Raw genomic sequence first — 115,343 nt, forward strand, 5'->3', positions numbered from 1 at the left:
ATGCACACATGTTAAGCTGTCGTTTGTTCGCCTTGATGCGCTTCGATAACAGCATCAGCGATTTTGGCAGTCAGCAATTTCACTGCGCGAATCGCGTCGTCGTTGCCCGGAATCACATAGTCGATTTCGTCCGGATCGCAGTTCGTATCAACGATACCTACGATTGGGATACCCAGCTTGCGAGCTTCCGCTACAGCGATGCGCTCTTTGCGAGGATCGATCACGAACAGGGCGCTAGGCAGGCCTCTCATGCCCTTGATGCCGCCGAGGAATTTCTCCAGACGGTCTTTTTCTTTGCGGAGAATGATAACTTCTTTTTTAGGTAGCACTTCGAACGTGCCGTCTTCTTCCCATTTCTCCAGCTGTTTCAAACGGTCGATCCGTTTTTGGATCGTTTGAAAGTTGGTCAGCGTGCCGCCGAGCCAACGTTGGTTGATATAGTACATACCGCAACGTTCCGCTTCTTCCGCAACGGAATCCTGCGCTTGTTTTTTCGTACCTACAAAAAGAATCGTGCCATTTTCTTCTGCAACGGATTTAACAAAGTTGTAAGCTTCCTCAACTTTTTTCACCGTTTTTTGCAGGTCGATAATGTAAATGCCGTTTCTTTCTGTGAAGATGTATTTGTCCATTTTCGGGTTCCAACGGCGCGTTTGATGACCGAAGTGTACCCCAGCTTCCAGAAGCTGTTTCATGGAAATGACTGCCATCTCCAATTCCTCCTCTATACGTGGTTTTGTGTTTTCCGCCGCCTGTCGCATCTTTGCACAACACTTGCGCTACGCAAGCACCATTATGCAAATTGACTGGCGTGTGTTTTTAACACCGAGAATAAATATACCATAACTCACATACGTATGCAACACCTTGACGAACATGCTTGCATCGCGGCTTTCGCGCTATTTGCGCAGCCTCGCTGAAATGAAAAACAGGCCATCTTGATCGAAGAGGGCCTGCTCTTATTGCCGCGTAATCAAATTGTCAATGACCGTCTGTACGTCCGGTGCCCCTTCAAAGACGTGATAGCCCACCTGAATTTTGCTGGTCGCTCCCTGCTTGCGCAGCTCATCCTCAAACGCATTGCGATCAACGATAATGCCGGCCCGGTACAGCAACTCGGATACGCTGGTTGCGGTCAAATCCGGCTGCACATAGACGATCGTACGCTTGACCGGCTCTTGAGCGGTCGGCGTCGCTGCGGCTTGCTTGTCCTTCTCTGCCTGCAGCAGCTTATCCAGATCGGCTTGCGTATACACTTTCTCGTCCTTCTCAAATACCTGAAAGTATTTGGCCGCTTGTTCCTTCAGCTTCTGCGGATCCAGTTCGTCGAGCGGCGCGGAGCTGGACGTCGGCTGCTGCGGCGCAGGGCTTTGCGCCACGGTCATGACCTGCAGCAGCAGGGCGCCACTAATAATTCCGGCGCCAAGGCCCATGACGTAAGCTCTGTTCTTAAACACGCGAGCGTTCCTCCTGTCTGGCCAACTGAAGGATCAGATTGACCTCGCCCTTGTTCATCCCCAGCTTTTTGGCGATGATTTCCACGCCTTTGCCTTGTTCATGCAAGCGGAACAGCTCGGCGTACCTCGTCTTCATGCCCGACGCAAATGATTCGGGCTGCGGCTGCACTTCTGCCGCCGACTCGGGGCGAACCTCCTCCGGCTGAACCGCGGGCGACGGCGCGGCAGCTGCAACGGCCTGCAGCTTGACCGGCAAATCCTCTGCCTTGGGCAGTCCCGTCTGTACAGCGGGAGCCTGCAGACTGATCTGCTGGCGGATCTGCATATTCTGCAACTCGTGCGAAAGCTCCGACTTCTGTTTCTCCAGCGATTCCAGTCGGCCGGCCAGCTTGGCCAGCTCTACCTCGTAATCGCTTTTGGTGCGAGAAAACAAATCGAGAATCGCCTGATTTTGCTCGTCCATCTCTGCGGCAAAATGCTCGATCGTCTCTTCGATCTCCTGCACGACATTCGTTTTGGCCACTTCGGCCTGAGCCTTGGGCAAAAACCGTGCATAGACGAGGAACACGAGACCGAGCAGCACCACGTACATCCAGGGATGCATCGTCATACGGCTTCACCTATTTTCATTACAACGACAAGTCGATATGATGCCCCTTGTAAGGGTGGTCGGGGGCCTGCGCCGTTGCTGTCCGCGCGCCTGACTCCTCAGCCCGCCCCTTGCGCGGCTTGCCGTTGTTTCTTTGATCTTGTTTGGGCTTGTCGTCGCTGCGTATGCCGGAAGCGCCGCTTTGCTCAACCTTGGCGCTGCGCCGGCTTTCGCGCTCCGTCTCCTGCACGGCCTGGTTCTCCAGCAACGCTTCATCCTGACGCATTTTTTGCGCCAGCTGATTTTGACGCAAGCCCGCTTCATCGTTTTTGTGCAAAGCGAACTGCAAATCAACCGATTTCATACTCATGGGGAACATCCCCTTCCATCGATTTCGTTTTACACGTATGCAGACATCGCGATATCGCCTTCACTCAAATAAAATGTCATGCGGCTCGTTTGATCCTTGATAAATTTCGTATAGCGGCCGATGACGATTTTGGCTCCTCCATAGATGGCGGAGATCACTTCGACCTTCGCCCGCTCGGTTTCTTCCAGCGATTTCTCAATTTCCAGAATACGGTCCTTGATGGCGCTTTGCTCCTCGAAGGTTTGCTTGCGGGTATGATTTAGCTTGATGCGCATGGCGACCTTGTCGGCCCCGAGCTGTCCGATGGCGGCCAGCTGATCAAGCAGCGCCAGCGCCTTGTCGGTTTTCTCCAGGTTCTCCATATTCAGCTTGAGCTGACCTCTCAGCTGAATCATCTCGTTGCGCAGCTCCGGCGCGACGCCAACTTCAATCGATGTGGTCGTCGCCATTGCGTTGCCGATCGTCCGGGCCGTCACCCGCTCACCTGCCTGCACCGTACCTCCCACAATCAACCCCTTCGTCCCTTTGCAGTTGACGGCGCGGCCTGCGCGAATTGTGGAGTGCATGATGCTTTGCGAAACCGTAATTTCTTCCCCCGCTTCTACCACCGCATCTTGAATAAACGAGCTTTTCACGTTTTTTCCCGCTTTGACATGCGCTTTATTTTGCCCGACAATGCCTGCGCTAATCTCAATCGAGCCTTCAGCTTCCAGTTCCGCCGCTTCGACGCCGCCGGTCACGCGGATATCGCCGGATGCGCGAATCTTAAAGCCGGGCAGCACGTTGCCGCGCACGACGACTGTGCCGATAAAATCGATGTTGCCGATATTGTAATCGACATTGCCGTTAATTTCATAGACCGGAAACACGTTGACCTTGTCGCGGTCCGTTTTGACGACCATTCCGTCCATTGCGGCATACATCGCCATCTGCTCCGGATCGGTAATGACGTTTTTGCCTATTTTAAAGCGGGCTTCCTTACCGGATTTGGCATACAGCACTTCACCGGTAACGGCGCGGCCCGGCGTACCTTCTGTCGCTAGGAATCGCTGACCGATCAGTTGGCCTTTTTTCACATTGTTCAAAGAAATGACTTCTTTATAGTTCACGGTGCCGTCTTCCAGCTCGAGCGGCTTTTTCGTATCATTCTCCAAATCGTAGACATAACGGATATAGCCGTTTTGGCCATCAATGGGCCTCGTGCCTGTGGCTATAACAATCTTTTGGTAAAAATAGGGCTTTGGATCTGCCGCAATCAGCGCCAGCTGCGCCGTATCGACGCCATGCACGATCTGATTGGCTCGCAGCAAGTCTTCCAACTGATCGAAACGCACGGTGAAGGATTCATCGGCATTGCTGATCAGCAAAAACGCCGTCAGCTTGTCGTCAGATAAGGAAATCGTGATGTAATAATCCAAAGGCATGCTCCGTTCATTCATTGGACATACCACCTTTCGCGACCCATAACTTTAAGTATCTTGAAACAACTGCACTTTAAAACGGCCCAGCACGCCCTTTAAGCGGAGAATGGCCTTGGAATGCAATTGGGAAATACGGGAAGGGGATAAATTCATCACTTCCGCAATCTCGCTCAGGGAAAGCTCTTCGTAATAAAACAGGGAAACGACGGTGCGCTCTTTTTCGGTCAGTCGTTCAATCGCTTTGGCCAAGGATTCCTTCAGAAAAAACTCATTGACCTTGTATTCAGGATTTTTCGCTTTTTCGTCGACGAGCAAGGAAAGCCGGGTTTCTGAATCCTCCTCGCGGATCGGGTCGTCAATCGAACAGATGGTCGTAATCGCGATATCCTGGAGCATATGCTGAAAATCCTGCTCGCTGACCTGCAAATATTCGCTGATCTCCGCATCCGTCACCGAACGTAAATAATGCTGCTCGAGCTTCTGGTAAGCGTCCTCAATCTTCTTCGCTTTTTCGCGAACAGAGCGCGGCACCCAATCCCCTTGGCGAAGACCGTCGATAATCGCGCCGCGAATGCGCCATGATGCATACGTTTCGAACTGCAGACCGCGTGCGTAATCGAACTTCTCGACAGCGTCAATCAAACCCATTACGCCGTAGCTGCTCAGATCGTCCCTAGAGACTGTCTTAGGCAGCCCGATAGCCAAACGGCCGGATACATAGTCGACCAGTGGCAAATACGCTTCGATCAAAGCCTGCTTGGCCGGCAACCAAGCCTGCTCCTTCCACTGCTTCCAGAGCTCGAGATGGGCCAATTGAGATTGCTTTTGTTCGATCATGGCTTACGTTTCACCATCCTTAATCTTCTGACAGACGCCTTAATGCACCAGCGAGTTGTTCGGGGTCCAGGTTGTTCTTGGTGACCAATTTGGGCGGATTCAGCGGTGAAAACTGGGTTTCGCCGGTGCCGGCTTGCGGGTCTTCCTGACCCGGCATCTGCTTGAGCATCTGGCGTGTAGCTTCATCATCTTCGGGCGTCGCCAAGTCAAGCTGTCCGCCCACATGCGGTGCCGCTCCGTCGTCGGCTTTATCCGGATTGGCAGCGGCCCGGTCCATACCGGCCACAGCACCCATCACCCATCTAAACCCGAACGTCAGGACGAACACGATGGCAAAGCTGTAAAAGCTTTTCAAGCATGTCGTCAAAAATAAATTGTTTCCTACGGAAAGCGCAAACGTAAACAGTCCGGCCAGGGCGGCAACGATCCCATTTATTCGCAAGGTTCCTATCATGGTTTATAATTCCTTGACTCCTTGTTGTACGCTGCGGATCGACAGCACCCCTGTTTCGCAATCGAATTCGATGGTGCGGCCGAAATTGGCGCCTGTATCCTCAGCTTTAACTGGAATATTGTATTTTTTCAGCATTTCCTTACAGGATTCTACATTTCTAGGTCCTATCCTCATCGTATCATGATTTCCCGCAAATGCAAACATCTGAGCGCCGCCGGCCAGCTTCGCTTCCAAGCGGCTGACGTGTGCGCCAAGCTTCTCCATTCGGCTGATCAGCTCCGGTATGGCCGTGTCTGCATACTTGGCGATATTCAGCGAGCCTTCCCGGGCGATTTCCGAGGAGGGCAGCATGACATGAGCCATCCCGGCGACTTTCACGCGGCTGTCGTACAGGGTGACGCCTACGCAAGAGCCGAGTCCTGTTGTCTTTAGAACGCCGGTCATATGAGCGACATTCAGATCAGCCATCCCGACCTTGATCAGGTTGTCTTGAATCATGGAGCCTCTACTCCCAGGGCTGTGAAAATTTTACCAAACGATTCCGGATCGGGGATAAGGAAAAAATGCCCCTGTACTTCATTTTCCCCTTCCAAAAACTTCGTATCGATCAACAGCGCCTGATCGCCCATTTCTCCGAACTGCAGCAAGCCGAAGCTGAGAATCGCGCCGGCCATGTCAATGGCCAGCGACGGCACGGTCGGCGACATGTTCAGGCGGGTAAAATCGGCCAGCGAAGACAGATAAGAGCCGGCCAAGATGTTGCCGATTTCATTGAGCGCCGAAAGCTCAAGCTCGGAATACGCCTCGTCGTGCGCGATCTCCAGGCCCACCAGATTGTGCAGCATGTTTTTCGCCGACTCCAGATGCAGGATGAAAAACATATTGCCGGGCGCATCGCCCTCCACTCGCAGGAAAATCGCCAATACGACCGTTTCGGCGCCGCCGACGCTTTCGCAAATTTCTTCAAACGGCATCATCCGCACCTTGGGCACGAGCATATCGATCGGCTTATCCAAAAGCGTGGACAGCGCGGTAGCTGCATGCCCCGCGCCGATGTTGCCTACTTCCTTGAGGACGTCCATCTGGAAGTCTTCGAGATTTTTGAACACGTCCACGATTCTAGTCCTCGATTCTTTCCAATTGTTGGATCTCGTGCTTTTCAAGCACCTGCTCCAGATTCAGCAGCACGAGCAGCCGATCGTCGCCGATCCGGGCAATGCCGTCGAGATATTTGGCTTTGATGCCGCCGACGATTTCCGGCGGGTTGTCGATGTTATCGGTATCCAGATCAATAACGTCGTTGGCCGAATCGACGATCAAGCCGACCTCGTATTCGCCTTGCGACACAATGATCATCCGCGTAGCGTCTGTATATTCCGCTTGGCTGAGGCCAAAGCGCGCGCGCAGATCGATGATGGGAATGACCACGCCTCGGAGGTTGATCACGCCTTTAATGAAATCTGCGGCTTTGGGCACGCGGGTCAAAGGTTGCATTCTTTCAATCGTTCTGACTTTCTCCACTTCAACGCCGTACTCTTCCGTTCCCAGCGCGAACACGATTACCTTTTTTTCTTCTCCCATCGTAAATACCTCCTGGTAATGGAATGATTACTTGATCAATGCGTTCGGATCGATAATCAAGGCCACTTGACCGTCCCCGAGAATCGTCGCGCCGGAAATCGCGAACATGCCGGTTAAATATTTGCCCAGCGACTTCAAGACAATCTCCTGCTGACCGATAAACTCGTCGACCATGAGAGCAACTTGCTTGTCGCCTTTGCGTACGACGACAATTTCCGTCTCTTCCTCATTGTCTTCGTTGTAATCGGGAATGTCGAACAAGTGGCTCAACGAGACGAGCGGAATAACCGATTTGCGGTAATCGATCATTTTGTTGCCGTGAATATTGCGGATTTGGCTGCGCTGGATAGCCGCCGTTTCCACAATGGACGAGAGCGGAATCGCATACTTCTCGCTGCCCAGCTTCACCAGCATAGCCGAAATGATCGACAGCGTCAGCGGGAGCTGAACCGAAAATTTACTGCCCTGGCCCAGCTTGGAGTCGACCTGGACGTGTCCGCCGAGCATTTGAATTTTCGTTTTGACGACATCCAGCCCGACGCCGCGGCCCGAGATATCCGAAATTTTATCCGCTGTGCTGAAGCCCGATTCGAACAGCAGCTGGTATACCTCGTTATCGCTCAGCTTGGCTGCTTGCTCCGGTGTAACCAGATTATTCTTGAGCGCTGTCTTGAGCACCTTCTCGCGGTTGATGCCTCGGCCGTCCTCTTCGATTTCGATAAAGACGTGGTTGCCGCTGTGAAAGGCGCGCAGATGAATCGTGCCCGTTTCGCTTTTACCTGCAGCAATCCGGTCGGTAATCGGCTCAATGCCGTGGTCGACCGCATTACGCAGCAGATGGACGAGCGGATCGCCAATTTCGTCGATGACGGTGCGGTCAAGCTCGGTTTCCGCGCCGGTAATGATCAAGTCGACCTTCTTGTCGAGCGACTTCGCCAAATCGCGAATCATCCGCGGGAAGCGGTTGAATACCGAGTCCACCGGCACCATGCGCAGCTTCAAGACGATATTTTGCAAATCGCTGCTGACGCGCGACATATGCTCGACCGTTTCCGTCAGCTCACTGCGTTTGACCTCGCTGGCCAGCTGCTCGAGTCTGACGCGGTCGATCAGCAGCTCGCTGAACAGGTTCATCAACGCATCAAGACGCTCGATGTCGACGCGAATCGTCCGGTTGGCCACCGGAGCTCCACCGCCGGCAGCCGGACGGGCCGGAGCTGCGGCCTCCGCTTTCGGCGCCGCAACCGGAGCCGGAGCTGCAGGAGCCGCCGGGGCAATCTCCTTGGAAGCGGAAGCGGCTTCCGCTTCGGCCTTCGAGCGGGTCATTTCCTCCAGCGAGGCTTTGTCTACAGCCATGATCAGCGGAGGCTGAATCTCGGATACGCTGGCAATTAGCTTATCGAGCGATTCCTGATCGATCCGGGAGATGTAATAGACCGAAAACGAGCGATCGAATTTCTCCTGCTCGATTTCTTGAACCGAAGGCGTCGATTTGACGATTTCTCCGTTCTGGTACAGCTGATCGAAAACCATATAGGCGCGCGCCGCTTTCAGCACGCAATCCTCGCGAACCGTAACCTCAATATAAAAGACGTGAAAACCGGAATCGATCGACTGCTGCAAAATCGAATATTGGAACTCGTCAACCTCAATGCCCTTGACGGATTCTTTTTTCGCCGCTGCCGGAGCAGCGCCTGCACCTGCGGCGGGCTTCTCGTAATCGCCCGTCACAATCGAACGCAGCGCAGCGACAATTTGCGACACATCCGCTTTGCCGGTGCCCCCCTGGATGATGTCTTCGACCATCGATTCGAGCGAATCGAGACTTTTGAACACGCAATCAAAAATAAACGGATTCATCGCCAGCTTGCTGTTGCGCACCAAATCAAGCACGTTTTCCATTTCATGCGTAAGCGCGGCAATATCTTCAAAACCCATCGTGGCGGACATGCCTTTCAAGGTGTGCGCCGAACGAAAAATATTGGCAACGATAGCAATATCCTGCGGATTGCTTTCCAGGCTCAGCAGGTTCTCATTCATCGCCTGCAAATGCTCTTTGGATTCGTCGATAAACATGGATAAATATTGATTCAGTTCCAAATCCATACACCTCCATAGGGGTCGTTATGTAACCTGCTTATCACGGTTGTTCTCAAGGTAATACAGCCTGCACCAGCTTAGGCGTAATGTCCTGCTGCGGAAGAATATGCATCGCGGCTTTCAGCTCGACAGCCGAACGCGGCATTCCGTACACGACGCACGTATCTTCCGATTCCGCAATCGTCGTCACCGCGCCCGCTTCCTTCAGCGCGAGCATCCCTCTGGCTCCATCGCTGCCCATACCGGTCATCAGAACGATATGCCTTTTCAATTCGTTAAAAGCAAGCAGGGATTCAAACATGACATCCACGGAGGGGCGGTGTCCGGAACGGGGATCTTCCTTGTTCAGCCGAATCCGGTACGTTCTCGACGAATCACGGTAAACGGTCATGTGCCAGCCGCCCGGAGCTACATAAGCCTTGGCGGTTTGCAGCACGTCGCCCTCCTGCGCTTCAACCACCTGAATCTGTGAAATATCGTTCAGCCGCTGCGCCAGCGATTTCGTGAAATTCGGCGGCATATGCTGCACGATCAGAATCGGTGCGGGAAAGCCCTGGGGAACCTGCGAGATCACTTGATGCAGCGCCTTGGGCCCCCCCGTAGAGGTGCCGATGGCTACCAGATGCTCGAAATGAGTGGCTCCCTCCGGCCGCGGTCCCGCTTTTGCGTCCGGCGGCTTCATCGCAGCGGCGCCGGGCAACGGCGCTCGCGGCTTTAGGGGAGGTCTCGGCGTCGCTGCCGGTAGTGACGCCCGCAGCTTGGATTTCACGGCAATCCCCAGCTTCTCGTGCAGCAGCAGCTTCACTTTATACAAATCGAGCGAAATCGAACCCGACGGCTTGCGAATAAAATCAATGGCTCCCAGCTCCAGCGCGCGAATCGTCTCCAGCGCCCCTTCTTGCGTCAACGAGCTCAGCATGACGACCGGCGTCGGCTGCTCGGCCATGATGCGCTGGAGCGCGTCCAAGCCGTTCATTTCCGGCATTTCAACGTCCATAGTCACAGCGTCCGGCCGCAGCAGTTTGACTTGTTCGACGGCTTCTCTGCCGTTCTTGGCCGTTCCGACAATGCGAAATTGCGGATCTTCCGAGATCAGATCGCTAATAATTTTGCGCATAAAGACGGAGTCGTCGACTACGAGTATGTTATATGACGCCATGCTGTTTCCCTCCCTTTATGTGCAGAATAGCGGTCGGTGGCGACCGGACGTTGCCAAATTGTTTATTTGAGCAGCTTCATCATCTTGTTTAAAAAGCTCTTGACCCCTGCCGCAGATGCGGCTTCCGTCGGCTCCTGCCCGCTGATGAAGCGGGTCACTAAATCCTGAATACCGCGCGAGGCCGAGGAATTCGGAAAAGCAACCGTAAAGGGAATTTGCTTTTTCACCGCTTTAGAAACGCTGTTATCGTCATCGACGTAGCCAAGCGTCGGAATATCCAACTGCAGGAACTGCTTGGCGACCAAGCTGATTTTGTCGGCGGTTTGCTTGCCTTCCTTCAAATCGGTCACGCGGTTGATCACCAGCCGGAACGGAACCTGATGGCCCATCGAGTTGACCATTTTGATAATCGCGTAGGCGTCCGTTATCGAGGTTGGCTCCGGTGTCGTAACAACAATGGTTTCTTCGGCGGCCAGGATAAACTTCAAGGTCTCTTTAGAGAGACCGGCGCCCGTGTCAAAAATAATAAAATCGACGTAGCCGTTCAGCTGCAACACCTGCTCGGCGAAATAATCGAGCTCCTCTTCGGTCAACCGCAGCAAGTCGTTGAAGCCAGACCCTCCGGCGATAAACTCCAGATCGTTGTAGCCCTTCTGGATAATCTCCCAGATCGTCTTCTGCCGTTTCAGCAGGTGATACAGATTGTATTTGGACGAAATCCCCATCAACACGTCGATGTTGGCCAGACCAATGTCGGCGTCGAATACGAGCACCTTGTAGCCCTGAGCCTGCAGCGTGAGCGCAAAGTTCAGCGTGAAATTGGACTTGCCGACGCCTCCCTTGCCGCTGGTTACGGTGATGACCCTGGTGGCCTTCGTCCCTTTTTCACTCTGGATTTGTACCAGGTTCCGCAACCCCTGTGCTTGATCAGTCATGATCTCGATCCTCCAATAACAGATCAATGATTTGCTTTTCGTCGATCTCGGAAATATCGTCCGGGACGCTTTGACCGTTCGTAACGTAGGAAAGCTGCAACGAGAAGTCATGAATCAAATTCAGGATCGAACCATATGAATCGGTTTCGTCCATCTTGGTGAACAATACCTTATCCAGCTTGAATTTATTAAAATTGTTCGTGATCGCCCGCATATCCTTGTATTTGGTCGTCAGGCTGAGCACGAGAATCGTTTCGCTTTGTCCTTGCGTTTTGAGCAGTGCATTCAGCTCGGACACGTACATTTCATTGCGGAAATTGCGACCGGCCGTATCCATAAAAATCACGTCGCAGCCTTCCAGCTGATGAAATGCCTTCGCCAGATCCTGCGGTGAAAAAACGACCTCTATCGGTACATTCAAAATCGTGGCGTACGTTTTCAACTGCTCGATTGCGGCAATCCGGTACGTATCGGAAGTAATAAAGCCTACTTTACGCTGAAACTTGAGCACCTGCTCCGCGGCCAGCTTGGCAATCGTCGTTGTTTTGCCGACGCCAGTCGGGCCGACGAAATGAACGACGCGCGTCTCGGTAGATATGCGCTTGTTCGCTCCGGTGACCAGCAGCTCGCGCAGTTGGCGACGAATCGAGCTTTGCACCGCCTCATCGGTAATCGGCTCCTCCAGCTCGGCAGCCTCCTGCTGCACCTGCGCGATCAGCGACTCGACAAGCGCAACGTCCACCTCTTGATCGAGCAGCCGGCGCTCCAGCCGTTGCAAGGGCTCCGGGAGCTCCGGAATCGCATTCGCTGACAACGTCAGCTTGCGCATCATTTCCTTCATCTGCTTGATTTCTTCAAGCAGCAGCTCCTCTTTCGGCTTGGCTGCCACGGCAGCGGTCGCGACCGCGGTCTGCGCCGTGGTGCCGGACGACTGCGTAGGGGTCGAAGCCTGTTGGGCTGCAGCGTATACCGCGGCGAAAGCCGACGGCGCCGGAACCGGCTCCTTGGCCAGTACCGGGGGGGCGGCCGGCTCCTTTTTCACCGGAATCAGCACATCTGGCACGTCGGGAAAATCCGAACGCCGCTCTTGATCCAAGGTCGCCACAGCCGCGGGACGCTGCTGCGGGACGATCGGCTTGAGCGGCGATGGTTTGGCTTGTGAAGCGGCTGCACCGGAGCTCGAATCAGTCGCTGCAATGACTTCGATCCGCTTCTTGCCGAACAGCCCGAGAAAACCGCCGGAACGGATTTCCTTCGTATTTAAAATCACCGCGTCTTTTCCCAGATCCGAGCGAATTTTTTGCAGCGCATCAGGCATGGAATCAACCACGTATCGTTTTACTCTCATAAATTGACTACCCCCATGCTTTGAATTTCAACGCTTGGCTCCAATTCGCTGTAAGAAAGCACCGGAACATCCTGCATCGTCCGCTCCAGCAGTTGTCGCAAGTACATGCGGATCGTCGGCGACGTCAGAATGACCGGCTGCTGCCCGGATTGAATCAGCTTCGAAATCTGCTCGCTAACGCGGTGGAAAATAATTTGTGATGAAGACGGATCAAGCGCAAGATAGCTGCCTTGATCAGATTGCTGCACGGACTCGGCAATTTTTTTCTCAACCGAAGGCCCAACCGTAATCACCTTGAGCGAGTCGCCTGTAGCCGTATATTGCTGCGTAATTTGCCGCGACAGCGCCTGACGAACATATTCGGTCAAAATTTCCGGATCCTTCGTATAAGAGCCGTAGTCGGCCAGCGTCTCGAGAATCGTCACGAGATCGCGCACGGAAATTTTCTCCCGCAGCAGCTTCGACAGCACCTTCTGCACATCGCCGATATTCAGCACTGACGGGATCAAATCGTCGACCAGCGCCGGATACGCTTCTTTGACGTTTTCAATAAGCGCTTTCGTCTCTTGACGGCCGAGAAGCTCGTGAGCGTGACGTTTGATAACCTCGGTCAGATGCGTGGCAACTACAGACGGCGGATCAACTACGGTATAGCCGGACAGCTCTGCGCGCTCCTTCGTCGCTTCGTCTACCCAGATCGCCGGAAGACCAAAGGCCGGCTCTGTCGTCTCGATGCCGGAAACGGAATCATCGTCAAAGCCCGGACTCATCGCCAAATAGTGATTAAGTAACAATTCGCCGCGAGCGACCGTATTGCCTTTAATTTTGATGATATATTCATTCGGTCGAAGCTGAATATTATCGCGAATTCGAATCACGGGCACAACCACGCCAAGCTCAAGCGCGCATTGGCGGCGAATCAGAATGATGCGGTCGAGCAGATCGCCGCCTTGCTGGGAATCGGCCAGCGGGATCAGACCATAGCCGAACTCGAATTCAATCGGATCGACCTGCAGCAAGCTGATGACACTTTCGGGGCTGCGTACTTCCTCGATTTGCTGCTCCTCAACCAACTGTTCATCCTGCACGGCCTTGCGCCGCAAATTCATCTGCATCCGGTAGGCCGCAAACGCAAGCAAGGCGCCGATCGGATACGTCGTATACCAATGGATCGGCGTAAAGGTTCCGAGCAGCGCCAGGGTACCTGCTACGATATAAAGCAGCTTGGGCTGCGCCGTAATCTGGGAAGTGATGTCGTGACCGAGGTTGCCTTCTGAGGAAGCCCGGGTCACGATAATGCCCGCCGCGGTTGAAATCAACAGCGCCGGGATTTGGCTGACCAGACCGTCGCCGATCGTCAGTACGGAAAACGTCTGTCCAGCCTCACCAAACGACATGCCCTTCATCGTGACCCCGATAATCAAACCGCCGAGCACGTTAATGATCAGAATAATAATGCCGGCGATGGCATCGCCTTTGACGAATTTACTTGCACCGTCCATCGCGCCGTAAAAATCCGCTTCGCGCTCAATCTTCTGCCGGCGCTCTCTGGCCTGCTGCTCATTGATCAAGCCGGCGTTCAGGTCGGCGTCGATACTCATCTGCTTGCCGGGCATAGCATCCAAGGTAAACCGTGCCGCTACCTCGGCAACACGCTCAGAACCTTTGGTGATAACGATAAACTGCACCAATACGAGAATCAGGAACACGACGAAGCCCACGACGATATTGCCTTGAGCGACGAAGGAACCAAAGGTTCTGACCACGTTGCCGGCTTCGGCATGAGCCAGAATGTTCCGGGTCGTAGAGACGTTTAGCGCCAACCTGAACAAAGTCGTCACGAGCAGCAAGGAGGGGAAAATGGAAAATTGCAGCGCCTCCTGCGTATTCATGCCGACCAGGATAATCATCAGGGCAATGGAAATATTAATGATCAGTAAAAAATCGAGCAGCGGAGTCGGTATCGGTACAACCATCATCAGCACGATCCCGATCACGCCTACGAGAACGATCAAATCTTTCATTTTCATCCGGATGTACCTCCTCTCTCCTGCAATTAACTGGAGCGTCCCTTCACTTTATATACGTAGGCCAGCACTTCGGCAACGGCTTGGAACAGCTCGGCGGGAATCGACTCCCCAATCTCGACCTGTGCGTAGAGCGCCCGCGCTAGCGGCTTGTTTTCCATAATCATAACGCCATGCTGTTTGGCGGTTTCCCTGATTTTCAGGGCGATAAAATCGGTTCCTTTGCCTAACACCGTGGGCGCTTGCATGCGGCCGGCATCGTATTGAATGGCCACTGCGTAGTGCGTCGGGTTCGTAATGACCACGTCCGCCTTGGGAATCTCCTGCATCATCCGCTGCATCGCCATACGGCGTTGCCGTTCGCGAATCTTGCCTTTAATAAGCGGGTCGCCCTCGCTTTTCTTATATTCATCCTTGATATCCTGCTTGGACATCTTGATGCTTTTCTCGAATTCGTACTTCTGGTAAATGTAATCGAAAATCGCAATCACGACGAGAATGAGTCCGATTTTAACGCCTAATGAAAGCGTTATGGAAGCAATGTAGGAAAAGGAGTGCTCCAGGGGCGTATGTCCGAGCACCAGCATCTTCGTTTTGGCGCCCCATAGCGTCGTGTAGACGACGTAACCGATGACAAGCAGCTTGAGCGTCGACTTCAAGAAGTCGATCAGCGTTCGCATCGAAAACATGCGCTTGAAGCCTTCAATCGGATTGATCTTGCTGAATTTCATCATCAGCGGCTCGCCGGTAAACATCAAGCCGATTTGCAAATAGTTGGCCAATACCGCAATAACGACGGTTAAAATAAACATCGGCGCCAGCAGCTGCAGCCCCTGCATTACCAAGTCCGCAAACAGCGTTCGCACGTTGCCGACCGTAACATCCATCGTCAGCTGATTTTGCAGCACGTGCTGAAACAGCTTCACGGTCCTTTCCTTCATATAACCGCCAAACATGAGAAACAGCAAAAATGAAAAAAATAAAATAAATGCAGCAGGCAAATCGGCGCTTTTGGCGACCTGGCCCTTTTTACGGGCCTCCTGCCTTTTCTTTGGCGTGGCCGGTTCGGTTTTTTCGCCGGCGAATAACTGTAAATCAAGCTGCAAGCGATACGGTACCACGGGACTCCTCCTGCCTACGGCGGGGTTTGCTGCGTGCCTGAAATGATTTGCAGCAGCTGCTCCATCGTTTTGAACATCGATTGGAACAAACCGCTAAACAGCGACAGCAGTTCTGGAAACAAGAGCACCAGCATCAAAAAGCCGAGAATCAATTTCAAGGGAACGCCTACAACAAAGATATTGAATTGCGGCGCAACCCGCGTTAACAGGCCCAAGCCGAGGTCGGTCAAAAACATCGCCGCGACGACGGGAGCCGCCAGCTGAAACGCCAGGTAAAACATCGTGGAAAACGATTTGAACAAAAAATCGGAAATTTGTCCGCCATAGATGCGAGCAAACAATTCATTGTTCAGCGGCACCCACTGATAGCTGTCCAATATTGCCCGAATCAGAAAATGATGACCGTCGAATGACAAAAACAGCAGCATGGCGATCATGTATTTCAGATTGCCCATCATCGGAGATGAAACGCCCGTCAGCGGATCGATGACGTTGGCAATGCTGAGCCCCATCTGCAGATCCATGAATGAGCCGGCAATCTGCACAATCGTGAAAAACAGATACGAAATGAATCCCAACAAGACGCCGATCAGAATCTCGCGGATCACCAGCAGCAGATACTGCGTGTCGAACGTAACCGCCTGTTCGGCGCCCATTCCGGTAAAGGCAATCAGCGACAAAAAAACGGATAAGCCAATTTTCATCGTATTCGGCACGTTTTTGGCGGATAGGATGGGCACCACGACAAAGAACGATGTGATTCGACAAAAAACAAGCAGAAGTGTAGGCCAAAATTGAAAAAAGAGTTCCATTTCGCTCACAACCTAACCGACAAATTTGTAAAGGTTGTTCAGCAAATTGTAGGTGAAGTCAACAAGCGTATTCAAAATCCACGGACCAAAAATCAAAATCGACAGCAGTACAGCGACAATTTTCGGAACAAACGCCAGCGTCTGCTCTTGAATTTGCGTCGTTGCCTGAAAAATACTGATGAGCAAACCGACGATCAAACCGATGACCAGCATCGGAGCGCTTGCTTTAAGCACCGTGTATACGGCTTCGCCGGCAATACGTATAACGAATTCCGAACCCATGTTTAGTGACCTCCGCTTTGGGATCATGTACTATAGCTGATCAGCAATGACTTCACAACCAGATACCAGCCGTCCACGAGAATGAACAGCAATATTTTGAAGGGTAACGAAATCATTACCGGCGGTAGCATCATCATGCCCATAGCCATCAGGGTACTGGAGACAACCATATCAATGACGAGAAACGGAATAAAAATCATAAAGCCCATTTGAAACGCCGATTTCAATTCGCTAATCGCATAGGCGGGGACGAGCGTGGTCAAGGAAATATCGTCGACTCCCGATGGCTTCGGCGCTTTCGTATAGTCCAGGAAAAGCTTTAGATCCTTCTCACGCGTATGACTGAACATAAATTTTTTAATCGGCGTTGCCGCTTGCTGCAGCGCAGCCGTTTGTGTAATGGAGCCTTTCAGGTACGGCTGAAGCGCTGCCTGATTGATTTCGCTCAAGGTCGGCGACATGATGAAGAACGTCAGAAAAAGCGCAAGACCAATCAACACTTGATTCGGCGGCATTTGCTGCGTTCCCAGCGATGTTCGGACGAACCCCAGCACGATAACGATCCGCGTAAAGCTGGTCATCAGCACAAGAATCGATGGCGCCAGGCTGAGAATGGTCAGCAGCAGCAGAATGGAAACTGTGCTGGACGCTCCCGCCGTTCCGCCGGAGCCGATGTTGACACTGACGCCCGGGATCGGATCGGTGGTCGGCAATGGATCGGCCGCCCACGCAGTTGCAGACAGCAGGAAAACCGACATCACAAGAAGCAACGGAATCAGTGCCCATTTATAATTCTTCATTCGTCATTCAACCGATCTTTTTGGTTTTGATCTGCCAGCCATTGCTCAACATTTTTGTTGCGGTTCGACACCTTGTTGAGCTTGTCGCGAAATACGTTTTGGAATGAAGAAGTAATTTCGACATCCTCCTCCACGTCTTTTTTGCGCTGAGACAGCTTGCCAAGCCATTTGCCCATCGTTAGCAGCCCGTTTGCTTCTCCGTCATCCACGGTCAGCAGCGCGGTCACATACGCGACCTCTTCGGCGTCATTGATTTTATCCAGCAGCTGAATATTGTCGCCGACGCCAACGATCAGCAGCGAGTGGCCGATTTCCACGACCTGGATCGATTTGTTCTGACCGAGCGGAACCCCTCCCAGTGATCGAATCGGCTTGCCGAAAAAAGAGCTTTGGTTTCTGCGGCCGAGAAAACGGATCAAAACAAAAAACAAGGCAATAATCAAGATGAGAAACAGGATGACCTTGCCGATCATCTGCAAGGAGTCCATCGTGCTCATCGCCGGCAAATCCGGCGTAGCAGTGCCAGATTCGCCCTCGGCGGCCCAACTGACGGCCCCGTGGGCCAGCGATGCTGCAAACAAAAGCGACAATGAAAACGGCCATTTGGCTTTGAGTCTTGTCAAGGTCCACATCCCTTTCGGTTTATGTAAGACTCAGGCCGAAATACGGGCGGTTAACCCAGAGTCTTTTTAATCGCTTCGATAACGCGGTCCGCTTGGAACGGTTTTACGATAAAGTCCTTTGCACCGGCTTGAATCGCGTCGATAACCATTGCTTGCTGGCCCATCGCGGAACACATGATGACTTTGGCGTTGCCGTCCAGCTTCTTAATTTCCTTCAAAGCAGCAATACCGTCCATTTCCGGCATCGTGATATCCATTGTGATCAGATCCGGCTTCAGTTCTTTGTATCTTTCCACAGCTTGATTGCCGTCATTGGCTTCACCGCATACCTCATATCCATTTTTGGTCAAAATATCACGGATCATCATACGCATAAATGCTGCATCATCAACAATAAGAATTCGGTTAGCCATTAGTAAACAGTCCTCCTAGGATAATAAGTTATTGTAACTTCTGAATTCGTTCCCACTGATTCACAATATCAGTGACGCGAACCCCGAAGTTTTCATCGATGACGACGACTTCGCCTTTGGCAATCAGCTTATTGTTCACCAAGATGTCCACCGGCTCGCCGGCCAGCTTATCCAGCTCGATAATGGAACCTTGGGAAAGCTCCAAGATGTCTTTGATGACCTTATGCGTTCTACCTAATTCTACTGTGACCTTTAAAGGGATATCCAGTAGTAAATTAAGGTTCGAGTCGTCCGCATGCGCCATCCCGCCCGATTGCAAATTGCCGAATTGCACCGGCTGTACGTTTACATTGCGGTTAGGCATGCCGTAGTTTGCAGGCGGCTGCTGATACATCGGCTGTTGCGGCGGATACATCGGCGGCGGAGCCATTGGAGGCTGCTGTTGATACATAGGCGGCTGCTGGTACATCGGCTGTTCATACATCGGCTGCTGATAAGCGGCAGGCGGTTGCTGATAAGCCGCTGGCGGCTGCTCGTACGCTGGCGGGGCCATCGGTGCTGCTGCAGGTGGCGCTTGATGCGACTCTTGACGCGGCGGCGCAGATGGTGCAGGAGCGGCTGGCGCCGGTGCGGGAGCGGAATCACCGGCTCCACCAAGCAAAATCGACACCATATCCCTTGCGAAAGTGACGGGAAGCAGCTGCATGATGTTGGAATCAATAAGGTCGCCAATCGTCAGTCGGAACGATATCTTAATAAATACGTCTTCGTTGGGTAATTTTCCTTCTCCTTGCGGTAAATTCAGAATATCGATGCCGGGAGGAGAAATATTGACGAATCGATTAAAGATTGTGGACATGGAAGTAGCCGACGAACCCATCATCTGATTCATCGCTTCCTGAACGGCGCTTATGTGAATCTCCGTCAAATCGGCGAACTCGCCGGTTCCGTCGCCCCCCATCATCAGATCAGCAATCACTTGTGCGTCGCGGACTTTAATGACGAGAAGGTTGATGCCGTCAAAGCCGTCCACATAGTTGACGTGAACCGCGACATGCGGCTTGGGAAACTCCGCTTGCAGCTCCTCTTTGGCAATGACGGAAACCTTGGGTGTCGTAATATCGACCTTTTTGCCCAGAAGCGTAGACAACGCCGTTGCTGCACTGCCGAAGGTGATATTGCCAATTTCGCCAAGGGCGTCCTGCTCCAGAGAAGACAAGTAATCTTCTACGCGGGGCGGCCCTTGAGTCGAAGATGCGGAACTGTCATCCGACGTTTGCCGCAGCAGGGCGTCGATTTCTTCCTGCGACAAATAATCTTTGTTATTCGTCATTCTCTTCTTCTCCTTCGTGTACGATATCGGTAATTTGAACGGCCATTTTCCCTCTCACGGTTCCAGGACTTCCGAGATATTTCAGCTTCTCGCCAACTTTGACTTGAAGCGGGTCTTCAACGGATTTGTGCAGCGGAATAACATCGCCGGCCGCCAGACTTAAAAATTCGCGAACGGAAATTTCGGACTGGCCCAGCTCTGCAATCAGCGGCAGCTTCGCTTTTTCCAATCGCGATTGCAGCGCGTCGACTTCTTCGGGCGCTCTCGTTTTCTTCTGGGAAACAAACCAATGATGCACTGACAGCCGCGGCATAATCGGTTCGATGACGACATGCGGGATACAAAGGTTGATCATCCCGGTCGTATCGCCAATTTTGGTGCTTAGTGAAATCAGCGCAATGGTTTCGTTGGGCGATACGATCTGCATAAACTGCGGATTCGTTTCCAGCGCTTCCAGCCGCGGCGCCAGATCGACGACCGTTTTCCAAGCCTCCTGCAAGCTGTCGAAGGCTCTGCTGAAAATACGCTCCATGACAATCGTTTCAATCTCGGTTAACGCATTGATCTTGGTCGGCGACGTGCCCGACCCTCCCAAAAGCCGGTCCAGCATAGCAAAAGCAACGTTGGGATGAACCTCCAGCACCATTCGACCCTCTAAAGGCTCGGCTTCAAAGATGTTCAAAATGGTCATTTTCGGGATCGACCGAATAAATTCGTCATAGGGCAGCTGCTCAACCTGAACGACGTTGATTTGTACGAAAGTCCGCAGCTGGGCGGAAAAATACGTCGTCAAATAGCGGGCGAAGTTCTCGTGAATACGGGTCAAGCTGCGGATATGATCCTTGGAGAACCGAACCGCTCTCTTGAAATCATAAGCCCTGACCTTCTTCTGCGTCTCTTCCTTTTTGAGCTCCTCGGCATCCATTTCTCCGGAAGACAGCGCAGCAAGCAAGGCGTCGATCTCATTTTGTGATAATACATCAACCATTAGCGTCACCCCCTTAAAGCAACTTCACAAAGCCAGCTAGTTGAACACTTTGTCGGTAATCCAGATTTGCCGGATCTTCCCTTTTTGCAGTAACGGATTGATTTTGTTCATCAGGGTGGACGTCAGCGTATCCGAGCCTTTGCTGCCCTGGATCTGCTCCAGAGTCGTATCGTTCAGCACCTGAACAATTGTGCCCTTTACAGCTGAATCCAGCAGGCTGTCGAACTCTGTTTTGGCATCTGAATCCTCAAGCTCAAAGGCAAAGCTGATTTTAACAACGCTTCCGCTTGTGGCGAGATTCGTCGCAATGTCTTTAATGATCGCGGTATTCGCTTTGACCTCTTCGGCCGTCGGCGGTTTCGTCGGTTTCACGGAAGCTACCGCTTCCTCTGCTTGCTTGGTCGGGTCGCTTGAGGCAGTGCTCTTCTCCATAAAGTTCCACAACACAAAGGCCGCTGTCAGGATCAGTGTAATGGCGATCAGAATGGAAACGACGAGTATAAAAACTTTGTTCTTGAACACTACGAGCCCTCCGTATCCATGGACTTTATTGTTGCCCGAGTCAAACCGATCCCCTGCAAGTAGGTTTGCACTAAGCTTACCACAATTGCTCCCTTTTCGAGAACGGTTATTTTCTTCCCTGTCGTGAGCGTAATCATGGTGTCCGGGGTTTCTTCTAACGATTCAATCAAAAGCGCGTTGACGACAATGGGCTTGCCGTTCAGTCGAGTGAGAGAAATCATCTTTCTCCTCCTGCAAAAAGAGTAGGGGGAGGTTCACTCCCCCTTCTTATCGATCATTAACGCTTCAGGTTGACAACCTCTTGAAGCACCTCGTCGGAAGTCGTGATAATGCGGGAGTTCGCTTGGAAGCCGCGCTGGGCGACGATCATTTCCGTAAACTCTCCCGTCAGGTCTACGTTGGACATTTCCAGCTGACCGGAAATGAGTGCGCCAGTACCCGCTGCAGCGTCTGCCGGGCTAACCAGCTCAATTGCGGAGTCGGCATTGGCGTTTGGCGTCATGCGGTACAGGTTGCCGCCAAGCTTCTCCAAACCAGCCGGATTGGTCACTTTGACCACCGCGATTTTTTGTCCGGTGGGAGCTGATGCGCCTTCGGCGTCAACGCCGATGATATCGCCGTTCTGAGAAATCGAGAAGGCGATGACGTCTTCGCTCAATTGAATCGGAGCGCCATCGACGCCCATTACGTGCAAGCCATCGGCATTGACGAGGTTGCGCGCCGAGTCCAGCGTAAAGTTGCCTGCTCTTGTCAGATAAGGCGTATCGGTTTGATCCGTCGTGCCTACGGCGAAGAAGCCGTCGCCATCGATCCGCAGGTCGGTCGGCACGTTGGTCGTCATCGCGCTGCCCGGTGTAAATACGGTATCAATGGATCCCAAGCTGACGCCGAGGCCAACCTGCTTCGAGTTCACGCCGCCGCGCTGATCGTCAGGTGCGCTGACACCGGCTACCGTTTGGCTCAAAATATCCTTGAACATCACCCGTCCGCCCTTGAAGCCGACAGTGTTGACGTTTGCAATGTTGTTGCCGATTACGTCGAGTTTGGTTTGGAAGCCGCGCATACCGGAAACGCCCGAGTAAAGAGATCTAAGCATTGAGTTTCCTCCGCTTCATTAATTTAGTGTAAGTACATGTGAGCCGCGTCGATCGTTCGGCGACTCTAGGCTTCCTTCACGGGCCAGCCTGTCAAGAAATAATAACTGCACTATCAATTTGCGTAAATACGTGTTCCTTCATGGAATTGCCGTCCAACGCCGTCACGACGGTGCGGTTAGGCACATTCACAATCAGCGCCGTGCCGTTCATCAGCATGAGCGCATCCTTTGCGCCTTTGGCGGAAGCCTTGTCAATAGCCGAGCCCAGCTTGGCAAGCTGCTCAGGTTGAAGCGTAATGCCGCGTTCTTTGAGTCGAACCTCTGCATGATGACTGATTCGAACGATGTGATCCTGAAGCAATTGCTGAAAGGTCGGTTTGCCAGAAGCCGCTGCGGGCTGCTGTATGGATGTTCGTCTCGTCGACGCCGGAGGAACTGCATTAGGATAAAGCTGCCCTATCGATATTCGCTCCGTCATTGGGATTCTCCGGGGTTCTCGATTTTCGAGAGCTGGTCCAGAGAAATTTCCTCTCCTTCCACGTTAGCATACTGATTCCCATCCTTGAAGGTAATGGAATCGACGATTCCCGACTTGGTGCTTCCGTCTGTAGCCAGCCAACTGATCGATTTGCCGATCAGACTGGAAGCCATGCCCAGCGATTGACGCAGCGATTTCATTTCATTCGCCATGTTCGTCAACTGCTCTACCGAAGTAAATTGCGCCATTTGAGCAATAAACTCACGGTCCTGCAACGGTTGCGTCGGATCCTGATTCTTCAGCTGGGTGATCAATATTTTCAAGAAATCGTCTTTGCCCAAGCTATTATTATCCTTCTGCTTGGACTGAGCATTCTTGTTGGTGTTAATGATGTCGGAAACATTGCCGACAACCGGGTTTGTTGCCATAGTTTCACCTCCCGCTGATCTGCTCGTTGGCCGTCTTTAGGCCGTAACGTCAAAGGAGTTGCCATAAACAGTAGTTCTGGCCTCTGCCGCGGCGCTTGCGATTTCCTGAACGAAATCAGCGTCTTGCTCGTAGTTGCCCGAGCGGCTTTTGTTTTGGCGGAATGTCTGTCCGGAGGACTGCTGGTGACGCTGATCCTGGAACATGCCCGATTGCATATTCTGGCTCTGCGTAACCTCCAGCTTTTCAACCTGCAAGCCTTGACTTTGCAGCGCTTGGCGGAGCTGAGGAAGCTGGCTTTCGAGCATTTGCTTGCCGGCAAGCGTGTCGGCTGCAAACTGCGCGATCAGTTGGCCTTCGTGCATCGTAATTTTCACGTCCACATGACCGAGATTTTTCGGAAACAACGAAAGCTTGGCTTCCGAAATACCTTCTGTTAACGTGATCTTCATGCTTTTCAATACATATTGCGTCATATCCTGCGTAAATTGACTTGCTTGAATCGGCTGCGGCGGAGTTTTCATCATTTCATGTACGGAAACGGTTTTCGGAGCTTCGACAACAACGGTCGCGTTAGGTACAGAAACGGAATCCGCAGTAGCAACCTCAGGAGCAGTCGCTTGAGTGGCGTCAGCCTGAGACGGTTTGTCGGATACGGCTGCAGACGAAATGCCATTGCGGGCAGCAAGCGTCTCCAGTTGAGCTTTGGCGCTCGGTGCAGCAGCGTCTTCAACGACAACGGCTTGTTCCTGATTTGCTGCGGCAGCGTGCTTGGCAGCGGCATGTCGGCCAGCGGCGTGAACATTCGTTCCTTTCGCTTGCTCTTCATGCGGCTTGATCTGTGCAACTGCATCAGTATCGACGTCATCTTCGACCACTTGCTGCTGAGCTCCGGCCGCGTTCAACACTTGCGCGAAGCTGTTAGCAAGCTCAGGAGCGAGCGGCTGAACGGCTTGCTGCAATTGTTGCGAGAGATATTGCAGAACCGGATTGTCGGGCTGTTGCTTCAGCAGCGACGTCAAGGTCAGCAGCGTCTGCTGCGCTTGCAGGACAGGCGAAGCATTCGAAGCAGCATTCGGCGTTACAACGTTCGTAGAAGCCGGATTGGAGCTTGCACCCATCATTGCAGCGAGCAGCTCTTGCGCTTGTGCAAACCATTGCTGCATGGCGGGATCCTGGAGCAGCTTGTCAGCCAGCCCCGGCGTGCTGTTCATCGCTTGCAGCAGCAGCTCGGGCAGCGCCTGATCGTCGCCTTGCGAAGCGTCGGAAGCAGTCGCTTGCTGCATCGGCATGGTCAACGCCTGCAGCATTTGCAGAAGACCTGCAAGCGTCAGCGCAGGATCGGATGCGTCTGTCGTGTCGCTATTGCCGGATTGCATTTGACCCTGAAGCACCTTCGTAAACGCGGGAGCAGTCCCTGCGTCTTGAACGGTAGAGGCAGCGTCGGCCGTATTCGTTTTCCCTGCTTGTGCGCCGCCGGAAGCGGAAGCTGCAGGGGGTGTAACCGGCATTTGTACGTCCATCTTGGTTTCACCTCCTTTCGTGGAGTATGAAGCTTTATTGAGCCAGCTTGGCGGCAATCGCTGCTGCTGTCTCTTTGGAAGCGTCCGCCAACGAAGACATTACCTTGGAACGGGACGCATTGTCCATCGAACTCAGAATGGAAATCGCTTTATCCGGCGAAGCCGCATACATTTCCAGCAATACGCTGGCTGCGCTTTTTGGCGTCATATTGGCGAATGTCTGGCCCAAGTCGGTTTTGCTGACGCCTTGCGTTTTCGCGGTTGCCGTCGCGGCGTTGTTCACAGTCAGCCTTTCCTGCAAGGCGGCGATTTCCTGATCGCGAACCGGCACAACATCCTTCATCATGATCGACGCTTCTGCCGCTATCTTGGGGTCCATTTTCTCCAAAATCGCGCTGCGCGCATCCGACTTCATTTTATTGAATACGAGCACCATCTCTTTGGTAGTAAGATTCTGGATGATCGGCGCCGCTTTGCTCGGCGACATATTGGCATAAATACCGGCCAATTGGGCTACCTGATTGTCGTATTCGGCTTGCGTCTGCGTCTTATCCTTGAGCTTTTCCTCCAGATCGGCCTGTTTGGCTTCCGCGTCTTTCAGCGATTGGTCTTTGCTCGCCACCGTCGCATCCGCTTGCTGTAGAGCCGTCTGCAGCTCCGTCACCTTGGCGTTCAGCCGGGCAATTTCGTCGTCCTTCGCCTTCGCGACCTGATCCGATGAAGTTGGCGTTGCTGTACTGCCGTCAACAGCAGCGGGCTTTTCAACTGGAGCAGGGACAATGCTGCCGACAAGCGGAATGTTATGCAGCGCTCGCTGAACGTTGCTTTTGATATCGTAGTCAAAGATCGAGAGCAGCACGCCCAACAGCACGGCGGTAAAAACGAACGGAATCACGAACCAGATCAGAAAACGCTCCAACGCGCTGTAGGAAGAACCTTCCATGCTTGAATCGGCCATTGCTTCTCCCCCCTTTTATTGCGTAATCGATGTGATCAAGACAATCGTCTGAATCGGTTCGTTGCCATTTCGTCGAGCGATTCCTGCTCTTTTTTGGCGACAAAAGCTCGATGCTGATCAAATGCCTTGTCGCGGGCTTTATTCCAGACTTCTTCATCCCTCATCCGCTCGGAGAGCACCACCTGCTTCACTTCGACGACCTGCTGGGCCATTTGGATATCCTCGTGCTTGCGAACGATTTGCTGATCCAGATGATCCATATAATTTTGCAGAAGCAGCATTTGCGAAATAGTGACAGAGGTTGCCGATACCTGATGGATTTGCTCGTGAAGCTCAGCCTTCCGCTCGAAAAGATCCTGCAAATTCGTCTCTTCGCTGCGAAGCTTGCCAAGCGCCTCGGACAGCACCCATTCGGCTTGCGTCCGTTGATTGTTTTTCAAATCCACAATCTGCTGAAAGGAATACTGGAATTTCATTCAGAGTCCCTCATCCCTTGTAAAATTCTTGAATCAGCCGCTGCTGCGCTTCATCAAAAGTCAGCTTCTCGGAGGTTCGCTGCTTCGTGTAATCCCAAACGGCGCCGATATACTGCAAAGCCAAATCGATATCCGGATTGGATCCCCGTTGATACGCCCCGATATTGATCAGGTCTTCCGAACTTTTATATATAGAGAGGAGCCGTTTGAGTTGATCGGCGGCCTCCATATGTTCAAAGGGAACAATTTCTTTCATGACGCGGCTCACGCTGGCCAATACGTCAATAGCCGGATAATGGCCTTTGTTGGCGAGATTCCGGTTCAACACAATGTGTCCGTCCAGAATGCCGCGAACCGCATCCGCAATCGGCTCGTTCATGTCGTCGCCGTCTACGAGCACGGTGTAAAAAGCTGTGATAGAGCCTTTCGGGCCGGTGCCCGACCGCTCCAGAAGCCGTGGAAGCATGGCAAATACCGAAGGTGTGTAGCCGCGCGTAGCCGGGGGCTCGCCAACGGCCAAACCGACTTCTCTTTGCGCCATTGCAAAACGGGTAACCGAATCCATCATCATCATGACATTCAAACCGCGGTCGCGAAAATACTCGGCGATACTGGTAGCAATCATCGCGCCTTTAATCCGGATCAGCGCCGGCTGGTCCGACGTAGCGACAATCACAACCGATCGGGCCAACCCTTCGGGACCCAAATCACGTTCAATAAAATCAAGCACCTCGCGCCCGCGCTCGCCGATCAGAGCTATGACGTTGACGTCAGCCGAAGTGTTGCGGGCAATCATGCCCATCAGCGTACTTTTCCCTACGCCAGAGCCGGCAAAAATACCGACGCGCTGTCCCTTGCCGATCGTAAGCAATCCATCGATGCAGCGTACGCCGACACTAATCGGATTCAGCACCCGCGGCCGGGTAAGCGGATTGCTGGGCGTATTGTTCGTGGAATACTGCGACATCCGCGATGGCAGGAACGATCCGTCGAGCGGCTGTCCAAGCCCGTCCAGCACCTTGCCTAGCAGCTCGTGGCCCACCTGCACCGTAAGCGGTTTCCCTGTGCCGACAACATCGCAGCCAGGTCCAATCGCATCAAGCTCGCCAAGCGGCATCAAAATGACCTTGTTGCTGCGAAAGCCAACTACCTCCGCCTTGAGCGGCTTGCTCGATTTCAGCGGATAAATATAACACAAATCGCCGATGCTGACATCAGGTCCTTCCGATTCGACAGTCAGCCCGATCACTTGGGTTACCTTGCCGTTAACGCGGATTGGATCGATCTGATGAAGGTGCTCTCTATATTTATCGGCTTTCGGAAGCGGAAAGTTCATCCTTTATGCACCTTCGCTTTGCTGGGCCACTTGCTGCAGGGCCGATTTGATTTCCTTGAGCTGCGTATCAATGCGTGCGTCGATGCTGCCGAATGAGGAGCGAATGACACAGCCCTGATCCTGAACGGAAGCGTCCGGGATGATTTCCAATTCGGCTTGCGAGTCAATGGATGTCAACAGCTCTTCGCGGGCATCCTGAATGTAGGAAAACTGCGACGGCGCCACACACAACGTAATAATACCTTTCTCGCGACGACGCGAAAGCACCTTCCGAATTAGTTCCACAATCCATTCCGGCTCCAGCGTCAGTTGGCGTCCAATGATCTTTTCGGCGATGGAAGTGCTCAGCTCGATCAGAAAAGGCTCGGATTCCTGGATGATTTGCTGCTTGAGCGTATAGGCTTGCTCCAGAATCGAACGCGCTTCCAGCAGCATGTCGCTATACTCCATGCGAAGTGATTCCGCAGCTTCCTGCATGCCTTGCGCGTAGCCTTCCTCGTAGCCCAATTGTCGAGCTTCCTGAATATGCGCTTCGTCTTCACTGCGACGTTCCTGCCACCACTGGGCAATATCGTTTTGCGCAGCTTCACGCAGCTCCGTAACCTCGTGCATCGCCTGCTGGATCTGCTCGTCGGCAAAGGTTTCGGCGTCCTTGAGGATTTGATCCTTCAACGAGTTCGCTTCCTGCAGCTCCACTTGCTGCTCGGGAGAAAGCTGATCCAGCGCATCTTCCGGCTGCAACAGACCGGCTTTCATTAATTGCAGGGGCGTCATCGTTTCAAGCAGCTTCAATTCGTTTAATGGTAAATAGGCAAAAGATTTGATGACGTTAGACAATAATATCATCTCCTCCACCGCGGGCAATAATGATCTCACCGGATTCTTCTAAGCGGCGAATCGTTGCCACGATACGGGTTTGCGCTTCTTCAACATCACGCAGCCGCACCGGACCCATAAATTCCATTTCTTCCTTGAAGGTTTCGGCCATCCGTTTGGACATATTTTTGAAAATCGCTTCGCGTACTTCTTCGCTGGCCACCTTGAGCGCAAGCTGCAAATCCGCATTTTCGATATCGCGAATGATCCGCTGGATCGAACGGTTGTCGATGTTGACGATATCTTCGAAGACGAACATCCGCTTTTTGATTTCTTCGGCGAGTTCAGGATCCTGAATCTCCAAAGAATCGAGAATCGTCCGTTCGGTACCGCGGTCGACGCCATTCAGAATCTGTACGATCGCCGAAATACCGCCGGCATTCGTGTAGTCTTGCGTTACCGTTGCGGAAAGCTTCTGCTCGAGCACGCGCTCAACCTGACTGATGACTTCAGGTGACGTGCTATCCATCAACGCGATCCGCTTGGCGACATCGGCCTGCTTCTCTTGCGGCAAAGCCGAGAGGATGATCGAAGCCTGATCAGACTGCAAATACGAAAGCACGAGCGCAATCGTCTGCGAGTTTTCATTTTGAATAAAGTTTAAAATTTGAGCGGGATCGGCTTTTCGGGCAAAATCAAACGGTCGAACCTGCAACGTTGCGGTCAACCGGTTAATAATGTCGAGAGCCTTCTGCGAGCCAAGCGCTTTTTCCAAAATATCTTTGGCATAAGCGATACCGCCTTGCGAGATAAATTCCTGAGCCAGACATATTTGGTGAAACTCCGAGAGGATCGACTCCTTCTCGATGGAATCTACCTTTCTGACATTGGCAATCTCCAAGGTCAACTGCTCGATTTCTTCCTCCCGCAAATGCTTGAATATTTGAGCGGATACTTCAGGACCTAAACTGATCAAAAGAATGGCTGCCTTTTGACGTCCGGTTAACCCTTGTTGAGCAGCTTTAGCCACACAGGTGCACCTCTATTCGTCTACTAACCAAGTGCGCAGCAGGTTGACAAAATCCTCTGGCCGTTTTTTTGCAAGTGTCTCCAACTGTTTGCGCACCTGATTGTCATTAGATACATTCTCGATATCGATGGTAGGCAATTCTACCTTGGCTGGAGCCGCCAGCTCCTCCTCCAGCTCCTGCGCCGCTTTTCTGCGCCGTCTGAGCACGAGACCTCCGATGACGCCTACCGCCAGAGCTGCCAGAGCCAACGCTCCGTATGTCAAATACTTGGATGTATTCGACGAGGCTACATCCGCTGGTCGCACAAATGAATGGGCAATAACGGTAACCTTTTTGGCAATTTCTTCGTCTGTGTAGGTAGTTTGATTATCAGCAAGCGCCGCTCGAACAATGTTGACGAGGGCGTTCTGAATCGCTGCTTTCGTATCGTCGGTCAGCGAGGTTGGATCGTCCTTGACAGGAGGCTCGATGCCGACGTTAATGCTCAAATCCTTGACGACGAACGGCGTGGATACGATATCGTTCGTAATGCGGTTAACTTCGTAATTAACCGTTTTGCTGTTCTCTTCGGAAGTCGATTTACCTGAGCTGCTGGAGCCCGGATAGCCCGGAACATCGGTCGTGCCGGTTCCCGGAACGCCTCCCGCATCGGTAGCTCCATCATTTTGATACGATTTGGAGGCTTCCTGCAAGGAAATCTCCAGACCTTTCTGATCCACCTGATTCGGAGCGGTCACCAATTGCTCTTTCGTTTTCTTTTGATCGAAGTTCATGGTCGAAAAGACGCTGACGATCACCTTGTCACGACCAAGCATCGTGCCGAGCATGTTCGTAATATTTTTCTGCAGATCGTTGCGGAATTCATTGTTAATGTCGAATTGGCTGCTGACGACGTTGGAAGAAGCCGCTCCGCCACCCAATTTCGAAGAAACAAGGCTTTCGCCATATTGATTGGAGATGGTAATGTTCTCCAGCGGCAGGTTCTTCACACTGTGAGAAACGAGATTGTAAATCGTATCGACCTTCGCTTGATCCAGCGCATATCCGGGCTTGATCTGCAAAACGACGGAAGCCGTCGCCTGCTCCTCCTGCTGCTTGAGGAATGGACCGTCCTCCGGCAAGGAAATCAGCACCTTGGAGCTGCTGATCGCTTGATTGGAGTTAATTAATTGCTGGAGCTCGCCTTGCACAGCGTTGACATATTTCACCTTGAATTCATTGTCGGTGATGCCAAACGAACTGCTGTCGCTGAATGCGCCAAATCCGAGGGAACCGTTCTGATTCAAGCCCTGCGATTCAACCTCCAGCTTGACATTGGCGACTTGATTGGTCGGCACCTGGATGCTCTTGCCGTCGGGACTGAGAATATACGGAATCTTGGCCGTATCCAGATACGATTTGATCGATGCCGCATCGCTCGGCTGCAAATCAGTGAATGCCAATGAATATTCCGTTTTGGATAAGTTAAAGCTAATGATAGCAGCTGTAAGAACTAATAAGACAACTGTGGCTATGAAAGTGATCTTCGTAGTTCTACTGTATCGATTCCAATATTGTTTCACATTGTTCCAATATTGGAGCAGGGTCTCGTTCACCTTGTCACCTCATTAAACCAAAGTTACGCAGCAAAGCGATTACAGCTGCATTCGCATAATGTCTTGATACGCTTCAATGACCTTGTTTCTCACTTGAACCGTTAGCTCCAAGCCGATGGAGGCCTTCTCCGAAGCAATCGTCAGCTGGTGTACGTCGGACAATTCGCCCTTCACGAAGCTTTCGTTAAGTTGATCGACCGTTTGCTGCTGCTGATTCAGATTATTAATGGCATCGCTCAGAAATGCTCCGAATTTTTTGCCTACGGTAGCGGCGCCGTCCCCTGCATTGTCCTTGGGTTGAATCGAGCTCATGATGTTCATCGGGCTGTAACTGATTTTGTCGATCACGAAATATCCCTCCACGCATTATTTAAGTTATTTTCCGATTTCCAGCGCTTTTGTAATCATCGCTTTCGATGCGTTCAAGGCAGTGACGTTGGCTTCATAGGAACGGGTTGCGGAGATCATATCCACCATTTCCTTGAGCACGTCGACGTTCGGCATCATGACGAAGCCGTTTTCATCAGCGTCCGGATGCGTGGGATTATAAACCTGCTTCAGCGGAGCGGAATCGTCGAAAATTTTACTCACGCGCACGCCTTCGCCCGTGCCATCCGCCATAGCAGACTGCAGCGTTTGCGCAAACGTCGGCTGTGCTTTCGTTTCAAACGAGACGAGCTTGCGCGTATACGGCACCCATTTGCCGTTGACAAACTTGGCGCGGGTCGTATCCGCATTGGCGATGTTCGAGGAAATGACATCCATGCGCAGCCGCTGCGCGGTCAGAGCCGAGGAACTGATATCAAAGCCGTTGGTAAGCCTCATGATTATCTACCTCCCAGCACTGTGTGCATTTTTTTGAACTCGCTGTTCATTTGCTGAACGAGTACATTATATTTCAGTTGGTTTTTCGCCATGAGCGACATTTCATAATCGATATCCACGTTGTTCATGTTGTTATTGATCGTCGAGTTTTCATCGGTTTTGATTTCCGGCGTCACAGTATTTGTCGAATTTCCTATAAAAAAGTGACGTGGATCTGTCCGATAACCTTCTATAGAAGGAGTGGACGGATTCATCTCGTTTTGGAGCACTTCTTCAAACATGACATCTGAACGTTTGAAGTACGGAGTATCCACGTTCGCTATGTTGTTGGCAACAACTTTTTGTCGAAGCGCAGAGGCATCCAAAGACCGCTCCATGAGATTGAAACCGGGCTTATTCCATAAAAACATACTTTTTACCCACTTTCCACAGATATGGTTGTTTTCTTATTCCACAACTGAAGGCATTTCTCCTTCTGCGTTCGACATTTTTTTTGACTAAAAAATTTGCAAGATCAGCCAGAATGTTGAAATATGTAACGCCGACTCTTGTTAGTTCCTATCATGAAAGATAATACATGAAGTTACAATAAGAAAAAAGCCCTATCTTTTTTCCAGAGCAGGGCTTCTTTCACGTACCATTTTTTCGGCGTAAATGCTATGGTTACAGCTTGGTTTTCAATTGTTCGATACCCACAATCAACTGGTCGTTCAGAATGCGGATATACGTGCCCTTCATGCCCAGCGAACGCGTTTCAATGACTCCGGCGCTTTCCAGCTTGCGCAGCGCATTGACGATCACGGAACGGGTAATGCCGACGCGATCGGCGATTTTGCTGGCGACCAGTAGCCCTTCCTTGCCTTCCAGCTCCTCAAAAATATGCTCAACCGCTTCCATCTCGCTGAATGACAGCGAACCAATCGCCACTTGAACGACTGCTTTGCTGCGGGCTTCCACCTCGATCTCCTCGGCGCGCTCACGCAAGATTTCCATCGCTACCACGGTCGAGCCATATTCGGCCAACACTAGATCGTCGTCCACGAACGGGCTGTTGCTGCGCGTCAGCACAAGCGTACCCAATCGGTCGCCGCCGCCGATAATCGGGACAATGGTCATATACGTATAGTCGAATACTGGCTTCATTTGCTCCATGAAGTAGTAGTAGGGGCTCTCCTGCTCCAGATTGGAGGTCGTTTCCTCGATCTTGAGCAGCACGGCATTCGACTCAGCGGTGAAGCGGCGGTCTTGCAATATCGCCCGATTGAGCTCGGAAGCAATCAACTCATGATTCAGCGCATAGCCCAGAATCTTGCCTTTGCGGCTGACGACGTAAATGTTGGCACTAACGATGTCGCGCAGCACCTCGGCCATATCCATAAAGCTGACGGCGTTACCTGCCTCCTTCTGGAGCAGGCGGTTCAGCCTTCTCGTTTTGTTTAGTAACGTCATGGGAACTTCCTCCTACACGGCACACGACTTGTTATAAAATATACTGGCTCAGATCGCGGTTCTGCACGATGTCGCTGAGCTTCTCCCGCACATACTCGGGATTGATCACAATCCGCTCCAGCGTAATTTCCGGAGCCTCGAACGACAGATCCTCCAGCAGCTTTTCCAAAATGGTATGCAAGCGCCGCGCGCCGATATTTTCGGTATTCTGGTTTACCTCGACTGCAATTCGGGCAATTTCGTGAATGGCTTCGTCAGCGAACTCCACAGTTATGCCTTCGGTTTGCAGCAGCGCGGTGTATTGCTTGGTGAGCGCATTTTTCGGCTCCTTGAGAATAAGCACGAAATCCTCGTGCGTCAGGCTGCTCAGCTCGACCCGGATCGGAAAGCGGCCCTGCAGCTCGGGGATCAGGTCGGACGGCTTGGAAACGTGAAAAGCGCCGGCGGCGACAAAGAGCACATAATCGGTTTTCACCGGACCGTATTTGGTCACGACCGTAGAGCCTTCGACGATCGGCAAAATATCGCGTTGCACGCCTTCGCGGGAAACGTCGGGACCACCGCTTCGACCGGAGCCGCTGGCAATCTTGTCGATCTCGTCGATGAAAATAATCCCATGCTGCTCGGCGCGTCTGACCGATTCCGCAATCACATCGTCCATATCGATCAACCGCTGCGCTTCTTCCTGCGTCAGCACCTTACGGGCTTCCTTGACGGACAGCTTGCGCTTTTTGGTGCGCTTGGGCATCAGATTGCCGAACATTTCCTGCATGTTCATGCCCATTTGCTCGTTGCCGCCCTGGCCGGCCAGCATGTCAAGCATCGATGGCGATGTATCTTCAACCTCGATTTCCACGATTTCCTTTTCCAATTGTCCCGCAGCAAGCTGCTCGGCAACCTGGGTACGGCGCGCAGCGAGCGACGGATCGGCCTGCTGCTCTTCCTGCTCCTGTTGCTGCTGCTGGCCGCCGAACAGCATCTCCAGCGGGTTGCGCTGCGATTTGGCGCGGGCAGGCTGCGGCACCAAAATATGGACAAGCCGCTCGTTCGCCAGCTTCTCGGCGCGATCCTTGACCTTCTCGGTCCGTTCCGCTTTCACCATGCGAATCGAAGTCTCGACCAGATCGCGAACCATCGACTCCACATCGCGGCCCACGTAACCGACCTCGGTAAATTTCGTCGCTTCGACCTTAACGAATGGCGCTTGAACGAGCTTCGCCAGCCGGCGGGCAATTTCCGTCTTGCCCACGCCTGTAGGCCCGATCATCAAAATGTTTTTCGGCACGATCTCATCGCGCAGCGCCTCGTCGAGCAAGCTGCGGCGGTAGCGGTTGCGCAGCGCAATCGCCACCGATTTTTTCGCTTTCTTTTGCCCGACTATATAACGGTCAAGCTCCTGCACAATTTGCTTTGGCGTTAGAGAGCCGTTGTTCATCGCTAACATCCTCCCTCAGATCAGGTTCAAGCCTTCCGCTGTCATGATGCTATTCTATCTCTTCTACTATAATATTATGATTTGTAAACACACAAATTTCGGCTGCCGTCGTCAATGCGGCATGGGCGATTTCCTTTGCGCTCAGATGCGGAGCGTGACGATGCAGCGCACGTCCGGCGGCCAATGCAAAGCTGCCTCCGGAGCCAATCGCCAAGATGCCGTCGTCAGGCTCGATGATTTCGCCATTGCCTGACAAAAGCAAAAGCCCGCTCGCGTCCATCACGATCATCATCGCCTCCAGCCGGCGCAGCACCCGATCCTGACGCCAATCCTTTGTCATTTCCACGGCTGCCCGCTGCAGATTGCCGTGATGCTCCTCCAGCTTGCCCTCAAACTTCTCGAACAGCGTGATCGCGTCGGCCACCGAACCGGCAAACCCCGCAACGACTTTGCCTCTATACAAACGCCGTACCTTCTTGGCGCTGCCCTTCATAATCATGCTGTTGCCGAACGTGACCTGACCGTCTCCGGCAATCGCGCCTTTGCCGCCGGTGCGAATCGCAAAAATCGTCGTGGCGTGAAACGACATATTCATCGGTTCCATCGAGTTCACCTCTTCATTCATATATGGATGCTTGGGATACGGGACGGATAAATGAGAAACAGCACCAAATCCGCGGTTTGGTTGCTGCTTCGAAAGGTCGTATAAAGGTTCGAAAGGAAGAAATCCAATAGGCCGTGCCGCAAAGCATCCTAATCGTAACACAGCCCAATCAGACCTTACAAGTTTAATTGTGTAGGTTTTGTGAAAAATTCTGAATATTCTCAAGCGCCCGATTGGCGAGCAGCTCGTTTTTTTGTTTTTTGCTGCGAACCCGTTCTCCGAGCGGCGGCAGCAGACCGAAATTGGCATTCATCGGCTGAAAATGCTTGAAATCGGCTGTCGTAATGTAATGCGCCATGCTGCCTAGCGTCGTTTCCGGTGGAGCGACGACACACGACAAGCCTTTGGCGTAGCGACCGGCGTTAATGCCGGCGATCAGACCTGACGCCGCCGATTCGACATAGCCTTCAACACCCGTCATTTGTCCGGCAAAAAACAGGTTCTCGCGACGCTTGAACTGATAGGTCGGCTCCAGCAGCTTGGGCGAGTTGATAAAGGTATTGCGATGCATGACGCCGTAGCGGACGAATTCCGCGTTTTCGAGTCCTGGAATGAGCGAAAGCACGCGCTTCTGCTCGCCCCATTTCAAATGCGTCTGAAACCCGACCAGATTATACAGCGTGCCGGCGGCGTTATCCTGCCGCAGCTGGACGACGGCGTGCGGCAGCTCGCCCGTATGCGGGTTCACCAAGCCAACCGGCTTCATCGGCCCGAACAGCACCGTTTGCTTGCCACGTTTGGCCATCACTTCGATCGGCATGCAGCCTTCGAAATAAATTTCCTTTTCGAACTCTTTCAGCTCGGCGACCTCGGCCGTCGTCAGCGCTTCATAAAACGCATCGAACTCGGCTTCGCTCATCGGACAGTTCAAGTAAGCGGCTTCGCCTTTATCATAACGCGACGCCAGGTACACCTTGCTCATATCGATCGAGTCTTTCTCGACGATTGGAGCAGCGGCATCGTAGAAGTACAAATACTCCTCGCCCATCAGCTCCTTGAGCTCCGCCGAAAGCGACGGCGATGTCAGCGGTCCCGAAGCGACTACGGTAATGCCTTCGGGCAAATTCGGCATCTCCGCGTTGACCACTTCAATCAGCGGATGATTCTTCAACGTCTGCGTCACTTCCTGGGAAAAGCCGTCGCGGTCGACGGCAAGCGCCCCTCCCGCCGGAACGGCATGCTTGTCGGCGCAAGCGAGAATAAGCGAATCCAGCCGCCGCATCTCTTCCTTGAGCACGCCTACAGCGTTGCTCAGCCCGTTGGCGCGCAGCGAGTTGCTGCATACCAGCTCGGCAAATTGATCGGTAATATGCGCCGGCGTTTTGCGGACGGGACGCATTTCGTACAAGGTCACCGGCACGCCTTGTCTGGCAATTTGCCAAGCGGCTTCACTGCCGGCCAGACCTGCGCCGATGACGGTTACATTCGGGACTTGCGGCAAAACGGAACACCTCTAATCTTTCGCTTCATCTTGAGCTTCATCCTGGACTTCTTCTTTAAAATCACAAGCGATGCATTGCAGATTCGCTCCATTTTTGGTGCGCTTTTCAATCAGCATCGAATGGCATTTTGGACAAGGCTTCTCAACCGGCTTATCCCAGGATACGAATTCGCATTCCGGGTAGCGGTCGCAGCCATAGAAGACGCGTCCTTTCTTGCTGCGGCGTTCGACGATTTTGCCCGTTTTGCAGGTTGGGCACGTTACGCCGATGTCCTTGACGATGGGCTTGGTATTGCGGCAATCGGGAAATCCGGAGCAAGCCAGAAATTTGCCGAAGCGGCCCATTTTATACACGAGCGGCTTGCCGCATTTCTCACACAGCTCATCGGAAACCTCGTCCTGAATTTCGACTTCCTTCATTTCTTCTTCTGCAAATTCAAGCCGCTTTTCGAAGGACGTGTAGAACGAGTCAAGCACCTTGACCCAATCCTCTTTGCCTTCTTCGACAAAGTCGAGCTCTTCTTCCATATGCGCCGTAAATTCCACGTCGAGGATTTCCGGGAAAAATTCATTCATCAGCTGGATGACCAGCTCGCCAAGCTCCGTCGGAACGAATTTCTTCTCTTCAATCGCCACGTAGCCGCGCTTTTGGATTGTCTCCAGCGTCGGAGCGTACGTGCTCGGACGGCCGATGCCCATTTCCTCCAGCACCCGCACCAGCCGGGCTTCCGTATACCGCGGAGGCGGCTGCGTAAAATGCTGCTTGGGCTCGATGCTCGTCTGGTTGAGACGGTCCCCGTGCGCAAGCGGCGGCAGCAGCTTCTCTTCCTCGGTCGTGCCGTCGTCGTTGCCTTCGACGTAAACCTTCATGAAGCCGGGAAATTTCATCTTCGAGCCAGCTGCGCGGAAGATCGTCTCGCCAGCCGCCATATCGACGGTCATCGTATCCAGCACAGCAGACGACATTTGACTCGACACGAACCGCTCCCAGACCAGCTTATACAGCCGGAATTGATCGCGGCTCAGAAACTCCTTGACCTGATCGGGCTCGCGCAGCACCGAGGTCGGCCGAATGCCCTCATGCGCATCCTGGGCGTTCGCGCCTTTTTTCGTATATTGTCGCGGTGTTTCCGGGTAATAGGCAGTGCCGTATTTACCGATGATAAACTCCTTCGCTTCTTCCTGAGCCACAGGCGAGATACGCGTCGAGTCCGTACGCATGTACGTAATTAAACCAACCGTGCCTTCTTTTCCCAGATCGATACCCTCATAAAGCTGCTGTGCAACCGACATCGTCTTCGAAGCGCGAAAATTCAGTTTTCTTGCGGCTTCCTGCTGCAAGGAACTGGTGATGAACGGCGGCGACGGATTGCGGTGCCGCTCCTTCTCCTTAACCTCCTGTACCACGAACGCGCCGCTGCCCATTGCAGCCAGCACTTCCTGAACGTCCGCTTCGGAGTGAAGCTCCTTCTTCTCGCCGCGAATGCTGTAATATTTCGCTTCGAACACACCTTTGGACGCTTCCAGCAGCACGGTAATCGACCAGTACTCTTCCGGCTCAAACGCCTTGATCTCGTTCTCCCGATCCATGACGAGCTTGACGGCTACGGATTGCACGCGGCCTGCGGACAGTCCCTTCTTGACCTTCTTCCACAGCAGCGGACTGATTTTGTAGCCCACAAGCCGGTCAAGGATGCGGCGCGCCTGCTGGGCGTTAACCAGATCCTGATTGATCCGGCGCGGCGTTTTGAACGCGTCCTTCACGGCATCCTTTGTGATTTCGTTAAACACGACGCGGCAAGCTTCTTCTTCGCCGAGATCCAGATAATGCGCCAAATGCCAAGCAATCGCTTCGCCTTCGCGATCCGGGTCAGCTGCGAGATATATTTTCTTGACTTTTTTGCTCGCATCTTTCAATTCCTTGAGCACGGAGCCTTTGCCGCGAATCGTTATGTATTTGGGCTCAAAGTTACGTTCCACTTCAACGCCGATCTGGCTTTTAGGAAGGTCCCGGATATGGCCCATCGAGGCTTTTACGATATATTTGCTGCCCAAGTATTTACCGATGGTTTTTGCTTTTGCAGGTGACTCGACAATGACCAGAGAATCCGCCATAGCTCGTCCATCCTCCCCTCGTATTCTCCTAACCCTATGCCAATATATAAGATGAACCGGGTAACTGCTTAATTGTTCTTGTCAATAGCAAGGATAGCAGAACTGACTGCAAATGTCCAAACGTAAATTGACTTCGCTCCAGCAGATCGTCGATTGTGACCGGCTCATAGGACAGCAGATCTACAATTTGCCGTTCCTCGGCCGTCAGCTCCGGCTGTGAAGACGGCTCCTGCGACGACGCTGCAGCCGCGTCGGCCAGCCAGCCGCTATACTCCTCAATCAAGTCCCCGCTGCACGTCGCCAGCCGCGCTCCCTCCTTGAGCAGCGCAAGCGCCGCTTCGCTGTTCGGCGAAGTGACCGGCCCCGGCACCGCCCAGACGTCGCGTGATTCGTCAAGAGCAACGCTAGCCGTAATCAGCGAACCGCTGCCCTTGGCCGCTTCCACGACGACAATGCCCAAGGACAAACCGGCAATAATCCGGTTGCGCTGCGGAAACAAGCCGGGATGCATCTTCGTGCCGATGGGATACTCCGACAGGATCAACCCTTTTTGCGCAAGCTCGGCGTACAAGGCCGCATTTTCACGCGGATACACGCTGTCGATGGCGCAGCCAAGCACGCCGATGCTGGAGCCGGGTCCACGCAGTCCGCCGATGTGCGCCTTGCTGTCGATACCGCGCGCCAGACCGCTGACGACGCCAAAGCCGGCCCGCGACAAGCCGCAGGCCAGGTCCTCGGCGACCTTTTTTCCATAAGCTGTCGGTGTTCTTGTTCCTACAATGCCCAGAAGCGGACGATTTATGAGTGCCGGATTTCCTTTATAGTAAAGCACCCAAGGCGGCTGTGCCGTTTCCTTGAGCAGCAGCGGATACTCGTCGTCGACAAAGGTGACGAAACCGATCGAATGCTGGCGGTACAGCTCGCGGCGACGCGCAATAAAGTCGGCATTCAAGCCGCTGGTCACCCGCTCCGCCGCATCGGGGCGCAGCCCCAGCGACAGCAGCTCCGCTGCACCGACGCAGAGCGCATCGGGCCAATGCCTCAGCCGCGTAGATAAGGTATGAATCGTTTTCCAACCTATACCCTCCAATTCGTGCAATCCAAACAAAATATCCCGTTGCTCCATCAGTTCCGCCCCCTTTTTTCATAAAAAAAACCTTCCACCTCTCCCGACAGGAGAAATGAAAGGTTGCTTACCTTCATTATATATAGCTTATTTTTTGGTGATGCATGTGTCGAGCAGCCCTTTTTCTTCGAGCACGCTGACCAGCGTCGAGCCCATTTCCGAAGGCGTAGGCGCGACCTTGATGCCGCAGCGCTCCAGCGTAGCGACTTTCTCCGCCGCTGTGCCTTTGCCGCCGGAGATGATGGCGCCGGCATGTCCCATCCGTTTGCCCGGAGGCGCCGTTTGGCCGCCGATGAAGCCGACTACGGGCTTCGTCATGTTCGCTGCGATCCACTCCGCCGCTTCTTCTTCCGCCGTACCGCCGATTTCACCGATCATGATCACGGCATACGTATCCGGATCTTCATTAAACATACGCAAAATGTCGATAAATTCCGAGCCCTTCACCGGGTCGCCGCCGATGCCGACAGCCGACGATTGGCCGATGCCGCGCGTAGTCAGCTGATGAACCGCTTCATACGTCAGTGTTCCCGAGCGGGAAACGACGCCTACATGGCCCGGCGTGTGGATGTAGCCCGGCATGATGCCGATTTTGCATTCGCCCGGCGTGATAACGCCCGGACAGTTCGGTCCGATCAGGATCGTTCTTTTGCCTTCCATGTAACGCTTTACTTTGACCATGTCGAGCACCGGAATACCTTCGGTGATGCAGATGACCAGATCGAGATCGGCGTCAACGGCTTCCATGATCGCATCGGCTGCGCCAGCCGGCGGTACGTAAATAACAGAGGCGTTCGCGCCTGTAGCCGCTTTCGCTTCGCTTACCGTGTTGTAGACCGGGAGCTGGACGGTCGAACCGTTTTCCAGTTCAAAATCAACCGTTGTGCCGCCTTTGCCGGGAGTTGCGCCCGCTACCATTTGCGTGCCGTAATCGAGGCCGCCCTTGGTATGGAACATCCCCGTTTTACCCGTCATATTTTGAGTAATCACTTTCGTGTTTTTATTGATCAAAATACTCATGATTGATTGTTCACATCCCTTAATTGTTGTTGGAAACCGCGCGAAATGCTACTTCACCAGCGCCACGATTTTTTGCGCGCCGTCGGACATCGAATCTGCCGCCACAATGTTCAGGCCGGATTCGCCGAGAATTTTTTTGCCCAGCTCGACATTGGTGCCTTCAAGACGAACGACGAGCGGACGGGTCAAGCCCAGCTCCTTCGCTGCCGCAACAACGCCTTCCGCGATGACGTCACAACGCATGATGCCGCCGAAAATATTAACGAAAATGCCCTTCACCTGCGCGTCGGACAAGATGATTTTGAACGCTTCCGTCACTTTCTCTTTCGTAGCGCCGCCCCCTACGTCGAGGAAGTTGGCCGGCTCGCCGCCGTAATATTTGATAATGTCCATCGTCGCCATCGCAAGTCCCGCGCCGTTGACCATGCAACCGATGTTGCCGTCAAGCGCAATGTAGCTCAGATCGAATTTGGACGCTTGAATTTCTTTCTCGTCCTCTTCTTCCAGGTCGCGCAGCTCCACGATGTCCTTGTGGCGGTAAAGCGCGTTGGAATCGAAGTTCAGCTTGGCGTCAAGCGCCATGACGTTGCCGTCACCCGTCACGACCAGCGGGTTGATCTCGGCGATCGAGCAGTCTTTTTCCACAAAAGCGCGGTACAGCGCCGTCATGAATTGCACGGCTTTGCCGACCAGCTCATTCGGGATGTTGATCGCATAAGCCAGCTTGCGCGCCTGGAACGGCTGCAGGCCAACGGCCGGGTCGATCACTTCTTTGAAAATTTTCTCCGGGGAATGCGCAGCCACCTCTTCGATTTCCGTGCCGCCTTCTTCCGAAGCCATCATAACTACGCAGCCGGTCGCCCGATCCACGACAACGCCCACGTAATATTCTTTCTTAATATCGCAGCCTTGTTCAATCAACAGGCGTTTGACTTCTTTGCCTTCCGGTCCGGTCTGGTGCGTGACCAGCACTTTGCCGAGAATGTCCGATGCATATGTACGCACTTCATCGAGGCTTTTGGCCACTTTAACGCCGCCCGCTTTACCGCGGCCTCCGGCATGGATTTGCGCCTTGACGACAACGACAGCCGTGCCCAGCTCTTTCGCCGCTTCAACCGCTTCGTCAACGGTAAAAGCCACTTTGCCGTTAGGAACACTGACTCCGTACTGTCTCAGGACTTCTTTGCCTTGGTACTCATGGATATTCATTCCCTAAAATCCTCCTATCAGTATGGACTTTCTGTACGTGCTATTGAGGAAAAAATGCGAATTGGCGGCACCGATCAAGCCGCTTGCCGCGCTTAGTATCACACTTCTTCACAAGCCCTAACCATTGTATCATTTATTGTCGACAGTTTCCTTATTTTTTTCTGAAAAGCAGTAGAAGTTTCCTTTCACCTTGAAAAACTTTCCCTATCAGCACTTCACCACAGGAAAAAGGCCCATTTTCACTCAGGGAAAATGGACCTGACGCCCGCAAAAGCGCATCAGTACACGGACGGGGTCGTCGACGCTCCCGGTCGCGGCTCGCGCTCGGCCTGCTTGATAAAACGCAGCTCGTTGCCCGTAAAATGGCAGACAAGGCACTGGATCGTCGGCTCCTGCTCGGCAATCGGATTCGGCTCTTGAACTTCTTTGACGGTCCCGCTCAGCGCGTCCTTGAGAAACATTTGCGAATAGCTTGTAATGACGCTGAATTTGATGCGGTTGGAACGGCAGTTCGGACAGAAATACGGTTTGTCCTGCATCGATCATCACCTCGTTATCCAGTATGCGCAACATGGATATGTTTCACACCTTTCCAGCGCTTGCAGCAATTTGCAATTGGCTGCGATCCGTTTTAGGATAATAAGGAGAGAAGCGGCATGGACCGCATCTTGCTCGGGATGACAAAGGAAGCACCTTGAATCCGCGCATGGCCTGTCCGGGAAGGACGTTGGCCTGTATACCACGGAGGAGGGTGTTTTTTGTTATGTATGGAAAAGTAAGCGGCGCTTGCCTGCAGGGCATCGAGGGGCGCATCATTGAAGTGGAGGTGGATATCGCCAGCGGCCTCCCCCAGATCAACCTGGTCGGTTTGCCCGACTCGGCGATCCGTGAAGCGGTGGAGCGGGTGCGGGCAGCCATTCGTAATTGCGGCTACAAGTTCCCGATGGACCGCATCACGGTGAATCTCGCGCCGGCCGATTTGCGCAAGGAAGGCACGGCGTTTGATCTGGCGATTGCCGCCGGGGTGTTGCTGGCCAGCGGGCAAATCGACCCGGCGTGGACCGAACGCGGCTTGCTGATCGGCGAGCTGGCGCTAGACGGCGCGCTGCGGCCCGTTCCCGGCGTGCTGCCGATGGCCGATGCCGCTCGACGGGCGGGCCGCAGCCGGATCGTGCTGCCGGCGGCAAGCTGTGCGGAAGCCCGGCTGATCGGCGGCCTGGAGGTGCTGGGCCTCGCCAGTCTGGCCGATTTGCGGCTGCGGCCGGGCGATCGGATCGCCGCGCTGGCGGCTGCGGCAGTGCCATCCGGCGATTCGTCGGCCTGCGACTTTGCGGCCCGTTGCGGAGCGGGCGCAGAGACGGCCGACGACTACGCCGAGGTCAGCGGCCAGTATGCCGTCAAGCGGGCGATGATGCTGGCCGCCGCCGGCAGGCATAACATCGCCTTGATCGGTCCGCCCGGCACAGGCAAAACGATGCTGGCCAAACGGCTGCCAAGCATTCTCCCGGCCATGTCCGATGAGGAGGCGCTGGAGGTAACGAACATATACAGCGCCTCCGGCAAGCTTGGCTCCGGCGCAACGCTTATGCGCAGCCGCCCGTTTCGCGCGCCGCATCATACGATATCGCCGGCAGCACTCGTAGGCGGGGGCAGTTTGCCCAAGCCCGGCGAAGTCAGTTTGGCGCACCGGGGCGTGCTGTTTCTGGACGAGCTGCCCGAGTATTCGCGAGCGGCGCTGGAGGCGCTGCGCCAGCCGCTGGAGGAACGGGCCGTTACGATCGGCCGGGCGCGGGCGGTATGCACGTTCCCAGCCCAGCTCGTGCTGGTTGCCGCTTTTAACCCGTGTCCGTGCGGTTATTATGGAAGCGATACCGACACGCAGCGCTGCACCTGCACGCCGCTGAAAATTGTCCAGTACCGTGCAAAAATATCCGGTCCCTTGCTCGATCGGATTGATCTGCACGTCGAGGTGCCCAAGCCGACCTATGAGCAGCTCAAGCAGCCGGCAGACGCCCTCTCGTCAAGCGCCATGAGGGCTTCGTCATGCAAGCGCACGAGCGCCAGCAGCAGCGTTATGCCGGGCGCGGCTTGTCCTGCAACGCCGAGCTGAGCGGCCAGCTGCTGCATCGCGTTTGCCGCTTGTCAACGGAAAGCGCAGCGCTGCTCGAAGCCGCTTTTGCCGCGCTGGGCCTGAGCGCGCGCGCCTTCGACCGGGTTCTGCGCCTGGCCCGCACCATCGCCGATCTGGAGGACAGCGCCGATATTCAGCCCGCGCATGTCGCGGAAGCGATTCAATACCGCTCGCTCGACAAACGGCTGCTGCCGCACGCCTTGTGAGGAGCGGCTGCCGGAAAGAGATGGGCGCGCCCGGTGGGTGAAGCCGGGCGGGTGTAGACGGGCGGGCGTAGACGGGCGGGTGTAGACGGGCAGGCGTAGACGGGCGGGCGTAGACGGACAGGCGTAGACGGACAGGCGTAGACGGACAGGCGTAGACGGACAGGCGTAGACGGACAGGCGTAGACGGACAGGCGTAGACGGACAGGCGTAGACGGACAGGCGTAGACGGGCGGGCGTAGACGGGCGGGCGTAGACGGGCAGGCGTAGACGGGCAGGCGTAGACGGGCAGGCGTAGACGGGCAGGCGTAGACGGGCTGGTGTAGACGGGCGGGCGTAGACGGGCAGGCGTAGTCGGGCAGGCGTAGTCGGGCAGGCGTAGACGGGCAGGCGTAGTCGGGCAGGCGTAGACGGGCAGGCCAAGCCGTATGAGCTAAGACGGGCGGGACATGCCCACCCTAAGCCAAAAAAAAAGCATCTGTCCGGTGGCGTTTTTACTTAAAACGCTGCGGGCAGATGCTCGATAACCGGCCGATTGTCGGCCCCGTCCATTTCAATGGAAACGACGTCGAAACGCACATGACGTTCGTGTAGCGCCGTCCGGTGCAAATAAACCTGCGCCGTTTGGCGGATTTTCAGCTGCTTGCGGGCATTGACCGATTCCTTGGCCAAGCCGAAGCGCCCGGTGCTGCGGCGCGTGCGAACCTCTACGAAAACGATCAGCTCGCCCAACTCGGCAATCAAATCGATTTCGCCCGAACGGCAGCGCCAATTGCGCTCGACAATCGTGTAGCCGATCTCCTCCAAGTAGGCAGCGGCCCATGATTCGCCCTGCCTGCCCAGCTCCAGATGCAACGTGTTGCGAATGCGCGCTCCCTCCTTTCGGCAGGACCTCCGCTTACGGGCGGCCCCGCATCCGATTATCCGAGCGGTAAATAAAGCTGAGCACCTCGGCGACCAGTTGATACAGCTCGGGCGGAATTTCCTGCTCCAGCTCCAGCTTGGAGAGCACTTCGACCAGCGAAGCGTCCTCTTGTACGGGAATGCCGTGCTCCTTGGCTTTTTGCAAAATCGTATCAGCCATATGCCCCTTGCCCTTGGCGATGACCATCGGGGCTTTTTGCTGCTCCGGCGCATAGCGCAGCGCGACGGCTTTTTTCAGCGGATTGTGCGGCTGCTCACGTTCCTTCATGCGCGATAATCCACCCCCTTGTAGGGCTTGGGCTGATAAAAGGAACGCGGGTCGACTTTGGCTCCGTCAGCCAAGCGTCCCGGCGCCGCATCCGCTTCCTTGGCGGTCCGCAGCTCGGGGAACGGCGAGCATTTCAGCGACAGAAACTGGAAGCCGGCCTTGTTCATGGCCGCCGCCACCTCGTCGCGCGCGCCCTCGATCAGCTCAGCGACGGCCGGATGGTCGTTGTGCACATGCAAGCTGACGATGCGGTTGACAACCTGCACATCTACCAGCGTGCTGCCCATCGCCTTCATCTGCAAGTCAAACAGCAGGCGGCAGTTGTCGGCGTCCATTTCGCCGCGCTTGCCCTTGCGTGACTGGATATGCACGGCGGCCGACTGCTGGCCGCTGCCGTCCATGAACGGAATGAACATGGTGATATGTGAAAACATCGCCGCTTTATCGTTCGTCAGCAGCAGCTGCTGGCCGGTTACCTGCTGCAGCGCTTGCTGCGCCGTGTCTTTGAGCGCAGCCGGCACATCGTCGGCCGACGTCAGCTGAAGCAGCAGGCTTTTGAGCGAATCGGCCGCGGGCCGTGCGGCGTCGTCGGGCGTGTCGCCGGGGCTGAGCTGCACGCTCAGCGGCAGCTCCAGCGCCTCCTTTAGCTGGCGCTCGGGCCCGGCGTCGGGCCGTCCGGCGAACTTCGCGAGCTGGTGCTCGTGTTCGACGCCGACGGCCTTGAGCAGCCGCCCCAGCCAGCTGCCGTCCGGCTCCGGCGGCGCTGCCTTCGCGCCCGCGGCTTCCGCAGCGCCGCGGGCCGGCTCGCGCGAAGCGGCGGCGTGCCGCGCCGCTTCGCGCTCTGCCGCCGATGCCTGCCCGGAATCAGGCATCGGCGGCTCCTCCGGCGAACCCGCCCGTGGCGCTGGTTCGCCGCCGGTTGCCGGCGCGCCGCGGCCCGCGCGCGCCGTGGCTTCGCCCGCCTGCGCGGCTCCTGCCGCGAGCGGGCGGGACGTTGCCGCCCCCGGGTCGGGGGCGGCTTCCGGCTCCGCCGCCGAGGCGCCAGCGCCCGGGGCGCTGGCGGAGCCTGCGGCGGCGGAGCCGCTGGCAGCCGGCGCGGAGCCGGCTGCGGGCTGGGGCGCGGCGGCCTGCGGGGCCGCGCCTGGAGCCGTCGGCCGCTGCTGCGCCGCGGCGGCCGGGGCTGGCGCCTCCTCCGGCGAAGCTGGAGGCGCGGGTTGCGCCGCGCCCTCCGCAGGCTGGGGCGCGCGCGCGGTCCACGCGGCGCCGGCGGCGCTGCGCAGCTCCTTCAGCGCAGCCGCAAGCTGCGTCAGCGTCGGTGCCGCGGCGTGCTCCGGCTGCTCCTTGAGCAGCGCCGCGGCCTGCTGCTCCAGCCGTTCCAGCACGTCGCCCATCGGCGCGCCGCTCGTCGCCTGGCGCAAAGCGCCAACCGTCTCCGGCGTGAGCGGCAGCCCTTTTTTGAAAGCCAACGCCGCGGCCTGCAGCCATTGCTCCTTGCCCGCTCCCTCCGGCGCTTCATGCATCACACCAGCAAACGCTTGCGCCGTCTCCTTGGTCAGCGGCACGCCCTCCTGCTGGAGCTGCTGCACAAGCTGGCGGTTGCCCGGGGTATCCTTGAGCGTAAACGTTTTAAGCAAATCGCCCAAAGACTCGTCGGCAATTTGCACACCGGACGCCTGCAGCGGCTTGAGCACGACCTGCCCGCCGCTTGATTCCGGCTGCACCTGCAGCATCGTCACATCGCCCATCTTCAGCGGCGTTTCCAGCTTGGCCCGCACCTGCGTGCCGTTAATATTGATCAGCGCGTCCTGATCGCTGAGCAGTTGCAGCACAACACCGCGCACCACTTGCCCGACCTTCAATTCCAGCACCTTCGAGTCGGACGCCTGCAAATCGCCGATCAAATTGCGAATAAGTCCGCTGATGTTCATCCCGTTCACCCCATCGCTTCAAATCTGTTATGTATGTTATCGGCACACGCACCCCGTTTTGTTAAACCGTATCGCCCCAATCCAGCTGCAACTGCTGCTCCTGCTGCTCCTGCTGCTCGGCCTCCGCCATGATGTTGCGGATAAACAATTTGCGGTGCAGCGGCGTCGGCCCGTGACGGAGCAGCATTTCGCGATGGCGCTTGGTGCCATAGCCTTTATGGACGGCAAGACCGTAGACGGGGTATTCGCGATCCCACGTCTCGCACATCCGGTCGCGCGTAACCTTCGCGATAATCGACGCAGCGGCAATCGACTGCGAGCGGGCGTCTCCGTGCACAAGCGCCAGCTGCGGCACATTGACATCGACCTTTTCCGCATCCACCAGCAAAAAGTCCGGCGGTACCTCAAGCGCTTCTACAGCCTGCTTCATCGCCAGCCGCGCCGCTTGCTTGATATTAAGACGCTCGATCTCCGCCACGCTGACGATGCCCAGACCCACCGCAACAGCTTCCTCCATAATCTGCTCGTACAGCTGTTCGCGCTTTTTTTCCGACAGCTTTTTCGAATCATTTACGTCTGGGAGCACCAAACCTGCGGGTAAAACGACCGCCGCGGCTACCACATCGCCAAACAAGCAGCCGCGCCCCACCTCGTCGATTCCGGCTATGTGCGTCAGGCCGCGTTCCCATAACTGCTTTTCCTCATCCAGCATTGTGATGTCCCCCTCCTCCTTCCATTATAAAAGAAAGCGGCGTTTTGTTGAATGCATGCAGCCAATTTCCTTACAAGCTTCACACATCGCCGGCATCCGGACACGCCGCTCGGGCAAGCAAAAAGGCTGCCAATGCGGCAGCCTCAGCGCTTTATGAAAAGAAATAGGAAATTTGTTTACTTTAAAAATAGATACCGTCTGGCCGAATCTTCAGCCGGATTGGCCAGCGACTGCACCCCAGACGCTGTTTCTTCGCTGCTGGCCGCTGCTCCCTCGGTCACGGCGGAAATGCTTTCCACCGACATCAGGACTTTCGAGGTCTGTTCTGCAGCCGCTATGCGAGGCTTGCTTCCGCTTCGCGCTCCGGCTGCAACCGTTCCGTCAATTGGTCGGTAAGCCGACATCCAAGCCCGCTGATGGATAGCCCGCTCAGTAAATCGCCCACCATCGGCGCTTGGGTAAATTCGCTCAGCAGTCGGTTGCGCAGCTTGATCGCCATCATCGAATCGAGCCCGATTTCCGGCAGCGATTTGCTTGTATCAAGCGCATTGGCTTCAAAATGCAGCAATTCGGCGACAATTCCGGCGAACCGATCCGCTACCAATCTTTGGCGCTCCGCTTCCTCCAGCGGTTGCAGCAGCTCCAGCCAGTCGATTCCGCCTGAAGTGGAATCCGCAGTTGCGGCTCCCTCCTGTTGATCCAACAGGTTCAACAGCGCAATATCGGGATACAATCTGCGTACAGCCCGCCATTCCGCAGAAAGCACCGCAACCTGAGCGCAATCCTGACCGCTCAAATGCTCCAGCAAATGCCGGCCTTCGCCCGGCCGGATACAGTCGATGCCGTTTTCCTGAAAATGCGCCGTCAAATTGAGCCGGTCCACCATTCCTTCCGACCACGGTCCCCAGTTAATGCTCATGGCTGGCAGACCGAGCGACCGACGATGGAATGCCAGTGCATCCATAAACGCGTTGCCTGCGGCGTAATTGCCTTGACCCGGCGGCGGCAGCAGCGCGGCAAGGGAGGAATACAGGATGAAAAATTCCAGCGGCTGATCAATCAAAGCCCGATGCAGCCCCCATGCCCCCTTGACTTTGGGATCGTAAGCCTCGTCAAAGCCGGCCGCATCCATTTGTGCCAGCAGCGTGTCCTTGAGCGTTCCGGCACTGTGAATGACGCCGCAAATCGGCGGGTTTCCGTTGAGCGTGTAAGCGTCGATATAGGCATGCAACGCTGCTTCGTCAGCCACATCCAGACGAACTACCTGCACATCCACCCCAGCAGCTTCCAGCTCGCGCACGAATGCGACGCGCTCCGCTTCCGCGCAGTCCGTTTGCAGCAGCGTCCAGTCACGACGCTCGGGCAACCCGCTGCGCCCAAGCAGCAGCAAGCGCCGCGCCCCTCGTTCCGCCAGCAAGCGCGCCGCTTCCCGCCCCAGCGCGCCAAAAGCGCCTGTAACGAGATAGGCCCCTTCCGGCCGGCAGCGCATGGGCAGCGCGCCGGCCGTGACCGCAGATGCCATCTGCATACGCAGAACATAACGCTGCCCGTTCCGGTAAGCGATTTGATCCTCTACAGCAGCTTCTCGGCCGCTTACGAGTTCGTCGACAAGCTGGCGAGCAGACGAACCTGCATCTGCTGCCGGATCAAGATCGATATTCGCTCCCCAGTAGCCGCGATACTCCTGCTGCCCGATAGCCCGGCCCAATCCCCAAGCCGCGGCTTGAAAAATGGCTTGCGCTTCGGCAACGCCTTCTCCGCTTGACGGCTTGCTGTCGAAGCCTGCTCCCTGCTGTGCACCGTGCGTTACGCACCAGACTCGCAGCGGAACGTGCCGTCTGGCTACGCTCTGCATCGTATACAGCAGCGAATGGCAACCAAGCGTCCGGATTTTTTCCCAATGCGCGTTCTCCGGCTTATCCATAAGATCGACCGACGGCACGTCCAAATTCCAGACATGCACAATGCCGCGAAGTCTCCCGCCAAAGGCATGCAGCGCATCGTTGATCAGCATATCGTAATGAGCCGGCTTGCGCGGATCAAGCTGCGTTCCGGTCGTCGCAGCTGTAAATTTGTAATTGCCGCCGAATACCGGCTCTGCCAGATAAGCTTCAAAGTCCCGATCGTATAGCTGCGACGCCGCTGCTTTGGCCATGCCCGACGCATCGCCGAGAAACAACCAGACATCGCGTCGGGTTCTCCGCTGCTCTTCTTGCGGCGGAGACGCGGCTTGCCACTGCGGCTCGTAGAACCAGCGCTTCAGCTGGCTTCCGGCGATTTTCCCCGCGCCAGCATCCACTGTTTGTTTCACAAAATCGAGAAACTCGGCTACAATCCGGCCGGAAGCGTCATAAATCCGCAGATCGCCTTGCGTGATTCGCGAATTGCGCTTGCTGACCCGGCTATGTGCCCACAGCGTACCGGAGGGACGTCGGTAATAGCGCACTTGCCCGATCCTCACCGGAATGCGGAACTCCTCTTGCGACTCCACGGGCGTCTCGCCCTCCTTCGGAAATTCCGCTGCCAGCAGCGTCTGGAAGCAAGCGTCCATCCAGCGGGGGTGAAAGTTATAACCTGCTGCTTCCTCTATGGACATTTCCAGACGAATCTCCGCCCATGCCTCGTCTTCGCCCAGATATACCTCCGAGATGCCCTGAAAGCCCGGCCCGTAGTCGAATCCCATATTGCGCAAAATCCGATAGGCTTGATCGCGTTCCATGCGACGCGGCATCTGCTCCCGAGCGGCCGCCAGATCTACGTTGGCATGCTTCAAGCCCGGCTGCAGCTGACGTACCTGTCCAGAGGCGTGGAGCGTATACGGACTTCCCGCCGCGTCCCCTCCGGCAAAAATGTGGAACGTGCCTTTGTTTACATCCAAATAATGCTGCGTCAGCACAACCGAGGTCGACTGAGGCAGCGTCAGGCTGCGATGCAGCTCGATCTGCTCCAGCGCATAGCTGCCCGCTCCCACAGCGGCTTCCAGCGCGCCCATTGTCGCTTCCACATAACCCGCTGCCGGAAAGATCGTCTGTCCGAGCACCCGATGATCGCGCAGATACGGAAATCGAATCAGGCTGACTTCTCCCTCCCAGGCCGGCATCGCTCCGAGCAGCGGGCGGCCCAGCAGCGGATGATCGCGATGACCGAGGCGAATATGGCGAATGAAATCCGGCTCGTGCCAAAAAGTCGTCTGCTGCCACGGATAGGACGGCAGCTTGCGCCAACGGGCATGCGGATACAGCGCCCGCCAGTCCGGCTCAATTCCCCACACATATAGCTCGGCCAACGAACGAAGCATGGCTTCGTGCTCGTCTTCCTTGCGGCGAATCGACGCCACTGCCAGCGCGGTTCGCTCGCCAAAGCATTCCAGCAAAGCTCCCGTCAATACCGGGTGCGCGCCAATTTCCAAGAAAACCTCATAGCCCGAATCTGCCAGGTTTTCTATGACCGGAGCGAAGCGCACGGCCTGCCTGACGTTGCCCCACCAATATGCCGCATCGGTCGAAGCGCCGTCCACCTGTACCCCCGTAACCGTCGAATAGAGCGGCAGCTTTGGCTCGTTTGCCGGAATCCCTTCCAGACTGCCCAGCAGCTCATCCTTGATCGACTCCATGTAATGGCTGTGAAAAGGAGCCTGCACCTTCAGCTTTCTGCAAAAATAAGACAAGCCCGCCGCTTTTTGCAAAACTCGCTCCAGCGCCTCGGCATCGCCGGCCAGCGTTACTGAAGCCGGACTGTTGATGGCGGCAATGCATACACTCTCCTGCTCCCCGTCCAGCAGCGCCGCTGCCGCTGCTTCGCCCGCGCCGACGGCAGCCATGCCGCCCATCCCGCTTAGCCGCTGCAGCAGCCGGCTGCGGTGGTAGACGACGCGCAGCGCGTCGTCCAGCGAATACACGCCCGCTTCATAGAAAGCGGCCACTTCACCGGCGCTGTGACCGACGATGGCTTCGGGGACGATGCCCCACGAACGCCAGAGCGCAGCCAGCGCCACTTGCAAGGCGAAGCTGATCGGCATGGACACGCCTGTTTCGTCCATCAGACTGTCCGCTTCGCTTTTGTGCAGCTCAGCCAGCATGGACCAGCCGGCCAGCTCGGCAAACAAACGGTCGCAGCGCGCCAGCTCCGCAGCAAATACCGGCTCCAGCTGCAGCAGCTGTCGGCCCATGCCGTACCATTGCGGGCCCATGCCCGAGAATACCCATACGAGCTTGGGCCGGACGGCTGCCGCTTTCCCGCTGGCGCTGTTGGTGGAGCCTTGCTCCTGCAGCGATGCCTCCATCACCTGCAGCAGCCCGGCGCTATCGCGGCCGACAAACGCTTGCCGCTGCCTGTGGTGCTCGCGACGGCTGCCGGCGCTCCAGAGCAAATCGGCAAGCACATCGCTGCCGGTCTCCGACTGAACGCCCGCTGCCTGCAGCGCCTGCTTATAGGCTGCTGCAAGCCGCGATAGGCCCTCTGCCCTGCGCGCCGAAATCGGCAGCAAATACGAGCGGGCCGGCGAAGCGATCAAAGCTGCCGCTGCCGCATCTCGGTTTTTGGGCAGCGCTAATTTCGGCTCCATGCCCGCCGCACCGGCTGTTGTCGACGAAGCGAGTCCGCTTGCCGAATGATCCGCCAACGCAGCTTCGATGCGGACAGAGGCAGCTGCAGGTTCAGCGGGCTGCCCGCTTCTCGCCAACCCCTTACCGGAAGCGGCTGACTCTGCGCCAAGCGCTGCATGAACCGCGTCATCAGCGGCGGCATGCGCCATTGCGCTCCCCGATGCTTCCGCCACGGCTGCCGCCGTTAGCTCGGCAGCCGTTATCCCAGCCTTCACATCGCTTGCAGCAGCGCAGCCGGCCGCTTCCTCGCAAGTCGCTTCACGAACGATTACGTGCGCATTCGTACCGCCGTATCCAAACGAGTTGACGGCAGCTGCCGCCACGCCTGAGTCCACAGGCCACGGCTCCAGCGCCGTTGGCACGCGCAGCTTCCATGCCGCAAACGGAATCGCCGGATTCGGATCCTGAAAGTGCAAATTGCCGGGGATTTGCCGATGCCGCAGCGCCAGCACCGTCTTGATCAGTCCAGCGACACCTGCCGCCGACTCGGTATGACCGATATTGGTTTTGCAGGAGCCGACTACGAGATCGGGCGTTGCGTCCGACCGTTCGCTGTATGCCGCCGCAATCGCTCGCGCTTCAATCGGATCGCCAACGGGTGTGCCCGTCCCGTGAGCCTCCACATAATGAACGTCCGACGCAGCCAATCCGCTCCTGGCCAGCGTTTCGCGAATCAGCTTTTCCTGAGCCTCGGAGCTGGGTACTGTAATGCCCACCGTATGTCCGTCCTGATTGACTCCACTGGCCATAATGACCGCTTGAATCGGATCGCCCGCAGCAAGCGCGTCCGACAGCCGCTTCAAGACAACGACGCCAACGCCTTCGCCGCGCACGTAACCGTTCGCTGAAGCGTCGAAGGTCTTGCAGCGCCCGTCCGGCGACAAAAAGCCACCCCGGCTCTCCACCAGTGTATATTGAGGTGTAAAAATCAATACTACCCCGCCAGCCAGAGCTACTTCGCTTTCTCCCTTGCGCAAGCTTTCACAGGCCAAATGCAGCGAAACGAGCGAGGAGGAGCAGGCCGTATCGACAGTCATCGAGGGGCCGCGAAAATCGTAAATGTATGAAATCCGGTTCGAAATCATCGTGGTCATGCTGCTGGCCGCCGTATAAGGACCGGCATCGCGCTGATACGGATCGCCGAACTGCAGGGCATGGTAGTCCAGAGCAAACGCGCCGATAAACACGCCGACATCGCGACCACGAAGCTGCCTGGGCTGCAGGCCGCCGTCCTCCAGCGCCTCCCAGGTCACCTCCAGCAAATGGCGCTGCTGCGGGTCCATATGGTGAGCTTCATGCGGAGAAATACCAAAAAATTCCGGATCAAACTGATCGATACCGTCAATAAAACCGCCGTATCGCGTGACCATTTTGCCCGGCTTTTCACGGTCCGGATGGTAGAAATCCGACATGCGCCAGCGTTCGGCCGGCACCTCCACAATCGCATCGCGACCTTGCTTGAGCAGCTCCCAAAAATCGTCAGGTCCTTTGACGCCTCCCGGAAACCTGCAGCCGATGCCCACAATCGCAATGTCCTCTTCCCTTGCTCGCGCCGAAGCGGTTGCTGGCTTTGGCCAAATTTGCTTTGACATGCGTTCGAACCTTCCTTCCTCTTATGTTGTCGCCGTTGGCGTCCATACGCCAATCACAGGGCTGACGTCGCCGCCGGCTCCCTGCACCAGACTATAACCTGACGCGTAAAGGTTATTCCAAGCATCCACAGCGATTTTGGCTGCATTGACATTGACGGTCGTCGATAACAACGTACCGTCCGCATCGTACACATCCAGACTGTAATCGCTCGTCTGAGCGCCGCTCCCCTTATAGGAAAGCACATACAAGCGACCGCCCCCGTCCACAGCCAGATCCAGGTAATGCACGCTCGCGTCCTGCCGCAACGTCAAACAAGGCGACGAACCGAAATAGTTATAATTATTGCCGTAAATATCGAACGCCTGCAGCCTTCTGTTTCCGGCCTCCAGCACAAGCAGTCCCCCGTCAGGCGCGACCTCGACAGCGACCGGCTGCTGCAGCAAACCCGCTCTCGTGCCCGTTCCTCCAATAGCGTATGGACCTGGCGCAGCTGCATCGGCAACCGGCTGATCGCTAAGTTGGACGATTTGCAGCATATTGGCCGAAGCGCTCACGGCTGCAGCAAAGCCCGCCGGATGTACGGCCAGATCGCTGACTGTGCTCAGTGTCAAATATCCGCGCGAGCGACCTGTCGGAAACTCAAACGCCCCGGCTTCGCCCAGCTTCATGTCGCGCAGCGCAAAGGGCGCCGTTCGCGTATCAAAAAACAAATTATCGCTCGCTTCATCCCCCGCAGCCAAGGTTGTAAACGTATAAAAGCCGCATGACGGCGGATTTAGCGCAATTCCCGGATTGGAAGAAATCGAAATGGCCTCCAGACGATACAGCTGCTGACCGCTGGAGCCCCCTGCTGAGCAAGGCGATGCTTGCGTACCCGAAGCTCTCCAGCCAAACAACAGCGTATTATCCGCGACGTTCAGAGAAAGGCCCGTTAATTGGCATAGATGCGTTCCGACGTTGCTGCAATCCAGATTGGCCAGCGTGGCTGTTCCCATGCTTGCCGCAGGCTGCCAGCTGTACCCGGTTTGCGGATCATACGCAAGCTGCATCGCCGGCCGATAACCGTCTGACGCTGTCGATGCCGCTTCGCTTAATGTTAAGACCAAAGGAACTGCCGCTGTACCTTGAGCTGTCCCCTGTCCAACAACGGCCCCCGCAGAATCATACACCGTAATCGCTGCCGTTACGCAAGCCTCGCGCGGAACATTGGCAAAATCCGCCGCCAGCGGCGATTCAGTCCATAACCCCTGCATCTCATCTGTCGCCGAACGGGATTGTCCGTTACCCTGCCAGTGCAGCTCGTAGCGCACCGCTGTCAGCGGCCAAGCCCCATGTCGCGGGTCCGGAACAACTTGAACCGCCGAAGACACAATCAATTGCATGCTGGTCGTTTGCGAAAAAACAGCCGGTACGGACAGCGTTTCGACGATGCCGCTAACCACACCTGTTTGCAAGGTCGAGGCAAAGCCGGATAGCGGCCAGTTGATCCCCTGCGCCGCTTGAATCAACGCATTGTCGTCATAGGCATTGCGCAGCTTTTTTAGCAAATTCGGTAGAGACCCGCCGAACAGCAGCGTTCCGATACTTGCGCTTAATTGATCAATGGCCTCTTGCGCCGATTGCGCCTGGGTCAAAGCTGCTGCAGCCCCCATCAGTTCGTTTAGAACCTTGACGTCGGTCGTCAGACTGTTGTACCAGTCCGGCGTGGTAAAATTGCCTGCCGACTTCATGATCCACGGCACGGCATACCCCAGCACTGCCGATACCAGCCACGGCAGCGGACTTGCAACGGCATTCCAGCCAAGCGCTCCCAGCGTTCCGAATGTCCAGCGCACAGACGCGGTGCCAGAAGGCGCAGTAAAACCGATCGTGATGGCAGAAGCACCCGCTTGCATCCCCTCGATCATCAAGGTTGGAGCTAACAAACCGGCGAACTTCATCGTTTCCGTCTCCAACGGCGAATTTTGGGGTAAACGTGACGTCCAGTTGTCCGGCCGCAGCATCGCTCCATTCTCATCCAAAAACTCGACATATACACTGTAAAATGCGGGATACACATTTTCTAAAACCGCCTGGACCTCCAGCGTTTGCGTATTCACGCTAAGTGAGACGATCGCCATTCCGTATTGTGCATCAAACTGATTTGCCGTCCAGGTATAGCCGGCAAGCGGCGGCGTCACCGGCTGATAGGAACCGCTGCTGCCTGCCTGCACAGCCCACAGCTTGTTTTCCAAAGCGTTATCCTGCTTGACCAATTGCAGCGTGCCTTGAATCAGCGGCCCGGCAGCGTTCAGCGTCGTCGCCGACAAATTGTATTGGTATACCGGACTTGTCCCCAGCGTACCGGCTTGCACAAGCGTCGCCCACCCTCCGGAAACCGTCGCCGGTCCCTGCTGACTGATCGAAGTACCCAGATTGTAAAGCGGATTGGATTGACTGTTGATATAGCCGACCACGACGGCACTGAGCGCCGGATCGGGAGACGACAGCTCCGGATGCGCCCCTGTCAGCGCGACGGCATAATCCATCGGCGACGGTCCGCTTTGACTTGTCATAAGGTTCCCTCCTGTATACTCGCCTCGAATCGCTTCTTTAGCACCAATGCCAAGGATCAGGCACGCAGGATGGCGGTTTGGGCGGTGTAGCCGCCGTCATCATTTGCTCCCACGTCAAATGCTGCGGTGGAGTTTGGTTCAAATATTGCGACAGCTTTTGCCCATTCGGGCAGGTTGTCGTGCCATCCATCACATCCTGCGTCATTTGCGTCGTTGCCAGCGCGAAGCGCACCTGCTCCAGCGTACCCGTGGAGTCCGGGCGAATCACCATCAATACGGAGCCGTAAACATGTAACATACCGTCGGCATTGCTGATGACATAAAATTCAACATAACCTTTCTGCAGCTGTGTCGTATCCGTACTGATATTCGTCATATGCCATTTGTGGTCGGGAATAATGACCTGATCAATCTTGGCGGAAGATAACAGCGGATACCCGTTATTGCTGAAGGCCGTCTGAATATCCTGTCCCAAAATCTGCTGATTGAACTCGGTAGTCATCGTGCCCGGCAAGTCAAACAAATGGACGCCAATCGGGCCGCCCGATACATACAGCGTCGTACCAATTTTTACAATGGTATAAATCGGATAAATCGTATCTCCCGTATTCGTAATCGTCCAATACGTGCCTAGCGTAACGACTTGAACCGTAGCGTTGGAAGCAAGCGGGTAATTATTGGCGGCAAACTGACTGCGCAAATCCGATGAAATCGTCTGACTGTCCAGACTGGACGCATAAGAGGACGGCAAGGAGAAAAACGGACCTTCATTCAGTGAAACTGCGGCATTGGTCAGAACTGTATCCTGCAACCGCGCCTGCTGGAAGGACGTGCCTTGCATATTGGAAAAAGCGAGCGAAGCCTGCTTCTTATTAAAAGAAGGCGTTAAGCTGGCTCCATTCATGATCGTGCCGATCAGATTGGCCGAGTCGAGATTGCAGCCGAACATACGCGCTTGCGACAAATCCATGCTCGCCAGGTTGGCGTTCGCCAGATCCGCTTCCTCCAGATCCGCATTATCGGCTTTCGCCGCATCGCCGTACCAGTTGACGCCGGACATATTCACCGCATACAAGTTGGCGTCAGTGAAGATGGCATTAGGCATATAAGCACCCGCCAACACGGCTGCATCGTTGCTGGAGTCATACATCCACACGTTTAATTGAGTGCCGTCGTTCGTAATTGTATATACCGTATTGACGTCTGTAATCACCCAGTTTTGTCCGGGAATCCGCACCGTCAGCGTAGCTGCAGGCGACAATGGATGACCGGCCGCTTGAAATGCTTGCTGAATAGCCGGCGTAATCGCCCCGCTATCGAGATCTGTCACCAGCGAGGTGCTCAGTGTAAAAGCCTCCTGTTTGGCGCCAAGCTGCGCGCCGGTCAAATTGGCGCCAGTAAGCGTGGAATTGGATAAACTTGCACTGAACAGCTTGACGCCGTTTTTCAGCGAAGCATTGGTCAAGGTAGCAAAGCTGAGATCAGCCCCAGTCAGATCGCTTCCGTCAAACAACGCTCCGGTTAAGTCCGCGTGCGTGAATGTCACGCCGTTCAAAGCGCAGTTGTTTAATCGCACATTTTGCATGCTTGCACTCGTAAAATTCGTATGCGCGTCGATTTCCGCTCTCGTCAAATCTTGATTATTGAGGTTCGCTCCGCTTAACGTAGCTCCGGGAATATGAAAGCTGTCGATATTAGCCAGCAGCAAATTCGCTCCGCTTAAATCGGCCTGCGTAAAGTTCGTGCCGATGACAATGGCGCCGTACAAATTGACGTTAGCCATCGATGCCCCCGTCAAATTGGCGCTATCGAGCGAAGCGTCGGTCAGGTTAGTGCCAATAAAGGTGCTTGAGGATAAATTCGCGTCCGAAAGCACTACAAATTTCATGACTGCATTGGAAAAATCGGCGCCTGTCGCTGTGCAGTTCGGCATGATGGTATAATTCATCTGCGCGTTTGCAAAAACAGCCTGCGACAAAATCGTATCCGTTCCCTGAAGCGTCGCTTCAAACAAATTGGCATGGCTCAAATCGGCATGCGTCAAATTTGAACCTGAAAAATCCACATAACTCAAATCGGCCGATTCCATATAAACCCAGGTCAAGTCTGCGGAATGCAGCACGGAAGCTTGCTGGATTTGCGCAAGTCCCGGCGTAATACTGACTTGAACCAGCAGCGTGGTCGCGGGCGGATTGCTTGACGACACCCGGTTGACGGCAGTACCGTCCATATTGACATAATACGTCGATCCGGAAGACTGCTCTGCCAAATAAACATTGCTTCCGCTTGTCACAAGCGTAAATGTAGCGGGGTTCCCGCTGCGCTGTTCACTGGACACATAAGCGCTGCCGTTGTATACAATATATTTGCCGTTAGCTGCCTGCAGCCAGAATCCGCTGGTTTTGTCACCGTAAGCATTAAAGCGCTGATCGGAACCGGCGGAGCTCGTGGAAACACCCACGAGCTGACCGCTGGACTCATCCAGGCTTAAAAACGTATTGACCCCTGTATTGCTGAACGTCCATTTTCCGATAAAAACCATAGAATCCGCGGGCATCCAATGACCTCCTGCCGCTAGTTAGATTGAATCAACTGAATGAATGGAAACCGTACCGTTTTTGCCTGTTTGTCCCGAAGTACCCGGGGTTCCTGCCGTACCACTGGCTCCGGGTTCGGCACTGCTTGGGTTTTGCCCGGATACGATGCCATTCGCGCCGCCTTGGCCGCCCACGCCGCCGACTCCCGCCGTACCGCCCATGCCTCCCATTCCACCGATCGACTGCCCCATCGCCGGTATTTGCAGAGTCGAAGTCACATATTGCACGGAAATCACGCCGCCGTCTCCGCCATTGCCGCCGTTGCCGCCATTGCCGCCGTTGCTCCCGTTGCCGCCGTTACCGCCTTGTGCCGGCGGCAGCGAGCTGGAGCACTTTGACGCCTGCTGGCCGGCATTCCCGCCGTTGCTGCCATTGCCGCCGTTGCCGCCATTGCCACCGCTTCCACCGTTGCCTCCGGCGCTGTAAATCGTCAGGATCGATTGCGACTGGATCGATTGGCAGCGCAGCACGAAATCGGAAGCGCTCATGCCCGCTCCACCCTGTGCCCCGGCCGCGCCTGAGGTCGGAGCGTTCGTTCCGGGTTGACCGTTCGTAGCTGGCGTGCAGTTCGGAGTATCCGTCTTGTCGTAGCTGCCATTCTGGCCATTTGCGCCGTTGGCTGCCGCGTTCTCGCCGTTTGCGCCGCTCGAACCGTCTTGACCATTCGCGCCCTGAATGATGATATCGTAATTAACGCTCATTACCGCAAGCCTCCCTTATAAATAATAATTAGCCTTGAGGCACGTTATTGATATAAACGGTACCGTTCGTTCCGTTGTTGCCGTTCACGCCCGGCGTACCTGCCGCGCCGCCTCCCCCGTTCGGATTGCCTTGACCGCCGTTGCCGCCGTTGCCGGCTGCTCCGCCTTGGCCGCCTTGTCCCTTCGTAGGCACGCCCAGCGAAACGGAGCCGTTATCTCCCAATGTCTGGTACGTAAAGTAGATGTTTTGGCCATTACCAGCATCCCCGCCGGTTCCGCCATTGCCTCCGGCACCGCCTTGACCGCCTTTGCCCTGCGAACCTGCGCTGCAATAGGTTGTGGCGCTGCCGCCGTTACCGCCTACGCCACCTGCGCCGCCGTTGCCGCCCGTGCCACCTGTACCGCCGTTACCGCCGCACGACATTAACGTAACAGGTCCTTCCACCACAGTCAGCGTCGCCCGCACGACTTGAGAGTCCGAACCGCGCGAACCGTTGCCGCCGTTGGACCCGCCGTTGCCGGTTCCGCCTGTGTTTCCTTGACCGGCTTGCGTGTCGCACGAGCTTTTGCCGTCGGAGCCGGAGCTGCCTTGGGATCCCGGATTGCCATTACCTCCGTTGCCGCCTGCAGCGCCGTTCTGACCGTCCGCTCCCAAGCTGACAAAATTGTTCATCGGCTGCTCCTGATCCAGCGCTGCGCTTGTTTGCTGAACGAGATTGTCGACCAGCAGAGTCGCGTTCGCTTGGCTGATGATTTGTCCGCCGGGCTGGATCGTAATCGTCCCGAAGCTGAATGTGGTCGGCTGATCTCCATTACCGGCAAGAATCAGCGGATTGCCCGGCGTCACGACAACGTCCTGTGCGGCCATGACAGCCAGCTGTGTCGGGAAATAATGCTTTTGCAGTGCTTCCTTGTACGATTGGACTGTTTGCGAATGGCCATAAATGTAAGTCTGGTAGGCATGGCACAGATCCGCTTTTTCCTGCGTCGTCAGCTCCGAATACGGAACCTCTGTCCGGCTGGCATTCCACTCGGTCAGCGGTGCATGATGAACGGAAAGCTGGTTGGTCGCATACAGCTCATCCGGATTGCCCCCGAACTCTTTAAAATCGTCGATGCTCGGAATGGTCACAAACGTCGGTTTCACGACGGACTGGTCATCCGGATGTGCTGAAATGTAAGTCGCCCCGTTGGCTGTTGTAATCGTCTCTTTGTGAACAATATCGTCGGAAATTTGAAAGCGGCTCATAAATTGCGTGCGAATTTGTTGTGTATTCATCGTAAATCCTCCCTGGGACCATCAGCGGTCCGTTCATATTTTTTTATTAGTTTTTGATAAAGGTATTAACTGTCATGATGACCGGAGCGTTACAAATGATTTGTCCGCCAGGCTCCAAGGTGAGCGTATCGCAAACGACCGGCACCGGGTCATGCCCATCCGGCTCGATAATCAGCGGATTGTCTTTGGTCACGACAATATTTTCAACCGCATACACGTTCGCTCTCATTGGAAAATAACGCTGGTTGACTGCATCGGCGTAGCTCTGCACCTCAGCGGCCCGCCCGCCGAGCATCGCTCGCAAGGCTGCGTAAACGCTCCGGTCGTCGGCTTCGTTAAAATCCTCCGCCGATAATCCGCTCTTCGTCTCTGGCCACGGCTGCGGCACCTCTGTGTTCAAATTGCCGTTGCCGAGCCCGCCGACAATCGCCTGCAAATCAGCGACGCTCTGAATGACGATAGACTTGGCGGCAATAGCCGAAGCATATCGGGAATTACTGGACAAATAACACGGACCGTTCATATCGCCTGTCCGCAGCGTCCCCTTGTGCACCTCGGCTTCGCTCAAGCCAAGCTGCTGCAGCGTTTGATTATACAAATTCCCCATTTTATTGCCTCCCATATAAAGCACAGCGTTCACCCGGCGTTACGCTGCAAACGCGATACGCCGGAGTGACGACTGGCCTGATTGTTCTTATGCAACCGGAATCGAATAGACCTCAAGGTTCGATCCGCTGCGGATGACATCAAAGGTTTGCGTCGGGTCGCTAACCGTCCAATAACCGCTTGCGCTGACCGTGACGATTTGCGTCGGATTGGCTAACGTGATACCGTTGGCGGCGAAATCCGCCTGTACGGCCGCAACGTAGCCGCTGTCGAAATCCGCTTGCTGGCTCAAATCCAGATCAAACAGCGGCGGCGTCGGCACCCAATGGCTGATGGACGGTTCCGTTGTATTGTTCGGTCCGATAATCGGCTCATAGTTCAGCGTGTAGACGTTGCGCCATACATCGACGACCAGACGCGCCGCACTAACGTATTGCGGATTGGTTGGCTGCATCCGCGAATCCGGCGTCCGCACGAGGAACGTGCCGTCCGGCTCGTAAATGTCCAAGGTATAGTCGCTAGGACTGTTCCCGCTGCCGACATAGGCAAGCACATATATATATCCCTTTGCCTCTACCGCCACATCCAGATAGGTGATATCGGTCCGATTGTCCGGATTGTACAATGCCATATAGGATAAATAACGGTTTACGTTCAAAAGCTGGCTGTTGACTTCATCTTGAGCAATGTAATACGATTGCGCGCCGTTCCAGTCCTCAACTACCCAAATGCTGCCTTGCGCGCGAACATCGACCGTTACATTGTTCAGCACATCGTAAACATTCAGCGCATCGTTGTTTTTGCGAATATCGTAGACCGCGTTACGGGTAGGATCAGTAATATTCCATTCCGCCCCCGCAGCGACGACGGTGACATAAGAGCTGATCTGATGGTTGTCCATCTGCGTGCTGTCATAAGACAAGTACACGCCTTCGTTCGCAAACGCATTAATAATCGCGTCGGAAAGAACGCCTTGATCAAGGTCACCGACCAACGAAGTGCTCAGATCAAAAATATGGGTCAAGCCGTGACTTTGGAACTGCAATTGCAGCGCCTCCGAGAAGACGCCGTTATCGAGATCGGGCGCATATTCAGCTGCATCCAGCGAAAACAACCGCTCGCCTAGGAAGCTCGCCACCGGATTGCCCTTGGTATCGAAGGATTGAATTCGTTTATTCAGCGTTTCCAGAATCAGCACGCGGCCGTCCGGTGTCACTGAAATCGCCTTTGGCCCTTGCAGCAGTCCCTGCCGGACGCCGAGGCCCGAAACCATCTGCGCATCGGGAGCATGCGCGTCGTCGGTGCCTTCGTTTGGAATTTGCAAAATCTCCATCTTGCTATCCTTCCAGCTAACCCCGATAACCGCTCCGTTCGGATGTACCACCATAGCGTCCATGTTGCCCAGATTGAACCGGCCCCAGCTCTTCAAATTCGGATCGTTCAAGCCAAAGCCGTTTGAACCGTCCTCCAAATTCACTTGACGCAAGTTCAACTGATTATTGCGCGTATCCAGAATAAAGTTGTTTTTGCTGACCTGCTGCTGCTCGCCTTCCGCCGGCTGCACGCCAAAATCGTCATAGGCAATATAAGGCTGCACCGTAAATTGCACCTCGGACATTTTGTATCTGGATTGCGGATCTGCCAACACCGAGACGTTTTGACAAACATAGTTTTGACCCGATGAGCTCCAGGCGTAACCGATTTGGAAGGCTTGTCCGTTCAACGTGATGTCGACCGGGTTGCAAATAAAATGGCCGCCACTGCTGCAATCGAGATTGCCCCGCGTTGCCGTTGGCAAATCGCCGGCATGCCAGATGTGTTTACCGCTCGTGGCATCATACACGATTTTCTCTTTATAATCGTATTGGGTGTCTTGTGTCAGCGGAACGAGAATTTCCGTAATATTGCCTTCCAGCGAGAGCGACGTCGAGCCCTCATCCGGGAATGCCGGCATCCAGTCGGTTTGATACTTGCCGCAAAGCCAGCCGCTTGTCGAATAGATGCCCGCGATAATCTGAATCGTACCGCCCACCGGCAGGTTGGAGAATGTTAACTGCAGCGGGGTATTCGACGTGACTTCCGGCATTTTGCCTTTGAGCACGAAATTCGTGCCCCCTTGGTATTGCACCGTCACCTGGTAATGGTCGGAAACTGCCGGCCATACCGCTGTTTCCGGATGTCCAGGCTCGCCGTGCGCCGGATCTGGATGAAGGGTGAAATTCAGATCCATCGCCCGCGAAATATCTACCGTCAGCGTAGCCGGCGAAGAGAGCAGTTCTCCGGTCGTTACTGCCATTTCCGCGAAATCAATCGCCATATTGGCTGCGCGCAGCGCCCAGCCCACGAATGGCACGTTATCCTCCAGCTCCGCTACTGTAATTTGCTCGGTCACATACAAAGCAAGCTTCTCCAGCCCCTTGGCTAACAAAATACCGGCCATCGCATCGGCAAACGTAAACAGCACCGATTTCGTGTTGCCTAATGCAGCTGCCGTTGCCACGCCCCCGCCCACAATCGGAAACGCTACGGCCAGCGTTGCGATCACATTCTCGATATCGGCAACAAAATCACTGAACCATTTCGTGCTCGTAATCGCCGCTCCGGCGACAAGGAAAATCGACGGAATGCCATATTGGAACACCCCGGTCAACAGCGCACCCGACGGATCGACCGTGCCGTCCCATTTCGAGGTGCCCAGACAACCGAACATCAGCTTCAGGCTGGCCGCATCGTCAGGAAACACAAAGGAAAGCGTGGTCGGATCGGTTGGCATCGGAATGCCGAGAATTGTGTTGACAGCCGAAACACTGGAAATAAACTTTTTCTGATCGTTTTCAAACCAGCTCGAAATCGAAGACGGCAGTTGTTCTTGCCAGCCCTGCGGATTGCTGATGACATCGCCGTTTTCATTAAAAAACTCCGCGTACGCCGTCAAGGAGCGCAAATACGTATTTTTCACCTGAATGGAAAACGTGTTGTCCGAGTTAAAGCTGATCGTATCGGCGTATACGCTCAGACCGTGGTTCGGCGTTTCTTCCTTAACCGTCCACTTGAATGTAGAGCCTGTTTCGGCAAATACGGCACGCGGCGCTGCGAACGATTTATTGACCGCGCTGCTCTCTGTGCCCCCGCTTTGTTCGTAAGCGCTTTTGCCCTGATTCACGGTCCAGGTCTGATTTTGCAGCGATGTATCGTTGCTCGCGGTCTGCATGGCTCCGGTCATCGGCGACGTAGCGTTTTGCACGGTCATGTCCGACCAGCTGTATACGTAGATCGGATCGCCGGCTTTGCGCGTGCCCAGATCATAGCCATAGGTCAGCGGCTGCCCGTATTGGTCGACCGAACTTGTAATCTTTGCCCAGCCGCCAGAAGACGAAGCAGGGCCCTGTTTGCTGATTTGCGTAGCCAAATTGTAGACCTGATTATATTGAGTGGGATTGATATTCTGCGGTGGCGCAATATGATCGTTCATGACGATATTGGCGGTATAAGGCTTATTGGTGGCGAGCTCGGGATAGTGGAACAGAATGGCGACGGCAATGTCCCAGGGGCTTTGCAGGTTTTCTGCATCGAGGTTAATCTGCAAGGCGTCCTGAGTAGTCAGCGGTTCCGCACCGAGGCTTGTCAGTTTAGGGTGAAGGTGCAGCGGATTGGCCGCCAGCTTTTTCTGAATATGCTTGTGGCGGTGCTGCTTGGGAACATGAAAGGCAAGGTGATGCAGCTTGGGGAGATAAATATCCGGGTTGTCATCGGGAGAAGTAACGCGGATGCGCGTCAAACGATCAGTCGGCAAGTGGTCTTCAGGAATTTCAACGTAGTGAGTGAATCTCGTGCGGTGCTGTTCGGGGATGTGTGCCAAAGCTTTGTTGGCAAGAGCGGCTTCGCGAAGCGACTGTTCCGTATGCGTCTTCAGTTCATGCTTGTGAAGACCTACATGCAGCGTTAGCTGCGACCCGTTTGTTGAACCGGCCACCAGTTCAAAATGCAACGTTCGATTCATTTCTCAATCTCCTTTTTCAACTTGTTTTCCTTCCGCTGTTTCGATAAGTGCCGACCTTGCATGCTTGCAAACATGACAACGGACGATAGATTTCTTTGGAAAAAATGGATTCTTTAGCCATCCGATGCCCTTACCAGTATAGCAATAATTATCATATTTTGGAATAAAAAAATTGTAAAAAAATGCTAGACGACAAATTCACAGTCTTTTCCGCACTATTTGCAAAAAAAATGCCGAACAGGGTCTACGCCCCGTTGACCAGCAAGCCGGCTTCTGCGCAGCAAAAAGGAGAGCGCCTGGACGCTCCCCTTCCCACAACCGACTCCGTTGGCAATGGCTCATTGCTACTACAAATTAGTTGCTCTTCGCCTGCATCGTCTGCGCATGCTGTCTGAATACTTGCAGTTCCGCCGCTCCCGGTAGGACGCCGTACGTGCCGTCGACATTGTGATCCTCGTACCACCAGAACTCGCTGCCGTCCGCTCCCGACTGCTCCAATGCCTGGTAAATCGTACTCCACCACAACGTCCGATCCACATTGGATACGTTGAATTCCGCCATCACGAAAGGCTTGCCGACCAGATTGTGAGAATCGCTTACATATTGATGAATCAGATTGGAAGTTTGCTGCAGGCTCAAATTTGCCCAATATTCCGTCGGATAAGGATGCGCGGTTGTAAAATCAATATATGGCGATTGATGGATGTAAACAAAAGGATTTCCTTCGTCTCCGCCAAAGCCGTAGCTTGTGCCGTGTCCTTCCAAACCAACCGTCAGCAGGTGATGGGCATCCAGCGATTTGACATACGCGCCCATTTCGTCAACCCACTTGCGCAGCGTCACGCCCGTCGTATTTTCCCCGGCATCTTGAAAGCGGGGCTCGTTCATCAGCTCCCAGGCAAAAATCGTCGGATCTTCGCTATATTTTACCCCCGTGTAATGATTAACCCGGTTCACCATATGGGCGACGTAATCTTTGTACTGCTGGAAGCAGCCCGGACATTTGGTTTTATCGAAAAATTGCGCGCGCGCCGCATGACTGCCTCCGCTCAAACCTTCCCACGAAAGACGTTTGTCGATGCCGCCATACGCTTCCCAATAATTCTCAAACACGACCTGCAGCTTGATGTTGTGATTTTTGGCCGACAGCACAATATAGTCGAACAATCGGAATTCCGGTTCATTGTACACGCCTTTGGCCGTTTCAAAGCCGTGCCAGCTTTCGTGACTGAAGCCCCACAGCCTTACGACCTTCACGCCGTCCGCTGCCAGTCTTGCCATATGCGCGTCGATTCTCGCCTTGTCCATGTAGGCGGTTTCAATCGCCTGATCGCTGGAGGTGCTTCCTCCGTCTCCGAAAGTAAAGAAATCATATCCATTTGTACCCGCAAAATAATAAGGCTTGCCGTCGAGCGTAAATTGGGTGCCCGACCGCTGTACGAAACCGCTGCCGGAGCCCGGCGTTGTTGTCGGCGTCGGCGTGGTTGTTGTTGTCGGTGTAGGGGTTGGCGTTGATGTAGGCGTAGGCGTCGGTGTAGAGGCCGGAGCATTCAACGCAAACGAATCCAAATAAATGCTGCTGCTGCCAGCTGAACCTGCGTCCTGATTCACATAAAATGAATAGTTGGCAATGGCTCCGGCATCCACTATGTTATTGCCCCCGCTGTACCAGCCGGGATGATGGAACGATGCGAACGGCAAGCTGATCACGCTTGCGGTCGTGCCGGACAAGGTTAGGGTCGTTTCCCAATATTCTCCGCCGCTTTCCTGGAACTGCACCACCAGCGTCCGGTTCGAGCCGTCCGGCTTCAACCAGAACGAAAGCCCTGTACCCGCGCTCCAATTCGCGCTGCTCAGCGAACGCGTCACGCCCGCATAATTCGGATTGCCCACTGTGTACGCAAGCTTCATCCCGTTTGTTCCACCGTTTTTATTCGTCGTATCCAGCGTCAGCGTCAACGCGTTCCCGTTCGTATTCCGGCTGTAAGCCGATTGCAGAGCGGTATTCGAGCTATAGCTGTCAAAATTGTCGATGGCAACCGTCGGTGTTGCTGTCGGCGTAGCCGTTGGTGTTGCCGTTGGCGTCGCTGTTGGCGTCGCTGTCGGCGTGGCCGTTGGCGTCGCTGTTGGCGTCGCTGTCGGCGTGGCCGTCGGTGTTGCCGTCGGTGTTGCCGTTGGCGTCGAACCGCCAAGCGCCAGCGAGTCGATATAAATGCTGCTGCTGCCGGCCGAACCCGCATCTTGATTCACATAAAACGAATAATTCGCAATTGATCCGGCATCCACAACGTTATTTCCTCCGCTGTACCAGCCGGGATGATGGAACGATGCGAACGGCAAGCTGATCACACTTGCGGTCGTGCCGGACAAGGTTAGGGTCGTTTCCCAATATTCTCCGCTGCTTTCCTGGAACTGCACCACCAGCGTCCGGTTCGAGCCGTCCGGCTTCAGCCAGAACGAAAGCCCTGTACCCGTGCTCCAGTTGGCGCTGCTCAGCGAACGCGTCACGCCCGCATAATTCGGATTGCCCACTGTATACGCAAGCTTCATCCCGCTCGTTCCGCCGTTTTTATTCGTCGTATCCAGCGTCAGCGTCAACGCGTTCCCGTTCGTATTCCGGCTGTAAGCCGATTGCAGAGCGGTATTCGAACTATAGCTGTCAAAATTGTCGATCACCCCGCTCGCTGTCGGCGTGGGCGTTGGTGTCGGCGTAGCCGTCGGTGTCGGTGTTGGCGTGGCTGAAGACGTTGGCGTCGGCGTGCTCGACTGCCCGGATTTGGCGTTCATCACAGCCGCATGATTGGCGATCAGCGTCGCTACATCACCCGGATAATGGAATTGATAGCCGTCGTAGTTCGGATAGTAGCTGCTGCCATCCTCTGTGACGCCAGACAACATCCACACATTGCTGCCGTCTCCGTTTTGCGACACAATCGTATTCAACCAGGACGGATACACGGTCAAGCGCTTCGCAGCGTCCGAAAGACCGAATTCTTCAATCGCCACCGGCTTATTCAGGGCATGCCCGTCGCGAATGTGATCGGAAATCCAGGTATTGCCCCATGTAGCGGCATCTCCACCCGTTCCCCATGAATCGGGATACAAGTGTACGGAACCGTAATCGATGTTAGGCAAAGCCGTTAAGCGCTTCCAATCCACGCCTTCGCTGCCTCTGCGGGTATATTCGGGGGCATTCGGACCGTCATTGTAAAAGCCTTCGTCCCCCACCGACACCAGATGATTGGCGTCATTGGCTTTAATGAATGTGCTCATTTCATTCGCCCACGCTACCAGCGTGTTGCCAGTCGTGTCGTCCGGATTGCGCGGTTCGTTGGCGAGCTGCCAAGCCATTACCGCCGGCTCGTCCTTGTATTTCACACCCGTATACGGATTGACGCGATTCAAGAAATAACTCACATAGTTTTTATACGCCGTCTTGGCTGCCGAGGAGGTATAAAAATCCGTCGGTTTGCTCAAACCGAGCCACTGCGCATACTGGGGCATACCGCCGAAATCCGACCAGTAGTTGACGAAAGGGATCACGAACTTCAGTCCGAGCTGCTTACCTTTATAAATCGTATAATCGATTTGGCTGAATCCACTTTCATTATATTGACCGAGACTTGTTTGGATCGCATACCCGTCATGCGTGGACGATCCGTCCATAAAGCCCCACATCCGAATCACCTTGAGGCCCATGCTGCTGGAGCTTTGCAGCACGCTATCGATCATATTTTGCGGTTTATACATCAAATAATAGTTATTCGTTCCCGCATAATAAAAAGGCTTGCCGTCCAGCATAAATTGCGTTCCGCTTTTCGCCACAAAACCGCCCGAAGCCGCATAAGCACGACCCGTATCCGCACCCGCCCCCCAAATCAACGTGGAGATCAGCAAAAGAAAACTTACCATTGGAACTATCAGCCTATTCAGCTTCACCAATAAACACATCCTTTTTTCGTAATGGAATACATCATCCTCTGCACAATCCAACAAACTTGCTTACATCAACGACAAACCGATCCGAATTCCCTCCTTCCTCTCCATCTGGCATTCGCCCTCCTTCACCCAGATTGTAATCGCTTACAAAAACTGATTATATGGAAAAAAATTCAGATTTACATTGCATTTTTTTATCATTTATTGTACTAATTTATGCTAACAAATTATTATTTTATCCTAAATTTCTTTAAAATCTAGTATTTAGTTTAAAAATAGAAAAGGTACAGGCTTCATCCGTAGATGACACCTGTACCTAAGCAGCAGCAATCGACACATCAAGGTTCAACAATACTCGAGCCCGGCGGGCCGATCTGAAACACCGGCTTCAGCCAAAATCCGCCGGACGCTCCAGACTGATCCGTCCCAGCTTGCCGGCGCGCAATTCGCGCACAATAATCAGCGATGCTTTGTCCAGATCGATCCGCCCGCCGCTCACGACCGCGCCGCGCTTGCGGCCAACCGCCTCCATTACGCCGACAATGCCGTCCGGCTCGTCCAGCTCGCGCGGCAGCTCGGCGATACCGAATCGTTCGCGCAGCGCCTCCGGGTAATGAACGATCAACTCCTTGATTGTAAAGAACGCAACTTCGTCCATATGCAGCAATTCTTCCTTGATCGCGCCGGTAGCAGCCAGCCGCATACCTACCTGCTGATCCTCAAACTTCGGCCACAAAATCCCCGGCGTATCAAGCAAATCCATCTCGGAGCCGACCTTGATCCATTGCTGGCCTTTCGTTACGCCAGGCCTATCGCCCGTAGCGGCGATTTTTTTACCGGCCAGTTGGTTAATCAGCGTCGACTTGCCGACATTCGGAATACCAACGATCAACGCGCGCACCGCACGCGGATTGATGCCCTTGCGCAGCTGACTGGCAATTTTGTCCGCCCACAGCTCTTTGACTCGCGGCAAAATCTCTTTGACGCCAGTGCCGCTGGCGGCATCCACCGGCAGCGCCTTGAGCCCCTGATCGGCGAAATAACGCACCCATTCCGCAGTTGCTGCCGGATCGGCCAGATCGGCCTTGTTCAGCAGCACCATCCGCGGCTTGCCGCGCAAAATCTCGTCGACCATCGGGTTTCGGCTGGATAGCGGAACGCGAGCGTCCAGCAGCTCGATTACGACGTCAATCAGCTTGAGCTTATCTTCGATTTGCCTGCGGGCCTTGGTCATGTGGCCGGGAAACCATTGTATCGTCATGAAATGATGTCACCTCAAAAATGGATAAACCCCAGCTTGTTCAGCGGCCAGAAAATAAACTCCGCGCGTCCGGCTATTTGCTTGTATGTAGCAAACCCGACGCTGGGCTCACGGCTGTCCGAGCTGTGCGAGCGATTGTCGCCCATCACGAACACCGCGCCTTCCGGCACCTTCGTTTCGGGAAAATCCTTGTCGTTGTAATTACGCCCATCCTGATGCGCCTGCTCGATCGCTTCCTTTAAATAAGGCTGATCCAGCTCCGTCCCGTTCACATACACATGGTCGCCTTCGACGCGAACCGTCTCGCCCGGCAGCGCAACCACGCGTTTAATGTAATCCTTGCCCTCCGGCGCGAGGAATACAATAACCTCATCGCGCTTAGGCTTGCGGATGTCATATAAAATTTTGTTCACGATCAGCCGCTCGCCCGTAAAAAAATTGGGCTCCATCGATATACCGTCCACAATGAACGGCGTAAACAGCCACCAGCGGATAATAAGGACGAGCACAGCGGCTATCCCCAGCGCTTTGACCCATTCCCAGCCTTCCTTCTTCAGCACCTCGGAGGGACGCGGCGCGTCAGCCTTCTGTTCGTCCTGATCTTTATGCTCCATGCCCATGCGCCTCGTTTCACAATAAGACTATGTACTTGAAACAAATGAAAAAGGGACTTGTATAAACAAGCCCCCCGGTCTCTTATCGGATTTCTTGAATTCTCGCTGCTTTACCGCGAAGACCACGCAGATAATAAAGTTTCGCACGACGAACTTTACCACGGCGAGCCACTTCAATCTTGTCAATCTTCGGAGAATGAACAGGGAACGTTCTTTCCACGCCAACACCGTAAGAAATTTTACGAACGGTAAACGTTTCGCTGATTCCGCCGCCGCGGCGTTTAATAACAACACCTTCGAACAGCTGAATCCGCTCGCGCGAACCCTCGATAACTTTCACGTGTACTTTCAGCGTATCGCCCGGACGAAAAGTTGGAATATCCGCACGGAGTTGCTCCTTAGTAATCTCTTGGATCAGATTCATAGTTGACTCCCTCCTTCCACACAGGTGTTCATGGCGCATGCATAAGGTGACAAACTCGTTGTTCAGCGCAGAGGACCACCAGATTCACAACAGATAATATAATATCATACAAAGCCGCATATTGGCAAGGATTTTCAAATGTCTTACAAGACTCCGCGCTTTACGATCGGGGGTCAACCGTAAAAAGATGACGGACTGCAAGGAAACCTGAATCTAGGATTCACCTATTTGGTGAATTTTAATCATTGATGTAAAAAAAGCCCGCACATCAAAAAAGCTCCCCGACGTTACCGTCAGAGAGCTTTATTCCAGCCATGCGGCTGAACTTTATGTTTCTTTTTAAAAAGTTTATCGACCAAGGTTTGTTCCTTCTTTTCGTCCAGCATCCGCTTCAGACCGTGCATCAGCACTTTGGAACGCATTTCATCTTCATGACTCATTTTGTGCAGTTCATCGAAAAAGCTCTTCTGCATAACATCATCTCCCTATCGAGATATGCCTGATTGGATAGGACTATTATACTACGAAGACGCGATTATTGTCAAAATATTCCGCAGCGACCGGCTGAAAAGTAGAACAAAAAAAGCAGGTCTTAGGACCCTGCTTCTTTGTGTGTCTCCACCGCGCCGTCTGAAGCGGCACCCTCGCGCGCTTTGCCCTGCGCTTCGCGTTGTGCACGCTCGGCCTGCTCGCGCTGCCACTGCTCCTGCCACAGCCGTTCCTCCTTGGACAGCTCGCGTCCGGACAACAGATCCGGCCGGCGCTCCAGCGTTCGCCGCAGCGCCATTTGACGGCGCCATTTGTCGACGTTCACATGATGCCCGGAGAGCAGCACCTCCGGCACCTCCCAATCGCGGAACTTGACCGGCCGCGTATAATGCGGATATTCCAGCAAGCCGGTGCTGAAGGAATCGGTCACCGCCGAAAGCTCGTTGCCAAGCACGCCGGGAAGCAGCCGCACAACGCTGTCAATGACGACCATAGCCGGCAGCTCGCCGCCAGTCAGCACATAATCGCCAATCGACAGCTCGTCGGTCACAAGATGCTCGCGAATTCGCTCGTCGTACCCCTCGTAATGACCGCAAATAAACACAAGATGCTTCTCGGCAGCCAGCTCCTCGGCTTTCGCTTGCGAGAACGGCTGCCCTTGCGGACACATCAATATAATCCGCGGCTTCACCACAGCTTCGGCAGATGTCAGCGCTTCGACCGCGCCGAAGATCGGCTCCGGTTTGAGCACCATCCCTCCACCTCCGCCATAGGGCGCATCGTCGACCGTATGATGCTTATTCGTCGAATAGTCGCGGAAATTGACCGTATGCAAGCTGACAATGCCCTTTTCACGCGCTTTTCCCAAAATGCTTGATCCAAATACGCCTGCAAACATCTCGGGAAACAACGTCAACACATCAATTCTCATTCGAGCAGCCCTTCCAGCACATGCACGCGAATGAGCTTGCCCGCCACGTTCACATCAAGCACGACATCATCGATCACCGGCAGCAGCAGTTGCTTGCCCTTGGGCAGTCCCACAACCCAGACGTCATTGGCCCCAGGCGTCAAAATTTCTTTGATCAGCCCCAGCTCATGACCGTCCTCATCCACGACCTTGCAGCCGAGAATCTGATGGTGGTAGTATTCGCCTTCCTCCAGCGGACGCTGGAATTTCTCTTCGATTTTCAGCAGCGTGCCCTTATATTTCTCAACGTCGTTAATGTTGTCAAATTGCGTAAACTTGATGATGTACATGTTTTTATGTAAGCGGGCGGCTTGCACCGTCACCGGCGTTTGCTTGTTTTGGGCGTCGACGATCACAAGCGGGCTTCCGGGCTGGAAGCGCTCCTCGGCAAAATCCGTTTCCGGCACGATTTTCAGCTCGCCGCGAATGCCGTGCGTATTGACCACTTTTCCTACGGTAAACAGCTTCTCATTCATCATCCCTGCACTGGCCTCCAACGATCAAAATACAAGAAAAAGGTTAGGATGTGTCTCCTAACCCTTCCCTCTATGACACAATTTCTACAGTAACGCGTTTGCTTTCTTTCACTGCTGCTGACGTGACAACCGTGCGAAGCGACTTGGCGATTTTGCCTTGCTTGCCAATCACCTTACCGACATCGTCGGGGTGAACGGAAAGCCGGTATTCCACCTTGTCCTCCTTCTCCACAACGGCGACACGCACTTCGTCAGGATGATCGACAAGAGCCTTAGCAATAACGGTGATAAGATCTTTCATGAACTCACCCTCCGAAAGAAAACAGATTACTTCTGTTGTCTCAGCTCGTGAAATTTGGTCATCAGACCTTTTTTACTAAACAGACTGCGAACGGTATCGGAAGGCTGTGCTCCGTTTTGGAGCCATTTCAGCGCCTTCTCTTCATCAATATTTACAACCGCCGGTTGAGCGACTGGATTGTAGATACCGATTTCCTCGATAAAGCGGCCGTCACGCGGGGAACGGGAATCCGAAACCACAACGCGGTAAAAAGGAGCCTTGTGAGCACCCATACGCTTCAGACGAATACGTACTGCCATGAAAAATCACCTCCTACATAGAATAAAAACAGTTATTAGTACGGCGCAAGCGCCAAGCACAATTGGACTAGAACGGGAACTTGAAGCCTTTGCCCAGCTTCTTAATCCCTTTGGCGCCCTTGGGCCCCATCATGCCGGAAAATTGCTTCATCATCTTGCGCATATCCTCAAATTGCTTGATAAAGCGGTTCACGTCCTGGATCGAGTTGCCGCTGCCCAGCGCAATCCGCTTGCGGCGGTTGGCGTTCAACAGCTCCGGCTTCTGCTTCTCGGCCTTCGTCATCGATTTGACGATTGCTTCGACCCGCGCCATTTGCTTGTCGTCAACCTTCAAATCCTTCATGCCCTTGAGCTTGCCCGCACCCGGCAGCATGTCCAGAATTTGGTCCAGCGGTCCAAGCTTCTTGACCTGCTCCATCTGCTCCAGGAAATCGTCAAAGGTGAATTCGGCGTTGCGCATTTTGCGCTCCATCTCTTTCGCCTTATCCGCGTCGATGTTCGCTTGCGCCTTTTCAATCAGCGACAGCACGTCGCCCATACCCAGAATCCGCGAAGCCATCCGATCGGGGTAAAAAGGTTCCAGCGCATCGAGCTTCTCGCCCATCGCCGCGAACTTGATCGGGCAGCCGGTTACGGCCTTGACCGACAACGCGGCGCCGCCGCGCGTATCGCCGTCAAGCTTGGTCAGCACAACGCCCGTCAGCTCCAGCTGCTTGTGGAAGCTTTCGGCGACGTTGACGGCGTCCTGGCCGGTCATCGCATCGACAACAAGCAGAATCTCGTCGGGATTGACCGCCGCGCTAACCTGCTTGAGCTCCTCCATCAAGCTTTCGTCGATATGCAGGCGACCTGCGGTATCGATAATCACATAATCGTTGCCGTGCTCCTTGGCGTGCTCCAGACCGGCCTTGGCAATCTCCACCGGACTGACCTTGTCGCCCAGCGAAAATACCGGCACCTTGAGCTGCTCGCCGAGCACCTGCAGCTGCTTGATCGCAGCCGGACGGTAAATATCGCCGGCAACGAGCAGCGGCCGGTGATTGTCCTTTTGCAGCAGCTTCGCCAGCTTGCCGGACGTCGTCGTCTTGCCCGCGCCCTGCAAACCGGCCATCATAATGACCGTCGGCGGCCGATTCGAGCGGGCCAGCTTGCTTTGCGTGCCGCCCATCAAAGCGGTCAGCTCTTTGTTGACGATGTCGACGACGACCATGCCGGGCGTAAACGACTTCATGACCTCCTGACCGATCGCCCGTTCCTTCACCTTGGCGACGAAGTCCTTCACGACCTTGAAGTTGACGTCGGCTTCGAGCATTGCGAGACGAACCTCGCGCAGCGCTTCATTTACATCATCTTCGGACAGCTTGCCCTTGGTGCGCAGCTTGCCGAACACATTCTGCAGCCTGCTGGCCAATCCTTCAAATGCCATGCGTGCCGCCTCCTCGTCCTTTAATCCAAATCGATCAGCTGATCCAATAGCGCTCCTGTTCGCGCCAGCAGCTCCGGCGCGCTACCTGCAAGCGCCAGCGTCAGCTCCTCGCGCAACCTGATGCGCGACTCATGCTTTTGTTGCAGCCCGAGCTTATCTTCGTAATCGTGCAGCACCAGCTCGGCGCGTTTAATATGCTCGTACACAGCCTGACGGCTAATATCGAAATTCTCGGCGATTTCGCCCAGTGAATAATCATCGTGAAAATACAGCCGTAAAAACGTGCGCTGCTTCTCCGTCAACAACGGTTCGTAGAAGTCAAAAAGCGCATTGATTCGATTCGTCTTCTCCAGCACCTGATCTTCCGGCACAAAAGCCACCTCCGTAAAGGTCAAATACTTGACAGCCGTTCAGCCTTGTTTATCATACTGAATTTTCAAAGCGATGTCAAGGCCTTTACCTTGTCAGCAGCTCCAGCCGGAGAAAGCGCGCTCGCAGCGTTCAAGCCCGCAGCGGGCCGGGCTACACGCGGTGCGTATCTGCGCGCCACGCCTTCACGGCCGTCTTGATCGCTTGCGGCGACAGCCCTTCGGCGGCCGCTTTGGCGCACAAAGCCGGGAATTCCGCGTCGGAGGCAAACCGCAGCGCAATCACTTGCGGCAGCGTCAGACGCGGATCAAGCGGCTTTTGCGTCAGCATGTAGTGCCGCAGCTGCTCCTCGGCGCGGATCACGCGGTCCTGCACCTTGATGGGGTAGGTGCGCACCAGCATAAGCAGCACGCTTAGCGTTGCCGCCATCAGCACAAGCAGCGCCGCGGTCAGCTCGCCGGAGCCGGCGTTCCACGCGCGCACGGCATTGACCACAGCGACGACATCGGAGGCCAGCGTCAACAGCAGCAGCGCGCCGTGATATAGAGGATGCAATCTTTTGTGATTGTTGTAGTTCTGCGAAGGCGAATTCATAAATTTCTCCTTCCTATTGCTCAACTTCTTCTTTTTGCTCGCTGACCCATTTCGTGAACAGGGCGTTTACGAACTGATCGGAGTCAAACTGCTGCAGATCGTCCATTTTTTCGCCCAGTCCGACGAATTTCACCGGCAGGTGTAGCTCCTGGCGAATCGCGACCACGATGCCGCCCTTGGCCGTGCCGTCCAGCTTGGTCAGCACCAGGCCCGTCAGTCCGGTTTTGTCGCCGAACAGCTTGGCTTGGCTGAGCGCATTTTGCCCCGTCGTCGCGTCAAGCACCAGCAGCACCTCGTGCGGCGCGTCCGGCACCTCGCGCTGAATGACGCGGTAAATCTTGTTCAGCTCTTCCATCAGATTGACCTTGTTTTGCAGCCGACCGGCCGTGTCGCACAGCAGGATGTCGACGCCGCGCGTTTTGGCAGCCTGCACCGCATCAAACATTACGGCAGCCGGGTCGGAGCCCGACTGCTGCTTGATCACATCAACGCCAACGCGCTCGCCCCACGTCTCCAGCTGCTCGATGGCGCCAGCACGGAATGTGTCTCCGGCCGCCATCAGCACCTTTTTACCCTGCGACTTGTACATATGGGCCATCTTGCCGATCGTCGTCGTTTTGCCAACACCGTTGACGCCAACGAACAGGATGATCGACAAGCCATTCGGATTCAGATTCATACCGCTTTGCTCGTCGCCCTTGAGCAGCTCGATCAGCTTCTCCGAAAGGATCGGCTGAAGCTCGCTCGGATTCTCGATCTTCCGTTTCTTCACCTCGGCGCGCAGCGTGTCGATCAGCTTGAGCATCGTGTTCACGCCCACGTCGGCGCCAATCAGAATTTCCTCCAGCTCCTCATAGAAATCCTCATCGATCTTCTTCCGACGGCTGAACAGATCGTCTACACGCTCGACAAACGCATCGCGCGTCTTGGCCAAGCCTTCCTTGAACTTGCTCGTTACCGCTTCGGCTTTGCTGGAAATGCTCTCTTTTAAACGTTTAAAAAAACTCATGTACGTCCTCCTCTATCCAATCCACCCATTCTCTGTCGGGGTACTGCCAACCTCTATGAGTCAAACAAGCGCAGGCCGCTGCAATCAAGCGGCCATACGAAAAATGAACCGCCAGACCAGAGAACGCGAGACATCGCGCTGTCCGGCCTGCAAGCCCGGCTGAGTCTCAAGCCCCGAACGCCCCGCTCTGGCGAACGCCTGCGAAAGCGCGCCAGCACCTCGCCTACGCCGAGACGACGGCTTCTTCGTCCTCCAGACGAACCGAAACGAGCTTGGACACGCCGCCCTCCTGCATGGTCACGCCATACAGCACATCGGCTTCCTCCATCGTTCCCTTGCGGTGCGTGACCACAATGAACTGCGTCGACTCGGAAAACTCGCGCAAATATTCGGCGAACCGCGAAACGTTCGCTTCATCCAACGCCGCCTCGACCTCATCCAGCACGCAAAACGGCACCGGCTTGACGCGAATGATCGCAAACAGCAGCGCAATCGCCGTCAGCGCGCGTTCGCCGCCAGAGAGCAGCTGCAGGTTTTGCAGCTTTTTGCCCGGCGGCTGGGCGACGATTTCAATGCCGGTGTCGAGCATATTGTCCGGCTCGGACAAGATCAAATCGGCCCGGCCGCCGCCGAACAGCTTGGCGAACACGACGACGAAATGCGAGCGGATCGCGTCGAATGTCGACTTGAAGCGCTTGGACATCTCCTGGTCCATCTCACGGATGACCTGATACAGCGTTGTTTTCGCTTCAATCAAATCGTCCTTCTGCGCGCTCAGAAATTCGTAACGCTCCGACACGCGAGCATATTCCTCAATCGCGCCGAGGTTCACGTCGCCAAGCGAAGCGATTTCCCGCTTTAGCTCGCGCACCTTGTTTTGCGTGCCAAGCACATCCTCCGGCACCGGATAACGCTCCTTGGCCAGCTCGTAGCTCAGTTCATATTCCTCGGCCAGCTTCTTGAGCAGATTCTCCAGCTCCACGTCCAGCCGCGTCACCCGCACCTCGGTCTGGTGCAGCTGCTCTTCGACCTGCTTGAGCTGCATCCGCTGCTCGCGCGTCTGGCTCTCCTCCAGCTCCAGTTGGCGCTGCCATTCGGCCCGCGCCGCCCGCTTGAAGTCGATCTCCTCTGCGCATCGCAACCGCCGCAGCTTCAAATCGTTCAGCTGCTCGATCTGCTGCACGGACTCCTCGGCGAGCGCTGCCATATCCTGCTCCAGCTGCGCGAGCAGCGCACGGCTGGCCGCCGTTTCCTGTCCCGCTTCGGCGAGGTCCTGCTGCTGCCGGCGCTGCTGGTCCTGCAGCGACAGCTTCTCCTGCTGCAGCGAAGCGACCTGTACCTTCAAATCGGTCAACTGCGTCTGCAGCTCCTCCTTGGCCGATTCGCTCGCCTTACGCGACAGCTCCGCCTCGCGGATCGCCTGCTGCAAGGAAGCTTCCTCCTCCTGCAGCCGGGCGAGCGCCGCTTCCGCTTCGAGCTTCTTCGCCGCATAGTCGGCCCGCTCCTGCTCCAGCGCCGCGCGGTCCTGCCCGTCGAGCGACAGCTGCTCCTCGACCGTGCGGCTTTCCGCTTCCAGCGGATTCAGCTCGGCCCGCGCCTGCTGCTCCTCGATGCGCTTCTGCTCGCCCAACTGGCGCAGCTGCTCGACGGCGTGCATGTCGGCGGCGATGTCGCGCTTCAGCCCGCCCGCCTTATCCTTCAAGCCGCCAAGCTGGCTCTCCGACGCGCGGATCTCGCCGTCCAGCTCCTCGATCTGCCGCTGGCGGCCGAGCAGGCTCGTCGTCTTCTTCTGCAAGCTGCCGCCGGTCATCGAGCCGCCCGGATTGACGATATCGCCCTCCAGCGTCACGACGCGATAACGGTATTGCCCCTTGGCGGCAATATGGTTCGCGTCCTCCAGCGTCTCGGCAATGATCACATTGCCGAGCAAGCTGGCAGCGATATTCTTGTACTCCGGCTCGAACGACACCAGCTCGACGGCAATGCCGACGAAGCCGCGCGACGCGCGCAGCGCGCCCTGCTCGTGCTCGGGCACAAAGCGGCCGCGGATCACGTCCAGCGGCAGGAAGGTCGCGCGCCCGAGCTGCCGTTTTTTCAGAAACGCAATCGCTTCGCGGCCATGCGCTTCGGTTTCAACGACGATGTTCTGCAGCGCAGCGCCCAGCGCCGTTTCAATCGCGACCTCGACGTTCGCCGGCACCTTGACCAGCTCCGCCACCGCGCCGCGAATGCCGCGCAAATCCTGACGCTTCTTCGCTTTGAGCACTTCCTTGACGCCGTGCATGAAGCCGTCGTAATCGTCGGCCATCTCCTTCATCGTATCGCGGCGCGAGGTCAGCGCATCGAGCTTCTGCTCCCACTTGCGCACCGTGACCAGCGCCTCGTCGAGCAGGCTTTGCTTATCCTTGAGGCTTTGCGATTTCTCCGCATAGGACGTTCGAATCTCGTCGATCGCCTGCAGCGCCGCTTCCAGCTTCGCAGTCAGCTCCGCCTTGCGCTTGACGATTTTCTCCTGCTGCTCCGACCATTTCAAGCGCTCGTCCGCCAGCCGCTCCAGCCGGCGGGCCAAGCTCTCCGTCTGCTGCTCGGCATAACGAATCTCGTTGCGCGCCTGCGCCATCCTGTTCAGCGTCTCCAGCAGCTCGCCCTTGAGCTGATCCTCGGGAGCCGAGCTGATGCCGCCGTTCACGCCAAGCAGCCGTTCCTCTTCTGCCGCCAGACGGGCCTGATACTCAAACAGCGACGCGCCGATGCGTATGATGCTTTCGCGCAGCTCGCCCAGCTCCGCTTCCTTATCGAGCCTCCGCTGCTCCTGCAGCGCGAGGGTCGTCGCCAATTGCTGGCGGTTGGCCGCGTAGTTTTTGCTCCGCTCCTTGAGCACCTCGCCGTGCCCCTCGCATTTCTCCAGCTCCTCGCTCAGCGTCAGCAGCGTTCCTTGCAGCTGTTCCAGCTCCTCTTCAAGCCTGCGGCTTTCCCAGCGGTGCTTCTCCAGATGCGCGTCATGCTGATTGACGATTGTCGCCAGCTCCGTCTGCTCCTTTTGCAGCAGCTCCAGCTTTTGCGTCGCTTCCGTCCACGACACGTAAATCTGGTCGATTTGATGGACGTACATCGCGATTTCGCTCGTTTTCAACCGCTCGCGCAGCTCTTTGTAGCGCAACGCCTTCTCGGCCTGCTCACGCAAAGGCTCGATCTGATCCTCCAGCTCCGAGACCAGGTCATGAATCCGCAGCAAATTCTGCTCCGTGTCAGCCAGCTTCTTCTCGGCCTCACGCTTGCGCGATTTATATTTGACAATCCCCGAGGCTTCTTCAAAAATTCCCCGGCGATCCTCCGATTTCGTACTCAAAATTTCCTCGATCCGGCCTTGGCCGATAATGGAATAGGCCTCTTTGCCGATGCCCGTATCCATGAACAGCTCCGTGATGTCCTTGAGGCGGCAGGGCTGCTTGTTGATCAAATATTCGCTGTCCCCGCTGCGGTGCACCCTGCGCGTAACCGTGACCTCGTGAAAATCGAGCGGCAGCGCCTGCGAGCTGTTGTCCAGCGTCAGCGACACTTCCCCATAGTTGACCGCCTTGCGCGCATCGCTTCCCGCGAAGATGACGTCTTCCATCTTGCCCCCGCGCAGCGATTTGGCGCTTTGCTCGCCGAGCACCCAGCGGATGCCGTCGGAAATATTGCTTTTGCCGCTCCCGTTTGGTCCTACGACGGCCGTAATGCCGCGCACGAATTCCAGCTCGGTTCGGTCCGCAAACGATTTAAAACCGGATAATTCAATCCGTTTCAAAAACATGCTCTCACCTCAAGCCTTATTGTACCATAACCCCCGGCAAATAGAGAGTCCCTGTCAGGGCTCCCACCTTGAAAAAGCCTGCCCGCACGCGGCCCGTCCGGTCAAGCACGCCACAGCGCCCACGCGTCGTTCCGGCGTTCGTCCGGCAGGCCCGCAGCCTGCCTGAATGCAAGAAAAAGGCAGCCTCAGCCGCCTTTTCCTTCAACTCTATGCCGGACCTCATCGGCCGTCCTCACTTGCGCTCAGCGCTCCACGCGCACGTTCAGCTTGGCCAAGGCGCGGGAAGCCGCCTGCTGCTCCGCTTCCTTCTTGGAGCGACCGGAGCCTGCGCCAAGCAATTCGGCGTCCATATGCACCTCGGCGATAAATTCCCGTTCGTGAGCCGGGCCCCTCTCATCGACAATCCGATACTCCAGCAAGCCCAAGCCATGATGCTGGGTATATTCCTGAAGCTGGGTCTTGTAATCGACGACAAGCTGCTTGCCTTCACCCGACAGCGTAGCAAACATATGCGCTTTCAGGAACGCCTTGACACTGTCAAGGCCCTGATCCAGATACAACGCCCCGACGAACGATTCGAATACATCGGCCAGCAGCGCGGGCCGGGAGCGGCCGCCGGTCATTTCCTCGCCTTTGCCCAGCAGCACAAACGCGCCGAAATCCAATCTCTCCGCAAAGGTGACCAGCGACGGCTCGCAAACAATCGAAGCGCGAAGCTTGGTCAGCTCCCCTTCCGAGCGGCCGGGATACGTTTCATATAAAAACTCGGAAACGGTTAGCTCCAGCACCGCATCGCCCAGAAATTCCAAACGCTCGTTATCCTTATGGCCCGCAATCCGGTGCTCATTGACATATGATGAATGCGTAAAAGCCTGCCGCAGCAGCTCCGTCCGGCGAAAAGCAATGCCGATTCGAGCTTGCAGCTCTTTCAGATCCCGGTTCATAACGGTCCTTCACCACCCCAAGTGCGTGTTATTGCTCGTGTCGGTCGCGGGAGTGCGAATCAAGCCTCGTACTTTTTCAGTACGATGGTCGCGTTATGACCGCCAAAGCCGAAGGAGTTGGACATGGCCACCTTCACGTCGGCTTGACGCGCTGTGTTCGGCACATAGTCAAGATCGCATTCAGGATCGACATTATCCAGATTGATTGTCGGCGGAATGACGCCGTTTTGCAGCGTTAATCCGCAGATGACCGCTTCGACGCCGCCCGCTGCGCCGAGCAGATGGCCGGTCATCGATTTGGTCGAGCTGACGGCAACCTTGTAAGCATGCTCGCCCAGCGCTTTTTTGATTGCGGTCGTTTCCGAACGGTCGCCCACATGCGTGGACGTGCCATGCGCGTTGATGTAGTGAATCTCTTCAGGCGCAACGCCAGAATCCTTGATCGCCCGCGCCATGCAGCGCGCCGCGCCGTCCGGATCGGGATCGGTCATGTGATACGCGTCGCCGCTCATTCCGTAGCCGATAACCTCGGCGTAAATGCGCGCGCCGCGCTTCTGGGCATGCTCCAGCGATTCGAGAATCAGAATGCCTGCACCTTCGCCCATGACGAAGCCGTCGCGGTCCGTATCAAACGGGCGGCTGGCGCGCTCGGGATCGTCATTGCGCGTGGACATCGCGCGCAGCGCGCAAAATCCGGCTACGCCAATCGGCGTAATCGTCGCTTCGGCGCCGCCGCAAATCATCACGTCGGCGTCGCCGCGTTGAATCATTTTGTACGAATCGCCGATGGAATGCGTGCCGGTCGCGCAAGCGGTCACAGCCGTGCTGTTCGGCCCCTTGGCGCCCGTCACCATTGACACCTGGCCCGAAGCCATGTTGGCAATCATCATCGGTATAAAAAACGGGCTGACCCGCTTAGGTCCTTTCTCCAGCAGCGTGCGATGCTGCTCCTCCCACGTCGACAAGCCGCCGATGCCGGAGCCTACGGAGACGCCAACCCGCTCGGGATCAGCATCTTCCTGCACGTTCAGGTTCGCGTTCTCCAGCGCCTTGATCGCCGCCACAACGGCAAACTGTACGAAGCGGTCCATGCGGCGGGCTTCCTTGCGGTCCACATATTGCTCAATGTTGAAATCCTTCACGGATGCTGCGATTTGCGTAGGGTATTCGCTGACGTCAAAGCTCTCGATCAGGCTGACGCCGGATTTGCCCGCCGTCAGGTTGCTCCAGAACGTTTCCAAATCTTGACCAAGCGCAGTCACAACGCCCATTCCGGTAATAACGACTCTGTTCATGTATGTACCCACCTTTATATCTGAAAACGTCATATGTTCGCCAAGGCGAAGATGGAGAGAAGTCCCGTCTTGATTAGAACGGGACCTGCTGGATTGTTACGTATGAGATTGTATGTAATTCACAACTTCTCCCACAGTAGTAATCTTCTCGGCATCATCGTCGGAGATTTCCAAATCGAACTCATCTTCTAATTCCATAACCAATTCTACTACATCGAGAGAATCAGCTCCTAAATCTTCTTTAAAAGAAGCTTCAAGGTTGACTTCAGACTCTTCAACCCCAAGACGGTCGACTACGATTTTCTTAACACGATCCAAAACGTCGGACATCCGGTTCACCTCCTCTTTGGTATTATACGAGAATCTCGGACAGAATGCCAGTAGGCAATTGTCGCGATAATCGGGCGGATTCGGCAGCAGCGCTCCGCTCATGTGCTGAGGAGCAAACCGCGCCTTGCCGGCCGGTTTTACATATACATGCCGCCGTCCACATGAATCGTCTGGCCGGTCATATAAGAAGCATCCTCGGATGCGAGGAAGCGGACAGCCTTGGCAATATCTTCGGGCTTGCCGAAGCGGGCCATCGGAATCTCCTTGAACAGTTGCTCGCGCATAGATTCAGGCAGCTTGTCCGTCATATCGGTTTCGATAAAACCGGGCGCCACGCAGTTGACGGTAATATTGCGGGCCGCCAGCTCCTTCGCCAGCGATTTGGTCAAGCCGAACGTCCCGGCTTTCGCCGACGCGTAGTTGACCTGACCCGCATTGCCCATTGCGCCGGAAATCGACGAAATATTGATGATCCGCCCCGAACGCTGACGCATCATTTCACGGGTAACAGCTTTGCAGCAGTTAAAGACGCCCTTGAGGTTGGTTGCAATAACCTCATCGAACTCCTCTTCCTTCATGCGGATGATTAAATTATCTCTAGTTATCCCCGCATTATTCACGAGAATATCGATTTTGCCGAACGCTTCGATCGTTTGCTTGACCAGACTTTCCGCTTCTGCAAAACGACTGACGTCGGCCTGCAGCTTGATGGCCTTGCGGCCCATCGCTGTAATCTGATCGACCACCTCTTGTGCGGCCGCTTCGCTGCCGGCATAGTTCACGGCGACGTCGGCTCCGCATTCTGCCAGATGCAGGGCGATGGCGCGGCCAATGCCGCGCGAAGCGCCAGTGACCAGCGCCGCTTTTCCTGATAGCGTCATAACCAATCTCCTCTCTGATCCAAGTTAATCTCTCGTATCCCCTTGATGCTGCTTATACGTGCAGCTTGAAGCTGTTCAGCGTCTCCACCGTGCCGACAGACACTACGCGCGCGTTTTTGTCAACCTTCTTGATCAGACCGGCCAGCACGGTGCCCGAGCCAAGCTCGACGAACGTGTCGACGCCTTCGCCGATCAGATAAGCGATCGTGTCTTCCCACAATACCGGAGAATACACCTGCTCGACGAGCAGACGGCTGATTTCGGCGGGCTCTGTGACCGGGCGCGCCGTTACGTTGGCGACAACCGGCACCGCTGCCGGGCTCATCGGCACCGCCGCCAGCGTAGCCGCAAGCCGTTCGGAAGCGGGCTTCATCAGCGAGGAGTGGAACGGTCCGCTGACCTCCAGCGGAATGACCCGTTTGGCTCCCGCTTCCTTGCCGCGCTCGCCGACGGCGGCGACGCCTTCCCTGCTGCCCGAGACGACGATTTGTCCCGGGCAGTTCACGTTGGCGAGCTCGACGACGTGACCCGCTGCGCTGATGTCTGCGCACAGCGCAGCCAGCGCCGCACGTTCAGCGCCGAGCACCGCCGCCATTGCGCCCAGGCCGCCGGGAACGGCCTGTTCCATAAATTCGCCGCGCGCCCGCACCGTGCGGACCGCGTCCTCAAAGCCGAGCACGCCGGCTGCAACAAGCGCGCTGTATTCGCCGAGGCTATGTCCGGCCACGAAATCCGGCTTGACGCCGGCTGCCGCAAACGCCTCAAGGAACGCCACGCTCGTCGTCAGCAGCGCCGGCTGCGTGTTGACCGTCAGCTTGAGCTCCGCTTCCGGACCGCCGAAAATCAGCTCCGATAGCTTGAAGCCCAGCGCTGCGTCGGCGCGGTCGAAATACCCTCTGGCCGCCGCGTCCTGCTCATACAGATCGCGGCCCATGCCGACGGTTTGCGAGCCTTGGCCCGGAAACACAAATGCGATTTTACCCATTCGTCATGTCCTCCCTTATCGTTACCAGATCAGCGTCGAAGCGCCCCACGTCAAGCCGCCGCCAAAGCCGACCAGCAGCAGGCAGTCGCCTTCGCGCACGCGGCCTTCCTCGACCGCCTCGGCCAAAGCTACCGGAATCGACGCCGCCGACATATTGCCGTAGCGGTGCACGTTGATCATGCACTTGTCTTCGGTCAGATCCAGCTTGCTGAGCGCCGATTGAATGATCCGGTTATTCGCTTGATGCGGAATGAGCAAATCGATGTCGTTTTTGCTCATTCCGGCTTTGCGCAGCGCCTCTTCCGCAGCGCTGCCCATAATGCGCACGGCAAATTTGAACACTTCCGAGCCAGCCATATAAATATAATGCAGGCGTTGATCAACGGTATCGTGTGTCGCCGGGTTGCGCGAGCCGCCGCCGGAAATTTTGAGCAGCTCGCCGCCCGCTCCATCCGCGCCCAGCTCGAACGATTTGAACCCGCGACCTTCCGGAACCGCGCCGATGACCACGGCTCCCGCGCCGTCGCCGAACAGCACGCACGTATTGCGGTCGGTGTAGTCGGTAATCGTCGACAGCGCGTCTGCGCCGATGACCAGCGCGTATTTATAAATGCCGGTGGCAATAAAGTTGGCGGCATTGGCCAAGCTGTAAATGAACCCGGAGCAAGCCGCCGACAAGTCGAAGGCCGCAGCGCGCTTGGCGCCCAGCTTGTCCTGCAAGATGCAGGCCGTCGACGGGAACGCCATATCCGGCGTAATCGTCGCGACAACGATCAGGTCGATATCCTCCGCTGTCAATCCCGCGTTTTTCAAGGCGATCAGCGACGCCTCATAGGCCAAATCCGACGTAGCTTGTCCCGGTGCGGCAATTCGCCGTTCGCGAATGCCGGTGCGGCTGACAATCCATTCGTCGTTCGTTTCTACCATCGTTTCCAGCTCTTGATTGGTCAATATGCGCTCCGGCACATATTTGCCCGAGCCGAGTACACCGACAGGTGTTAATTTCATGTTGTCCACTCACTTCCCCTGACTGATTTCCGCAGATATGGCTCCCACCAAGTCGTTTTGCAAAGCGATACGGGCTTGTCTGACCGCATTTTTGATCGCGTTGGCGTCGGAGGAGCCGTGGCTTTTCAGCACGAGTCCGTCGATGCCCAGCAGCGGTGCTGCGCCGTGCTCCGAGTAATCCAGCTTTTTGCGGAATTGGGTCAAACCCGGTTTTAAAATCAAGGCGGCCAGCTTGGTCCACAACGTTTTCGTAAACTCCTTGCGGAGCGTGGAAAATATCGCTGATGCCGCTCCTTCCAACGTCTTGAGCATAATATTGCCCACGAAGCCATCGCAGACGATGACATCGCATTCCGCTCTGAGCACGTCGCGCGACTCTACATTGCCAATGAAGCGAACCGGGGCTGTCTCTAATAAAGGATATGCCGCCTTTGTCAATTCATTCCCCTTCATCGCTTCCGTGCCGACGTTCAGCAAGCCGACGCGCGGCTCCTTGATACCGTGTACCTTGGCGCGGTAGATGCTCCCCATCACCGCATACTGGCGAAGCTGCTCCGCCGTCGCGTCCATATTGGCGCCCAGATCGAGCGCCAGCACGCCGCTGCCGTCCATTGTCGGAATCATCGGCGCCAGCGCCGGTCGCTCGATGCCGTCAATGCGGCCGACGACCAGCAGTCCCGTCGTCATCAGCGCGCCGGTATTGCCTGCAGAAATCATCGCTTCCGCCTGTTTCTCGCGGACCAATCGTCCGGCGACTACCATCGATGCGTCCTTCTTGCGACGTACGGCCTTCACCGGCTCGTCGTCAGCCGCAATCACTTCGCTTGTATGAAGAACCGTCAGGTTCTCCGGACGCTGCTCGCCCAAATGCGCTTCGATCGCGGCGCTGTCGCCGACCAGAACGATCCGGACATCGCTCCATTCCTTGGCCGCAGCCAGCGCCCCCTCCACAATGACCTTAGGGGCGTGATCGCCGCCCATCGCGTCAATCGCTATCCGCATGAAGCGCCTCCTCTTTTATGCCTGTTCCTTTTTAGAATGAAAGATGATGAAATTGCCGCGAAACACCACTTCGTCGCCGACGTAGGAAAACACCTCGACCCGGGCCTTGCCCTTGGAGATCGAGCGTACGTACGCCTTGGCGATACATTTCTCACCGAGCCGCACCGAACGCACGAACCGGATGTCCGCCGATGCCGTCAACGCGATCGGATCGTCGATCACCGCTACCGCCAGCGAGTTCGCCTGCGAGAAGACGTGGTGGCCGCGCGCGATTTTCGTCCTGGAAAATACATGCTCTTCCCTGATTTCAAAAATGGAGATACCGCTCTGATCGAGCTGAATGTCGATCACCTCGCCGATGACCTCGTCAATCGGCAGCGAGCGTACCTGATCGTACGTTTTGGCGGCCATGTGCTTCAACCGCTCGCGCAGCTCGGGAATGCCCAGCTCCAGCCGGTCCAGACGAACCGTCTGTATGCTGACGCCGAAGGTGCGCATCAGTTCCTCATCGGTCATAAACGGGTTCGCTTCTATCGCTTGCATCAATTGCTGCTGACGCTGACGCTTAGGAAGACGTTCGATGACAAGCACCACCTTGTCCCTAAAATCCTGTTATATCTCATCTTATTACCAGATACTAAGTTGTAGTATATTAAATTTACGGATAAAAGGAAAGGGAAATGCACAAAAAAAATAGCACCTCACCGATGATGAAGTACTATCGATAAAACTATGCTTTTACGATCTCTCTTCCTTTGTACGAACCGCAAGTTTTGCAAACGCGGTGCGCCAGCTTCAGCTCGCCGCATTGGTCGCATTTCACCATGCCCGGCACTGCCAATTTAAAGTGAGTACGGCGCTTGTCGCGACGTGTCTTGGACGTTCTTCGTTGAGGTACTGCCATGTTCCCACCTCCTTCAACTAATTCAACTTGCTTACTGCTCTTTAAAGAAATCAGCGAGCCCCGCGAGGCGAGGATCGATCTTCTCCTGCTTACAGCCGCAATCGTGCTGATTGCGGTTGGCGCCGCATACGGGACACAATCCTTGACAATCATCCTGGCAAAGCGATATGTAAGGCAATCCCACTACGACGTTTTCTTCGATAAAGGGTGCAAGCTCCACCGTGTCCTCGTTGACGACATGAATGTCTTCCTCCGGGTCGGCGCCTGCAACCGGCTGCAGGGCAAAGCCCTCCTGGAACGGCAGCTCCAGCTTTTGCCGGACATGCGACAAGCAACGCGAGCAGCTGAGCTCCAGATCGACCGCCAGCGTGCCGCCGACTTTGACGATTCCGTCTTCATGCTGCGCATGAAGCTCGACGTGCACGGGTCCATGAGCGACAATGTCCGAACGGCCGGCGAATGCGGCGTCCAGCGGCATGTCCTCTTGCAGCTGAACCGCGTGCCCTTTTTGAACCAGATCCTTCAGATGAAGCCGCATCATATTCACCCCAAACAAACAAAGATTATTATATCCAGTTCACTCGCATTTTGTCAATACAAGAAATGAGAATCGCTGGTGAAACCGGCCTTACGGGGCCGGAAGCTCCTGTAAATAACGCAGCGCGTCGTCCATCGTCGACACTTCGACAATTTTCATCTTCGAGCCGATTTCCTTGGCCCGTGCTACTGCATCGGAATAGTTGCGAATTTGCGTGCCATCCGCCAGCGTCAAGTCTTTGGGGGCAAAAAAGATTTCCGCTCCGGCCTTGTCGGCAGCGACGATTTTGTGCTGAATGCCGCCGATCACCCCAACGGTGCCGTCGGCTTCAATCGTCCCTGTTCCGGCGATGCGATGGCCCTTCGTAATGTCGCCCGGCGTCAGCTGATTGTAAATCTCCAGCGAAAACATCAAGCCCGCCGAAGGACCGCCGATTTCACCGGCCTGAATCGTGATCTGCTTTTGCGCATCGTCGGCGGCGACAGCCTGCATATCGGCAGGCACAACGCCCAGACCGGCGCGCGGAGCCGAGGTATCGCCGGCTTCCTGCGGCAGCAGCTGCAGCGCCAACGTCCGGCTGTACACGTTGTCGCCGCGCTTGAACGACAGCTTAACCTGATCGCCGGCCTTTTTCCCCGATACGTAGTCGATCAGCTCATTGGATTCGCCAATCGGCTTATCATCAACCTGCAGCAGGACGTCGCCGGGCTTGAATACCTTCTCGCCGGGCATGCCCGCAACGGTTTTGAGCACCATGACGCCCTCGTGCCTGATATGGAAGGGAACTCCGGCTTTGCGATACGCCGCTTGAATCGCGCTGGCCTGCGAGGTCAGCATGACGTATTCCTGACGCTGCGAATATTCGCTTTCGCTTTCCCCCTCGCGAAATACGCTTTCCTTGCGCTGGATCTCCTGATATTTGTTGAACAGGGCAGCCGTATAATTCAACACGTTGGCGTCGGCGACACGCACCGTCGTCAGCATCAGCGAGCCGGTCTCTGCGTCCGCACCTGCTTTCACCTGCACCATCGGACCCACGGCTTCGGCTGTGCCCGGCATGAAGATAAAAAAAGGAAGCTGCATGAAAAACAGCAAATACAACGCGACGACGCCGATCAGCGCCCCCAGCAGATAACGTCGGGAAGCGCCGAGACGCGGCGGACGATAGTTGTCCCCCGAGCCTGTTCGAATGTGATGGTCTTCGTTCTCAGCCATGCCGGTTCTCCTTCCGACGGCTCATCCGACCCGCCTTTGCGCCGGCCCGGACGAACCTTTAAGCTTGGTCTAATCCGCTGTCTGGCAGCGTACACATGTAAGCAAGATTTCGAAGATGAGGTGATCCTTATGCAGCGTTCCGCATCCCGTCCGGGCCGCAGCTTCGCAGCGACGCTGCTGCTCGGCGCCTTGGCCGCCGCCGTGGTCGCCAGCGTCGTCGCCTTCCCCGACCGCGCCTTTCAAGCTTCGCTGCAAGGGCTGACGGTGTGGTGGAAGCTTGTGTTCCCGGCATTGCTGCCCTTTCTGATCTTGTCCGAGCTGCTCGTCGGCTTTGGCGTCATTCATGCCCTCGGCACGCTGATGACCCCCTTGATGCGCCGGGTATTCGGCCTGTCCGGCTTCGCCGGCTGGGCCTTGGCGTCAGGTCTGGTCATAGGCTTTCCCGCCGGGGCGAAAATTACCGCAGATTTACGCGAAAAGCAGCTGATCACCCGCCGTGAAGCGGAGCGGCTGGCTGCCCTGTCGCACGTGTGCAGCCCGATATTTCTTGTCGGCGTCGTCGGCGCCGGCTTTTTGCACAGCGCCAGGCTCGGCTTGGCGCTCGCTGTCGTGCACTACGCCGCTGCGCTGCTGACCGGCGTGCTGCTGCGCGTTCGCCGACCTGGCGCAACGCGGCAAGGCGCGGCGAACGACGCTGGCAGCGCGATGGCGGACGGCGGTCTGCTCGCGCCGCCAAGCCGCGCTGCGGACGACGCCGACGGCGCGTCGCTGATCCGCCAGGCGCTCCGCGCGATGCGCGCCGCCTACGTGCGCGACGGCCGGGCCTTCGGCAAGCTGCTCGGCGACGCCGTCGTGTCGTCGGTGCAGACGCTAATGCTGGTCGGCGGCTACATGATGATATTCGCCGTCCTTGCCCACGTCGCAGCGTCGGTGCGCCTGACCGCTGCCGTCGGCTTGCTGGGCCGGTCGCTCGCCGGGCTGCTGGGCGCAGCCGAAGCCGTGGACGCGTCCGCTTGGGTGCAAAGCGCCCTCGACGTCCACCTCGGCAGCTATGCGCTCAGCCAAGCCGGCGGCCTGCCGCCCGCTGCGCTACTCGCGCTGATCGGCGCGGCGCTCGGCTGGGGCGGCTTGTCGGCGCACGCCCAAGTCGCCGGGCTGCTGCACCGCACGGACGTCCGCTACGCGCCGTTCCTGCTCGCCCGCTGCGTGCACGCCGGCCTCGCCTTCGCGCTGACGCTGCTGCTCGCCCGGCCGCTCGCGCCGCTGTGGAGCGGCGCCACGCCGAGCCTCGCGCCGCTTGGCGCTGCCGGCAGGACCGGCGCGGGCCTGACCGCCGACGCCGCGCTGGCTGCGGCGCAAGCCGCGGCGGCTTACGGCTGGCCGCTGGCGCTCGCGCTCGTCACCGGCGCGCTGCTGCTGGCTTCGCTGGCGCTGCACGGCTTGCGCCGGCGCAGCCGCGGTCCGCGCGCGGAGTGACGCGGCGGCTTGCTTTTTAGAGCGATACCGGATATTTCAGCTTCAGCGCCTCTTCCACCTCTGGCGGCACCAAATCGCCGACTGGCCCGTGAAAGCGGGCGATTTCCTTGACGATACTCGAACTCAAATACGAATATTTCGGCTTGGACGTCATAAAAAACGTCTCCACATCCTCATTCAGCTTATGGTTCGTAGACGCCATCTGCAGCTCGTATTCAAAATCGGATACGGCCCGCAGGCCGCGAACGATCAGATTGACATTTTTCAGCTTCATATAGTTCACGAGCAAGTCGCGGAAGCTGTCGACCTCCACATTCGGCAAATCGCGCGTCACCTGCTGAATCAGCGCCATACGCTCCTCCAGCGAAAATAGCGGATTTTTCGAAGAGTTGTTGAGGACGGCCACAATCAGCTTGTCAAACACCTTGGCCGCGCGGTGAATAATATCGAGATGCCCGTTCGTCACCGGATCGAAGCTGCCCGGATAGACGGCAATCGTAATGCCGTGATCATGATTTTTCATCCTACTCACTCCCTACATTCGGCTCCCGAGTGGTCTCGTAGATCGTCAGCGCCGTATCGCCGTATGCCACCCGGCGGCGTTGGCGCAAAGCCCCCGCTGCTTCCTCCAGCCAGTCCTCTGCGTCGTGCTCCACAACGATAACGGCATCGTCGGCGAGCAGCTGCAGCGACTCCAGCGATTCCAGCAATTCGGCGATCACCTTCATGCGGTAAGGCGGATCGAGAAATACGAGCGCAAACCGCTTCTCCCGCTTGGCTAACGCTTTCAGCGCGCGGAACGCGTCGTTGCGGTACACCTCGGCCTGCTCCTTCAACCCGGTCGCCTGTAAATTATGCAGCACCGTGTCGATGCTTTTCTTCTCCATATCGATAAAAACCGCCCTGCTCATGCCGCGGCTTAACGCTTCAATCCCCAGCCCGCCTGTACCGGCGAACAAGTCCAGCGCCTCGCCCCCGTCGAAGAACGGGCCGATCATACTGAACAGCGCTTCCTTCACCTTATCGGTGGTCGGACGCGTGCTCATGCCCGGAACGGCCTTCAGGCCCCGGCCGCGAGCTGTGCCTGCAATGACTCTCATGCTCCTTCAAAATCCTTCCTGCTGGCTCATTCTCTTTCTCACATCTGATATCGTACCACAACCGAAAACCCGATACAAAAATTTTTCCCTTTGCAGGTATATAATGGCCCAACTCCGGCCACACTTAAATTATCGACATCACAAAATGTCGTAGACAACCGCGGAGAAGACTTACGTTTCCCCATAAGCTCTTCGTCCGGTTTCTCCTCTCCCATGAGGCGGCTGCGCAAGCAGTCGCCGTTTAATTTTGCACTTCTTTGCCGCTCGCTGCAAGCAACAAAAAAACGCGGCCTAAAAGCCGCGCTTCTTCGAATAATACAGCACCCCGATATAATGCGCCGCCATGAACAGCGTCATTACGCCGAAAAACAGCAAATACCCCAGCTCGCCCTGGCGAAAAAGCAGCTGAATGACAAACAGCGCCAACGCCACCACCGTGCCGAGCAAGGTGCGCTTTTTCAACTGCCGTAAATCGGCCTTCGAGTTTTTCAGTCGGCGCAGGTTCATGTACGTCAATCCCGCCAGCACCAGAATCCCCAGCACCAGCGCAACGATATAATTACTCATTTGCGACCCTCTCCCTGTTCATGTTCAAAATCGTTCCGTCCCACGGCCGCTTCAACCTCGGCCCGCGTCGGCATGCCCGCTTGCGCGCCGAAGCGCGTCACGGACAGCGAAGCGGCCGTTACGGCAAAGGCTGCAGCATCGGCGAAAGCGCGCCCTTCGCAGAGCGCTAACGCCAGCGCGGCATTAAACGCGTCGCCCGCTCCCGTCGTGTCTACGGCCTCCGCCTGCGGTGCCGGCACGTTGACCAGCCGTCCCGCATCGAGAAAGCTGCAGCCGTGCCGGCCCTGCGTTACAATCACGCGATGGCCGTATTCGGCTTCCCATGCCGCGAGCACGCGTGCCAGCCCTGCGGACGACAGCTGCTCGACCGGCTCGCCGGTGAGCGTCTCCAGCTCCGTTTCGTTGGGCGTCAGCACGTCAATCCGCCGCAGCAGCTCGGCTGGCAAGCGCCGGGCGGGAGCCGGATTGACGATCACGCGTACGCCTTGCGACGCTGCCGCTTCAACGGCAGCAGCCACCGCTGCGGCCGGAATTTCCAGCTGCACGAGCAAAGCGTCGGCTTGTCCGAGCAGCGCGCGTGCGCGGTCCATTTGCTCCGGCGAGCAGTGAGCGTTGGCCCCCGGCACGACGATAATGCAATTATCCTCCGGCGTGCGCACAATGGTTGCGGTGCCGGTTGGCGCATCGGCGGTGCGTTCGACATGCGGCAGGCCGACGCCTTCGCGCTCCAGCGCCTGTACGATTTGCGCCCCGAAGGCGTCAGTTCCGACAACGCCGATCAGGCTGGTGTCTGCGCCGAGTCTGGCGCAGCCTACCGCCTGATTGGCGCCTTTTCCGCCGGGAATATAGTCGATGTGCCGCCCCGTGATCGTCTCGCCGATCCGCGGCATCCGGTCGGTACTGACGACCAGATCCATATTCAAGCTGCCTGCCACCACGATGCGCGGTCGCGTCATCCCGGCTCCCTCCCTTTGCCTAGTAATGATATTAACTTACATGCTTTGCCTGCCGATGTCGAGTTTTTCGCGTAAAATAACCTGACAACACCACGGATGTCGCAGCCTGCCTGCTTCGAACTGCAAGGAAACGGTTACAAACTTGAAGCAGGGGAACCGACGATAAAGCGCTTCTGAACGGACAATCCGCAAAAAAATCGGCCGCCCCGTAAATACGACGGAAACATTGCGGCGTTTCGCCGCGTCTAATGAAATAACCGGGCAGCGGGGCTTCAAGCCGCGCAGTGTGTAAACGTTGCATTCGCTGCCAACGGACGATAGAAAGGGGATTGTTTATGCGCAGCTTTGGATGTATCGCCGGACTGCTGGCCGGACCGCTGTGGGTGCTGTTATTCGGCGCGCTGCAATTTTGGGGCAGCTTCGGCTGGGGCTTGATGATCGGTCTGCCGATTGTTGGCATTTTGCTCACTTGGCTGTATAAGCCGCTGCAAATTCGCTTTTGGCGCTGGTTTACGATTGGCTGGCTGATCGGGGCGGCCGGGTTCTCGACGTATATTTTGGCTACCTTTGCCTATCGCTTCACGTAGGCCGGTCGGCTGCTCCGCAAGATGAGTTTGACCGCCACCTTGCGCCCGGAGCCGGGCTCTGGGGTGCCGGACCGCGCGCTGTACGGCCGTGGCACCGCAACCATCCACGTTCCACGTATTTCCATAGATATTCGCCCAGCATCCGGCAAACCCTAAAGCCTATCACTTGCTTTAGGGGGATGCTTCATGTACAAATGGCTGTTGTCTGTTATGATAAGCTGCTTGCTGCTCGCTGGCTGCAGCGCTGGTCCGGAGCAACCGCAACGCGCCGAAGCCGGCAGCGCCGCGTTGGACGAGGAGCCCGCCGCAGCACTGCCGCCGGCAAAGACGCAAGATAAGACCCAAAGCGTCGGTCGGGATCAAGACAAGAGCCTGTTAACGGCAGAAGCTTCGCCGTTCGGCGGCGCGCCGCAAGCACGGGCGGCGGGGCAGGCGACGCCCGTTCCGTCAGCACAGCCGTCGCCAACCGTTAGCCCGGGCAAGCCGGCCGCGGCGACTGCGCAAACACAAGATAAAGCGACGGCCAGGACTCCACAGCCGGACAAAAGCAAAAAGCCGTCGCTGCCCGTTCATCGCAGCCATAGTCAGGCGCAGGCAGGGGGCTTGCAGCGCAAGCTGTCGCTGGCTGAGCTCGTGCGCAAGTACCCGGACATCTTCAAGGTCAGCGGGCCTTCCCGCGAGAAAAAAATCGCGCTGACGTTTGACGACGGCCCCGATGAGCGGTTTACGCCGCAGGTGCTCGACGTATTGCGTGAGAACGGCGTCAAAGCGACGTTTTTCGTGCTCGGGTCTCAAGCCAGCGAACGCCCGGCGCTCGTGCGGCGCATGGTGCGCGAGGGTCATGTCGTCGGCAACCATTCCTACAGCCACGCCAACTTGCCCAAGCTGACTGTGGATAAATTTCAAAGCCAGATCGAGAACACAGAAGCCGTTCTCCAGCAGTTGACCGGCTACGCCCCGCGCCTGATCCGGCCGCCCTACGGGGCCATCAACGAGGAACAGGTCAAATGGGTATCGGAGCGCCATTATCTGATCGTCAACTGGAATGTCGACTCGCTCGATTGGAAATCGTTGAAGGCCGATCAGGTGCTCAGCAACATTTTGCGTCAAACAAAGCCGGGCTCGATTATTCTTCAGCATTCCGGCGGCGCTTCGACCCAGGATTTGTCGGGCACCGTGCAAGCGCTTGGCCCCTTGATCAACAAGCTGAAAAGCTCGGGCTATACCTTCGTGACCGTACCGGAGCTGCTGCAGGTGCCCAAAAGCCGCTAAGCCGATTAACGCGCCTTGTGGTCCGACCTCAGTCCGACGACCGACAAGGCAGCCAAAGGATGCTTAACGTGTGCGACGGCCTTGTCGCGAACGCCACTTCCGTACCGCCTGCATGCGTCCCGACGCCGAAGCGCATCCCTCAGGCGGGATGCTTACGGAAACCGGACCGTACAGTCTCCCGCGGCTTGCCTACGCCTAACGCGCAGACAGGTCGGGGGATTTTTTTCGCCCAAACATCAAAAAAAACCGCGGGACCCGCCCGCGGCCAACCTCGATTGCCTTGTTGCCTTGCGGCTTATTGCAGCGCCGAAGCTTCCTTGTTCCCGCGCTTGCAATCCGCACAATAACCGAATATCTCAAAGCGATGATTGACGACTTCAAAGCTGTCCGGCAGTCCCTTGACGAGCGACATCGGACAAAATTCAAAAGTAACCGTCTTCTCGCAATTCATGCAAATCAGATGATGATGATGATGCGACAGGCAGCTCGCCTTGAACTTCAACCCGTCGGCCAGATGAAACTGCTCCAGCACGCCCATCTCGCTTAACAGCCGCAAATTGCGGTACACCGTATCAAAGCTCACGCCCGGATACTGCTCCTTCATATGATCATATACGTCCTTGGGCGACAAATATCCCTCGGACTTGGCGAACAAGGCAGCCAGACTGCGGCGCTGCTCCGTGATCCGCCAGCCCTTTTGCGACATGAGCTGGAGCATCTGCTGAACGTTCTGTGAATGGGTAGCCACGTGCATTACTCCTCTAAAGGTCGAATTGTTCTTTCCTTATATAGTGCCGTAAACCGGCAGGTTTCGTCAAGGTACCTGATCTGGCCCCGGCTTACTGCCCCTGCGGAGTACCGGCCGCTTCCAGCGCCAGCAGCGCGTCACGGATTGCCGATCGGGAAAAATGCTCGCCGATAAATACAGCAACGTCGGGCACATCGCCTTGCGGCGTGATTTTTACAAAATCCATTTCCCGGTAGGCATATTGAAACATAAACCGGCTGGACGTATCCGTGAAGTGGAGGATCCCCTTGGCCCGATATACCTCCTGCGGCAGCGCAGCAACGAAATTTTCAAAGGCTTGACTGTCCACCGCGTTGGCAAAATAATGCGTATACGCCATCACATGATCGTGCGTTGGATGCAGATGCTCCTGCTGCTTGTGCCCGGCATGCCCGTGATCATGCCCGCAGCCCGGCTCGTGCGCATGCTCATCTGTCCCGCATCCGCAGGCCAAAGCTGCCGCCCCGGCCCCGGACGCGGTTCCCCCCGTCTGCGCAGAGCTGCGTTCACGCGTGCCGACCGCCGGAGCCGCTGTTCCTTCGCTGTCCGCCTTTTGCGCCGACAACGTCGCATCGCCGGCTTCCCCGGCCGCCTCAAGCCTGTCCAGCAGCTCCAGATCGATGCGGGCGTAATCGGCCCGTTCCACGCTCGCATGCGCATTCCAGCCGCACACAAGCGCTTCGGCTTCATCGGCTTCCGCAGCCGGCAGCTTGCTGATTTTGTTCAGCACAAGCACATTGGCGCAGCGGATTTGCTCCTGCATCAGCCGGAAGGTTTTGCCGCGGCTTGTCCGGTCCAGCTCCAACAGATGCGGCGTATCGACAACCGTAAGGACGGCCTTGAGATCAATCGGCAGCAGTAAGGAAGCATCGGTCACCTCGTCGATGATTTCCAGCGGGTTGGCAACGCCCGTCGCTTCGATAAACACAAGCCCTGGCCGCTCGTTTAACACCAGCTCGCGCAGCTTCATGCCGAAATCGCCGCGGATGGAGCAGCAGATACAACCGCTGAGCATTTCCGCAGTCGGCACGCTTCCGTCCAGCAATTGACCGTCGAGGTTGATCTCGCCGATCTCGTTCATTACAACCGCCGGGACGCGGCCGGAACGCTTGACGTGCTCCAGCGCTTGCGCAAGCAGTGTCGTTTTTCCGCTGCCCAGAAAGCCGGAAAGAATAAATACTGGGATCGGTTGAGTTGTCATGCTCCTGCTCCTCCTCTGGCTGCATCCTCTTCATTGGCAACGTCAAAACGCTGTAACAAAAGCGGCCACTTGCCAATCATTCCCGATACATATTGCATCAGCTTGAACTGCAGCAAGCTGCCCTCGGCCTGCTCCGGCTTGAGCGGGAGAGGCAAACGGGCATACAAAATGTCCACTGCGCAGGCCAGCAGCGCCATTGCCAAATCGCCTCCCTGAGCTTCCGCCTTCACCGCGTTTGCCTCCGTCATCTGCAGCCGGGGCGCATACACCGCGCAAATCGGTTCAGCCAGCCGGTGCGCAGCAAAATGCTCCGAGCTCATAATGGCGTCCATACCCTGGCCCACCTGGGCGGCGATATCCGTCTCGAAGGCATGCGGAATACAATAAACCTCCAGCGCCAATGCCGCGATATATGCTTCCTTGAGCAAATCATCCTCCTGCGCCTCGGACAATACCGCGTCCGGCACATAAGCCGCAAACGTCGGTTTTACCGCCGGCCAGCCGTGTTCTGCGCTGCGCATCGTCATCTGCATCATCGCAGCAGCGGCCTCCTTGGGCGTAATGATGTTACGCTTGTCTTCCTTCATGACTCTTGTCTCTCCTTATGAATGACTTTCAAAATGAATGACCAGTTCGACGATTTCGCAGCGGCTGCCGATCCTCACCGGCGGTCCCCAGCTTCCAAAGCCGGACGAGACGACGGCGTTAAGCTGCTTTTTGCGCAAATAGCCCCAATCGAGCTCGAACAGTCTGCGCGTAATCAGGTTGCCCGGCGCCATTTGACCGCGGTGCGTATGTCCGCTGAGCAATACGTCAACCCCCGCCGCTACCGCTTTGTCGTATTGGCGCGGCTGGTGGTCCAGCACGATAATCGGCTTGCTCGGGTCCAGACCGGCAAGCAGCTCGGCCAGCTCCTTGCGCCCGTCCGCGAATCCGGAAGCCGCCGCATCCTTGCGTCCGACGATATAGAAAGCGTCCTCGACGCACACGGCCTCGTCCATCAGCAGCCGGACGCCGCTTAACGTCATCTGCTCATGAAACGTCTCCACATGTCCGCCGATGTATTCATGGTTGCCAAGCGAAGCATATACGCCGAGCGGAGCCTGCAAGCCGCGCATCGTTTCGGCCATATTCTGCCGAATAAACGGCGCAATCTCGTCATCAATAATATCGCCGGGCAGCAAAATCAGATCCGGCTTCAGCGCAGCCGCCTGACGAACCAGGCGCTGCAAATGCTTTTTCCGCACCACAGTCCCCAAATGCAAATCGGAAGCGACTGCGACGCGCAACGTCCGGCGTCCCGGAACCGGCTTGGAGACGGTAAATTCGTAGCGGCGTACGATCGGCGACCAGGCGTTGTAGGAGCCTTTGATCAAAATCGCCAGTAAAACGGCAAGAAATGCCCAGCCGAGCACGGGCACATAGACGGACTTGTCCACGCCTCCGACGGCCAGCAGCACAGCCAGCACGTCAACAATCGGCAGCAGCAGCAAGCCGTACAGCACAACGACCAGCCAATAGCTGCCCGCCAGCTTCAATACAATCGCCAAAGGACCTGGCAAAATGCGATGCGCAAACCGCGCAAAAAAGTACGCAAACGCCAGCACGCCAATGCAGGTCCAATAGATTCCGTCGTGAACGTTGCCGAACAGCTCCTGCAAAAATACGCGCCCGTTCCAGCCAATCAGCGCATTAATCAAGCTGACGATGGTCAAAATGACCGCCAGCGTCACAGCAAAACGTCTTCTCATGCATCATGCTCCCGTTTATGGAATTAGTTCTACCTCATATGTACGGATAATAGCCGTTGCCGGTTGCTTTTTTTGCCGCAAGCCGTTCACAGCAGCAGCCGGATTTCCTCGGCGCAAGCCGGGTCGTCATGACGCGCATTGCCTACACGGGCTGACACCGGGTAGGCTTTCATCTCCGCTGCCGGGTAAGGCCGCAGCAGCCCACTTAGCTCGCCGGGAGCGCTCACGCTGCGATCGAGCCACAGCGCTTCGTCTTCAGGCCGCAAAATGACAGGCATCCGGTCGTGAATGTCTGCGACCAACTCGTTGGGAGTCGTTGTAATTACGGTACAAGTCGACACCTTCGTACCGTCGGGAGACACCCATGTGTCATATAAGCCGGCCATACCGAACAGCTCGCCGCTTTTGAGCATAAGACGCATCGGTTGCTTGCTTCGTCCCGTCGCCTTCCACTCATAGAAGGAATCCGCTGGAAGCACGCAGCGTTTTCGCCGAAAGGGCCCGCGGAACGCAGGCTTGTCGGCAATCGTTTCGGCCCGGGCGTTCAACGTCCGGTAAGCTATTTTTTCGTCCTCCGCCCACTCGGGGATCAACCCCCAGCGCAGCTCTCCGAGCCGATACCGGCTTCCGTCGTGGAGCACCGCGGGTACGAGTTGTCCCGGCGCTACATTATAACGGGGCGCAAAAAAACGGATGCCCGTCACATCGATATGATAACGCAGCATCAATTCCTCCAGCGGCACACCAATTGTGTAACGTCCGCACATGTCGCATCCCTCCTTTTTCTATTATACCAAAAAAATAATCGCGCCGCCCCTTGAAACCGAATGCGCGTTCGTGTATCCTGAAAACAGGAACAAGAGTTCGCTTTTTTTCAAAAAAATCACTATAATTCATGCAAACCACCGCACGGAGGATGTCCGAGCTATGAGCCCATCGAATCGTAATCGCGTCATCCTGCTGGCTGACTGCGAATCGTTTTACGCCAGCGTGGAGAAAGCCGCAAATCCCGCTTATGCGAAGCGTCCGCTGGTCGTCGCCAGCGAGCCGTCCAAAGCAAGCGGTTTGATTCTCGCCGCCTGTCCGATCGCCAAAACCTTTGGCATTTCGACCACCGAGCGGCTGGGAGCTGCACTGGCCAAATGCCCGGAGCTCGTCATCGTTCCGCCGCGCATGCAAACTTATATCAATATTTCCTTGCTGATTACCGGCATTTTCGAGCAATTCACCGAGCTCGTCGAACCGTATAGCATCGATGAGCAATTCCTTGACCTGAGCGGCTCGCTTTCGTTGTGGGGTGGTTCGCCAGAGGCGATTGCCAGCCATATTCAGCAGCGCGTGCTACTTCAGACCGGCGTCTGGACGCGCATCGGCATCGGACCCACGAAGGTGCTGGCGAAGATGGCGTGCGATTTGTTTGCCAAGAAACGGGCCGACGGCTTGTATACGCTTCGTCCCGACCTCATCCCTGATACGCTGTGGCCGCAGCCTGTACGCGGCATGTTCGGCGTCGGCCCGCGAATGGCCGGCCATTTGACGGCAATGGGGCTGCAGACGATCGGTGACGTGGCCGGCATGCCGCTGCCGCGGCTGAAGGACAAGCTGCGCGCCAGGCTTGGACGCAGCAGCAACGTCCAAGCCGAAGTGCTGTGGCGTACCGCGAACGGCTTGGACGACAGCCCGGTGACGCCACGCGTCCGCACCTCACAGCACGCGATCGGACACCACATTACACTGCCGCGCGAATATGCCAAGCGCCGCGATATCGAGACAATTTTGCTGGAGCTGTGCGAGGAGGTATGCCGCCGCTGCCGGGCGCGCCGTTTTATCGGGAATGTCGTTTCCGTAGGCGCGCAAAGCGAAGCGGAAGGAAAATCTTCCAGCTTTTACCGTCAGGTGAAGCTGCTGGACGGCACCAGCTCTGCCGGCGAGGTATTTCAAGCGGCGATCCGGCTTTTCGACAAAATCTGGGATGGAAGTCCGATCCGCGGAGCAGCCGTTGCGCTGTCCGGACTGAGCGAAGACCGCGGTTACCAGCTGACGATGTTTGATGACCGGCCACGCCTGCGGGAGCTGGAGCGAGTAACTGATGATTTGAAGACCAAATATGGCAGCGGCGTTATCGCTCGCGCCTCTACCCTGCTGGAGAGCAGTCAATTCCACACGCGTTTGGACAAAATCGGAGGTCATGACAAATGAGCAAAAAGCTGCAGGGCAACGGACTGTGGGAATCAAGCAAGATGATGCTTCATGAACATAAGGCCGCGTTGCTGGAACGGCAGCTGCCCGACCACGAGCACGGCATACGGGCTCATCTGCCCACGCAAGAGGATTTGCGTCTGGTGCGCAGCTGCGTGCTGCTGCCGATGATGATCGGCATTGTGGAATCGAACGGACGTGGCATGGAGTCGTCCAGTTATCCGCTCAAGACTTTATATATCAACGCGACGCAAATTTTGCTGAACCGTCTGTATGACGAGCTCGCACAAGTCAAACGCACGCTCAAAGAGCGGCACATTCACATCCGCGAGGAAGAACATCTGGACGGGGCTATTCATTATCGCCTTGTGTGCCGAGGCTACGAAGACCGTTTGACGCTGCTCCGGGATATCGCCCGGGCCGAGATCGGCGCGCGGATCGGCCAGCATATACATGCTATTTTTCAGGAACAGAACGGCAAAAAGACGCCGCAAGACGGTACAAGACCGTAAGCAGCGCCTTCTCTTTTACGATATCTTCATTCGCATCCTAGTCCCGCGTGATCGTTACCATGCGATATTCGCCATTCCACTCCACGCTTGCCCCAAGCGCTTCGGCAATGAAGCGCAGCGGCACGAACGTCGTGCCGTTTTTGATGACTGCCGGACTGTCCAGCATCACTTCCTCGCCGTTGACTAGCGCCGTGCGGCTGCCTATAGTCAGCTCCACGTCTGTATCCGTCCACTCGTCATGAATGGAAACGACGCGCGTCGCTTCATTCCACTCAGCTTTGCCGCCCATACGCTCGGCGATATCGCGAGCCGCAACCATCGACACTTCATCCTCATTCACATAAGGATGCGAAGCATCGTATTCGGACGAATAACTGTCGTCATCTTCGATGAACAAATAAATTTCCTTTTTCGCAACGTGCAGATCATCCTTCAAAAGCTTGTACAAATCCGATTGCTTGTCAAAGTTGTTGAGCAGCTCGTAGCCGTTTAGCGAAGCTACGCTATCGATATCGAGCGTTCCGTTCGACGTATTAATCGAATCGGCCTTCACCGCTTGACCGATATTCCAGATATCCATCGAGCCGCTCATTTTGATCGCAGACAAACCTTCGGCTCCGTCAAGCGGAATTTGCAGATCGAACGTTTCTTTACGAATAAGCTTGCTGCTGTCAATGAACAAATCAAGCTTGAGATAAGCCTGCTCGCTCAGCAGTGCGTCATAGCCCTTGGCTGCAAGACCGTCGGCCAGTGCTGTGTCAAGCTGGTCGACCGCTTTTTGCAGGAAGTGGGAAAGCGTCGTGTACAGAAATTCCACCACCAGCGTTTTGTTGTCCATATACGCCTGTATCAGCTGCATGCCTTCAGCAAGCGACGGATTGGCCGTGTATACCGACAGATCCTCCTGCAACTCTTTATTGTTGTTATCCATGAATTCTTTAAAAACCGGCATCAAGGCATCATACATTTGACCGATAAACGCTTTGAGACCTTCCTTATCGGCCAGCAGGCTGGTCAGAAAGCCCTTCAGCAAATCTGTCAGCTCCGTGCCGTTTACTTCTGCATGCAGTTTGTCCAGCGCCAGCGTCTCGCCGTGTATCTGTTCGCTCACTTGCGTCACACTCACCGTAGCCGGATTTGGCGCGTGATCAGTAAACAGCTTGTACGTAGCGGGAACCAGCTCCGCATATTTGCTGCGCAGCGTCTCTTCCAGATGAGCGCTCAGCATTTGGGCTGCAGTATTGGCAGCGTCATCGGGTGTGCGATTCGTTTTCACGACAATCGGCTTTTTGGAGCCTTTCACATCGATGATGTAATCGTCACCGTCCAATACGAGCCGGAACGGAATTTTTCCTTTGCTGTACACCAGATCGGCATCCATTGACATATGATCGAAATCTTCGGTTTTAGCCGAATGGACGTCTATCGTAATCTGTTTGAACAATTCGGCCAGCGGGTTACCGGCTCCCCACTCGCTATCTTCGGCGGGAACAAATTCGATCTGCATTGTACCCTGAGTCTCATTGGACTGGTGAGCGGACGCATTGACCAGCACTTGTCCGATATCCAGCCCTTGCACGGCCTGGCAGCCCGTCAACAGCACAGCCAGCAGCAGGGCGCAAGCGCACGCCCACGTATGGAACTTTCTTTTCTGCATGCTTCAATCTTCTCCTCTTTCAACCAATTTTAGTAGAATGCTATAAAAGCATAACATAGCGAACGCCTTTTGTGTTAAAAAATGACTGTGTCTAATCTTCCATATTTATCCACAAACTACGAACGTGACGGTTCGCCCTGTAAAAACATCCGGGCTACTTCCTGCCAATCGTTCACGCGGGTGTACGCGGTTTCCAGCATATTGTGCGGCGCGCTGAACAATATGCCTTTTCCGCTAAAGCCCGGAAAATGACGCGCGTTATCGTCGATCAAAAAATCAGCGTGCACAATACTTTTGTCTCCGCAAAACACCAGATGTGAATCGGGAATAAACGGAAAATGCTCCTTCAGCCAAGCATACTTGGCCGGAAAAGAAGTCGGATACTCCATTGCCGCAGTTGTAATAAAAATCTCGTAGCGCTCCATCAGTGCCTGCACCACCTCCTGGCTGCCCGGCATTACTGCCAGATCGCGAAAAAAATCGGCGGCATAAATCCACTCCGTCAACAGCGGAACCTGCTCGGCAGGGACGAATTTGCGCAGCTTGACGCCATGCAAATCGCGCTTGGTCAACGATTGTCCAAAATGCTGATTATACATCTGCAAATGCTTCGAGACCATATCGGCAATCACTTCATCCATATCGATCGCAATGCGTTGCTTCATTGATGTCACTCCTTGCTCCTCCAATAATTATGAAACTCAAATTCTATCATTATAACATAGCGTTCGAGTGGACGTTAGTCCATAAACTACCATTGCCAGCGCCCGCGAACCTGTGGTATGCTTGTTAAAATTTACCCAAAACCGGAGGTCACGCCCCCATGGCTTTTTATTATTCGGAACCGTCCCGAACGTTTAGCGAATTTCTGCTGCTGCCCAATTTGACTTCCAAGACGTGTACGCCCGACCGCGTCAGTCTTAAAACCCCGCTTTGCAAATTTTCCCGCGGTGAGGAGCCGGCCCTGTCGCTGAATATTCCGTTCTCTTCGGCTGTCATGCAATCCGTCTCCGACGACAACATGGCTGTAGCGCTCGCTCGCGCCGGCGGCATTTCCTTTATTTTCGGTTCGCAGCCGATCGAAAGCCAAGCGGACATGGTGCGCAAAGCCAAAGGCTACAAAGCCGGCTTTGTCGTCAGCCGTTCCAATTTGACGCCCGAGCATACGTTAAAGGATGTCCTGGAGCTCAAAGAGCGGACCGGCCACTCGACGGCCGCAGTGACGCACGACGGCACGCCCAAAGGCCGTTTGCTCGGCATCGTGACCAGCCGCGATTACCGGGTCAGCCGCGACGCAGCGGACAAGCCGGTCGGCGAGTTCATGACGCCATTTGCTTCGCTCATTTATGGCCAATCGGGCATTTCCTTGTCCGAAGCCAATGATCTGATCTGGGAGCATAAACTCAATTGCTTGCCGATTGTCGACGATAACGGTCATTTGGATTACCTCGTCTTCCGCAAGGATTATGACGCACACAAAAACAACCCGACCGAGCTGCTCGACGCCAACAAAAGCTACATCGTCGGCGCCGGAATCAACACGAAGGATTACAAGGAACGCGTAGCTGCGCTGGTAGAAGCGGGCGTAGACGCGCTGGTGATCGACTCCTCTGACGGCTACACGGAATGGCAGCGTGAAACGATTGAATATGTAAAAGCCCATTTCGACGTTAAGATCGGTGCAGGCAACGTCGTTGATCGCGAAGGCTTCCGCTATTTGGTCGATGCGGGCGCCGACTTCGTCAAAGTCGGCATCGGCGGCGGCTCCATTTGCATCACGCGTGAGCAAAAGGGAATCGGCCGCGGCCAGGCGTCGGCGGTCATCGAAGTGGCGGAAGCGCGGCAGCAATACTTCGAAGAAACCGGCATCTATGTGCCGATTTGCTCCGATGGCGGCATTGTGCATGACTACCACATTACGCTGGCGCTGGCAATGGGCGCTGATTTTGTGATGATGGGGCGCTACTTTGCCCGCTTTGACGAAAGCCCGACGCGTAAGCTGAAAGTAGGCAACAACTTTGTTAAAGAATTCTGGGGCGAAGGCTCGAACCGGGCCCGCAACTGGCAGCGCTACGACACCGGCGGCAAGCAAGGTCTCGTGTTCGAGGAAGGTGTGGACTCTTACGTGCCTTACGCCGGAGGCCTGCAGGAAAATCTCGACAAAACCATCAGCAAAATCAAATCGACCATGTGCAACTGCGGTTCCCTGACCGTCGAGCAGCTGCAGCGTACGGCGCGCATCACGCTGGTCTCGGCAACCAGCATCGTCGAAGGCGGCGCGCACGATGTCATTTTGAAGGAAAACAGCTTGTCCGGCGAATAAACCGGCAAGCTTTCAAGCAAAAAGGCTGTTCCACAGCACCGGCGTCCTGCCGGTCGTGGAACAGCCTTTTTATTGCGCCCAGCGGTGAAGCAGACCGACCTGTCGCGAATCTCTAAGAATGGCAAGCGCGGTATCTTCCGCGTTTCAAGCTCTCCAGCCCCTGTGGAAGAACCTGCAAGCAGATTCGCCTTCGTTCGTCTCCCGCCGCACCCTGATAAGGCCCGGATGCGCCGAAAGCCCCCCCCATCTGCCGCCCGTCAGTCCAACACCTCGCTATCAAACACATGCTCCTTCTGCAAAAACACACGCAGCGGCATGTACGCGGCCCCGGTCCAAAACGCCGAATCCGCCACCAGCTCGGCCGCGTCGTCGCGCGCCTGCTCCATCGTCTCGAAATCGCTCATCAGATCGGCGATCCGGAATTCCGGCAGCCCGCTTTGCTTTGTGCCGAAAAAATCGCCCGGACCGCGCAGCTCCAGATCGCGCCGGGCGATCTCGAAGCCGTCCGCCGTATCCGTCATCGCCTTCATCCGTTCCTTGCCGACTTCCGTTTTCGGATCGGCAATGAGCACGCAATACGATTGATGCTCCCCGCGTCCGACGCGTCCGCGCAGCTGGTGCAGCTGCGACAGCCCGAAACGGTCGGCGTCGTAGACGACCATCAGTGTCGCATTGGGTACATCAACGCCGACTTCAATAACCGTGGTCGACACGAGCGCCGCCAACTCGCCGTCTTTGAACTCGCGCATCACAGCATCCTTTTCCTGCGTGCTCATCCGCCCGTGAAGCAAGCCGACGCGCAGCTGCGGGAAATGCTGCTGCAACTGAATATGGACATCGATGGCGTTTTGCACATCCAGCTTGTCCGATTCCTCGATCAGCGGACAAATGATGTACGATTGCCGGCCGGCAGCGGCTTCTTTTTCGATAAATCCGAGTACCCGCTCCAGCATCGAATGCTTGACCCAGAACGTCTGGATCGTCTTGCGCCCCTTGGGCAGCTCCCGCAAGGTCGATACGTCCATATCGCCAAACGCGGTGATGGCCAACGTCCGCGGAATCGGCGTCGCCGTCATCGTCAGCACATCGGGATTCATTCCCTTGCGCCGCAGCACGCTGCGCTGGTTGACGCCAAAGCGATGCTGCTCGTCAGTCACGACCAGACCAAGCTGACGAAAGACGACATCATCTTGAATCAGCGCATGCGTACCGACAATCACATCGGTCAAACCCATCTGCAACGAAGCCAGCAGCTCGCGGCGTTGTCTGTCGGTGGAGCTGCCCGTCAACAAGGCCACCTGCAGCCCATACGGCGCATAAAGCTGCTCCAGAGAGCGCTTGTGCTGCTCGGCCAAAATTTCCGTCGGCACCATCAGCGCGCCCTGACAGCCCGCTTTGACCGTCGCATACAGCGCAGCCGCCGCTACCACCGTCTTACCGGCGCCAACATCGCCTTGCAGCAGCCGATTCATGCAGTAAGGCTGCTGCATGTCATGCAATATCTCGCCGATCACCCGCTTTTGCGATTCAGTAAGCTGAAAAGGCAGCGCCCGCACGAACGCACGAACCGCCGGCAAATCGACTGCCTGCGCCAGTCCGTCAGCCCGACTGCGCGTCACCGCGCGGTACGCCTGCAGCTTGAGCTGGAACAAAAACAGCTCCTCATACACCATGCGCCGCCGCGCCTGCTTGCCTTCCTCTACGCCGGCCGGTTGATGAATGACCGCCAGCGCTTTGCCGCGCGGCATCAAGTCGTAACGGCGAACGAGCGCTTCGGGCAGCACCTCGCCAATCATCGCGCCATATTGCTGCAAGGCTTGCTGCATCGTCTTGCGCATCCATTTCTGCGTGATGGAACCGGCAACCGAATACACCGGCTGCACCGTCCCTTGCTTCGATTCCGCCTGACCGGGAAATTCCGAGTCGGAGACCGTCATCTGCATGCGCTTGCCGTCCCATTTGCCCGTCAGCATAATCTCCTGCTGGACGCGCAGCTTCTCTTTCAGGAAATGGCGGTTGAACCAAACCGCCGTCACGAGGAACGTATCGACCATAACCTTGCACGACAGCCGAGACTTGCCGCCATACCGCTGCAGCACAGGCTCGCCGATAATCGTGCCTTGAATCGTAATCCGGTCGCCGTCCTTTACCCCTGTCAGATCACGCACCGTATAATCCTCATAGCGAAACGGCACATATTCCAACAAATCCATAACGGAAAAAATGCCCATGGAGTTCAGCTCAGCCGCCTTTTGAGCGCCGACTCCATGGACCTCGCGTACTTGTATCCGGCTTACATCCATCTGCTCAATCCGTGCTGACGAATGCAGCGATCGTCCCCGGACCGGCATGCGCGCCGATGACCGGCCCCAGCGCAATGTAAGCGGCGGCGCGCACCTGAAAGCGCTCGGTCAGGGCATCACGCAGCTGATCGGCGCCCTCCAGGTTGTTGGCATGGGCAATATACAGGCGGATCGGCCTTCCGGCAATATCCTGTTCCAGCAGCTCAACGATCCGGGCCATCGCCTTTTTGTGTCCGCGCACCTTATCCACTGCAGCGACCTCGCCCTCGGGATCGATCGAGAGAATCGGTTTAATGTTCAGCAGCGAGCCTAGCAGCGCAGAGGCTTTGCCGATTCTTCCGCCTTTTTGCAAAAATTCGAGCGTATCGACCAGAAAATAAATATAAAAGTTCTCACGCATCCGCTCGATTAATTGCACAATTTGCTCTACGCTTTGTCCCTCTCGCGCCGCTTCCGCAGCAGCCACGACGAGCGCGCCGATTCCGTAAGACGCCGAACGGGAGTCCACGACGTGCACCTTGGCGGATTCGAGCATCGATGCAGCCAAAACCGCCGACTGGTACGTGCCGCTCAGCACCGAAGCCAGGTGAATGGAAATGACCTCCACGTCGGACTCGGCCGTCAAGCGCTCATAAACAGCCAAAAATTCAGCCGGAGACGGCTGCGATGTTTTCGGAAACACGCCTGACGATTGCAGCTTTTCGTAAAAATGCTCCGACGTGAGCGTGACTGTATCCAAAAAGGTTTCGCTGCCGAAATGTATGTTGAGCGGCACCATTTCAATGCCCAGCTCCTCGCGAACCTCAGCCGGAATATCCGCTGTGCTGTCGGTTACGATGCGTACTTTGCCCAATCCGCTTCCACTCCTCATCTAAATGGCGACCGCTTCGCCTCGTCCTTATTCAACGGAAAAAATATACGGATAGAGCGGCTGTCCGCCCGGATGCAGCTCGATATCCATGCCCGGATACATCTCGCCGATGAACGCGCACAGCTCCTCAGTCTCATCGGGTTTTGCGTCCACGCCGGTCAGGATCGTAACCAACTCGTCGCCTTCCTCGACCATTTCCTGCAGCAGCTTCTTGCTGGCATCCATCAGTCCCGGCAGCGAGCAAACAATCGTTCCGTCTTCGATGCCAATACAATGTCCCATTTTGATTTCAATGCCGTCCATGCTCGTATCGCGCACAGCAAACGTCACCTGGCCGGACTTGATTCGCTTGATCGCTGCATTCATTGCGCTTTCGTTCACAGCTGCATCCGCTTTGTCCTGGAACGCCACGATAGCGGCCAGACCCTGCGGAATCGATTTGGTCGGAATGACGATCAGCTGCTTGTTCTCGATCAATCCAGCCGCTTGCTGCGCGGCCAAAATAATGTTCGAGTTGTTGGGAAGCACGAAAATCGTCTCGGCGTCGATGCGTGCAACCGCCTTCACGATATCCTCGGTGCTCGGATTCATGGTCTGGCCGCCGGACAACACCACGTCAACGCCAACGCTTGTCATAATGTCCGTGATGCCTTCGCCGATTGCCACAGCTACCATGCCGTACCGCTTGGCCGCAGGACGCGGAGCAGGCTTTGCAGACGCTGCGGCTGCCTGGGGGCGCGCAGGCATGGCGGCGCCGTGCTCCTCAAGTATGTGCGAATGCTGATCACGCATATTTTCAATTTTGATCCGGCTCAAATCGCCGAATTTCATCGCCTCGTTCATCACTTCGCCCGGATATTCGGCGTGGATATGCACCTTTACCAGACCTTCGTCGGCAACGACGAGCAGCGAATCGCCAAGCTCGCCGAGTCTGGCCCGGAAAGCGCTCTCCTCGAACGTCTGCCCCTTCGTCTTGCCGGGTACCACGGTCAGCATAAATTCGGTGCAGTAGCCGAATTCGATGTCCTCCGTCGCCAGCTGCGCCTGCGCCGGCCGCGACGCCGCATGAGCGGCTTTGGCCAGCTCCAGCGTCTCAGGTGCCGCTGCCATTGCAGCAGACGGTACGGCCAGCTCGAACGGCGCGTCAAGAATGCCGTCGTCCTCTGCCGTTTCCGCCCCGTACGCATACGCTCCGCCGCGGCGCAGTGCAGCCACAAAGCCCTCGTACACGTGCACAAGACCTTGTCCGCCTGCGTCTACGACGCCGACCTGCTTCAGCACCGGCAGCTGGTCTGGCGTACGCAGCAACGCTTCCTTCGCCTTGCCGAGCACCTCCTGCATCAGTTCCAGCACATCGGCTGTCCGTTTGACTTGGAGCGCGTGCTTGGCCGCTTCCTTGGATACGGTAAGAATCGTGCCTTCAACGGGCTTGACAACCGCTTTGTACGCCGTCTCGACGCCTGTCTGCAGTGCCTGGGCAAACTGCTGGGCGTTCGCTTCTTCCAAATCGTGAACGTGCTTGGCAAAGCCGCGGAACAGCTGTGAAAGGATCACGCCGGAATTGCCCCGCGCGCCCATCAGCAATCCCTTCGACAACGCATCGGCAGCTTTTCCCAGATGAGCGGACGGCTTCTTCTTCAATTCCTCCACGCCGGAAGCAAACGTCAGATTCATATTGGTGCCGGTATCTCCGTCCGGTACGGGAAACACATTCAGCCCGTTAACCTTGTCCGCTTGGTCGCGCAGATTATCCGCACCAGCAAAGACCATAGCTGCGAAGTCAGTTCCATTCACTGAAATAAAGCGCTTACTCAAAGCGTATTCTCCTCCCTGGTGTCAGGCCTCTACTTGGCTACGCGAACGCCCTGCACATATATATTGACTTGATCAACATGAACGCCGATCACTTCGTTCATTACGTATTTGATTTTCGTTTGCACGTTGCCCGCGACTACGGAAATCTTCGTTCCATAGCTGACAATAATGTACATGTCAATCTCCAGCCGGTCCTTGTCCCGGCGCACTTCGACACCGCGCGTCAAATTGTCGCGGCCGAGCAGCTCGGCAATGCCGTCCTTGAGCTGCTTGCGCGAAGCCATGCCGACAAGCCCGTAGCAATCGAGGGCCGCCGATCCCGCCAGCGTAGCAATCACTTCCTGGGTGACGAACACCTTGCCGTATTCGGTTTTCAGTTCGATAGGCATATCAACAGCTCCTTATGTAAGGGTCTTTGGACTAATCTTCATTGTACTATAACGGCAACAATAAATAAACGGTAAAAAAGCGGCGAATTCGTTGACTAGCGACGGAAGCCTATGCTATTATATCTAAGTGTGTTTTTATCGGCTGATTTTGCGTCGATGCAAGCAATGGTAATTTTGAGGAAAGCTGTCATGTCAAGCTTTAGGCTTGCCACCCAGGCTGCTTTGTATACTGCCGAAGGAGGTGTCAAACATGTCCCGTAAATGCTTTATCACTGGCAAAAGCCCAGGCACTGGCAACCACGTGTCTCACGCCAACAACAAAAACAAACGCACTTGGGGCGTTAACGTTCAAAAGGTTCGCATCCTCGTTGATGGAAAACCGAAACGTGTCTACGTAAGTGCACGCGCGCTGAAATCCGGCAAAGTCACTCGCGTATAGTTGAATCGCGCATAGACAAAAAGCACCTTACGGTGCTTTTTTTGCATGCTGCGCTATTAATTTTTACTAAACGTATTGAGCATGGCCTTTACGACACCACCCAGAAACTTCGGTAGCTTGATTGTGTAAAACTTCATCCTCTACCCCTCCTTCACTGATTGCGCCATGCAACCCTCGCCTCGTTACCACAGTATATGCCCGGACCGTCAAAACGTTCACTAAAACATCAAAGCCGGCGCCGGAGGCTGCTCTTGCACAAAAAAAGGCTACAAGAGCGCTTGACTCTTGTAACCATATGTATGCACATCCCATTCAGATATGCTCAGATATGAGGATAAAACGCGACTGCCATCCGAAAAACGAAATAAAAAAGGATCGAGAGTAAAATAAACCAAACCCGCAAGCTCGTCTGATCAAAGCGGCGAAAGAAGCGGATACCGGCATAAACGGCTCCGATCGAGAACAGGAACTTGGAAAAATCGTGCAAGCTCGCATACAGCGTGAGCAAAATACCGACCAGCACGCTGTAGACGAACAACCATAAAAGCCTCATGATCGCCGCTTCCTTTCACCCGCGAATTCGCCGGATCGCTTCTGCGCGGTCCTGCTGGCCGAATACGGCAGTTCCAGCTACCAGCACGTCCGCTCCGGCCGCTTCAACCTGACGGGCCGTTGTTTCGTTGATGCCGCCGTCTACTTCAATATGCAGACCGCTTAAACCGCGTTCGTCGGCCATGTCGCGCAGCGCGCGAATTTTGCCGAGCATGCCGGGAATAAACGCCTGACCGCCAAAACCGGGATTGATCGTCATGATCAGTACGAGATCAAGCGCTTCGTCCAGAACGTGCTCGATCATCGCCAGCGGCGTTGCCGGGTTCAGCACGACTCCGGCGCGCACGCCGCCTGATTTAATCAAGTGCAGCGTCCGGTGAAGGTGCGTACACGCTTCGACATGAACGGAAATCAGGTCCGCGCCCGCTTTCACAAAGTCGGGAATATACCGCTCCGGCTGCTCGATCATCAAATGCACGTCGATCGGCAGCTTCGTCAATGGACGAATCGCAGCCAGCACCGGCGCGCCGATCGTAATGTTCGGCACGAAATGCCCGTCCATCACGTCAAAATGAATCCAGTCCGCGCCGCTGCGCTCCACCTCAGCTATTTCCTCGCCAAGCCTGGCGAAATTTGCAGACAAAATCGAAGGAGCTACATAGACCATCGATCAATACCTCCTCTTTTTATCCTTCATTTCCGCGAGAAACGTAATGTAATGCTCATATCGCGACCGGGCGATTCCGCCCTGCTCCACCTCTTCGCGTACTTTGCAGCCCGGCTCGTGCAGATGCAGACAGCCGCGGAAGCGACAGGTCTCGGCTGGTTGGGCGAATTCGCGGAAGCAAGCGCCGAGATTCTCCACCTCCAGCTCGACAAAGTCCAGCTGGCTGAAGCCCGGCGTATCGGCCACATAGCCGCCGCCGTCCAACGGCAGCAGCTCGACATGGCGCGTCGTATGCTTGCCGCGGCCCAGCCTCTGGCTGATCGCGTTCGTTTCCAGCTCCAACCCGCTGATCATCGCGTTGAGCAGCGACGATTTGCCGACGCCCGATTGTCCAGCAAACACACTGATTGTCCCGCCCAAATGCTCAAGGACTGCCGGAATGCCTTCCTGCACCCGCGAGCTCGTCGTCACGACCCTATAGCCGATACCCGCATAAAGCGCGCAAATGCGTTCCAGCTCGGACGCGGCCATCGCGCCGCTTCCGCCGCCGGCTTCGCC

111 protein-coding genes (1 of these 111 cut by a window edge) are annotated in these 115,343 nt (G+C 55.8%); 9 read left to right on the top strand and 102 right to left on the bottom strand.

Annotation, left to right across the window (positions count from 1 at the left end; translation table 11 throughout):
- Positions 1-11: 11 nt before the first annotated feature.
- From rpsB to B5M42_RS03120, 47 genes are all read right to left on the bottom strand, one after another.
- Complete coding sequence (gene rpsB, locus B5M42_RS02890) at positions 12-710, bottom strand: 30S ribosomal protein S2 (protein ID WP_134748473.1); 699 nt, start codon at positions 708-710, stop codon at positions 12-14.
- 249 nt (positions 711-959) lie between these two features.
- Positions 960-1,457, bottom strand: coding sequence for an MltG/YceG/YrrL family protein (locus B5M42_RS02895; protein ID WP_134748471.1), 498 nt, complete (start codon positions 1,455-1,457; stop codon positions 960-962).
- Complete coding sequence (locus B5M42_RS02900; protein ID WP_134748469.1) at positions 1,450-2,067, bottom strand: DUF6115 domain-containing protein; 618 nt, start codon at positions 2,065-2,067, stop codon at positions 1,450-1,452. The genes B5M42_RS02895 and B5M42_RS02900 overlap by 8 nt, the downstream gene beginning before the upstream one ends.
- Positions 2,068-2,086: 19 nt before the next feature.
- Positions 2,087-2,416: a hypothetical protein gene (locus B5M42_RS02905; protein ID WP_134748467.1), complete on the bottom strand. Its 330-nt coding sequence runs from the start codon at positions 2,414-2,416 to the stop codon at positions 2,087-2,089.
- Between the two features lie 29 nt (positions 2,417-2,445).
- Positions 2,446-3,855, bottom strand: coding sequence for a DUF342 domain-containing protein (locus B5M42_RS02910; RefSeq protein ID WP_134748465.1), 1,410 nt, complete (start codon positions 3,853-3,855; stop codon positions 2,446-2,448).
- A gap of 30 nt (positions 3,856-3,885) precedes the next feature.
- Positions 3,886-4,674: a FliA/WhiG family RNA polymerase sigma factor gene (locus tag B5M42_RS02915; protein WP_134748463.1), complete on the bottom strand. Its 789-nt coding sequence runs from the start codon at positions 4,672-4,674 to the stop codon at positions 3,886-3,888.
- A gap of 19 nt (positions 4,675-4,693) precedes the next feature.
- Positions 4,694-5,128, bottom strand: coding sequence for a hypothetical protein (locus B5M42_RS02920; RefSeq protein ID WP_134748461.1), 435 nt, complete (start codon positions 5,126-5,128; stop codon positions 4,694-4,696).
- 3 nt (positions 5,129-5,131) lie between these two features.
- Positions 5,132-5,626 (bottom strand): chemotaxis protein CheD, encoded by a 495-nt coding sequence (locus B5M42_RS02925; protein WP_134748459.1) that lies wholly within the window; start codon positions 5,624-5,626, stop codon positions 5,132-5,134.
- Positions 5,623-6,210: a chemotaxis protein CheC gene (locus B5M42_RS02930; RefSeq protein ID WP_268999062.1), complete on the bottom strand. Its 588-nt coding sequence runs from the start codon at positions 6,208-6,210 to the stop codon at positions 5,623-5,625. Before B5M42_RS02930 ends, B5M42_RS02925 begins: the two co-directional genes overlap by 4 nt.
- A gap of 37 nt (positions 6,211-6,247) precedes the next feature.
- Positions 6,248-6,709: a chemotaxis protein CheW gene (locus B5M42_RS02935; protein ID WP_134748455.1), complete on the bottom strand. Its 462-nt coding sequence runs from the start codon at positions 6,707-6,709 to the stop codon at positions 6,248-6,250.
- A 27-nt stretch (positions 6,710-6,736) separates the two neighbouring features.
- Positions 6,737-8,809 (bottom strand): chemotaxis protein CheA, encoded by a 2,073-nt coding sequence (locus tag B5M42_RS02940; protein ID WP_134748453.1) that lies wholly within the window; start codon positions 8,807-8,809, stop codon positions 6,737-6,739.
- Between the two features lie 52 nt (positions 8,810-8,861).
- The gene (locus B5M42_RS02945; RefSeq protein ID WP_134748451.1) at positions 8,862-9,968 is read right to left on the bottom strand and encodes a protein-glutamate methylesterase/protein-glutamine glutaminase; all 1,107 of its coding nucleotides are present in this window, start codon (positions 9,966-9,968) and stop codon (positions 8,862-8,864) included.
- A gap of 62 nt (positions 9,969-10,030) precedes the next feature.
- On the bottom strand, positions 10,031-10,903 hold the full coding sequence (locus B5M42_RS02950; protein WP_134748449.1) for a MinD/ParA family protein: 873 nt from the start codon (positions 10,901-10,903) through the stop codon (positions 10,031-10,033).
- Positions 10,896-12,251 carry a flagellar biosynthesis protein FlhF gene (gene flhF / locus B5M42_RS02955; RefSeq protein WP_134748447.1) on the bottom strand — a complete coding sequence of 452 codons (1,356 nt, stop codon included), beginning with the start codon at positions 12,249-12,251 and terminating at the stop codon, positions 10,896-10,898. Before flhF ends, B5M42_RS02950 begins: the two co-directional genes overlap by 8 nt.
- Positions 12,248-14,281 (bottom strand): flagellar biosynthesis protein FlhA, encoded by a 2,034-nt coding sequence (gene flhA / locus B5M42_RS02960; protein WP_134748445.1) that lies wholly within the window; start codon positions 14,279-14,281, stop codon positions 12,248-12,250. The genes flhF and flhA overlap by 4 nt, the downstream gene beginning before the upstream one ends.
- 26 nt (positions 14,282-14,307) lie before the next feature.
- Positions 14,308-15,399: a flagellar biosynthesis protein FlhB gene (gene flhB / locus B5M42_RS02965; RefSeq protein ID WP_134748443.1), complete on the bottom strand. Its 1,092-nt coding sequence runs from the start codon at positions 15,397-15,399 to the stop codon at positions 14,308-14,310.
- A gap of 14 nt (positions 15,400-15,413) precedes the next feature.
- Positions 15,414-16,211 (bottom strand): flagellar biosynthetic protein FliR, encoded by a 798-nt coding sequence (gene fliR, locus B5M42_RS02970; RefSeq protein WP_134748441.1) that lies wholly within the window; start codon positions 16,209-16,211, stop codon positions 15,414-15,416.
- A gap of 12 nt (positions 16,212-16,223) precedes the next feature.
- The gene (fliQ, locus tag B5M42_RS02975; RefSeq protein ID WP_134748439.1) at positions 16,224-16,493 is read right to left on the bottom strand and encodes a flagellar biosynthesis protein FliQ; all 270 of its coding nucleotides are present in this window, start codon (positions 16,491-16,493) and stop codon (positions 16,224-16,226) included.
- 23 nt (positions 16,494-16,516) lie between these two features.
- Positions 16,517-17,293, bottom strand: coding sequence for a flagellar type III secretion system pore protein FliP (gene fliP, locus B5M42_RS02980; RefSeq protein ID WP_134748437.1), 777 nt, complete (start codon positions 17,291-17,293; stop codon positions 16,517-16,519).
- On the bottom strand, positions 17,290-17,916 hold the full coding sequence (locus tag B5M42_RS02985) for a flagellar biosynthetic protein FliO (protein ID WP_167689495.1): 627 nt from the start codon (positions 17,914-17,916) through the stop codon (positions 17,290-17,292). Before B5M42_RS02985 ends, fliP begins: the two co-directional genes overlap by 4 nt.
- Before the next feature lie 50 nt (positions 17,917-17,966).
- Positions 17,967-18,329: a response regulator gene (locus tag B5M42_RS02990; protein WP_134748433.1), complete on the bottom strand. Its 363-nt coding sequence runs from the start codon at positions 18,327-18,329 to the stop codon at positions 17,967-17,969.
- 28 nt (positions 18,330-18,357) lie between these two features.
- Positions 18,358-19,662 (bottom strand): flagellar motor switch phosphatase FliY, encoded by a 1,305-nt coding sequence (gene fliY, locus B5M42_RS02995; protein WP_134748431.1) that lies wholly within the window; start codon positions 19,660-19,662, stop codon positions 18,358-18,360.
- Complete coding sequence (gene fliM, locus B5M42_RS03000) at positions 19,652-20,650, bottom strand: flagellar motor switch protein FliM (RefSeq protein ID WP_134748429.1); 999 nt, start codon at positions 20,648-20,650, stop codon at positions 19,652-19,654. Before fliM ends, fliY begins: the two co-directional genes overlap by 11 nt.
- Positions 20,651-20,686: 36 nt before the next feature.
- Positions 20,687-21,172, bottom strand: a complete 486-nt coding sequence (locus B5M42_RS03005; RefSeq protein WP_134748427.1) for a flagellar basal body-associated FliL family protein — start codon at positions 21,170-21,172, stop codon at positions 20,687-20,689.
- Entirely contained in the window at positions 21,172-21,393 is a 222-nt protein-coding gene (locus B5M42_RS03010; RefSeq protein ID WP_134748425.1) for a flagellar FlbD family protein, read from the bottom strand. Before B5M42_RS03010 ends, B5M42_RS03005 begins: the two co-directional genes overlap by 1 nt.
- A 56-nt stretch (positions 21,394-21,449) precedes the next feature.
- Positions 21,450-22,268: a flagellar basal body rod protein FlgG gene (gene flgG, locus B5M42_RS03015; protein WP_134748424.1), complete on the bottom strand. Its 819-nt coding sequence runs from the start codon at positions 22,266-22,268 to the stop codon at positions 21,450-21,452.
- Positions 22,269-22,359: 91 nt separating this feature from the next.
- The gene (locus tag B5M42_RS03020) at positions 22,360-22,746 is read right to left on the bottom strand and encodes a TIGR02530 family flagellar biosynthesis protein (RefSeq protein WP_134748422.1); all 387 of its coding nucleotides are present in this window, start codon (positions 22,744-22,746) and stop codon (positions 22,360-22,362) included.
- The gene (flgD, locus tag B5M42_RS03025) at positions 22,743-23,174 is read right to left on the bottom strand and encodes a flagellar hook assembly protein FlgD (RefSeq protein ID WP_134748420.1); all 432 of its coding nucleotides are present in this window, start codon (positions 23,172-23,174) and stop codon (positions 22,743-22,745) included. Before flgD ends, B5M42_RS03020 begins: the two co-directional genes overlap by 4 nt.
- Before the next feature lie 36 nt (positions 23,175-23,210).
- Complete coding sequence (locus tag B5M42_RS03030; RefSeq protein ID WP_134748418.1) at positions 23,211-24,695, bottom strand: flagellar hook-length control protein FliK; 1,485 nt, start codon at positions 24,693-24,695, stop codon at positions 23,211-23,213.
- A gap of 34 nt (positions 24,696-24,729) precedes the next feature.
- Positions 24,730-25,653 (bottom strand): MotE family protein, encoded by a 924-nt coding sequence (locus B5M42_RS03035; RefSeq protein WP_134748416.1) that lies wholly within the window; start codon positions 25,651-25,653, stop codon positions 24,730-24,732.
- A gap of 35 nt (positions 25,654-25,688) precedes the next feature.
- The gene (fliJ, locus tag B5M42_RS03040) at positions 25,689-26,129 is read right to left on the bottom strand and encodes a flagellar export protein FliJ (protein WP_134748414.1); all 441 of its coding nucleotides are present in this window, start codon (positions 26,127-26,129) and stop codon (positions 25,689-25,691) included.
- Positions 26,130-26,139: 10 nt separating this feature from the next.
- A complete protein-coding gene (gene fliI, locus B5M42_RS03045; protein WP_134748412.1) occupies positions 26,140-27,465 on the bottom strand; it encodes a flagellar protein export ATPase FliI in 1,326 nt (441 codons plus the stop codon).
- Positions 27,466-27,468: 3 nt separating this feature from the next.
- Entirely contained in the window at positions 27,469-28,302 is an 834-nt protein-coding gene (locus B5M42_RS03050; protein WP_134748410.1) for a FliH/SctL family protein, read from the bottom strand.
- The gene (gene fliG / locus B5M42_RS03055; protein ID WP_134748408.1) at positions 28,295-29,311 is read right to left on the bottom strand and encodes a flagellar motor switch protein FliG; all 1,017 of its coding nucleotides are present in this window, start codon (positions 29,309-29,311) and stop codon (positions 28,295-28,297) included. The genes B5M42_RS03050 and fliG overlap by 8 nt, the downstream gene beginning before the upstream one ends.
- A 12-nt stretch (positions 29,312-29,323) precedes the next feature.
- Entirely contained in the window at positions 29,324-30,907 is a 1,584-nt protein-coding gene (fliF, locus tag B5M42_RS03060; protein ID WP_134748406.1) for a flagellar basal-body MS-ring/collar protein FliF, read from the bottom strand.
- 39 nt (positions 30,908-30,946) lie between these two features.
- A complete protein-coding gene (gene fliE, locus B5M42_RS03065) occupies positions 30,947-31,255 on the bottom strand; it encodes a flagellar hook-basal body complex protein FliE (RefSeq protein WP_407946101.1) in 309 nt (102 codons plus the stop codon).
- Positions 31,256-31,282: 27 nt separating this feature from the next.
- Entirely contained in the window at positions 31,283-31,732 is a 450-nt protein-coding gene (gene flgC / locus B5M42_RS03070; RefSeq protein WP_134748404.1) for a flagellar basal body rod protein FlgC, read from the bottom strand.
- Positions 31,733-31,734: 2 nt separating this feature from the next.
- Positions 31,735-32,142: a flagellar basal body rod protein FlgB gene (gene flgB, locus B5M42_RS03075; RefSeq protein WP_134748402.1), complete on the bottom strand. Its 408-nt coding sequence runs from the start codon at positions 32,140-32,142 to the stop codon at positions 31,735-31,737.
- A 253-nt stretch (positions 32,143-32,395) separates the two neighbouring features.
- A complete protein-coding gene (gene codY, locus B5M42_RS03080) occupies positions 32,396-33,181 on the bottom strand; it encodes a GTP-sensing pleiotropic transcriptional regulator CodY (RefSeq protein WP_134748400.1) in 786 nt (261 codons plus the stop codon).
- Between the two features lie 31 nt (positions 33,182-33,212).
- Positions 33,213-34,616, bottom strand: coding sequence for an ATP-dependent protease ATPase subunit HslU (gene hslU, locus B5M42_RS03085; RefSeq protein ID WP_134748398.1), 1,404 nt, complete (start codon positions 34,614-34,616; stop codon positions 33,213-33,215).
- A gap of 49 nt (positions 34,617-34,665) precedes the next feature.
- Entirely contained in the window at positions 34,666-35,211 is a 546-nt protein-coding gene (gene hslV, locus B5M42_RS03090; protein WP_134749062.1) for an ATP-dependent protease subunit HslV, read from the bottom strand.
- 193 nt (positions 35,212-35,404) lie between these two features.
- Positions 35,405-36,721, bottom strand: coding sequence for an FADH(2)-oxidizing methylenetetrahydrofolate--tRNA-(uracil(54)-C(5))-methyltransferase TrmFO (gene trmFO, locus B5M42_RS03095; protein WP_134748396.1), 1,317 nt, complete (start codon positions 36,719-36,721; stop codon positions 35,405-35,407).
- A gap of 12 nt (positions 36,722-36,733) precedes the next feature.
- Positions 36,734-38,836: a type I DNA topoisomerase gene (gene topA, locus B5M42_RS03100; protein WP_134748394.1), complete on the bottom strand. Its 2,103-nt coding sequence runs from the start codon at positions 38,834-38,836 to the stop codon at positions 36,734-36,736.
- Positions 38,837-38,870: 34 nt separating this feature from the next.
- Positions 38,871-39,962: a DNA-processing protein DprA gene (gene dprA / locus B5M42_RS03105; protein WP_134748392.1), complete on the bottom strand. Its 1,092-nt coding sequence runs from the start codon at positions 39,960-39,962 to the stop codon at positions 38,871-38,873.
- 87 nt (positions 39,963-40,049) lie between these two features.
- Positions 40,050-40,982 (bottom strand): succinate--CoA ligase subunit alpha, encoded by a 933-nt coding sequence (sucD, locus tag B5M42_RS03110; protein ID WP_134748390.1) that lies wholly within the window; start codon positions 40,980-40,982, stop codon positions 40,050-40,052.
- 48 nt (positions 40,983-41,030) lie between these two features.
- A complete protein-coding gene (gene sucC, locus B5M42_RS03115) occupies positions 41,031-42,191 on the bottom strand; it encodes an ADP-forming succinate--CoA ligase subunit beta (RefSeq protein WP_134748388.1) in 1,161 nt (386 codons plus the stop codon).
- A 278-nt stretch (positions 42,192-42,469) separates the two neighbouring features.
- Positions 42,470-42,730, bottom strand: coding sequence for a hypothetical protein (locus tag B5M42_RS03120; protein WP_134748386.1), 261 nt, complete (start codon positions 42,728-42,730; stop codon positions 42,470-42,472).
- A 224-nt stretch (positions 42,731-42,954) separates the two neighbouring features.
- On the opposite strand from B5M42_RS03120, the gene B5M42_RS03125 reads away from it, so the two are divergent.
- Positions 42,955-44,301 (top strand): YifB family Mg chelatase-like AAA ATPase, encoded by a 1,347-nt coding sequence (locus B5M42_RS03125; RefSeq protein ID WP_407946102.1) that lies wholly within the window; start codon positions 42,955-42,957, stop codon positions 44,299-44,301.
- On the top strand, positions 44,235-44,528 hold the full coding sequence (locus tag B5M42_RS25690) for a magnesium chelatase subunit ChlI family protein (RefSeq protein ID WP_407946103.1): 294 nt from the start codon (positions 44,235-44,237) through the stop codon (positions 44,526-44,528). The genes B5M42_RS03125 and B5M42_RS25690 overlap by 67 nt, the downstream gene beginning before the upstream one ends.
- 495 nt (positions 44,529-45,023) lie before the next feature.
- On the opposite strand, the gene B5M42_RS03130 is transcribed toward B5M42_RS25690, so the two are convergent.
- From B5M42_RS03130 to B5M42_RS03310, 36 genes are all read right to left on the bottom strand, one after another.
- Positions 45,024-45,380, bottom strand: coding sequence for a YraN family protein (locus tag B5M42_RS03130; protein ID WP_230632592.1), 357 nt, complete (start codon positions 45,378-45,380; stop codon positions 45,024-45,026).
- 43 nt (positions 45,381-45,423) lie between these two features.
- Positions 45,424-45,717, bottom strand: a complete 294-nt coding sequence (locus B5M42_RS03135) for an EscU/YscU/HrcU family type III secretion system export apparatus switch protein (protein ID WP_134757834.1) — start codon at positions 45,715-45,717, stop codon at positions 45,424-45,426.
- A complete protein-coding gene (locus B5M42_RS03140; protein ID WP_230632594.1) occupies positions 45,714-47,645 on the bottom strand; it encodes a hypothetical protein in 1,932 nt (643 codons plus the stop codon). The genes B5M42_RS03135 and B5M42_RS03140 overlap by 4 nt, the downstream gene beginning before the upstream one ends.
- 61 nt (positions 47,646-47,706) lie before the next feature.
- On the bottom strand, positions 47,707-48,357 hold the full coding sequence (locus B5M42_RS03145; protein WP_134754964.1) for a ribonuclease HII: 651 nt from the start codon (positions 48,355-48,357) through the stop codon (positions 47,707-47,709).
- A gap of 334 nt (positions 48,358-48,691) precedes the next feature.
- Complete coding sequence (locus B5M42_RS03150) at positions 48,692-54,553, bottom strand: type I polyketide synthase (protein ID WP_134754962.1); 5,862 nt, start codon at positions 54,551-54,553, stop codon at positions 48,692-48,694.
- Between the two features lie 21 nt (positions 54,554-54,574).
- On the bottom strand, positions 54,575-57,109 hold the full coding sequence (locus B5M42_RS03155) for an NHL repeat-containing protein (protein ID WP_134754960.1): 2,535 nt from the start codon (positions 57,107-57,109) through the stop codon (positions 54,575-54,577).
- A 37-nt stretch (positions 57,110-57,146) separates the two neighbouring features.
- Positions 57,147-59,666, bottom strand: coding sequence for a pentapeptide repeat-containing protein (locus B5M42_RS03160; RefSeq protein WP_134754958.1), 2,520 nt, complete (start codon positions 59,664-59,666; stop codon positions 57,147-57,149).
- Positions 59,667-59,687: 21 nt separating this feature from the next.
- Positions 59,688-60,407: a hypothetical protein gene (locus tag B5M42_RS03165; protein ID WP_134754956.1), complete on the bottom strand. Its 720-nt coding sequence runs from the start codon at positions 60,405-60,407 to the stop codon at positions 59,688-59,690.
- Positions 60,408-60,435: 28 nt separating this feature from the next.
- On the bottom strand, positions 60,436-61,686 hold the full coding sequence (locus tag B5M42_RS03170; protein ID WP_167690099.1) for a hypothetical protein: 1,251 nt from the start codon (positions 61,684-61,686) through the stop codon (positions 60,436-60,438).
- A gap of 46 nt (positions 61,687-61,732) precedes the next feature.
- Positions 61,733-62,293 carry a hypothetical protein gene (locus B5M42_RS03175; protein ID WP_134754954.1) on the bottom strand — a complete coding sequence of 187 codons (561 nt, stop codon included), beginning with the start codon at positions 62,291-62,293 and terminating at the stop codon, positions 61,733-61,735.
- Between the two features lie 87 nt (positions 62,294-62,380).
- Entirely contained in the window at positions 62,381-66,292 is a 3,912-nt protein-coding gene (locus B5M42_RS03180) for an NHL repeat-containing protein (protein ID WP_134754952.1), read from the bottom strand.
- Positions 66,293-66,646: 354 nt separating this feature from the next.
- Positions 66,647-70,204, bottom strand: coding sequence for a carbohydrate binding domain-containing protein (locus B5M42_RS03185; RefSeq protein WP_329959239.1), 3,558 nt, complete (start codon positions 70,202-70,204; stop codon positions 66,647-66,649).
- Between the two features lie 415 nt (positions 70,205-70,619).
- A complete protein-coding gene (ylqF, locus tag B5M42_RS03195; RefSeq protein WP_134754948.1) occupies positions 70,620-71,492 on the bottom strand; it encodes a ribosome biogenesis GTPase YlqF in 873 nt (290 codons plus the stop codon).
- A gap of 14 nt (positions 71,493-71,506) precedes the next feature.
- Complete coding sequence (gene lepB / locus B5M42_RS03200) at positions 71,507-72,106, bottom strand: signal peptidase I (RefSeq protein ID WP_134754946.1); 600 nt, start codon at positions 72,104-72,106, stop codon at positions 71,507-71,509.
- Positions 72,107-72,188: 82 nt separating this feature from the next.
- Positions 72,189-72,530: a 50S ribosomal protein L19 gene (gene rplS / locus B5M42_RS03205; protein ID WP_134754944.1), complete on the bottom strand. Its 342-nt coding sequence runs from the start codon at positions 72,528-72,530 to the stop codon at positions 72,189-72,191.
- Between the two features lie 293 nt (positions 72,531-72,823).
- Complete coding sequence (locus B5M42_RS03210; protein WP_134754942.1) at positions 72,824-73,003, bottom strand: hypothetical protein; 180 nt, start codon at positions 73,001-73,003, stop codon at positions 72,824-72,826.
- Positions 73,004-73,122: 119 nt separating this feature from the next.
- Entirely contained in the window at positions 73,123-73,950 is an 828-nt protein-coding gene (trmD, locus tag B5M42_RS03215) for a tRNA (guanosine(37)-N1)-methyltransferase TrmD (RefSeq protein ID WP_134754940.1), read from the bottom strand.
- Positions 73,947-74,465 carry a ribosome maturation factor RimM gene (gene rimM / locus B5M42_RS03220; RefSeq protein WP_134754976.1) on the bottom strand — a complete coding sequence of 173 codons (519 nt, stop codon included), beginning with the start codon at positions 74,463-74,465 and terminating at the stop codon, positions 73,947-73,949. Before rimM ends, trmD begins: the two co-directional genes overlap by 4 nt.
- Positions 74,466-74,535: 70 nt before the next feature.
- The gene (locus tag B5M42_RS03225) at positions 74,536-74,766 is read right to left on the bottom strand and encodes a KH domain-containing protein (RefSeq protein WP_134754938.1); all 231 of its coding nucleotides are present in this window, start codon (positions 74,764-74,766) and stop codon (positions 74,536-74,538) included.
- Between the two features lie 26 nt (positions 74,767-74,792).
- Positions 74,793-75,065 (bottom strand): 30S ribosomal protein S16, encoded by a 273-nt coding sequence (gene rpsP / locus B5M42_RS03230; RefSeq protein ID WP_134754936.1) that lies wholly within the window; start codon positions 75,063-75,065, stop codon positions 74,793-74,795.
- Between the two features lie 67 nt (positions 75,066-75,132).
- The gene (ffh, locus tag B5M42_RS03235; RefSeq protein ID WP_134754934.1) at positions 75,133-76,491 is read right to left on the bottom strand and encodes a signal recognition particle protein; all 1,359 of its coding nucleotides are present in this window, start codon (positions 76,489-76,491) and stop codon (positions 75,133-75,135) included.
- Between the two features lie 20 nt (positions 76,492-76,511).
- Entirely contained in the window at positions 76,512-76,862 is a 351-nt protein-coding gene (locus tag B5M42_RS03240) for a putative DNA-binding protein (protein ID WP_134754932.1), read from the bottom strand.
- 151 nt (positions 76,863-77,013) lie between these two features.
- Positions 77,014-77,454, bottom strand: a complete 441-nt coding sequence (locus B5M42_RS03245; RefSeq protein WP_134754930.1) for a DUF6526 family protein — start codon at positions 77,452-77,454, stop codon at positions 77,014-77,016.
- Positions 77,455-77,467: 13 nt separating this feature from the next.
- On the bottom strand, positions 77,468-78,463 hold the full coding sequence (ftsY, locus tag B5M42_RS03250; RefSeq protein ID WP_134754928.1) for a signal recognition particle-docking protein FtsY: 996 nt from the start codon (positions 78,461-78,463) through the stop codon (positions 77,468-77,470).
- A gap of 223 nt (positions 78,464-78,686) precedes the next feature.
- Positions 78,687-82,259 (bottom strand): chromosome segregation protein SMC, encoded by a 3,573-nt coding sequence (gene smc / locus B5M42_RS03255; RefSeq protein ID WP_134754926.1) that lies wholly within the window; start codon positions 82,257-82,259, stop codon positions 78,687-78,689.
- A 242-nt stretch (positions 82,260-82,501) separates the two neighbouring features.
- Positions 82,502-83,203 carry a ribonuclease III gene (rnc, locus tag B5M42_RS03260; RefSeq protein ID WP_134754924.1) on the bottom strand — a complete coding sequence of 234 codons (702 nt, stop codon included), beginning with the start codon at positions 83,201-83,203 and terminating at the stop codon, positions 82,502-82,504.
- 59 nt (positions 83,204-83,262) lie between these two features.
- Positions 83,263-84,498, bottom strand: a complete 1,236-nt coding sequence (gene fabF / locus B5M42_RS03265) for a beta-ketoacyl-ACP synthase II (RefSeq protein WP_134754922.1) — start codon at positions 84,496-84,498, stop codon at positions 83,263-83,265.
- A gap of 96 nt (positions 84,499-84,594) precedes the next feature.
- Positions 84,595-84,828, bottom strand: coding sequence for an acyl carrier protein (locus tag B5M42_RS03270; protein WP_134754921.1), 234 nt, complete (start codon positions 84,826-84,828; stop codon positions 84,595-84,597).
- A gap of 137 nt (positions 84,829-84,965) precedes the next feature.
- Entirely contained in the window at positions 84,966-85,709 is a 744-nt protein-coding gene (fabG, locus tag B5M42_RS03275) for a 3-oxoacyl-[acyl-carrier-protein] reductase (RefSeq protein ID WP_134754920.1), read from the bottom strand.
- A gap of 52 nt (positions 85,710-85,761) precedes the next feature.
- Entirely contained in the window at positions 85,762-86,694 is a 933-nt protein-coding gene (gene fabD / locus B5M42_RS03280) for an ACP S-malonyltransferase (protein ID WP_134754919.1), read from the bottom strand.
- Between the two features lie 21 nt (positions 86,695-86,715).
- Positions 86,716-87,702: a beta-ketoacyl-ACP synthase III gene (locus tag B5M42_RS03285; RefSeq protein WP_134754918.1), complete on the bottom strand. Its 987-nt coding sequence runs from the start codon at positions 87,700-87,702 to the stop codon at positions 86,716-86,718.
- 9 nt (positions 87,703-87,711) lie between these two features.
- The gene (gene plsX / locus B5M42_RS03290) at positions 87,712-88,704 is read right to left on the bottom strand and encodes a phosphate acyltransferase PlsX (protein WP_134754916.1); all 993 of its coding nucleotides are present in this window, start codon (positions 88,702-88,704) and stop codon (positions 87,712-87,714) included.
- 15 nt (positions 88,705-88,719) lie between these two features.
- Positions 88,720-89,298, bottom strand: coding sequence for a transcription factor FapR (fapR, locus tag B5M42_RS03295; RefSeq protein WP_167690096.1), 579 nt, complete (start codon positions 89,296-89,298; stop codon positions 88,720-88,722).
- Positions 89,299-89,434: 136 nt separating this feature from the next.
- Positions 89,435-89,608: a 50S ribosomal protein L32 gene (gene rpmF / locus B5M42_RS03300; RefSeq protein WP_134754915.1), complete on the bottom strand. Its 174-nt coding sequence runs from the start codon at positions 89,606-89,608 to the stop codon at positions 89,435-89,437.
- Between the two features lie 31 nt (positions 89,609-89,639).
- Positions 89,640-90,149, bottom strand: coding sequence for a YceD family protein (locus tag B5M42_RS03305; RefSeq protein ID WP_134754913.1), 510 nt, complete (start codon positions 90,147-90,149; stop codon positions 89,640-89,642).
- Positions 90,150-90,236: 87 nt separating this feature from the next.
- Positions 90,237-91,361: a SepM family pheromone-processing serine protease gene (locus tag B5M42_RS03310; protein WP_134754911.1), complete on the bottom strand. Its 1,125-nt coding sequence runs from the start codon at positions 91,359-91,361 to the stop codon at positions 90,237-90,239.
- A 129-nt stretch (positions 91,362-91,490) separates the two neighbouring features.
- Here B5M42_RS03310 and B5M42_RS03315 point away from each other — a divergent pair, with 129 nt between their 5' ends.
- The gene (locus tag B5M42_RS03315) at positions 91,491-92,837 is read left to right on the top strand and encodes a nucleoside recognition domain-containing protein (RefSeq protein ID WP_134754909.1); all 1,347 of its coding nucleotides are present in this window, start codon (positions 91,491-91,493) and stop codon (positions 92,835-92,837) included.
- A gap of 16 nt (positions 92,838-92,853) precedes the next feature.
- Here the strand turns inward: B5M42_RS03315 and coaD are convergent, their stop codons facing one another.
- The 4 genes from coaD to rbsK form a co-directional block, all read right to left on the bottom strand.
- Positions 92,854-93,360 carry a pantetheine-phosphate adenylyltransferase gene (gene coaD / locus B5M42_RS03320; RefSeq protein WP_134754907.1) on the bottom strand — a complete coding sequence of 169 codons (507 nt, stop codon included), beginning with the start codon at positions 93,358-93,360 and terminating at the stop codon, positions 92,854-92,856.
- A 1-nt stretch (position 93,361) separates the two neighbouring features.
- A complete protein-coding gene (gene rsmD, locus B5M42_RS03325; protein ID WP_134754905.1) occupies positions 93,362-93,937 on the bottom strand; it encodes a 16S rRNA (guanine(966)-N(2))-methyltransferase RsmD in 576 nt (191 codons plus the stop codon).
- 291 nt (positions 93,938-94,228) lie between these two features.
- Positions 94,229-94,504 (bottom strand): hypothetical protein, encoded by a 276-nt coding sequence (locus B5M42_RS03330; RefSeq protein ID WP_134754903.1) that lies wholly within the window; start codon positions 94,502-94,504, stop codon positions 94,229-94,231.
- Positions 94,501-95,460 carry a ribokinase gene (gene rbsK, locus B5M42_RS03335; RefSeq protein WP_134754901.1) on the bottom strand — a complete coding sequence of 320 codons (960 nt, stop codon included), beginning with the start codon at positions 95,458-95,460 and terminating at the stop codon, positions 94,501-94,503. Before rbsK ends, B5M42_RS03330 begins: the two co-directional genes overlap by 4 nt.
- Before the next feature lie 335 nt (positions 95,461-95,795).
- On the opposite strand from rbsK, the gene B5M42_RS03340 reads away from it, so the two are divergent.
- On the top strand, positions 95,796-96,047 hold the full coding sequence (locus B5M42_RS03340) for a hypothetical protein (protein ID WP_134754899.1): 252 nt from the start codon (positions 95,796-95,798) through the stop codon (positions 96,045-96,047).
- Positions 96,048-96,233: 186 nt separating this feature from the next.
- Complete coding sequence (locus B5M42_RS03345; RefSeq protein ID WP_230632596.1) at positions 96,234-97,319, top strand: polysaccharide deacetylase family protein; 1,086 nt, start codon at positions 96,234-96,236, stop codon at positions 97,317-97,319.
- 295 nt (positions 97,320-97,614) lie between these two features.
- On the opposite strand, the gene B5M42_RS03350 is transcribed toward B5M42_RS03345, so the two are convergent.
- From B5M42_RS03350 to B5M42_RS03370, 5 genes are all read right to left on the bottom strand, one after another.
- Positions 97,615-98,073, bottom strand: a complete 459-nt coding sequence (locus B5M42_RS03350; protein WP_134754897.1) for a Fur family transcriptional regulator — start codon at positions 98,071-98,073, stop codon at positions 97,615-97,617.
- 85 nt (positions 98,074-98,158) lie between these two features.
- Positions 98,159-99,307, bottom strand: a complete 1,149-nt coding sequence (locus B5M42_RS03355) for a CobW family GTP-binding protein (RefSeq protein ID WP_134754895.1) — start codon at positions 99,305-99,307, stop codon at positions 98,159-98,161.
- Positions 99,304-99,894 carry a hypothetical protein gene (locus tag B5M42_RS03360; RefSeq protein ID WP_134754893.1) on the bottom strand — a complete coding sequence of 197 codons (591 nt, stop codon included), beginning with the start codon at positions 99,892-99,894 and terminating at the stop codon, positions 99,304-99,306. The genes B5M42_RS03355 and B5M42_RS03360 overlap by 4 nt, the downstream gene beginning before the upstream one ends.
- 15 nt (positions 99,895-99,909) lie before the next feature.
- Entirely contained in the window at positions 99,910-101,058 is a 1,149-nt protein-coding gene (locus B5M42_RS03365) for a metallophosphoesterase (RefSeq protein WP_134754891.1), read from the bottom strand.
- A gap of 86 nt (positions 101,059-101,144) precedes the next feature.
- A complete protein-coding gene (locus B5M42_RS03370) occupies positions 101,145-101,825 on the bottom strand; it encodes an SOS response-associated peptidase (protein WP_134754889.1) in 681 nt (226 codons plus the stop codon).
- A 160-nt stretch (positions 101,826-101,985) separates the two neighbouring features.
- Between B5M42_RS03370 and B5M42_RS03375 the strand changes: the two genes are divergently transcribed.
- Positions 101,986-103,257 (top strand): DNA polymerase IV, encoded by a 1,272-nt coding sequence (locus tag B5M42_RS03375; protein ID WP_134754887.1) that lies wholly within the window; start codon positions 101,986-101,988, stop codon positions 103,255-103,257.
- Positions 103,254-103,769, top strand: a complete 516-nt coding sequence (locus tag B5M42_RS03380) for a hypothetical protein (RefSeq protein ID WP_134754885.1) — start codon at positions 103,254-103,256, stop codon at positions 103,767-103,769. The genes B5M42_RS03375 and B5M42_RS03380 overlap by 4 nt, the downstream gene beginning before the upstream one ends.
- 37 nt (positions 103,770-103,806) lie before the next feature.
- On the opposite strand, the gene B5M42_RS03385 is transcribed toward B5M42_RS03380, so the two are convergent.
- Positions 103,807-105,426 carry a copper amine oxidase N-terminal domain-containing protein gene (locus tag B5M42_RS03385; protein ID WP_134754883.1) on the bottom strand — a complete coding sequence of 540 codons (1,620 nt, stop codon included), beginning with the start codon at positions 105,424-105,426 and terminating at the stop codon, positions 103,807-103,809.
- A gap of 116 nt (positions 105,427-105,542) precedes the next feature.
- Complete coding sequence (locus B5M42_RS03390; RefSeq protein WP_209280750.1) at positions 105,543-106,091, bottom strand: 5' nucleotidase, NT5C type; 549 nt, start codon at positions 106,089-106,091, stop codon at positions 105,543-105,545.
- 158 nt (positions 106,092-106,249) lie between these two features.
- On the opposite strand from B5M42_RS03390, the gene B5M42_RS03395 reads away from it, so the two are divergent.
- Positions 106,250-107,749, top strand: coding sequence for an IMP dehydrogenase (locus B5M42_RS03395; protein WP_134754881.1), 1,500 nt, complete (start codon positions 106,250-106,252; stop codon positions 107,747-107,749).
- Between the two features lie 257 nt (positions 107,750-108,006).
- On the opposite strand, the gene recG is transcribed toward B5M42_RS03395, so the two are convergent.
- Genes recG through B5M42_RS03415 form a run of 4 tightly spaced genes read right to left on the bottom strand, consistent with a single transcriptional unit; the run spans position 108,007 to position 113,127 of the window.
- Positions 108,007-110,052: an ATP-dependent DNA helicase RecG gene (gene recG, locus B5M42_RS03400; protein WP_134754879.1), complete on the bottom strand. Its 2,046-nt coding sequence runs from the start codon at positions 110,050-110,052 to the stop codon at positions 108,007-108,009.
- A gap of 4 nt (positions 110,053-110,056) precedes the next feature.
- Positions 110,057-110,905: a DegV family protein gene (locus B5M42_RS03405; RefSeq protein WP_134754877.1), complete on the bottom strand. Its 849-nt coding sequence runs from the start codon at positions 110,903-110,905 to the stop codon at positions 110,057-110,059.
- Between the two features lie 45 nt (positions 110,906-110,950).
- Entirely contained in the window at positions 110,951-112,738 is a 1,788-nt protein-coding gene (locus B5M42_RS03410; protein ID WP_134754875.1) for a DAK2 domain-containing protein, read from the bottom strand.
- A 29-nt stretch (positions 112,739-112,767) separates the two neighbouring features.
- Positions 112,768-113,127, bottom strand: a complete 360-nt coding sequence (locus B5M42_RS03415) for an Asp23/Gls24 family envelope stress response protein (protein ID WP_134754873.1) — start codon at positions 113,125-113,127, stop codon at positions 112,768-112,770.
- A 250-nt stretch (positions 113,128-113,377) separates the two neighbouring features.
- Here B5M42_RS03415 and rpmB point away from each other — a divergent pair, with 250 nt between their 5' ends.
- Positions 113,378-113,566, top strand: a complete 189-nt coding sequence (rpmB, locus tag B5M42_RS03420) for a 50S ribosomal protein L28 (RefSeq protein ID WP_134754871.1) — start codon at positions 113,378-113,380, stop codon at positions 113,564-113,566.
- 56 nt (positions 113,567-113,622) lie between these two features.
- On the opposite strand, the gene spoVM is transcribed toward rpmB, so the two are convergent.
- From spoVM to rsgA, 4 genes are all read right to left on the bottom strand, one after another.
- Positions 113,623-113,703 (bottom strand): stage V sporulation protein SpoVM, encoded by an 81-nt coding sequence (spoVM, locus tag B5M42_RS03425; RefSeq protein ID WP_134754968.1) that lies wholly within the window; start codon positions 113,701-113,703, stop codon positions 113,623-113,625.
- A gap of 185 nt (positions 113,704-113,888) precedes the next feature.
- The gene (locus B5M42_RS03430; protein ID WP_134754869.1) at positions 113,889-114,119 is read right to left on the bottom strand and encodes a hypothetical protein; all 231 of its coding nucleotides are present in this window, start codon (positions 114,117-114,119) and stop codon (positions 113,889-113,891) included.
- A 15-nt stretch (positions 114,120-114,134) separates the two neighbouring features.
- Entirely contained in the window at positions 114,135-114,785 is a 651-nt protein-coding gene (gene rpe / locus B5M42_RS03435; protein ID WP_134754867.1) for a ribulose-phosphate 3-epimerase, read from the bottom strand.
- A 3-nt stretch (positions 114,786-114,788) separates the two neighbouring features.
- Positions 114,789-115,343 carry the 3' portion of a ribosome small subunit-dependent GTPase A gene (gene rsgA, locus B5M42_RS03440; protein ID WP_134754865.1) on the bottom strand. 378 nt of this gene lie beyond the right edge of the window, so the window shows 555 of its 933 coding nt (coding positions 379-933); the start codon falls outside the window, past its right edge — the gene reads right to left on this strand; its stop codon occupies positions 114,789-114,791.

Source organism: Paenibacillus athensensis, from assembly GCF_004514475.2.
GTDB classification, from domain to species: domain Bacteria; phylum Bacillota; class Bacilli; order Paenibacillales; family NBRC-103111; genus Paenibacillus_AL; species Paenibacillus_AL athensensis.

Bases quoted from the DNA above. Each gene is read 5' to 3' on its own strand.
- rpsB (WP_134748473.1), bottom strand. From the start codon at position 710: ATGGCAGTCATTTCCATGAAACAGCTTCTGGAAGCTGGGGTACACTTC.
- B5M42_RS02900 (WP_134748469.1), bottom strand. From the start codon at position 2,067: ATGACGATGCATCCCTGGATGTACGTGGTGCTGCTCGGTCTCGTGTTC.
- B5M42_RS02905 (WP_134748467.1), bottom strand. From the start codon at position 2,416: ATGAGTATGAAATCGGTTGATTTGCAGTTCGCTTTGCACAAAAACGAT.
- B5M42_RS02910 (WP_134748465.1), bottom strand. From the start codon at position 3,855: ATGAATGAACGGAGCATGCCTTTGGATTATTACATCACGATTTCCTTA.
- B5M42_RS02915 (WP_134748463.1), bottom strand. From the start codon at position 4,674: ATGATCGAACAAAAGCAATCTCAATTGGCCCATCTCGAGCTCTGGAAG.
- B5M42_RS02920 (WP_134748461.1), bottom strand. From the start codon at position 5,128: ATGATAGGAACCTTGCGAATAAATGGGATCGTTGCCGCCCTGGCCGGA.
- B5M42_RS02925 (WP_134748459.1), bottom strand. From the start codon at position 5,626: ATGATTCAAGACAACCTGATCAAGGTCGGGATGGCTGATCTGAATGTC.
- B5M42_RS02930 (WP_268999062.1), bottom strand. From the start codon at position 6,210: ATGGACGTCCTCAAGGAAGTAGGCAACATCGGCGCGGGGCATGCAGCT.
- B5M42_RS02935 (WP_134748455.1), bottom strand. From the start codon at position 6,709: ATGGGAGAAGAAAAAAAGGTAATCGTGTTCGCGCTGGGAACGGAAGAG.
- B5M42_RS02945 (WP_134748451.1), bottom strand. From the start codon at position 9,968: ATGGCGTCATATAACATACTCGTAGTCGACGACTCCGTCTTTATGCGC.
- B5M42_RS02950 (WP_134748449.1), bottom strand. From the start codon at position 10,903: ATGACTGATCAAGCACAGGGGTTGCGGAACCTGGTACAAATCCAGAGT.
- flhF (WP_134748447.1), bottom strand. From the start codon at position 12,251: ATGAGAGTAAAACGATACGTGGTTGATTCCATGCCTGATGCGCTGCAA.
- flhA (WP_134748445.1), bottom strand. From the start codon at position 14,281: ATGAAAATGAAAGATTTGATCGTTCTCGTAGGCGTGATCGGGATCGTG.
- fliR (WP_134748441.1), bottom strand. From the start codon at position 16,211: ATGGAACTCTTTTTTCAATTTTGGCCTACACTTCTGCTTGTTTTTTGT.
- fliQ (WP_134748439.1), bottom strand. From the start codon at position 16,493: ATGGGTTCGGAATTCGTTATACGTATTGCCGGCGAAGCCGTATACACG.
- fliP (WP_134748437.1), bottom strand. From the start codon at position 17,293: ATGAAGAATTATAAATGGGCACTGATTCCGTTGCTTCTTGTGATGTCG.
- B5M42_RS02990 (WP_134748433.1), bottom strand. From the start codon at position 18,329: ATGGCTAACCGAATTCTTATTGTTGATGATGCAGCATTTATGCGTATG.
- fliY (WP_134748431.1), bottom strand. From the start codon at position 19,662: ATGACGAATAACAAAGATTATTTGTCGCAGGAAGAAATCGACGCCCTG.
- fliM (WP_134748429.1), bottom strand. From the start codon at position 20,650: ATGGTTGATGTATTATCACAAAATGAGATCGACGCCTTGCTTGCTGCG.
- B5M42_RS03010 (WP_134748425.1), bottom strand. From the start codon at position 21,393: ATGATTTCTCTCACTCGACTGAACGGCAAGCCCATTGTCGTCAACGCG.
- flgG (WP_134748424.1), bottom strand. From the start codon at position 22,268: ATGCTTAGATCTCTTTACTCGGGCGTTTCCGGTATGCGCGGCTTCCAA.
- B5M42_RS03020 (WP_134748422.1), bottom strand. From the start codon at position 22,746: ATGACGGAGCGAATATCGATAGGGCAGCTTTATCCTAATGCAGTTCCT.
- flgD (WP_134748420.1), bottom strand. From the start codon at position 23,174: ATGGCAACAAACCCGGTTGTCGGCAATGTTTCCGACATCATTAACACC.
- B5M42_RS03030 (WP_134748418.1), bottom strand. From the start codon at position 24,695: ATGGACGTACAAATGCCGGTTACACCCCCTGCAGCTTCCGCTTCCGGC.
- B5M42_RS03035 (WP_134748416.1), bottom strand. From the start codon at position 25,653: ATGGCCGATTCAAGCATGGAAGGTTCTTCCTACAGCGCGTTGGAGCGT.
- fliJ (WP_134748414.1), bottom strand. From the start codon at position 26,129: ATGAAATTCCAGTATTCCTTTCAGCAGATTGTGGATTTGAAAAACAAT.
- fliI (WP_134748412.1), bottom strand. From the start codon at position 27,465: ATGAACTTTCCGCTTCCGAAAGCCGATAAATATAGAGAGCACCTTCAT.
- flgC (WP_134748404.1), bottom strand. From the start codon at position 31,732: ATGAGGCTTACCAACGGCTTTGATATCAGTTCCTCGGCTCTGACCGCG.
- flgB (WP_134748402.1), bottom strand. From the start codon at position 32,142: ATGTTTTTATGGAATAAGCCCGGTTTCAATCTCATGGAGCGGTCTTTG.
- codY (WP_134748400.1), bottom strand. From the start codon at position 33,181: ATGACGTTACTAAACAAAACGAGAAGGCTGAACCGCCTGCTCCAGAAG.
- hslU (WP_134748398.1), bottom strand. From the start codon at position 34,616: ATGAACAACGGCTCTCTAACGCCAAAGCAAATTGTGCAGGAGCTTGAC.
- hslV (WP_134749062.1), bottom strand. From the start codon at position 35,211: ATGAATATGTCGTTTCACGCCACGACGATTTTTGCGATTCGCACCGGC.
- topA (WP_134748394.1), bottom strand. From the start codon at position 38,836: ATGGCGGATTCTCTGGTCATTGTCGAGTCACCTGCAAAAGCAAAAACC.
- dprA (WP_134748392.1), bottom strand. From the start codon at position 39,962: ATGGAGCAACGGGATATTTTGTTTGGATTGCACGAATTGGAGGGTATA.
- sucD (WP_134748390.1), bottom strand. From the start codon at position 40,982: ATGAGTATTTTGATCAATAAAAACACGAAAGTGATTACTCAAAATATG.
- sucC (WP_134748388.1), bottom strand. From the start codon at position 42,191: ATGAATATCCATGAGTACCAAGGCAAAGAAGTCCTGAGACAGTACGGA.
- B5M42_RS03120 (WP_134748386.1), bottom strand. From the start codon at position 42,730: ATGCAGGACAAACCGTATTTCTGTCCGAACTGCCGTTCCAACCGCATC.
- B5M42_RS03125 (WP_407946102.1), top strand. From the start codon at position 42,955: ATGTATGGAAAAGTAAGCGGCGCTTGCCTGCAGGGCATCGAGGGGCGC.
- B5M42_RS25690 (WP_407946103.1), top strand. From the start codon at position 44,235: ATGCAAGCGCACGAGCGCCAGCAGCAGCGTTATGCCGGGCGCGGCTTG.
- B5M42_RS03135 (WP_134757834.1), bottom strand. From the start codon at position 45,717: ATGAAGGAACGTGAGCAGCCGCACAATCCGCTGAAAAAAGCCGTCGCG.
- B5M42_RS03140 (WP_230632594.1), bottom strand. From the start codon at position 47,645: ATGAACATCAGCGGACTTATTCGCAATTTGATCGGCGATTTGCAGGCG.
- B5M42_RS03145 (WP_134754964.1), bottom strand. From the start codon at position 48,357: ATGCTGGATGAGGAAAAGCAGTTATGGGAACGCGGCCTGACGCACATA.
- B5M42_RS03150 (WP_134754962.1), bottom strand. From the start codon at position 54,553: ATGTCAAAGCAAATTTGGCCAAAGCCAGCAACCGCTTCGGCGCGAGCA.
- B5M42_RS03155 (WP_134754960.1), bottom strand. From the start codon at position 57,109: ATGACAAGTCAAAGCGGACCGTCGCCGATGGATTATGCCGTCGCGCTG.
- B5M42_RS03160 (WP_134754958.1), bottom strand. From the start codon at position 59,666: ATGCCCGCGGATTCTATGGTTTTTATCGGAAAATGGACGTTCAGCAAT.
- B5M42_RS03165 (WP_134754956.1), bottom strand. From the start codon at position 60,407: ATGAGCGTTAATTACGATATCATCATTCAGGGCGCGAATGGTCAAGAC.
- B5M42_RS03170 (WP_167690099.1), bottom strand. From the start codon at position 61,686: ATGAATACACAACAAATTCGCACGCAATTTATGAGCCGCTTTCAAATT.
- B5M42_RS03175 (WP_134754954.1), bottom strand. From the start codon at position 62,293: ATGGGGAATTTGTATAATCAAACGCTGCAGCAGCTTGGCTTGAGCGAA.
- B5M42_RS03180 (WP_134754952.1), bottom strand. From the start codon at position 66,292: ATGAATCGAACGTTGCATTTTGAACTGGTGGCCGGTTCAACAAACGGG.
- B5M42_RS03185 (WP_329959239.1), bottom strand. From the start codon at position 70,204: ATGGTAAGTTTTCTTTTGCTGATCTCCACGTTGATTTGGGGGGCGGGT.
- ylqF (WP_134754948.1), bottom strand. From the start codon at position 71,492: ATGACGATACAATGGTTTCCCGGCCACATGACCAAGGCCCGCAGGCAA.
- lepB (WP_134754946.1), bottom strand. From the start codon at position 72,106: ATGGAGCATAAAGATCAGGACGAACAGAAGGCTGACGCGCCGCGTCCC.
- rplS (WP_134754944.1), bottom strand. From the start codon at position 72,530: ATGAATCTGATCCAAGAGATTACTAAGGAGCAACTCCGTGCGGATATT.
- B5M42_RS03210 (WP_134754942.1), bottom strand. From the start codon at position 73,003: ATGCAGAAGAGCTTTTTCGATGAACTGCACAAAATGAGTCATGAAGAT.
- trmD (WP_134754940.1), bottom strand. From the start codon at position 73,950: ATGAGAATTGATGTGTTGACGTTGTTTCCCGAGATGTTTGCAGGCGTA.
- rimM (WP_134754976.1), bottom strand. From the start codon at position 74,465: ATGAATGAGAAGCTGTTTACCGTAGGAAAAGTGGTCAATACGCACGGC.
- B5M42_RS03225 (WP_134754938.1), bottom strand. From the start codon at position 74,766: ATGAAAGATCTTATCACCGTTATTGCTAAGGCTCTTGTCGATCATCCT.
- rpsP (WP_134754936.1), bottom strand. From the start codon at position 75,065: ATGGCAGTACGTATTCGTCTGAAGCGTATGGGTGCTCACAAGGCTCCT.
- ffh (WP_134754934.1), bottom strand. From the start codon at position 76,491: ATGGCATTTGAAGGATTGGCCAGCAGGCTGCAGAATGTGTTCGGCAAG.
- B5M42_RS03245 (WP_134754930.1), bottom strand. From the start codon at position 77,454: ATGAATTCGCCTTCGCAGAACTACAACAATCACAAAAGATTGCATCCT.
- ftsY (WP_134754928.1), bottom strand. From the start codon at position 78,463: ATGAGTTTTTTTAAACGTTTAAAAGAGAGCATTTCCAGCAAAGCCGAA.
- smc (WP_134754926.1), bottom strand. From the start codon at position 82,259: ATGTTTTTGAAACGGATTGAATTATCCGGTTTTAAATCGTTTGCGGAC.
- rnc (WP_134754924.1), bottom strand. From the start codon at position 83,203: ATGAACCGGGATCTGAAAGAGCTGCAAGCTCGAATCGGCATTGCTTTT.
- fabF (WP_134754922.1), bottom strand. From the start codon at position 84,498: ATGAACAGAGTCGTTATTACCGGAATGGGCGTTGTGACTGCGCTTGGT.
- B5M42_RS03270 (WP_134754921.1), bottom strand. From the start codon at position 84,828: ATGTCCGACGTTTTGGATCGTGTTAAGAAAATCGTAGTCGACCGTCTT.
- fabG (WP_134754920.1), bottom strand. From the start codon at position 85,709: ATGACGCTATCAGGAAAAGCGGCGCTGGTCACTGGCGCTTCGCGCGGC.
- fabD (WP_134754919.1), bottom strand. From the start codon at position 86,694: ATGGGTAAAATCGCATTTGTGTTTCCGGGCCAAGGCTCGCAAACCGTC.
- B5M42_RS03285 (WP_134754918.1), bottom strand. From the start codon at position 87,702: ATGAAATTAACACCTGTCGGTGTACTCGGCTCGGGCAAATATGTGCCG.
- plsX (WP_134754916.1), bottom strand. From the start codon at position 88,704: ATGCGGATAGCGATTGACGCGATGGGCGGCGATCACGCCCCTAAGGTC.
- rpmF (WP_134754915.1), bottom strand. From the start codon at position 89,608: ATGGCAGTACCTCAACGAAGAACGTCCAAGACACGTCGCGACAAGCGC.
- B5M42_RS03305 (WP_134754913.1), bottom strand. From the start codon at position 90,149: ATGATGCGGCTTCATCTGAAGGATCTGGTTCAAAAAGGGCACGCGGTT.
- B5M42_RS03310 (WP_134754911.1), bottom strand. From the start codon at position 91,361: ATGGCTGAGAACGAAGACCATCACATTCGAACAGGCTCGGGGGACAAC.
- B5M42_RS03315 (WP_134754909.1), top strand. From the start codon at position 91,491: ATGCAGCGTTCCGCATCCCGTCCGGGCCGCAGCTTCGCAGCGACGCTG.
- coaD (WP_134754907.1), bottom strand. From the start codon at position 93,360: ATGAAAAATCATGATCACGGCATTACGATTGCCGTCTATCCGGGCAGC.
- rsmD (WP_134754905.1), bottom strand. From the start codon at position 93,937: ATGAGAGTCATTGCAGGCACAGCTCGCGGCCGGGGCCTGAAGGCCGTT.
- B5M42_RS03330 (WP_134754903.1), bottom strand. From the start codon at position 94,504: ATGAGTAATTATATCGTTGCGCTGGTGCTGGGGATTCTGGTGCTGGCG.
- rbsK (WP_134754901.1), bottom strand. From the start codon at position 95,460: ATGACGCGACCGCGCATCGTGGTGGCAGGCAGCTTGAATATGGATCTG.
- B5M42_RS03340 (WP_134754899.1), top strand. From the start codon at position 95,796: ATGCGCAGCTTTGGATGTATCGCCGGACTGCTGGCCGGACCGCTGTGG.
- B5M42_RS03345 (WP_230632596.1), top strand. From the start codon at position 96,234: ATGTACAAATGGCTGTTGTCTGTTATGATAAGCTGCTTGCTGCTCGCT.
- B5M42_RS03350 (WP_134754897.1), bottom strand. From the start codon at position 98,073: ATGCACGTGGCTACCCATTCACAGAACGTTCAGCAGATGCTCCAGCTC.
- B5M42_RS03355 (WP_134754895.1), bottom strand. From the start codon at position 99,307: ATGACAACTCAACCGATCCCAGTATTTATTCTTTCCGGCTTTCTGGGC.
- B5M42_RS03360 (WP_134754893.1), bottom strand. From the start codon at position 99,894: ATGAAGGAAGACAAGCGTAACATCATTACGCCCAAGGAGGCCGCTGCT.
- B5M42_RS03365 (WP_134754891.1), bottom strand. From the start codon at position 101,058: ATGAGAAGACGTTTTGCTGTGACGCTGGCGGTCATTTTGACCATCGTC.
- B5M42_RS03370 (WP_134754889.1), bottom strand. From the start codon at position 101,825: ATGTGCGGACGTTACACAATTGGTGTGCCGCTGGAGGAATTGATGCTG.
- B5M42_RS03375 (WP_134754887.1), top strand. From the start codon at position 101,986: ATGAGCCCATCGAATCGTAATCGCGTCATCCTGCTGGCTGACTGCGAA.
- B5M42_RS03380 (WP_134754885.1), top strand. From the start codon at position 103,254: ATGAGCAAAAAGCTGCAGGGCAACGGACTGTGGGAATCAAGCAAGATG.
- B5M42_RS03385 (WP_134754883.1), bottom strand. From the start codon at position 105,426: ATGCAGAAAAGAAAGTTCCATACGTGGGCGTGCGCTTGCGCCCTGCTG.
- B5M42_RS03390 (WP_209280750.1), bottom strand. From the start codon at position 106,091: ATGAAGCAACGCATTGCGATCGATATGGATGAAGTGATTGCCGATATG.
- B5M42_RS03395 (WP_134754881.1), top strand. From the start codon at position 106,250: ATGGCTTTTTATTATTCGGAACCGTCCCGAACGTTTAGCGAATTTCTG.
- recG (WP_134754879.1), bottom strand. From the start codon at position 110,052: ATGGATGTAAGCCGGATACAAGTACGCGAGGTCCATGGAGTCGGCGCT.
- B5M42_RS03415 (WP_134754873.1), bottom strand. From the start codon at position 113,127: ATGCCTATCGAACTGAAAACCGAATACGGCAAGGTGTTCGTCACCCAG.
- rpmB (WP_134754871.1), top strand. From the start codon at position 113,378: ATGTCCCGTAAATGCTTTATCACTGGCAAAAGCCCAGGCACTGGCAAC.
- spoVM (WP_134754968.1), bottom strand. From the start codon at position 113,703: ATGAAGTTTTACACAATCAAGCTACCGAAGTTTCTGGGTGGTGTCGTA.
- B5M42_RS03430 (WP_134754869.1), bottom strand. From the start codon at position 114,119: ATGAGGCTTTTATGGTTGTTCGTCTACAGCGTGCTGGTCGGTATTTTG.
- rpe (WP_134754867.1), bottom strand. From the start codon at position 114,785: ATGGTCTATGTAGCTCCTTCGATTTTGTCTGCAAATTTCGCCAGGCTT.